This is a genomic window from Bacillus sp. FCW2, assembly GCF_021228595.1.
GTDB lineage: Bacteria > Bacillota > Bacilli > Bacillales > Bacillaceae > Bacillus > Bacillus velezensis.
The window spans coordinates 1,273,075-1,388,417 of sequence record NZ_CP089436.1 but is presented as its reverse complement, the minus strand read 5'-3'; the positions used below and the strand labels follow the sequence as shown (position 1 = coordinate 1,388,417).

Genomic DNA, 115,343 nt, shown 5'->3' with positions numbered 1-115,343 from the left:
AGCGGGAAACAGCCGGCTTATTTTTTTTCGCTGTTCATTTCTCCGTAAGCGGTCTGGATGAGGGCGTTGCCTCTCACTTTGATGGCAGAGGTATGCTCAGTAAACTGAGCGATAATTACTTCGCCTTTGTCCAGTTTTTCGGAATGGTGAAATTTCGTATCCGTTCCTCTCGTTAAACCGATGACGTTCACGCCGTCCTCGACCGCTTTAATGACGACAAAATCACTTGAATGCTTTGAATTCATATCTGCACCCTCTATCATTATTAATCCGCACGTTTAATATGTTCTAACACTTCGGAACGCGCCGCTGCATCATCTTTAAAAATACCTCTTACAGCGGAAGTCACTGTTTTTGCACCCGGCTTTCTTACGCCCCTCATCGTCATGCACATATGCTCAGCTTCGACGACAACCATGACGCCGTGGGGCTCTAAGGTCTCTACGATGCTTTCGGCAATCGTTGAAGTGATGCGCTCCTGCAGCTGCGGGCGTTTTGAGACGGCTTCCACCGCCCGCGCCAATTTACTCAGGCCCGTCACTTTGCCGCCGCGCGGAATGTAGGCAATATGCGCTTTTCCGTAAAAAGGAACAAGGTGATGTTCACACATGGAATGAAACGCGATATCTTTTACAAGAACAAGCTCCTCATGGTCTTCTCCGAAAACGGTTTTAAAGTGTTCTTTCGGGTCTTCATTTAATCCCGAGAATACTTCCGCGTACATTTTTGCCACGCGTTTCGGCGTATCTAAAAGCCCTTCCCGGTCCGGGTCTTCTCCAATCGCCTCTAAAATCTGGCGAACCGCCTGTTCAATCTGTTCTTTATTAACTTCTTTCATTGTCTGTGTCCTCCACCATTGAATACATTTAATTTCGATTCTAGCACATTTGCCGCGCCAAAAGCAAAACGAAAGTCCTGCCCGGTGACCGAGGCTGCTTAAATATGAAAAGCCCCTTTATCAAGGGGCTTTTCTGTGAAGAAACAAAGTGTATGTATCAGATGCATACACGATCTATATTCACAATTATTTTCCTGCAACAGCGTCTTTAAGAGCTTTACCTGGTTTGAAAGCAGGTACCTTGCTTGCAGGGATTTCGATTTCTTCACCTGTTTGCGGGTTACGTCCTTTACGTGCAGAACGCTCGCGCACCTCAAAGTTACCGAAACCGATCAGTTGGATTTTATCACCGTTTTTAAGTGCATCTAAAATCGTATCAAAAACAGAATCAACTGCTTTTGTAGCGTCTTTTTTAGACAATTCGCTTGCTTCAGCAACCGCATTGATTAGTTCTGTCTTGTTCATGCCTTTCACCTCCTCCCAAAAGGGTATCAAATCAGCAGTTTATTATCATTTCTTCACAGTTCAGCCTGATTCTAAACCTGTCTGATAAAAAATCAAAGCAGGGAAGAACAGACAAGTAAACGGCTTTTCATAAGAAAACAGACACTTTGAGGAATGTTTGTCCAACAAAGTGAAGATTTTCTGTATGTAGAGTAACACATATAAAAAGCCATATCAAGCATTTTAAAGCCTCAATCCCTTGCTCGTCAAGGTTTTCACGTGTTTTACCGAACAAATATTCCTTTTTTTGCTTTTTTCCTCCTAATCCTTGATTGATTTCCAGTATCTAAAAAGAATAAAAAAAGACCCCCCGTTTCAGGAAGAGGTCCTTCAGCTTACAAAATAATGGCGATCAGGCCGCCTGAGCCTTCGTTAATAATTCTCTCCAGCGTTTCTTTCAGTTTATATCTCGCATTTTCCGGCATGAGTGACAGTTTTGCGGAGATTCCTTCTCTTACGATAGAGCTCAATGATCTGCCGAAAATATCGGAGTTCCAGATAGAAAGCGGATCATCTTCAAAGTCCTGCATTAAGTAGCGGACAAGCTCTTCACTTTGTTTTTCCGTCCCGATGATCGGCGCGAATTCACTTTCCACATCCACTTTGATCATATGAATAGACGGAGCGACCGCTTTGAGCCTTACTCCGAACCTTGATCCCTGCCTGATGATTTCCGGTTCATCAAGGCTCATATCGGTTAAGGCCGGGGCGGCAATGCCGTAGCCGGTCTGTTTCACCATTTTCAGCGCATCTGATACCTGATCATATTCTTTTTTCGCGTGGGCGAAGTCCTGCATTAATTCAAGCAGGTGGTCTTTCCCGCGGATTTCAACGCCGACCACTTCTTTTAAAATCTGGTCATATAAATGATCCGGCGCATACAAATCAATTTCTGCGACACCCTGGCCAAGTTCGATTCCGGCCAGACCGGCGCTTTCAATAAACTCAAATTCACTGAAGTGGCCGACAACCCGGTCGACATCGCGCAGGCGTTTAATATCTTTTACGGTTTCTTTCACTGATTCCTGGTAGCTCTCTCTGAGCCAGTGATTTTCCTTCAGCACCATGACCCAGCTCGGAAGGTTGACATTGACTTCCAGAACAGGGAACTCGTAAAGCGCTTCTCTGAGGACGCTTAACACATCTGTTTCCCGCATGCTTTCAACACTCATGGCGAGGACGGGAATATCATATTTCGCGCTTAATTCAGCTCTGAGCGCTTCTGTTTCCGGGTGGTACGGTTTTACCGAGTTGATGACCATAATAAACGGTTTGCCGACTTCCTTCAGCTCGTCGATGACTCTTTCTTCCGCCTCCACGTAATCGCCCCGCGCAATATCGCCGATTGAGCCGTCTGTCGTAATGACGACCCCGATTGTGGAGTGTTCCTGGATGACTTTTCTCGTACCGATTTCCGCTGCCTCATGAAAGGGAATCGGTTCTTCGTACCAAGGTGTATTGATCATTCTCGGGCCGTTTTCATCCTCATATCCCTTCGCCCCGGGAACCGTATATCCCACACAATCCACAAGCCGGATGTTGACATCAAGTCCTTCCGCGACATGAACGGACATGGCTTGATTCGGGACAAATTTTGGTTCTGTGGTCATTATCGTTTTTCCTGCTGCGCTTTGCGGAAGCTCATCCTGCGCCCGCGCTCGATCGGCCTCATTGCTGATATTCGGGAGCACCACGAGCTCCATAAATTTTTTAATGAATGTAGATTTCCCTGTACGGACAGCGCCAACGACTCCTAAGTATATATCGCCCCCTGTTCGTTCAGCGATATCCTTGAAAATATCGACCTTTTCCAAGTGATCCCCTCCCGGACTTCCTATCCTTATCATTTTTCATTCACCATTCTCCAATCAAATACAGGACACTATATGTGTATGACGTTGTCCTATTTCAATATGACATCTTTAGAAAATTTTCAGGCAGTCTTTTCTATCAAAATCAAAAAAACCTTTCTCCCTATTTGTATGCGCGGGAAAAAGGTTCATTCCTGTTTCGTTTGACTTTCTAAAAAAACGGGTTCCTGTTTTTCATTTACGGTGTATGTGACTGAAAAGGCCGGGACGAAAGGAGTCTCTTTCCATAAAATATCCTGAATTTCCGCGCCCGGTTTGATTTTCTTTTTGTTTTCCTTCAGGCAGCGGGCGAGATCGACGCGATAGTCGGCATAGATTTCTCCGTCAGCGCCGATTAAAAGCGGCAGAGACGTGCCTGAAACCGGACTTTTGACTGAAGGAGAGTCTTTCATGCCGAGCTTTTTTTTATTTAAAGTGAACAGCCCTTTTGAAACGGCGTCCTCATAGGGAGGATATGTATGCTTTTCCTGATACATTTTGACACGCAGCTTCATATCGCGGATTGCTTCCGCCATTTGGAGATCGACCAGCTTGACGGTCGGCTTATTTTCCACATCGACAAGCACGTATTGGTACATTCCTCCGCTTTCATAAGCTGAGGCCGGCGGCTCCTCTATGTATCTGGGCGCGAGCCGCTTAAAATCTATCGGATATTTTTGATAGAGCGGTGTTTTCATATCTTTTGTCTGAATCGGCAGAAGTCCGCCGTTCGCCTTTTTAAATTCATCCACTGCCGCTTGCACCTGCTGAAGCTGATGTTTGTAAGATACTTTATTTTCAGTTTTTTCCGCTTCAGGGTACAGACAGCCGGACAGCAGAAGCACCGCCATTGCCGTTATGACGGCCATTTTAAACTTATGCATTCCGCGCCCCCTTTTTGCTTTATTCATTGACAGGCCCGCTGAAAACAACCATTAACACGATCAATCCCGAGATGACCATGCAGGCATAAGCGAGTGAAGAAACCGCTGCTTTTATCAGTTTGTTTTTCACTTTGTACCTGCTGACATAAATAGAGGCCACCGCAACAAACATTAATCCCATAGCACCAAGCGCAAACCACATTTTCATCAATGCCACACTCACGTTCGTGCCCCCCGTCCCATCATTGTAAGCGTTATATTTCATTTTAATATACAAATGTTGAAAAGATCAACAGGTTTTCCATCTATTGAAAAAACAAAAAAACTGAAGCAAAGAGGGGGACTTTGCTTCAGTCAAGTTGACTATATTCACCTGTACGTCTGAGATACACTCTCTTGGACTTCGATGCTATAGTATGCGTAGATGCGTACGTCTGCATCCTCTTCTGCCTAAATCAGCAAATGTTTTAAGCGATTTCAGCCGGAGAGTTCTGCGTTTTGGACTTTCGTCACTTCAGAATATGCTGACGGCATGTTATTGTCACTTCACCCGGTTTTCGAATGTGTTGACCAAGTCTTCCATCTCATGGGTTTTCACTCTGGCCATTAAGGATTCTACGGCCGTTTCTACCTTCTGCCCGTTAAATAATACTTGGTGAAGCGCCTCTGTGATCGGCATTTTCACTTGGTATTTTTGAGACAGCTGATACGCAGCTTTTGTCGTCCGCACGCCTTCAACAACCATCCCCATCTTATCCAGGACAGCTTCCAGCTTATATCCTTTGCCGAGCAGGTTGCCGGCGCGCCAGTTTCGGGAATGAACGCTTGTACATGTCACGATTAAATCGCCTACGCCGGTCAGGCCGGAAAAGGTGAGCGGATTTCCGCCCATCTTTGTGCCGAGTCTGGCGATTTCAGCAAGACCTCGGGTGATTAAGGCCGCTTTTGCATTATCTCCGTATCCCAATCCGTCTGTAATCCCCGCTGCAAGAGCGATGATATTCTTTAACGCTCCCCCTATTTCAACACCGATCATATCCGGATTGGTATAGACGCGGAAATGCTGGTTCATGAATAAATCCTGAACCGCTTCTGCAGCCTTGATATTTTTTGAAGATGATGTAACAGTCGTCGGGTGTCTTAATCCGACTTCCTCAGCGTGGCTCGGCCCTGAAAGCACGACGATGTCTTTTCTGTACTCCTCAGGCAGCTCCTCTTCCATTAATTCTGAAATACGGAGAAGCGAATCCGGCTCAATTCCCTTGCTGACATGAACAAAAATCGATTGTTTCGGGATGTACGGCAGAGCCTTTTTCAACACTTCCCGAATGGCTTTTGTCGGAACTGCCACAATGATGAAGTCCGCTCCTTTTAAAGCCTCGCTTAAATCAGCTGTACCGATGATAGAACTTGATAGCTCCACCCCCGGCAGGTAATCTTTGTTTTCATGCAGGTCGTTGATTTGATCGATCAATTCGGCACGGTGTCCCCACATCATAACTTGATGTCCGTTATCAGCCAGCACTAAAGAAAGTGCAGTGCCCCAGCTTCCCGCTCCAAGCATTGCCACTTTTTTCATCTCTGTATCACACCTTTTTATTTTCTTGCTCTTGCAAATATTTTAATTGGCGTACCTTCAAATCCGAAAGCGTCCCGGATTCGGTTTTCTAAAAAGCGTTCATAAGAAAAATGCATCAGTTCCGGATCGTTGACAAAAACAACGAAGCTCGGCGGCTTAACAGCGACTTGAGTCGCATAATAAATTTTCAGACGGGAGCCGTTGTGCGTCGGAGTCGGATTCATGGCGACCGCATCCATGATGACATCATTTAAGACATTTGTCTGCACGCGGAGAGAGTGGTTTTCACTCGCTTTAATAATCGCAGGCATGAGTGTATGAATCCGCTTTGTCGTCAGTGCCGACATAAACAGCACCGGCGCATAATCAAGAAATTGGAAATGTTCCCGAATATTCTGTTCAAATTCTTTCATCGTGCGCTCGTCTTTATCAACGGCATCCCATTTGTTTACGATAATGACGACGGCTTTCCCGGCTTCATGGGCGTATCCGGCGATCCGCTTGTCCTGCTCAAGGATGCCTTCTTCTGCATTCAGCACAACGCCGACGACGTCTGAGCGATCAATGGCTTTTAACGCCCGAAGCACACTGTATTTTTCTGTTGTTTCATATACTTTACCCTTTTTTCTCATTCCCGCCGTGTCAACGATTACAAATTCCTGCTGATTGTAGGTGAACGCCGTATCCACAGCGTCTCTAGTCGTTCCGGCTACGTTGCTCACGATAACCCGCTCTTCGCCGAGCATCGCATTGACAAGGGATGATTTTCCGACATTCGGGCGGCCGATCAGGCAGAATTGAACGACATCATCACTGTACTTCGTCTCCGGAATGTTTTTAAAATGCTCGGCACAAGCATCGAGCAAATCTCCCAATCCTAAACCGTGTGTGCCCGAAATCGGATACGGTTCTCCAAAGCCGAGCGCATAAAAGTCATAGATGTTCGCTCTCATTTCGGTATTATCTAATTTATTAACGGCTAATACGACCGGTTTTTTTGTCCGGTACAGTATTTTTGCAACTTCTTCATCAGCAGACGTCACACCTTCGCGGCCGTTCACCATAAAGATGATCACATCAGCCTCGTCCATGGCGATTTCAGCCTGCTGGCGGATCTGTGTCAGAAACGGTTCGTCTCCGATATCAATTCCGCCCGTATCAATCAGGTTAAAATCATAATTCAGCCATTCCGCCGAACTGTATATCCGGTCCCGCGTCACTCCGGGGGTATCTTCTACTATTGAAATTCTTTCACCCGCAATCCGGTTAAAGATTGTGGATTTTCCCACATTCGGTCTTCCGACAATGGCTACGACAGGTTTACCCATAGTACCCTTCCTTTCAATCCAGCCGCTTACATTTTCACAAAAAATTGTTCAACCGGTTATTAAAAATCATCTTCGCTATGAAAAGAACCCTTCAAACAGAAGGGCTTAACTCATTTATTATATCAGTTTTCACTGAGATCACAATGTATTCTTCAAAATGTTTCGCATTCATGTAACAGTCTCCGTCTGTTTTCAAGACATTTTTGTCGCTCCTTTGCCCTGCTTTTTGCTTTTTTGGCTGATGCGCGCCGCAAGCTGTTCATATGTAGTCAGCCCGACGAGCAGAATCACTCCCGCCGAACAGCCTGAAAGCCATTTATAATCACCGACGGCTGCCGCACCCGCAATATTGCGGATGACCGCAGCATACAATAGCTCCCCCTGGCACATGCCGAGAACAAAAAGACAAAGCCTCTCAGGGAACCGCCCCTCAACGGAAAGCGTAATAACGGTAAGCAGTATAACCGCCGCCCATTCAGGTTTTATGATAAACCAAACAGGATCATATAATGCAAAAAGAAAAATAAAGCCGTACGCCGCAGCCGCCGTCAGATGAATCACAATATTACGGAGCCGTTTATGCATGCCGAGGCTTCCCGCATAAACAAATGCCGCAGTAAAAAACATGACATATGCCGCATTCAGCGTAAAATAAGCCGTAATCTGATGTATGCTTGCCATCATATTAGTCAAAATAAAGACTGATACGTAAAAACGGCTTTTCGTCTTGGCAAAAATAAAAGTCGCAAGTATCCATAAAAACCACATTGACCAGTAATAATAAAACGGTTCCATAATCGCTCCTCCTCTGATCAGTATGGAGCGGGAGCGCATTTTTTAAACCAATTATGCCTGAAAGGAGCGGATAAGGATGGGAAAAGACAGACAGGAGAAAAAACTGAAAGCCTCCCGACGAGTGGAATCTGATCGCGATGATTCGATTCACCATAAAGGAGCGACAAGCCTTGAGCAAAACGGGGAATTCCGAAAAAGAAAATCGTAAAAAACAGAAAAAGGCATGCGGGTCCGCATGCCTTTTAACGTCTGCTGAAACGGGATGTGTCAATTCCCCGTTCAGAAAGCCAGTGATGTGTGTCACCTTTTATGACCAAAGGCGCCTTTTGCAATTGGGCAACCGATTGGCATCCGAGGGCGGTCATAATCATTTTCAGCTCTTGCAAAAGCGCCGTCATCTCGTCAAACAGGCCCTCTTCTCCTTTAGAGGTGAGAGCTTTCAGGAAAGTGCCCGCCATTCCCGCGCTGGAAGCGCCGAGGGCAATCGATTTGGCGACATCCAGGGCACTTTGCAGCCCGCCGGATGCGATAATTGATTGATCAGCGGAGAGCGAGTGGATTTCCGCTAAGCTTGCGGCAGTGGAAATTCCCCACGTATTAAAAAATTGAAGCGCCTTCTCTCTGCGCATATTTTCGATCTTAGAGAAATTTGTACCGCCGTATCCGCCGGCATCAACTGCTGCTGCGCCGGCATCAAATAACTGACGTGCCGATTCCCTGCTCATTCCGAAGCCGACCTCTTTGACAAAAACGGGAACTCCCGCTTCCGCCGCAATCCGCTCAATACGGCCGAGAGCGCCAGTAAAGCTTCTGTCACCCTCTGGCATGACGATCTCCTGAATCACATTTAAATGAATCTGGAGGGCATCCGCTTGAATCATATCAACTGCCCTTTTCGCCTGCTCGGCATCCGCCTCGCTGCCTAAATTGGCAAATATCAGCCCGTCCGGATTCTCTTTTCTGACGATCTCGTAAGAACACCGTTCGGAGGGATCTTTTAAAGCTGACATTTGCGAACCGACAGCCAGCGGCATGCCGGCTTTGCGCGCGGCTCTTGCCAGCGATCTGTTAATTTCGTATGTAAGCTGTCCGCCGCCGCCTGTCATCGCATTGATAAAAATCGGCGAACTGCTTGTGAGTCCGCCGATTTTCGTTGATATATCCACTTTTTCCAATGCTAGGTTCGGTAGGCTGACATGAACAAACGTAATATCATCAAGCCCCGTTTCCCGGTTTTGGCCGGTAGACAGCGCATGATTTATATGTTCTCTTTTTCGTTCTGCTCGTGTCACGTTTTATCACCAATTTATTTTAATTTATTAAGCTTGTCTCCGATTAAATCGCCAAGCTGGAAGCCGGTGCTCGGCTCTTCTTTCGCCTGGTATTGGCGGAAGTCCTCCTGATCGGCTTTCGGCGCTTCTTCAAGCTCACGCATGCTTAAGGAAATGCGCTCTTCGCTTTCGTTCACGTCAAGCACTTTCACTTTAACAGTCTGTCCTTCTTCAAGCACTTCATGCGGCGTTCCGATATGTTTATTGGAAATTTGCGAAATGTGCACAAGTCCTTCCACGCCCGGAAGAATTTCAACGAAGGCGCCGAAGCTTACAAGGCGCTGCACTTTTCCTTCAAGCACATCTCCCTGTTTTACCTTTTCGCCGATCTGGCTCCAAGGTCCCGGCAGCGTTTCTTTAATAGATAAAGAAATACGTTCGTTATCGCGGTCTACGGACAGTACTTTCACTTTTACGTCCTGACCTTCTTCCACCACGTCAGACGGTTTTTCGACGTGTGAATGAGACAGCTGCGAAATATGAACAAGCCCGTCAATTCCGCCGATGTCGACAAATGCGCCGAAATCAGTCAGACGCTGCACTTTTCCTTCAAGCACGCTTCCAACCTCAAGCGTTTGGAGAAAATCATGCTTTTTGGCTGTCTGTTCTTTTTCCACTACAGCCCGGTGTGACAGAATCACCCGGTTTTTATCACGGTCGAGTTCAACGACGATAAGAGAGAGGGTTTTCCCTTTATAGTCAGTGAAATCCTCGACGAAATGAGCTTCGACAAGTGATGCGGGAATGAAGCCGCGAACGCCGATATCAACGACGAGACCGCCTTTCACCACATCTTTCACTTCAGCTTCAAACACTTCTTTTGTGTCGAATTTTTTTTCAAGGTCTTCCCAAGCGCGGTCAGCATCAACGGCACGTTTAGATAAAATCAAAGCATCGTCTTCCACTTTTGTTACTTTCAGGTCAAGCTCGTCGTCAACTTTTACGACATCCGATGCTTTCTCTACATGAAGACTTGATAATTCACTGATTGGAATGATTCCGGACTGTTTGACATTGACAATTTCGACATCTACATGCTTGTCCTCTACCTTTGTCACAATCCCTTTTACTACATCTCCAACCTCTGGCACTTGAACATCAATTTGATTCATTTCCTCTGTCATTTGAATAACCTCCTTGGTCCAAACCTACACAGCTTAATTAATACGGTTTGAAAGCTGAACATGTGAATGTCCGCTTTTCAGCCGAATATGTATTAAAGAATCATCCAAAAAAGATTTTGAATGATCAATAAAAAGTTTTATTAGTATTAACTTCTAATAAATGGACTGGTTTGTCAAGCAATAACATCTTGTCTTTCGAAAAAAATTATAAAGCGCTCCGCCCGGGCTTAACGTGATTTCTGTTCAACGATCTCCAGAATTTTCCCTGCGACTTCGGCAATGCTTAGTGACGTCGTATCGATTTCAATCGCGTCTTCCGCTTTGCGCAGCGGGGAAACTTCCCTCTCTGAATCGAGTTTGTCGCGTCTGGCAATTTCTTCAATGAGCGTCTCGTAATTCACGTCATAGCCTTTTTTCTTATTCTCTTCATATCGGCGCTTCGCTCTTTCCTCTACGGACGCGAGCAGAAAAATTTTCACTTCGGCATCAGGCAGCACATGAGTACCGATATCACGGCCGTCCATGACGACACCGCCTTTTTCTCCGAGCTGCTGCTGTCTTTTGACCATTTCTTCTCTGACGCCTTTATGCTTGGCGGCGATTGATACTTGGTTGCTGACTTCGTCTTTTCGGATTTCTTCTGTCACATCTTCTCCGTTTACCAGAACGATTTGTCCTTCCGGAGCGGATACAAGCTCAATTTCCGTACGCTTCAGCAGCTCTGTAAGCGCGGCTTCATCAGTTAAATCGGCATTCTGCTTGAGCGCCGTATATGTAATGGCACGATACATCGCTCCTGTATCAATGTACACATATGATTTTTTCTCAGCCACTATTTTAGCAACGGTGCTTTTTCCGGCAGCGGCCGGCCCGTCGATCGCAATTGATAATTTCTTGTCCATAATCTCTCTCCTTGCTCTTTACTCCTCTATGGATTGTATCATGAACTGCCGGAAAAGGGGCGAAAAAATTGAGCTGATTTACCGCTTTACCGTTTCAATCCATTCTTTTTTCTCCATTTTATCAACTCCCTCATATTTCACAGCTTTCGAAATATAAGGTTCAATAGGCTGATAATGAAGCAAAAACTGCACCGCGCCCAAAATGATAAGCTGAATGCAGACCAATTTGACCAGCAGACGTTCAAACGTTTTCATACACGCGCACCTCCATTAGAATTAGTATGGAAAAGTGCGCTGCTGTTTATTCCGACAGACTGTTTCTTCTCTGCTGCAGCTGCGCGCGCATACAATATTGGAGTAAAAGCTGCTGTGAAGCGGGAGCGATTTCTGCAAATTCAAGCGTCATTTTTTGTTTATCCGCCTTTTCATCATAAAAAATCCGCTGGATAACAGCCTCGGCCGTAATATCCGCCGTATTTTCCTTGCCGGGAAGAGAAAATGCGACATACAGCTTTTCACCTGGTTCCGCGGAAATATGCTCAGGCATCACAACAGCGATTCCGCCGGCGCTGATATTAGAGGAAACCGTTTGGAAAGCGGTTTTTTTCGCTTCCATTTTGACGGATACATCCAATACTGCGTCTGCACGGACGTATCGGCGTCTTTGAATCCGCTTCATTTCCTCCTGAGGGGGGATGTCCAATCCGATCATCGGGATGGGGTCTTTTTTCTTTCCTTTGATTATGCTTTTAAATTGATACGGCACTTGGCCATTCCCCATAAATTCCGCTGTTATTTCCAATCCTTTATGCAAAAAGACCGTCCGTCCCGAATCCAGATCGACGGGATATGAGATGTGCAGTTCGCCGTTTTCAACGCTTACTGCTTTGCTCCTCGCTTTTTTGGGCTCATTGTTCTCTATGTATTCAATCCAAATGTAATCTCCGACAGCTATCATGGGCCTTCACTCTTTCATTATTTATGCTTTTATTAAAGCATGTAACGAAAAAAAGGAAAAGACTTTTAGTCCTTTCCTCCTTTATTTTTATAGGTCTTTATATATAGGTTCTGCACTTTTTAACTTTTCTATTTTTTCCTCTTTTCCGTCGTCCGCATTGATGAACATTTGATACGTGTCTTTCCCGATCGTTCCGAGCATTTCGTAGCAAAGCACTTCCTGACCGAGTTCATTCGTGATCAGCGCCTGCCGGGTCTCCCGCACTTCAACATTTTTATTCAGCTTCGCTTTCGCTTCATCAGCTGACAAAGCGGGAGCCGGAATCGTTCTCGTGCGGTGCGCCGCCAGGTAATCACGCGCGGAAAAACCGACGACTTCACCATCATCCAGCGCCACTTTCATTCGGATGGCTTCCGGATAAATGCGGACATTTTTCTCTACTGGGATAAAAGAAAAGACGCCGATGTTATTATATTGCGCGCTTTCATCAATTTCGAGGCCTTTTGTTTCATATCCATTTTTCTTTAAAAACGCGACGGCCCGGTTAGATGCTTCATTGAGGCTGATCTTTTGTTTCTTCACGGCCCGTTTTTGAATCAAATAGACCGGATGTCCGCCTTTTTGGGTAATATCCATATAGATAAAAGACTTGTTGTCGGCGTCTTTCATGCGGATGCTGTATACGTCCCGATTCGTCTTCCTGCCGCTTTTGACCACTTTAATTGAATAATTATGATCAGGCGCAAACCGTTGCGCGATTTTGACCGCTTCTTTTTCCGTAATTTGTTTTCCTTTCAGATGCGTAAAACCTTTTCGTTCTGTATTTGCTCCCGTAAATGTGGGGCTGATGCTGTCTTCAGAAAAAGCGCCTACATTTTTTTCGACTGTTTTAAAGCTGTCGACGATCGTATTATCGCTTTGTTTTTTGTCAGAAGCGAGCGCCATCTCAACATCCATCCACCGTAAATTTTTGCTCATGACGAGATGCTGAACGCTGCGGAGCTGGTTTTGAATGTTCTCCGCCTGTTTGTACAGGCTGTTCAGCGTTGTATATTCTTTCTTATCAAGCGGTTTTTGGTCTAAATCCCGGACGGATGTTTTATAGCTGAAATCTCCTATGTTGGATAAAAACTCCTCCGTCTTATTAAAAGGCATGAGAGTCAGCGGCAGCTGGCTCACATTGTTATGAGCTTCAGATGTTATTCTCCATACATCAATGAGCGCCGGAGACAGAGATTTTTTACTGTTCATCGCAAGCGTCGTCCCGATTTTGTCGTGAAGCTGATCTACATGGTACGTCAATTCATGAAAAGCCCTCTGATAATTATTTTCCGCATGCAGAAGGACCGCATCTTTTTCCTGATGTTCTTTATATCCCCAATATCCGGTTGCGGCGATTGCGACACCGAGAACGGCGATAATGATTCCTCTAATCATGTTAACACCTCATTTTGCGTACTTTTACTCACAGAAAATGTGTTTTCCGATTCTTTTTATCTGCGGACGTCCCCAAATCCATTTGCTTGTCGCCGTATCAGGATTGAAATAATAAATCGCGTTTTCAGAAGGGTCCCAGCCGTTGATCGCATCAAGAACCGCTTCTTTTGCTCTTTCGTTCGGCTGCATATATATTTGGCCGTCGGCAACAGCGGTAAACGCGAGCGGTTCGAAAATGACGCCGGCCACCGTATTCGGAAATAACGGGCTTTTAATACGGTTTAAAATAACCGCGGCGATGGCAACCTGCCCTTCAAACGGCTCACCGCGCGCTTCCCCGTACACAGCCTGTGCCAAAAGATTGATGTCGTTGTTTGAGAAACCGCCAGGCATATTGGCCGCTGTCGTATTTTGCTTTTGATTTGACTGACCGCCTGTATTGTTTTGCGGCTTTTGAGCAGGCTTATTCGTTCCCGCCGGCTTCTGCGTTCCGGCTCTCGGTTTTGTTTGGTTTTCCAATGGGACGTTGCCATAATGAGTGAACGTATTCCCTTTTTGGATCTGCTCCATTACATATTCACGGTAATATTTTGATTTAGAAATCAGCACCTGTTTGGTTTTCGCGCCGACGAGGCCGTCAACCGGCTTCATGCCGAATTTCTCCTGAAAATTCCTCACGGCCCAGTATGTGGTCCAGCCGTAAACACCATCGATTTTCCCGTTATAAAATCCGTTATATTGAAGACGGGCCTGCAATTCTATAACATCATCACCCGTCGCGCCTCTTTGAATCACTTGATTTGAAAACGCATGAACCGTTTCATGATGATCGAAGAAAGCGGCGGCGAAAGAAAATAGAATGAGACATGCCATAAAGGCTCCTTTGCACTTCATCTCTTCAAGCCTCCTACTGCAAAATTTAAAGTGTACCCGTATTGTCTGTCACGAGGTTATTTTTATGCACGTTTCCTTCTTATCCCCTGTCAAGGCATAAAAAAGAAACCGCACGCGACGCGCGGTTTCTTCACACTTGGATCATATTGACGGAGCGTGCTTTTTTTGCCTTTCGCAGCCCGAACCACCATAAAAACAGCATAAACGGCAGCATATAATATACCCAATGATTGAGGGCGGTAAGAATAAAATCGTAAGAACCGTGCAGACATGAAGGCACGGCCAGCGAAATCACAAGCCATTTGACACGGGCTTTTTTCTGCGAAAAGCGGGCTTTTCCGAGATAAAATCCCATAATCACTCCGATCAGCGCATGGCAGGAGACCGGCAGAAGCGCCCTGATGAAAGCATGCTCAACGCCGTGGCCGAATAGATACAGAATATTTTCAAGCGTGGCAAATCCTAAAGACACACTGGCCCCGTAAACGATTCCGTCATAATGCTCATCAAAATGAGCATGCGGATACACACTGATCATCAGAACGAACCATTTCACCGATTCTTCCAGAAATCCCGAAGACAAAAACGAAACGAAAAAGCTTCCTCCCCCCACATGCTCTTTTTCAAGAACATATTGGATAAACATAGTCGGAAACACAAGGACAACCCCGAGAAAAAAAGACCTCAGCACCATATGTACGGGTTCATTGTCATACTGATCTTTTAAATAAAAATAGCTTAACAGCGCAATGCCGGGAGCAATTCCTGCAGAGATGATTGCAAACATCAGGCAACCTCTTTCCTTTATATTCCTATATCTATGGTACCATGTTGTTCATATTTTTACATCTTTCAATTTTTTTAAAAAAGAGCATATGAATGATCATATGCTCTCTCTACCCAGCCGTTTTGATATTTCGTTTGCGATCAAGCCGCCGTGAAAACGGCCGTTCTCGATAAAAATTTCATTGGCGTTATTTCCAGCCGCAATGACTCCGGCGATAAAAACACCGTCAACATTTGTTTCCATCGTTTCTTCCCGGAAAAACGGCCGGCCTGATTCAGCATCAATCCGCACACCGATTTTTTCGAGGAAACCGTGATCGGGATGGTATCCCGTCATGGCAAATACGAAATCGTTTTTCAGCCGGACCGTCTCATTTCGGCCGGAGCGGAAAATGATTTCATCTTCCGTCACTTCTTCAAGACAAGCGCCGAATTCCATCCGGATTGTGCCGTTTCTGACAAGGGCCTCAAACTCAGGCAGAATCCACGGCTTGATGCTCGGGGAGTACTCATGTCCTCTGTAGAGCACCGTGACGCGCGCACCGGACTTCACCAGTTCCAAAGCCGCGTCCACACTTGAGTTTTTCCCGCCGATCACAGCAACATCTTTATCAAAATAAGGATGGCCTTCTTTAAAGTAATGAAATACCTTAGGAAGCCCTTCACCCGGGATGTTCATATAATTCGGATGATCATAATATCCTGTCGCAATGATACAAAACGGAGTGAGGTAGCGGTCTTTTGATGTTTCTACAAGAAAACGGCCGTCTTCCTGTTTCGTTACGCGCTCCACTGTTTCAAAGGCGTTTACGCGCAGCTCTTTTCTTCTGACGACCTCTCTGTAGTAAGAGAGAGCCTGTATTCGGACCGGTTTTCTGTTTTCCGTAATAAAGGCAACATCGCCGATCTCCAATTTTTCACTTGAACTGAAAAAAGTTTGGTGGGTCGGATAGTTATAAATGCTGTTTACGACATTCCCTTTTTCGATCACAAGCGCGTTCACGCCAATTTGCTTCAGATGTATAGCCGCCGATAATCCGCAAGGACCTCCGCCTATTATAATTGCTTTTTCTTCTGTCATGTCCTTCAACTCCTGCGATTGGCATTTCCATCATAAGTTTCCACTCATATAAAAAATCTCCTATATTATCATAGGAGATTTTTTTTGTTTATGCAAACGATTGGTTTATATCCAGCCTCTGAAACGCGAAGCCTCAGCCATTTTCCGCACGCCGACCATGTAAGCCGCAAGCCTCATGTCAATCCGGCGGTTTTGGGACATTTCATAAATATTATTAAACGATTTTATCATCATATTTTCCAGTTTTTCCTCGACTTCTTCTTCACTCCAGTAGAAGCCTTGGTTGTTTTGAACCCATTCGAAATAAGAAACCGTTACACCGCCGGCGCTCGCCAGAACATCGGGAACCAGCAGCGTTCCTTTGTCTGTCAGGATTTTCGTTCCTTCCAGTGTCGTCGGTCCGTTTGCCGCTTCTACAACGATTTTCGCTTTGATGCGGTCAGCGTTTTCTTCTGTAATTTGGTTTTCGATCGCCGCCGGGACAAGTATATCACAGTCCAGCTCAAGCAGCTCCTGATTCGTAATGGTGTCATTGAAAAGCTTCGTCACCGTTCCGAAGCTGTCTCTGCGGTCAAGCAGATAATCAATATCAAGACCGTCCGGATCGTAAAGGCCTCCGTACGCGTCAGAAATTCCGACAACTTTCGCGCCGGCGTCATGCATAAACTTGGCCAGATAGCTGCCCGCATTTCCGAAACCTTGTACGACGACGCGCGCGTTCTGAATATCGAGACCTTTTTTCTTGGCCGCTTCTTTTATACAGATGGTAACGCCTTTTGCCGTAGCTGATTCCCTGCCGTGGGACCCGCCGAGTACAAGCGGTTTTCCCGTAATAAAGCCGGGTGAGTTAAATTCATCAATTCTTGAATATTCATCCATCATCCAAGCCATAATCTGCGAGTTTGTAAATACGTCAGGTGCCGGGACGTCTTTAGTCGGTCCGACAATCTGACTGATTGCTCTGACATATCCCCTGCTCAGCCTTTCAAGCTCTCTGAATGACATATTTCTCGGATCACAAACAATTCCGCCTTTACCACCGCCATAAGGAAGATCAATAATTCCGCATTTTAAACTCATCCAGATGGAAAGTGCTTTCACCTCTTTTTCAGTTACATTCGGGTGAAAACGAATGCCGCCTTTTGTCGGACCTACGGAATCATTGTGCTGCGCACGATAGCCTGTAAATATTTTCACAGACCCGTCATCCATCCGAACAGGAATTTTAACCGTTAATAATCTGAGCGGCTCTTTCAGCAGTTCATACACTTCTTCTGGATACCCCAATTTTTCCAGAGCTTTATGTATTACGGTTTGGGTTGATTTTAATACATCATGTTTGTCTTCTTCATTATGACCGGTGAATCGATCGGCTGCCATTTGAGTTAACCTCCTAAAATCTTCTGTTTCTCTCATGCTCCCTTTCAGTGACTAGTATACACCTTCAATATCTCCGTGCATAGAAGAAAGACAATGATTTTTCCATTATTTCGCTTAAAAAAAGACGGCCGCTGAAAACAGCTGCCGTTTCAAATCTTTTTTTTATGAAAAATGTTTCTGGATGGTCTCCACAGCATTGCCGTCCATGATGAGTTTTCCGTACTCATGGAGCCTGTAAATCGTAATCGTCGCCGGGTGTCCGTATTCAGCCAGCACCGCGATGACGCCTTCGGCGGAACGGGAGCCGAGGTCTTCAAGGCTTACATAGTATTGGTTCTCATAGTGGTAGACAGTGCCGCCGGTAATCCCGATTCGGTGAAGGCTTCCGGCAAGCTGAATGATATCTTCAAACGAATGGAACTGATAAATAATATCCGGGCTTTCGTCAAGTTTGACCTGCATCTCGATATAATCATCGTCATATTCGTCATCTTCTGCGTCCGCGTCATGATTTTTCGTTACAATCACAACCATGCCTTGTGCCTGAAGAGAATATACTTCCACCGCGATCGGACCATTCGCTTCAAAGCCGAGCTCTGTATTTGCTTCATTCATCATATCTTTAAATAACTGGTGGACTTTAAACGAGTCCTTCCAGAGGTCTTCTTTTGTCAGTCCCCGATCAGTCAGATCGTCGAGGGTTAAAAAGATTTTAATCTTATTATAGTTCAGACGCTCAAGCCGCATAATGTTCCCTCCTGCCTCTTCTTGCACACAAATCATATAACACAGTATATGAATAAATGAGTCATAGGTTCTTAATTTGTTATCAGTTTACACCGTGTACAGCGGGAAGACAAGCAGAACGCCGTTTTTTATCACCGCGGCCGGATTAGTTTCATGAAAACGGCTCATCCGGTCCGCACAGCGTAATCATATGCGTCTCCGGCTTCGCCCCGAGCCTCAGCGGAACTTTTGTCGTCCCGTAGCCGTTGCTGATCAGGTAATGCGCTTTTTTTACCGTTCCCGTCCCGCCCAATTCGTATGGCCCGAACCGGCCGAAACGGATTTGGCCGCCATGTGTATGGCCGCTGAACACAGCGTCAATCCCGTCTGACTCCCTCATCTGCTCATGGATGTCCGGGTTATGGCAAAGCAGGAGGTTTACTTTGTCAGCATCCGTATATCTGATTGCAGATTCGTAATCATCCATCATCATCCTGATATCATCCACCCCGCATATTGTAACGGTTTCCCCTTTATAAGCAAACTGAACCGATTCATTTCTCAGCGGGATCACTTTGTATGCCCGTAAAAGAGAGAGCAGCTTTTGCTGGCTGACCTCGTAATCGTTATTCCCCCACACATACATGACAGGCGCGAGAGCCGTCAGACGTTTGATGTTTTCTTCAATTCTGGCGTAAGGAACTCCGCCCTCTGCCAAATCACCGCCGAGCAAAACGGCATCCGGCTTATAACCTGCCGCTTCGCGGAGAAGCTTTTCATCAATTAAACGGCGGTGCACGTCAGATATAAAAAAGATGGTGAGCGGCTTCATCCCCTTCATTTTATCAAGCGTAAATGTATGTGTTTTCAGATGGCTGCCGTTTGCCGTTTTGTACATAACGGCCGCCATAACCGCAGCCGCTCCCGCCAATGAGCCGAGAATTCCCGCTGTAAGCTTCATAAACGCACTCTCCATTCTGTCATTGTCTTACATTAGACGGACAAACAAAAAAAGACGTTTCTATCCTTTCCGGAAAACGCCTCATTTTATTTGCTTTCAAAATAAAGATTGATATCATACCGATGTTTCATCAAGTGAAAAACAGATTCTCTCGCCCTCCATTTTTCAGGCTGGGGCCATAAATCCGTGCTTTTTTGGATAATTTCACATCTCAGTTTATGAAATTCACCCTCAGCTTTTTCTTCCTTTTTTTTAAAATAATAAGAAGTGCAATACGCAAAAGCGGAAGCCATAATCCAGCACAAGTAAACCGTATGGCCTAATATTTCCTGCAGAATCAGCTGCGGAGAGGCTTGGGGGGCATTAAAGCTTTTAAACATCAGCAGTATGCACATCAGGGAAAAACAAACGAGGGACGCCCACTGCCATCTTCGGCATTGTGCGGCATAATTTTCGTATTTTAATTTCCGTTTCACCAGCGCCTGAAGCATTTGTTTCGTCGGTCCGTCAGCAAATCGGTCTAATTGCTTCCATAAAGAATCCATGCGCTTCACACCTTGTCCGTTTTCATTGGTACACTATATGAAAAACACGGTGAAAACATGCATTTATTTTAGTCAGACAGCGGAATGTTCAGAACCTGGCCGGTGTACACGTCGTTTCCGTTTAATCCGTTGTAGCTGCGGATTTTTTCTTCGCCCGCCCGGCTTTTATAATATTTCATTGAAATGCGGTAAAGCGTTTCTTTCGGCTGTACAGTATGCTGTACGGTCCGCACTTTTTTGGGGACAGTCCCGGCTTGATCACTCGCGGCAGCCGGAGCCGCTTTTTCACGGACAGCCGGCGGAGACTGCTGTTTTGTCTCCGCGTAATCGGTGTCTGTCGACTTTACTTGTTTTTCTGAGGGCGTTTCCGTTTTTTCACTTGGTTTTTCACTTGGTTTTTCTTTTGTTTTTTCAGGTGCAGCCGCTTCTTTCTTATCTTTGTCGTCAGACTTTTTTTTCGGTTGTTCTAAAAGAGCGGTTTCTGACGTTTCTTTCTGAGCGCCTTTCGGAATAACGGCAGGCGCGCTTTCACTGTGGTCTATGAAGACATCTTCATAGTCCTTCGGGTCAAATCTGCTGCTGTTCGTCATATAAAGAAGACCGAAAAAGACACCGATTGTTACGATAATGAACAGGACGGTCAGAAAAGTGAACAGCGGCGTTTTTGTTTTGGTTTTTTCCTTCACCTGCTCTTCCTTTTTTTTACGCTCCTCTTTTACAGATTGTCTTGTCGGGAGGCTGTCTTCAAGATATTCAATTTGTTCATCCGCGGCCGCGGCAACCTGCTGCTCGGCACGCAGCTGAGCTTTTCTTCTTTCAACTCTTGACATTTCCGTCATGCAAACCCCTCCTAACATATTGAAAACGGATCTGACAGGCAAATACCGCATCAATAATAAAATGCGCTGTAACCGGAACGAATAAATTACCGGTCCATTCGTAGATAAGCCCCAGCAAAAGACTGATGCCCGCAACCATCATAAACAGAAGCCACTTCGCCAAGTATCTGAAATGAAGCACGGTAAAAATGAAGCTGGCGGCCCATAAGCCGATATGTGTCTGCAGAACGCCTCTGAACAAAATCTCTTCGCTGAACGAAATGAGAAGCGTCAAAAACAAAATGTGCAAAACCGGCCTGTTCTTAAAAAGCAATACATTAATGCCGCCGTCATCATATAAATGCGAAGGACACCATTTCATCACCGCAAGATCGGCAAAAATGACAAGGACGGCAAGAGTTACACCGTACCATATGATATTATCGTCACGTATATGCCACAGCTTTAAAAAATCGTGAATGTCGGTGAAAAAGAAAAAGCCAATAACAGCTGAAACCGCCAATATGAGCAATTGGGTGGCATACAGCTGCATCACAATCTCCCGGTCTGAGAGCTGCCGGATCAATTCGCTTTGCCGTCTCAGCTGAACTCACCCGCAGACTCTGAACCGAAAATCCGGCCTAATTCCAGCTTCCAATCTTCAAACCGTTCCATGTTTTTACGTTCTCCTTTTTGCTCGTACGGAGCCAGATCAAGTCCGCAGCTGCTGCAGCATTGTCCGGTTTGACCTTCAGGCTCATACGGTTCATCAAAATAAGACAGTAGCGCTTCTCTTATACATTCTTTCCGCTCTAATAACGCCGAAAAACGATTCATTTTACGCAGCTTCTTTTCCACGCGGTATGTCAGTTCTTCCTGCAGCTGCTCTTTTGTGGTTTTTCCTTGCAGATACAGATGGACGGCCGTTCGCGCCTGTGTTTCCTGGACGCCCTTATTGATCAGAACGTCCCGAAGCTTTCGCTCATCACCCGTACCGGCATCCCGTATGACGGCCAGAATGGCTCCCAGGTCATAATCAGACAGGCTTTCCGTCTGAATAATCTGCTGCTGAAGCTCGGTATCGCCGGGCGCCCTCAGCAAAATACTGACACTCGGGCTGCCGTCGCGTCCCGCTCTGCCGATTTCCTGCATAAAGGCCTCGGCCGTTTGGGGAGGATAAAAGTGAATGACAAAGCGGATATCTGACTTATCCACACCCATGCCGAACGCATTGGTGCAGCAGATGCAATCAAGCTGGTTATGGATAAATTGCTGCTGGATCAAGATTCTGTCCCCTGTATCCATTCCGCCGTGATAATAATCCGTCCGCTTTCCCGTTTTTTCATTCAGCTCAGCCGCAAGCTCTTCCGCCCATTTTCTGGTCGGACAATATATGATACCCGGGCCTTCAAGCTTTTCGGCAAGCTCCGTGAGCCTGCTTATTTTCTCGGCATTATCCGCCAAATGTTCTGCCGCCAGGAGAATATTCGGCCGGTTGACTGAATAAAGATGACGCACCGCATGCTCAAGGCCGAGCACATCCGTCACGTCTCTGAGCGTTTCTTTTGTCGCTGTTGCGGTCAGCGCCAATACAGGCGGCTTTCCGAGTGCCTGCCTGAAAGGTCCGAGCTTCGAATAATCAGGCCTGAAATCATGTCCCCATTCTGATATGCAATGAGCCTCATCAATAACAAATAAACTGACCGGGACATTTTTCAAACGGTTCAGCACATAAGGTGAAGAAAGGGCTTCAGGAGACATATAGAGAAATTTATACCGGCTGATGTTGCTGAGGATAAAATGCCGCTCTGCGGAATTCAGCATGCTGTTTAATGCCGCAACCCGCTTTTCCCCTTTCGCTTTCAGCTGCTGCACCTGATCTTCCATTAATGAAAGAAGCGGTGAAATAATCAGCACCAGCCCGTCCATCATGTAACCCGGGAGCTGATAGCATAATGATTTTCCCCCGCCGGTCGGAAGCATGGCGATCGTATCTTTTTTTTGGAGCACGCTAGTCATAATCTCTTCCTGCCCTTTTTTAAAGGAATGCAAACCAAAATACCTGGATAAAGCTTTATGCAGCTCAGTCATGCTGATTCACCGTCTTTGCCAGCGCCAGCCTGATCTGAAAATAGCTGAAGCGCATCTGCATTCCTTCGCGAATCCGTTTAATTTTATTCGTTTGATGCTGTTTTGCAAATGCCGTTATCATACGCTGTTCCTCTTCAGAAAGATACTGTTCTATAAAAAATGCAGGCTGGTGCAATGATATTTCTACGATATGATCTTCGATTGTGGCGGTTTTTAAATTTCTGACCGCGGCGATCCGTTCAATCGGAAACCCTTTTTCCAACAGCTCAAAGGTTTTTCTGGCAGACTGTGTCAGCGCGCTTTCCGCCTGCAGATCGGACAGCAGCTCGCGCAGAGCGGGATATGCACATTGCGGAAGCGATTGAATAACATAATGTACCGCTCCCCAAAACTGGACGGACACATACCATTCATCTTCGTTCAGCTGGAGAGCGAGCTGCTTATTCGTTTTGCCGATTCTGTTGAATGAAGTTAAAGAATAGACAAAAATAAGCGCCTGCCGTTCACTTACGCCTTGCAGAAGCTGAAACAGCGCGTCATGCATTTGGACGGAAAGCTCTTTAGCATCTCTGTTTTTCCGCATGAACCGTTTGACCCATCTCAGCGTCTGCACATCGTTGGTAACCGGGATATATTGACTGCATTGATGCTCTTTGTTTGACAGGACTTGAATGAGCAGGGAAAGCCGCCTCCACAGGGTGCCAGCAGGCGTTTGATAATTCGCGCCGTGGCAGTGCTTCGGCCAAGGCCGCTCGGCAAACGCCCGTTCAAGCTTTTGAACGCCGCGCGCAGTCACTTTCCACGTCCCCTCTTCTTTTCCGGCTGTGATGTATGAGCTCTCGGTGAGTTTATGCAAAGAAGCAGCAATATCGCCGCGTTCACACTGTGAAGCCATGCCGAAATATTTAGCGATCTGAAATAAGCCGGCATCCTGAATGGTTTGAGACGACTTTTTTCCTTTTAATAAATGAAACACAGCACTCGGAGTCCGTTCGCCGTCTATTTTGTCCAGACAGTCGAGAACCACGGTATCAAAGAAGTTTATCGCCAATCTAAACACACCTACATTTCTTCTGTGACAAGTTTCGTTTTTTGGTTCTTTTTATTTTAACAGATTTTCATATAAATTTGACGTTTAAAGTCATCTTTTAGGGGGAAGTGCTAAAGAGAATCCCTTATGTGATAAGCATTCTCAATCATTTTTCTGTTGAAATTTGACACTAACATCATTACAATAAGTAAGAGGAATAGGTGTTATATTTAAAAATATATAAGGTAAACCATTTGTTCCAACACGAACAATCTGGGAGGTTTTATTCATGGCAAAGTACACAATTGTAGATAAAGATACGTGTATTGCATGCGGCGCCTGCGGAGCTGCGGCACCAGACATTTATGATTATGATGATGAAGGCATTGCGTTCGTTACGCTTGACGAAAATAAAGGCGTCGTCGAAGTTCCGGAAGTTCTGGAAGAAGATATGATTGACGCATTTGAAGGATGCCCTACTGATTCAATCAAAGTTGCGGATGAACCGTTCGAAGGCGACCCGCTGAAATACGAATAAAAAAGCCCTCCCCGTGAGAGGAGCTTTTTCGTCCTGAATAAGACTCCGGCTGTTATCGGCCGGAGTCTTATTTTTTGCGATCAGCACAAACAAAAAAGCGTCCGGCTGTTTTCACAGAGCGGACGCTTTCAGTCTTTATTGTGTTTGGATGCTGCGTTTTTGTTCAATCCAAGGTTTCAGCTTCGTAAAGATGAACGTAAAGACGATGGTGATGATAATGCCTTTTACAATGTTAAACGGCAGAATTCCTGCGACAACCGCCGTTTTTAACTGGCTGTTTGACAGTGCCGGTGAATGTAAAAACCAAGTATACGCGGGCAGGATAAGAATATAGTTCAAAATACTCATCAGCACGGTCATCGCCGCGGTTCCGGCCAGCAGGCTCACCGCAAGACCTTTTGCAGAATTGAGCTTTTTAAACATAAACGCCGTCGGCAGAATAAACAGCGTTCCCGCGATAAAATTGGCTGCCTGCCCGACAGGCACGCCGGCCATGCTTCCTTGAATGATATACTGCAGAATATTTTTAATCGCTTCAACCGCAATCCCCGCCGCAGGCCCGTAAACCAAAATGGCGATAATTGCAGGAACGTCACTGAAATCAATTTTCAAGTAATCCGGCAGACCCGGAAACGGGAAATTTAACAGCATAAGCACAAAAGCAATACTGCTAAGCATACTGATGACAACTAATTTTTTTACTTTCACAATGCTCTCTCCTTTTCGATCAAATCTCTCGAAAAGAGGAAAGGTTCTTTTGCGCCCCAATAAAAAAACCGCTTTTGTTAAAAAGCGGGAGCTTACTAAGGCTTGGCAAAGAAACGTTTGATATAAGCATCAAAACGTCTGCTGAACCTCCATCTTCTCCCATCCAGACTATACTGTCGGCTCCGGAATCTCACCGGATCCTGCCGCCGAAGCAGCTCGCGGGCTTAGAGCGTGATGCTCATCACCGCCGGTAGGGAATTTCACCCTGCCCCGAAGATTGATCTTATGAATTTATTCACATTATATATGATCAAGTTGCAATTGTATAGAGAACTGCTCAATTTTATATAAAATATTGGGGACACCCCATTTTCAGCTGATTCTGCGGTTTCCTTTTCTCCTTTACTGCGTCAATACACATTGACACTCTATTGAGAATATGATAAATTATCAGATATTTAGTCAGCTAAACTAGGAGGAAATCTAACAATGTTTCGAGTTTTGGTCTCAGATAAGATGAGCAATGACGGCTTAAAGCCGCTGATGGAATCAGACTTTATAGAAATTGTTCAAAAAAACGTCGCGGACGCAGAAGATGAATTACATACCTTTGATGCCCTGTTAGTCCGCAGTGCCACGAAAGTAACCGAAGATTTGTTTAAAAAAATGACTTCTTTAAAAATCGTCGGCAGAGCCGGTGTCGGCGTAGACAACATCGACATCGATGAGGCCACAAAACATGGAGTTATCGTGATAAACGCGCCGAATGGAAACACCATTTCAACTGCAGAGCATACATTCGCGATGATTTCTTCATTAATGAGACACATTCCGCAAGCCAATATCTCAGTAAAATCAAGAGAATGGAACCGGACGGCTTTTGTCGGGGCGGAGCTCTACGGAAAGACTTTAGGCATTGTCGGTCTGGGCCGGATCGGAAGCGAGATTGCCCAGCGCGCCAGAGCGTTCGGTATGACGGTTCATGTATTCGATCCTTTCTTAACCGAAGAGAGAGCCGGCAAAATCGGCGTAAACAGCCGGACATTCGAAGAAGTGCTTGAAAGCGCGGATATCATTACCGTCCACACGCCTTTAACAAAGGAAACAAAAGGACTGCTTAACAGAGAAACCATTGCCAAAACAAAAAAAGGCGTCCGTCTTATCAACTGCGCAAGAGGCGGCATTATTGATGAAGCAGCGCTTTTGGAAGCGCTGGAAAGCGGCCATGTCGCAGGCGCTGCCCTTGACGTGTTTGAAGTGGAACCGCCTGTTGAATCAAAACTTCCCGACCATCCGCTGGTGATCGCCACACCTCACTTAGGCGCTTCAACGAAAGAAGCACAGCTGAATGTCGCGGCACAGGTTTCTGAAGAAGTGCTGCAGTTTGCAAAAGGTCTGCCTGTCATGTCAGCGATCAACCTGCCTGCGATGACGAAAGATGAATTCAAAAAAATCCAGCCTTATCACCAAATTGCCGATAAAATCGGAAGTCTCGTGTCACAATGTATGAAGGAACCCGTCAAAGATGTTGCGATTCAATATGAAGGCACCATCGCCAAACTTGAAACATCATTTATTACAAAAAGCCTGCTGTCCGGTTTCTTAAAACCGCGTGTAGACTCAACGGTCAATGAAGTGAACGCCGGCGGTGTAGCAAAAGAACGCGGAATCAGCTTCAGCGAGAAGATTTCCTCCAATGAATCAGGATATGATAACTGCATCAGCGTAAAAGTGACCGGAGACCGGAGCACATTTACGTTAACGGCTACGTATATCCCTCACTTCGGTGAACGAATCGTTGAACTGAACGGCTTTAATATTGACTTAAATCCTGCCGGCCACCTCGTTTATATCCAGCACCAGGATACGACTGGTGTAATCGGACGCGTCGGACGCATCCTCGGCGATAACGATATCAATATCGCTACCATGCAGGTAGGCCGTAAAGAAAAAGGCGGAGAAGCCATTATGATGCTTTCTTTTGATAAACATTTAGATGATAAAGTCGTCAATGAGCTGACTTCAGTTCAGGATATTGTTTCCGTTAAACTGATTGACCTTCCGTAACCAACAAAAAACCCAAAACATTCATATGTTTTGGGTTTTTTTACGTTTAATGGCTTGGAAGAGGATTAGGCGCGGCAGGCACAGCGATAGGTTTTGTCACATCATAATTACCGATTTTCTTTGTATGCGCATGTGTGAACAGCACCTCAGAATAACCGAATTCCTTCGCAGTTAACAGAAGCCCTTCGATCATTAAAATCCCTTCCAGCGAATCTTCAACCTTATGTTTTTCGGACAATTGAATCCGCAGCTGCTCGCCGTCTTCCCTTTCCGATACCGATGCAATCGCATCTGCTTCTATAATGCTCGCGGTCTGTGAGCCTCCGTCTGTTGTCTTCATCCCGTCAATAGCCTGATATACTGAATAATAGGTTTGTTCAGACGGGATGAGATACTCTTGTCCCAGACTGTCGCTGTAAGAAAAATACGCCCGGTTTGTCTGTTTATGTACGGACATCTCAGCGGAAATGCCGTAAGATTTATAAAAATCCTGTCCGGCTCCGTTTTGAACCTTTTTCAATTTAATCCGCTCGTAAGGACTCCATGTCAAAGTCTCTTTCAGCATCTTTTTCAATAAGTCAGCATCGGCAACTGATTCGATAGAAAGCCGTCCGTTTACCTGCACAAGCAAATCCTTCTTATCCGCCGTTACCTGCACACCGTCCAAAAGGTTCGGCACAGAAAGGAAGGATTCGGGCACTTCTAGGTTTTCCGCTTCGGATAAAGCCTCTGATACCGATTCATCCGGCTTCTTTTTTTCAAAACTGACCGGAATGACGGCGGATGTTTCTGAATCGGCAAATGCCAAAGTAATGTAATTGTTTTTGTTTTGGTTTGAGACGACGAACGTCTTCTGATCCGGCGGCTTGACAGAAGCTGACTGACTGGCTTTTTCAGTCTGGCGGCTGTCAGCGGTCAGATCACCGGAAGATTTGTTTGTCATCAGGTGAGGAGATATAATCAGAGCGATGCACAATGCGCAGACGCCGGCTGCGGCGGGGCCGATCCAGCTTCGGGCCGGCTTTTTCCTGTACGGTTTACCCGTTTCAATATTCCGGTAAATGGCCTCGGGTGAACGATGATCTCTAACCGCCGGAAGTTGTCTTAACAACTCCTCTACTCTTTCTTCGTTCCAATATGACTTCATCATCCATTAGCTCCTCCCTCAAAAGCTCCATCTGTTTCCGAAGTATTTTGAGCCCTCTGTGTTGGGTCGTTTTGACTTTGCTTTCCGAGAAGCGGAGAGCGGCGGCTGTTTCCTGAATGGAATATCCCTGAATAAATCTCAAGATAATAACAGCTCTTTGATCAATGGTGCAATGATCAAGCGCGGTATAAATTTCCCGGACGTTTTCATGCTGTACGGCGAGTTCGTCCGGAAGCAAATGCTGATCTCTGACATCTTGTGTATCCCAATCAAACGTACCCATAATACGCTGTCTGATCGTCTGCTGCTTGCGGAACCAGTCAATCGCCACATGGCGTGCGATGGACAACAGCCATGTTTTTTCACTGCTTCTTCCTTCAAATGTATGATAGGAATTCAAGACGCGGATATACACTTCCTGCGCCAAATCTTCAGCCTGCGACTTATCTTTTACCATATAAAATAAAAATTGATATAAATCTTGATGGTATGCATCATATAATATCTGAAAGGTTTCTTCCATGGGAAACCCCTCCGTTCACTTTTTTGTCGTAAAAATGCGTTGAAAAGTTACATTACAACTATATTACGAGAAACTGGAATTTGGAAGGGAATTTATATTAACATATTCTTAAATTTTTAAAGGAGAAACAAATAAAAAACACCCGCAGAACATGCGGGTGTTTCGTATGGAACAAGATTGTTCGTCAATTTCAGACGTCATCCTGCACTTTTGTCGGAATATAAAATGTAAACGTCGTCCCTTTGTCGATGCTGCTGTGAACCGCAATTGAGCCGCCGTGGGCTTCCACGATATTTTTTACGATGGCGAGCCCGAGCCCGGTCCCCGCCCTGCCTCTTGTTCTTGCTTTGTCCGCTTTATAAAAACGTTCAAAAATAAAAGGCAGGTCCTCTTCCGGTATTCCCGAGCCGGAATCTTTGATATCGATTTTCAGTCCGTCTTTTACGGTCTGAGCCGCGATATGAACGCTTCCGCCTGACTCCGTGTGGCGCAGCGCATTATCTATAAGGTTGGTAAACACCTGTTCCATTTTATCTTCGTCAAAGACACACTCCGGCTGAGACACCGAGATGTCTTCTGTGAGCGAAACGCCTTTTTCCTTCGCTACCCCGGAAAATTTGCGGGAGATCTTCTCCAGAAATTCATGCAGGTTTACCGTTTCATAGTGCAGGCCCGTATGTCCGGATTCCATTCTGGCCAAATCCAGCAAATCATTGACGAGCCGGCCCATGCGAAGAGATTCATCATAAATGATCTGCGCGATTTCTTTTTTCTCCTCTTCGGTGCTTGCAATGTCGTCCACTATTGCTTCGCTGTATCCCTGCAGCATAGAAATCGGGGTTCTGAGCTCATGACTGACATTGGCAATGAAGTCTTCACGCAATTTATCGAGCCTGCGCTCTTCGGTCATATCACGGAGCACGGCCACGGCGCCGCGGACGTGTGATTCCGCATAAAGAGGCGACATCAATAAAACCCATGACCTTCCTTGAAGCGTCATTTCAATCATTTGCTCTTTTTCCGTGTTCACTGCATTTTGAAATAGCTCTTTTGCTTCAGGGGGAAGGTTGTCTCCTTCTTTAATGTTCATGTTCTGCTCATAATACCATGCCTGCAGAAAACGTTCGGCCGGCGGGTTGGTCACCAAAATGGTGCCGTCGATATTAATGGTAATGACACCGTCTGCCATACTGCTTAAAATATTGGACAGCTGTTCTTTTTCCTGATTCAGCGCGTTAATATGGAAATTGAGCTGCCGTCCCATCTGATTAAAGGCAATAGCCAGTTCCCCGATTTCATCTTGGGTCAGAATCGGAATTTTTGTATCAAACTTTCCTTTCGCCAAGTCTTGGGCGCCTTCCCGCATTTTCCGAAGGGGATATGTCACCCTGCTGGATAAAAAGAACGCGAAAAACGTTGTCAGGACGATGGCAATGCCCGCCGCAAGAAAAATATAGCGGGTTGTATGTTTCGTCGTATCTTTGACGGCAAGCAGCGATTGGGATAAAAAGACCATGCCTTTTTTGCCGTCTTTTTCATACGGCACTCCGACGATCAGCCGTTCGTTATCCGAACCGGCATTGTTGGGCACCGCACGTTTGCTTACTTTTTTGCGGTCTGTCAGCGCCTTGTGCAGATCCCGGTCATGTTTGATCTGCTCTAATGTAATAGAGGATAAATGATTATCGTCATTGGGCGAATACCAGACATGCTTATCATCCTGAATGATCGCGATGCTCGTTAAATTGTCCGCCAGTTCCCACGTGATGGATCTGGCAAGCGGCTGGTCTTCATGATTTTCTATTATGACCGCAATTTTATCGGCAAGCTGCGTTAAATCTTTTTCCGCTTCTTCAACGTGGTAATTTTCTATAAATTCCAGAAGCAGCACCGTTAAAATAAATAAAACAATTAACACGAGTGAAAGAATGGTAAACCAAAGCTTACCTACTACGCTTTTCCAAAACTTCATTCAGCGCCTACCTCAAATTTGTATCCGACTCCCCATACGGTGACGATTTTTTTCGCCGCTCCCGGGGATACTTTATTTAATTTTTCACGGAGCCGTTTGACATGGGTGTCCACCGTTCTGAGGTCTCCGAAAAATTCATACTGCCACACTTCTTTTAAAAGCTTTTCCCTGTCGTACACTTTGTCCGGTGTTTTCGCCAGGAAGTACAGCAGTTCATATTCCTTCGGCGTCAGGCTCACCTCTGTGCCGTCGGCAGTCACCCTGTGAGCATCGTGATCAATAGATAGATGCGAAAAGACGAGCACATTTTTTGTCGGGGTATTGGCTGTCAGATAAGATGTTTGGGAAGCCCTTCTTAAAAGCGCCTTTACCCGAAGCACCACTTCTCTCGGGCTGAAAGGCTTGACGATATAATCGTCCGTACCCGCTTCAAACCCCTGGACGCGGTTGGCTTCTTCCCCTTTTGCCGTCAGCATGATAATCGGCGTCGCTTTTTTTTCTCTGAGCTGCCGGCATACTTCGATTCCGTCCGTTCCCGGCATCATTAAATCCAAGAGCACCAGATCATAATCTGATGCCAGCCCCATTTTAATGGCCTCGTCGCCGTTTTCCGCTTCTTCAATCACATAGTTTTCCCGTTCAAGGTACATTCTTAAAAGGCGTCGAATTCTGGCTTCATCATCTACTACTAATATTTTAGTTTCATTTGTTTGATCCATCGTTTTCCCCCTGCTTTCCTTCTGTTACTTTCATTTTAACAAACTGTGCGGCAGCTTGAGAACTGTATCGGCTTTTTGCATCTATGCGTACGAATGAAGTCCGGCAAGCACGAGATTCACAAAAATCAAGTTAAACATAATAATGGCGAAGCCGATGACGGCAAGCCACGCGGACTTTTCGCCATGCCAGCCTCTTGACAGCCGCAAGTGCAAATACGCTGCGTAAAATAAAAAGGTGATCAGCGCCCATACTTCCTTCGGGTCCCAGCCCCAAAAACGCGTCCAGGCAAGCTGCGCCCAAATCATCGCAAACACAAGCGCGCCGAGTGTGAATACCGGAAAACCGATGGAAACGGCGCGGTAGCCGACTTCATCGACCAAGTCCAGGTTCACATTTTTGACGAGCGGGCTGATAAGAGCGCTGATTCTCTTTCTGAATATCAGCCTGAGCGCACCGTATAAAACGAGACCTGCGCCAAACGACCAGATCACCGTATTGACCTTTCTGCCTGAAAAAATGGCCGGAAGCTCAATAAGCGGCTTCATTGCGCCTTCCGTAAGCAGTTCTCCGTCATGCGGGCCGACAAGCGCAGGCATATCATATATCATGACGCTTTTGGCCTCTTTTTTATCCACCCAATTAAATTCAGCTTTGTAGTCCGCCAGCCGGAATGCCGACGTGACGGCGATAAATGCCACGGTCGTCACGAGTATAAACATGATGACTTCAAGCCAGAACGTTTTTTTGCCCGGTCTGGATTGGTCGACATGCTTTAACAGGAAAATGACGCCGGCTACAAAACTGATCGCAAGAATCGCCTGCCCGAGCGCCGCCGTTGTGACGTGAATGTACAGCCAATTGCTCTGCAGTGACGGAATAAGCGGCGTGATGTCTGTCGGAAACATGCTTGCATATGCGATAAGCAAAAGCGCGATAGACAATGTGAACATGCCTAATGAAGGCAGTCTGTAAATAAAGTAAATAATAATAAAAGCGAGAACAAGCATCATGCCGAATGACGTCGTAAATTCAAACATATTGCTGACAGGCGCATGTCCGCTTGCCGACCATCTCGCAATGAAGTAGCCGAGATGACAAAGAAATCCGAAAATGGTTAACGTGATTCCGATAGCCGACCAGCGGCCCTTACCGTCCTTAGCACCTTTTGTTCCCCGGATGGCGCCGCCGAAAACCGGGACGGCAATTAAATAAATCAAAAAGGCAGCATAAAGAAAATTTGCGCTCAGCTCCGCCATGACACCACTCCTTTTTCACTAGGCCTGATTTTTGGCCAATTCTTTTTGATCGGCCGGCTCTTGAATCCCGGTCCCGCTAAGAACAAATTCGATATCCTTTTTCAGACCGAACCAGTTTTTGTTCGTATGTCCCGCCACAAGCACTTCACGATCACCTGTTTTGATCCAGATCCTTCTGTGCTGCCAGTACATTCCTTGAATGACGCCGATCATAAAGATCGCGCCGCCGACGGCAAGCACCCATAAGGTTAAGTCTTTTCTGACGGTGAGTCCTGTAATGTTTTTCGTTTCCACATGGTCGAATTTTAATTTGTACTTGTTACTTTCGGAACCTTCAACAGTCTGCTGAATCGCAACAAAACTTTTCTCCCCTTTCGGCTTGTCAGGAGCCGTGATTTTAAAGACAAAAGCCGGATTGTTAGGAACCTTCGTTTTCGTGCTCGGTTCTCCGTCCTTGTTAAAATAAAAATCAGGAAGATAACTGGCGATCTGCACTTTGTAACCGTTACCAAGATCATAGTCCGTGTCGGGATCAAGAAGATTGATCTTCAGTTTGCCGAATGACTGTTTTGTTTTTTGGTCGATCAGCTGAAATACCATCTGATCGAGCTGGTTTTCTTTATAGTCCACCTGATACACAGAATAGGAGTCAAAGCGCAGCGGTTCATTGACGCGGATATTGTTTTCTTTGACTCTTTTAAGCTTCGGCTTTTCACCGAATACAATGTCGCCTTCCCTCTTGTACAAAACCGCGTCCGTTGTGAAGGATTTGGCGACTTTGCCGTTTCCGGCTCTGTCAATGGCGTCGGCGAATACTTTTTTCTCAGTGTCTTTGTTATATGTCTGCATCGTGAACCGATTGTTTTTTAAGTAATACTTGCCGTCAGTGCCGGGGATCTGGGCGGTTTCGCCTTCACGGACCCAGAGCGTTTCATCGACATACATACCGGGTACAAATCTCAGCATGGCTCCGATCAGAAAAATGATCAGGCCGATATGATTGACGTAGGGCCCCCACCTTGAAAAACGGCCTTTTTCCGCCAGAATGCTTCCCTCTTGTTCTCGCACTCTATAATGCTTTTTTTTCAATCGTGTTCTGAGGCTATCAGCCGCATCCCCGCTCAGCTCGGTTTCTGTCCGGCTGTATAGACGCTGCCTCTTCAAAAAGACCGGATTCCGCCGAACTCCTTGATTTTTCAGTGCCCTGTACAAAGGAATCACCCGATCCAGGCTGCAGATGACCAGTGATATGCCAATGGATGCGATCAGGAGCATATACCACCATGAGCCGTACAGCTGATGAAATCCCAGCAGATAATACAGTTGACCGATTATGCCGTACTGCTGTTCATAATATGTATCCGGCTGGGCGCCCGGCGGCAGATAAGCTTCCTGCGGAAAAACCGTGCCGAAAGCAGACGCCGCCAGAGTAATGACGATCAGCCATATTCCGACTTTTACGGAAGAAAAGAAGTTCCATACCTTATCTACGATTGTTTTGTTATATGTTTGCGAACGCCTTGCGCTGCCGTCGTACCGCATATCCGCAAGCGGCGATTTTTGATCATCAAGCGGCTTCCCGCACGACTCGCACAAAACCGTCCCGGCTGGATTCACGTGCCCGCATTCACATTTGACCTTTTTCATGAAGACGCCTCCGGCTTAATTAAATTCATATAGTCATGAACCATGCGTTCTGTCATCGTGCCGGTCACCACTTTCACGACGTTTCCGTCGGGATTGATCAAAAATGTCGTCGGAATAGGTGATACGCCGTACGCGTCCAGCACTTGCCGGTCAGTATCGAGCGCAACCGGGAAATTGACGCCGTATGTTTTCATAAAATTATGTACTGCAATTTTTGATTCGCCGACATTTACCGCAACCACCTCGACACCGAGGTCTTTAAAATGCTTGTATTGATTCTCCATGTAGGGAAATTCCTGCTTGCACGGCTCGCACCACGTTCCCCAGAAATTCAGAAAAACACCTTTTCCTTTTAACTGACTCAGTTCTATGAGTCTGCCCTCTGTATCTTTCAGCGCGAAATTCGGGGCTTTGGACCCCTCAGATATACGCTCTCCGTTTGTGTATACGGCATTATAGATGGTATATCCGAGCGCGCAGAGTAAGATGAGAAGGATGCCGGTCCGAATGAATAAACGCCGCCGTTTTTTGTTCATTGTACACTGCTCCCCTCCCCTGCCTGCAAATCCATTCAATTATATCATCAACACGTTTTGTAATTTTTGAAGGTTATGTGAAAATTAGAAAGCGTTTTTACCGTGTTCAGCTAAAGCCCGCAGCCTTTTCACTTCATGCGGCGACAATTCTCTTGCGTCTCCTGTGCGCAGGCCTCTTAAATCTAAAAATGCGTATTCTTCACGTTTTAGTTTCAGCACGTCATGACCGATCGCCTCGAACATGCGGCGGACCTGTCTGTTCCGGCCTTCATGAATCGTCAGCTGAATGATGCTCGTCTGCTTTCTTTTGTCCAGGGAAAGCATTTTCGCTCTGGCCGGCGCCGTCTTGCCTTCTTCAAGCTGAATGCCGCGCTCAAGCTTTCTCAGAAGTTCCTTGGAAGGAATCCCCTTCACTTTGGCGACGTATGTCTTATCAATTTCGTATTTCGGATGCATGAGTTTGTTGGCAAACTCGCCGTCATTTGTCAGCAATAAAAGTCCGCTCGTATCATAATCAAGCCTGCCGATCGGATAAATGCGCTGCGGTACTTCTTTGAAAAAGTCGGTCACCACTTTCCGCCCTTTGTCGTCATCAGCTGCTGAGATCACTCCTCTCGGTTTATAAAGCAGAAAGTACACGGGTTCTTCCCGCTCCACCTTTAATCCGTTTACTTCAATCTGATCAGAACCGGTCACTTTTACGCCGAGCTCTGTTATTACTTTTCCATTCACCTTTACTTTTCCTTCTTTTATCAGCTCTTCCGCCTTTCTGCGTGATGCCACGCCGGCATGAGCAATAACTTTTTGCAGTCTTTCCATGTCGTTCACCTCAAGTATAATCTTACTTTTTTCCCCTTGAACAAACAAGCTTTTTCAGGGGGAGTTATTCTGATATATAAAAAGCGCCTGATTTCAGGCGCTTCCAAATAATAACGTAACTATGATGATTGATGCAACCACCCCGATCAAATCAGCAAGAAGACCAACCTTTAAAGCATCCCCCATTTTTTTGATGCCGACCGCCCCGAAATACACCGTCAGGACATACAGCGTCGTGTCAGTCGATCCCTGCATGACCGAAGCCAGCCTGCCGATAAATGAATCAGGCCCGTACACGGCGATCAGATCTGTCGTCATGCCGAGCGCCGCCGTCCCCGAAATCGGGCGGATCAGAGCAAGCGGCACGACTTCTGCGGGAATGCCGATCGCTGTAAAGAAAGGCTTGCACAGCCCCATGACAAAATCCAGCGCGCCTGAGGCCCGGAATACGGTAATCGCCACCAGCATCCCGACCAAATAGGGAATGATGGAAAACGCAATCTCAATTCCTTCTTTTCCGCCTTCAACGAATGATTCATACGTCGGCACTTTTTTGATCGTGCCGTATATCAATATACCGGCGATAATAATCGGAATCATGGCTAAAGACAGCCAATTCACCATTTCCATTCGCTTACCTCCCTTTTCTTTTGCGGCGGTACCAGAAGTAGCGGTCAATGAAAATCGCGCCGATTCCCGAAATTAAAGTCGCTAAGATGGTCGGCCCGACGATATCGGTCGGTGATTTCGCCGAGTAAGCCATGCGCACGGCAATGACGGTTGTCGGTATCAATGTAATACTCGAAGTATTTACCGCCAAAAAGGTAATCATGGAACGGCTGGCCTCAGACTTACCTCCATTCAGCTTTTTCATCTGCTCCATGGCTTTAATGCCGAGCGGTGTCGCCGCATTTCCCAGTCCGAAAAAGTTTGCCATGAGATTTGATAAGATGTATCCCATCGCCGGATGATCAGGGGGAATATCAGGAAACAGCTTAGAAATAAACGGGCGGCACATTCTGCTGAATATATCCAAAAGGCCGGACTGCTCGGCTATTTTCATCAAGCCGAGCCAGAACACGAGAACGCTCATTAATCCGAACGAGATCGTAACCGCTTCTTTCGCTCCTTTAAAAACGGCTTCATTCACATCCTGCAAGGTACCGTTAAACATTGCAAAGACAAGTCCGATTACCGTCAGACATACCCAGATTAAATTGACCATGACGAACCGCCCGCCGCGCTCATAAACAGGCTCGTAAACGTCTCAATGAAATGCTTTTTCGGTTTTTTATGGCGCTCATTTTCATAATAGACGGGGATCTTGGCGATCACTTTCCCATCATGCATAACAGTCATCCGGCCGACGACATCAGGAATGAGAGAGGCGTCCTTTTTCCAGGCTTTTTTCGGTTTTATTAAGGTTGTGCTGATTTTTACATCGTCGATTTCATCCTCTTTTAACAAATATTTGACATCCCGGGCAATAAAAGCGCGCTTTCCGTAAAACGTCTTTTTCAGCTTCGGAATGCCGCCTTTTTTAGCGACGACATAGGTTTTATAGTGATCAAAGACATAATTAAACATATTCATATGGTCATCCCAGTCATCCGGATCATTTATGGTGACCGCGATGAGATCCGTACCGTCTTTTGAGGCCGTCGAGACGAGCGTCCGTTTCGCGATTTTTGTGTAACCCGTTTTTCCGCCTGTGCTGTAACGGTAGAGCCCAGTCAGAAGCTTGTTTTTATTTTTCCATACCCGGTCCATCGTTTCCGCCTTATACACTTTTGTGCCTGAAACGGTCCGGTATTCCTTGATTTTCATCGCGTATTTAGTCAAAAGCGCCATGTCATACGCCGTTGAATATAAATTTTCATGGTCGTCCAGCCCGTGCGGATTTTGAAATTTTGTATTTTCCATCCCGATTTGCTCGGCTTTTTTGTTCATCATAAATACAAAACCGTCAAGGCTTCCGCCGACATATTCCGCTATTGCCGCAGCGGCGTCATTTCCTGATCTCAGCATAAGCCCGTATACGAGATCTTTCAGCTTTACTTTTTGTCCCGGCTGAAGATAAATGGCTGAGCCTTCCGTTTTTACGGCATTCGGGGAAACCGTCACTGTCTCTTCCATCTTCCCTGATTCAATCGCCAGCACCGCCGTCATGATTTTCGTAATGCTTGCAATCCGCCGCTTATGATGTTCATCCTTGGCGAATAACACCCGGCCAGATGCTCCGTCGATTATAATCGCGCTTTTTGCACTGACATGTATTTGGGCATGTGCCGTATTGCCGTCTGTAATGGAAAAAAGAATAACAAAAGTCAAAAGAAATACGGCAGCTTTTTTGAGAAAGCGCATGAATGCTCACGTCCTTGTTGTGGGTTTGTACAAGTTTATGCGCATGTCCATGACTTATGAATACCAATTGCATCACTTTCACATAAAAAAACTCTTCCAAAAGGAAGAGTTTTTATCTGACTGATGCCATATTTGAGCCTGATGCTTCATATTGCGCCAATTCTTCCCGCATGCGCAGAAATTCACTGCTGAGCGAAAGCAGAAGGCTCCGCAGCGAATCCGGCACTTGCTGGTAGAATTCAATCGCGCTTTGGCCTGTATAAGCGGCGCGGCTGTTTTCGTACCATGTATCCTTTTTCGGCATGAAAAATTCTTCCACGCACTGATGATACACTTTATACAGCGTTTTTTCCGCTCTCACCTCATGAAACGGCTCCTGCATTAAGAGCCGGCGGCAGGCTTCCTGGGCGCCTTCGCAAAAGACGGTCATCCTCCTCAGCACACTGAGCACGTCGCGGCAGTATGCCTCATCCGCCTCTCCTTGAGCCCGCATCTCCGGCAATGTTGTATGATTTAAATAGCTGCTGACCATCGTGACAACCTCGGCTAAAAATTCACCAGTTTCTTCAGTATGGGCCCTCACAATCGAATTTCCCATTTCCGTCCGTTTCCTTCCTCTCTTTTACTTCGTCATTTGCGTCATTCATCAATGGCCTTTCCCTACTATCGTATGATGAAAAACGATTATTATTTAATATCCTCAAAAGTTTGGTTGAAGTTTTCAAAGAATAAATCGGCTTCCTCCTGGAGAACGTCTTCCTCCGCATTTTCAGGAAGCGGCGGGAGCTCCTCCAATGTTTTTAAGCCGAATTGTTCAAGAAATACCGGTGTCGTGCCGTATAAAATCGCCCGGCCGGGACCGTCGGCGCGGCCCACCTCACACAGCAGCGCTTTTGACACGAGGCTGTGCAGAATCCGCTCAGACTTCACGCCCCGGATGTCTTCAATTTCCGCCCGTGTGATCGGCTGCTTGTACGAAACGATCGCCAGCACTTCCAAAGAAGCCTGTGACAGCCCTTTTGACGGCACTTCGATTAGTTTTTTCAAATAAGGCACGAATTCTTTTTTCGTTCCAAGCATATACGTATCCGCATATTCGGTAAGCTCGATGCCCCTGTCATCTTCCTTGTACTGAGCGGCCACTTCTTCCATGATTCCGGCCAGTTCCGCTTCTTCTATTTCAAGCACCGTCACCAATTGCTTTTTGGTCAGCCCTTCATCACCCGCCGCATACAGCAGGGCTTCCACAATCGCTTTCCAATTCACGATATCAAGCGCCATGAATGGATTCACTCCCCGTAATGTATATATCTGAAAAGTTTTCTTCCTGTTCAATGATAATCTGCTGATTTTTCATCAGTTCCAGGACTGCTAAAAACGTCACGACGAGATGGTCCTTTTGCCGAGAAGGAAAAAGCTCCGTGAAGTTTATTCTTCTCCCCGCCGTTTTTAAGCTTTTTACGATTTCGTTCATTCTGTCTTCAATCGGTATTTCCTGCCTTGTAATGGTCGTTTCTTTCGGCCGCGTGATTTTTTTACGCTGAAGCACCTTTTGAAACGCGCCGATCATGTCATAAACGGTCACCGACAGCTTCTGCTCGGTCTGTTTGATTTCTTTTGCATACTCACTTAAATCACTCGGCGGCTTGGTAAATGACTTTTGTCTTTCTTCTTCCCGCTCTTTTAAATCCTTCGCAGCGGTTTTATACTTTCTATACTCAATCAGTTTTTCAATCAGCTCGTCCCGAGGGTCTTCTTCTTCAAGCATTTCGTCTTCAAACAGCTCTTCTTCTTGTTTCGGAAGCAGCATTCTGCTTTTAATGCTGAGAAGCGTCGCCGCCATGACCAGATATTCACTGGCGACATCAAGTTCAAGCTCTTGCATTGTATGTACATATAATAAATATTGTTCAGTAATGGTTGCCACGGGTATGTCGTATATGTCGATTTCAAGACGGTTAATCAGATGAAGCAGCAGGTCCAATGGGCCTTCAAACGTATCAATTTTCACTTGATATTCTACCATTATCTCACCATTTTCAATATCACTCTCATTGCCGGAAAAACTGGCTACCCTTTAGTATAATCCACCGAAATGCTCTCGTCCAATACTTTTATACACGTCCTCCGTTATTTAGAAAATACTGAAAAAGAAGATATACGCCTATACCTTTAAAGGCGGATGCACATATGATAGCCGTGTAAACTTGAAACAAAGGGAGGCTGATTTCACATGAGCGGAGCTTGTTTCGGCGGAGGTTTTGCATTAATTGTCGTTCTGTTTATTTTGCTCGTTGTCGTAGGAGCATCTTACATCTGCTAGTTCCTCAGGCTTCAGGCACCAAGCCGCTCTTTTTTCCTTTTCATAGCGCTGTGGTACACTGGTTTTAGCATAAAAGGAGGAAGCGGCTTGTATCCTAAAGCTTATATCGGCTTTTTGGCCGAATTTCACGCATCAAGAGATTATTTTGAGTGTCATGAACTGTTAGAGGAATATTGGAAAGAAAGCCCGGCTGAAAAGCGGAGCATTCATTGGGTCGGCCTGATTCAGCTTGCCGTCGCTCTGTATCACCAGCGCAGGGGAAATGAAGCCGGGGCGAAACGGCTGATTGCCAACAGCTTACGTATTCTCCAGTCTGAAAAGCAGGCGGTCTGTTCTCTCGGTCTCAGCCATCCGAAGCTGATTGAGCTGATAGAAACGCTGGCAGACGATATAGAAGCGGGCCAGCCTTATAAAAGTGTTATGCTGCCGATTACAGATGAAGCCCTGAAAGAAGCATGTCTTGCCGAATGCCGCCGAAAGGGCTATACATGGGGGCAAGAAGGCGTATCAGATACCTTTCTTATTCATAAACACCGCCTGCGGGACAGGACGGATGTCATTAAGGAACGCGAACGGGAAATTGAGAGAAGAAAAAAAAGCAGAGGCTGACGGTCAGCCCTGCTTTTTCTATATCAAAACAGCTCCCGAAACCGTGAAGATTCCGGGAGCATTTGTCAGTTATTATATGAGATATCCTGATCTTTTTGATGTTGACAGCGTTCAAAAAAGCTTTGCGTTAATTCATTCGGAACGAGTGCCTCCGTTTTGAACAGACGTTTTAAGGCGTCCATCATTTGCTTTCCGATTCCTTGATGGCGGTGAGAAGGATTCACGCTGATATGCCGGATTTCAACTTCTGAGTCCTTTTTTTCGACTCCGATCGCTCCGACGATATCTTCATCCTCTTTCCAAAGAAAGAGCTGGCGGCCAGTATCCGTTTCATAGTCCTTTATTGTCTGCTGAAGCTGCTTGAGATCTTTTTCATTCGGCATAAATGACAGAAGACCCATCGCAATCTTTTCAAACGATTTTTTATAACGAATTAACATAAAAACCCCTCTATATCCAAAATGTCCATTCATGTCCTATCAAACGGATACATAAAGGCGATCCGTTTCCTCACATTATATCATTTTCGCCGCTGTTTTAAACGCTTTTCAACAAATTATTCAAATGAACGGTTTAAATTTGCCATTTCAATGGCAGATACTGCGCAATCCGCTCCCTTATTTCCGGCTTTTGTTCCGGCTCGTTCGATGGCCTGCTCAATGGTTTCAGTCGTCACAATGCCGAAGATAACCGGGACGCCCGTCGCCGTTCCCGCCTGGGCAATGCCTTTTGCCGCTTCATTGCAGACATAGTCATAATGCGTTGTCGCTCCTCTGATAACCGTGCCGAGCGTAATGACGGCATCGTATTTTTTCGTTTCCGCCATTTTCTTTGCCGCAAACGGGATTTCAAACGCTCCCGGCACCCAAGCGACGTCAATGTCGTTTGATTCTACACCGTGGCGAAGCAACGTGTCTTCCGCTCCGCTTAACAGCTTGCTCGTAATAAATTCATTAAATCTGCCGACGACGATTCCGATTTTAAGTCCTGTTCCTACTAGGTTTCCTTGTATGATATTCATATGTTATCCATCCTTTTTTGTGAGATTTGTTTTTAGAAATGAAGCAGATGTCCAAGTTTTTTCATTTTGGTCTGTAAATATTGCTTGTTATGCTCACTCGCTTCCATTTGAAGCGGCACCCGTTCTGAAATGCTGAGACCGTATCCTTCGAGGCCGGCGATTTTCCGGGGGTTGTTGGTTAAAAGTTTCATATGCTGAACCCCTAAGTCGCGGAGAATCTGGGCGCCGATGCCGTAGTTGCGCAGATCAGGCAGAAAGCCGAGCGCTTCGTTCGCTTCAACCGTGTCATACCCTTGTTCCTGCAATCGGTACGCCTTCAGCTTATTGATTAAACCGATTCCTCTGCCTTCCTGGCGCAAATACAATAGAACGCCGCGGCCTTCTTCAGCAATTTGCGCAAGCGCGGCATGAAGCTGAGGTCCGCAATCACAGCGATGGGATGCAAACACATCGCCCGTCAGGCATTCTGAGTGCACTCTGACAAGAACGGGTTCGCTGTTAAACGGGACATCCCCCATGACAAAGGCGAGATGTTCTTTTCCGTCAACCTCGTTTGTATATCCGTAAACTCTAAACGTGCCGAAGTCAGTCGGCAGCGTAATATCAACTTCTCTGTTCACAAGTGTCGTAATGTTGTAACGGTACTCTATTAAGTCTTTTATCGTAATCATTTTCAGATGGTGGCGTTCGGCGATTTCGGCTAACTCCGGCACTCTGGCCATTGTGCCGTCTTCATTCATAATTTCACAAATGACGCCCGCTCCCTGAGATCCGCAGGCTTTTGCAAGGTCAACGGCTGCTTCCGTATGGCCGGCCCGCTTCAGGACGCCTCCTTTTTTTGCGATTAAGGGGAAAATGTGGCCCGGACGCTGAAAATCGTCAGACACAGATTCTTCGTTCAACAGCGCCTGAATGGTAAAGGATCGTTCCTGAGCGCTGATGCCCGTTTTTGTCAGCCTGTGGTCAATACTGACCGTAAACGCGGTCTCATGTGAGTCCGTATTATGATCGACCATCGGGTGAAGATCCAGCCGGCCGGCGATGTCTTCAGACAGCGGCGTGCAGATCAGGCCTCTCCCATGGGTCGCCATAAAATTAACCACTTCCGGCGTGGCATGCTCAGCCAGCGCTATGAAATCTCCTTCGTTTTCTCTGTCTTCATCATCGACAACAATGATGACTTCACCTTTTTTCAGCGCCTCTAACGCCTCTTCTATCGGATGAAACATATCGATCTTCCTTTCTAAAAGCCGTTCTCGCTTAAAAAGGCTTCCGTGATAGTTTGATTGCTTTTCGTTTGTTCTGTTTTGTGCAAAAAGCGGTATAAGTATTTGCCGATCATGTCACACTCAATATTTACGGTCGATCCGACTGTTTTCGTCTGAAAAATCGTTTCTGAGATGGTATGCGGAATGATGGATACCGTCACGCTTTCGTCTGATAGACCGAAAATCGTCAGGCTCACGCCGTCTACCGTAATTGAACCTTTCAATACGAGCGTTTTTGTCAATTCCGGCGAAAGTTTTAAATCGTAATAGACCGCGTTGCTTTTTTTCTCGATCCGCGTAATTTCCGCCGTTCCGTCCACATGCCCTGATACAAAGTGGCCGCCGAACCGTCCGTTGGCGGACATCGCTCTTTCCAGGTTTACTTTACTGCCTTTTGACAAGCCGTTCAGCGAAGTGGCTTTCACTGTTTCCGGCATGACATCAACCGTAAATTGATTGTCAGAAAATCCGGTTACGGTCAGGCAGATGCCGTTTACCGCAATGCTGTCGCCAAGCTTCACATCACTTGTCACTTTTGAAGCGGCGATGGTTAATGCCATGGAAAGGCCTGTCTTTTTGATTGCTTGGATCGTGCCTGTTTCTTCAACGATTCCTGTAAACATCGTCACCATCCTTTCCATCTTTAGGTATGGCCGTCAGTTTTATATCCGGCCCGATTTGGGTGATTTGTGTGAATTGTAAATGGGGGACATCTTTCATTGATTGAAAACCTTCACCGGAGATCAAGCTGGGAGCAAGCGTTCCTCCGATTAATTTAGGGGCGAAATAGAAATGAAGCTCTTGGAAACAGCCTTCCTTGACAAAACTTCCGTGTACGGATGCTCCGCCTTCCACATAAACGGACATTATGCCGTTTTCAGCGAGAATGCTGAGCACCTCAGGGACGTGAATGCGGTCTGTTTCCAGCGGAATAACTTTTATTCCGAGTGCGGTCAGCCGGTCTTTCTTTTGCACGTCTGCATCTTTGGCCGTAAATATCCATGTCGGCGCAGCGCCGTCAGTGAGCACATTTGCCGTTTCAGGAATGGTCAGCTTTGTATCGAGAATCACTCTGACCGACTGCTTCACCGCATCAGGAAGCCTGCAGGTCAGGCTCGGATTATCGGCTTTGACTGTGCCTGCTCCGACAAGAATGCTTTGATGCGATTTCCTGTATTGCTGGGCATCAAGCCTTGCCGCCTCTGATGTAATCCATTTGCTGTCACCGGTTTCAGTCGCTGTTTTCCCGTCAAGGCTCGCGGCCGCTTTCAAGGTGACATACGGAAGTCCGGTCCGCATGAAGTGAAGAAACATTTTATTCAGCTCTTCTGCCTGCTGCCTGAGAAGTCCGGTTTTCACTTCGATGCCCGCTGCTTCCAGCATTCCGATGCCTTTTCCGGCTACAAGCGGATTCGGATCTTTCACAGCTATGAACACCCTTTTCATCCCCGACTTTATTATCAGTTCGGCGCATGGCGGTGTTTTTCCGTAATGGCTGCAAGGCTCCAGCGTCACATACAAATCGGCGCCTTTTGCGTGTCTGCCGGCCATATGAATCGCGTGAACCTCGGCATGCGCTTCTCCGTATTGCAAATGGGCGCCCATTCCGACGATCTGTCCGTTTTTGACGACGACAGCGCCGACAAGAGGATTGGACTGTGTCTGTCCTTCACCGCGTCTGGCAAGTTCTATTGCCGTATTCATATAATATTCTTCCATCGTTATCCCTCCCTTCTTCCACGCAATTTGGCGTCAAAAAAGCCCCGAATGTTTACACAGTTCGGGGCTTTGCCAGTTTTCATCCATAGGAAATAAGACTATACAGTAAGTTTATTTTTTGCATAGCTTCTCTCATCCTTCTCCCATCCAGACTTTCACTGTCGGCTTCAGCTTTTCACTGAATCCACCGTATACAGATGCATACGGGTCACGGGCTGTAAAGCGCAAAACGCCTTATTACCGCCGGTCGGGATTTTCACCCAGCCCCGAAGGATACAATCAATATTTTTTTGTCCTTATCCGCTATTATAACATCCTTTGCGGCAGGCGCAATGAATTTGCACCTAATTATTCAGAAAAATAAAAAGCGCCCTTTTTCCATAAAAGGCGCCTTTATTTATTCGTTCACTTTGACGACCTTCAATAAGCCGTCAATCCGGTTTGATTTGCTGAAATACGCTTTAATTTTATCTCCCTTTTTCACATCGGAGAGATCCTGCTTCAGCTTGTCGCCGTTAAAAATAATTTTTGTGCCGTTTGCTGCCGTACCGTGGTACTCAGTTCCTTCGATTTTCGTAATTTTATATGTTTTGACTGTATATTCTTCTTTTTCCTGGGACAGGGTTTGTCCGATTGCAGTCGGCACGTCTTTCAGTTCAATATCGTTTATGACCATATAACCGCCCGCCAATAACAGCAGCAGTACAAGTAAAATGGCTGCTTTTGTTTTAATTCTTCCCATTTTTCTACCTCCAGCCCGTATCAATCTATTCATTACTATGTCATATTCCTTTTTTTCATGAATAGAAACCCGTTCTTCCCTGCGTGAGTTATTCATATAACGTTTCATAAAGGGAAGATGTTTCATGTATCTGTAAAACTTTCTATCTATTAAATAGATATACGAATTTATGTTCTGTTTTTGAGGGTGGAAAGATAAATTTATATAAAAAAGCAGTTTTCTTATAAGAAAACTGCCTGTACGGTTTATTTCGTCTTGCGAATTTCGTTAAACGGGAAGAAGACGAATTTTGATGTGCCCGCTATTTGTTTTTTCGTAAAAAGACCGAGGCCGTTGCGGCTGTCCATAGATTCTCTGCGGTTATCACCCATGACGAAATATTTGTCGTCCGGCACCTTCACCGGGCCGAAGTCTTCCGTCAGCCGGTCATAGCCGTCTTGCTTCGCTTTTTTCTTGTTTGCCGCTAAATACGGTTCGGACACTTTTTTGCCGTTGATATACAGCTGATCGTTTTTCATTTGCACCGTGTCGCCGGGAAGTCCGATAATCCGTTTGACATAGTGTTCATTTTCTCCGTTCAGAACGACGATCTGGCCGCGTTTGAAGTCGCTTATGTATTTGACCGTCATATTGACAAAGATTCTCTCGCGGTCATGCAGCGTCGGATCCATTGATCTTCCATCAACGAGATAAGGGGCAAATAAAAAGTTTCGGATGAGCAGTGCCAGAACTACAGCGATGATAATGGCTTTCGCCCAATCAAGTACGGCGCTTTTTTTAGAAGTTTTTTCTTTTTCTGATTTCAAGTGATTTCCTCCCATTAGCCATGGTCGTTTTTATTTTACCATGAATCCCTGCACAGAGGGCAAATAAGCCCCGCACCCCATCCATTTTTTTCATTTTATAAGCCGGATTTGCTGATTTTACGGTATTTCACAAAGCTTCCGATCCGCCAAATGCACAAATACACAAAAGCAAGTTCCATCGTTAAAACGGCGAATTCCGCCGCGTCAATGTTTTTGAAATATTGGCTGAGCACGATGCGGATCGCAATAATCGCGATAATGACATATTTAAAGTTTTTATTCCGCTTGGAGTAGACAAAGCCGTCTTCCCGGATTTCATAGGCGGTTTGCGACAGCATGATGACACCGAATACCGCGCCTAACAGTCCGGCGATGGCGAGCTCCCAAAGAGCGGGAAAATGAAACGGCTTTCCCGGGATATTCATGAGCTGGCTGATGCTGAATGTAAAAATGACGGCGATAATCAAAAGCGGGAGAATGATGCCGAAGCCGCCGCCTTTAATCGGCCTGTTTCCCTTTTTCACCCTGAACCAAATCATAAGTGCGAGAATGATAATGACAAATAAAACGGTTGCCAATTGAACCAACGTTTCTACCTCTTTTCATTGTTGTAATCGGTCTTTTTCACTATACCAGAATGATCGCTGATGTTCATATATGTATTTTTTCATGATTTACACATGAGAATTTTCATATACACAAAAAAACCCGCCTGAAAAAGGCGGGTTTTATGTCATTATCCTTCTACACGGATTTCTTTCATTTTGTCTCCGTTAGACATGTTTTTCGCATGCTCTAAACCGCTTGTCACTTTTCCGAATACAGTATGAACGCCGTTTAAATGCGGCTGCGGCTCATGTACGATGAAGAATTGGCTTGAACCCGTGTCTTTACCGGCATGCGCCATTGATAAAGAACCGGCTTCGTGCTTATGCGGATTGCCTTCTGTTTCACATTTGATCGTTTTTCCGCTTCCGCCCATGCCTGTCCCAGTCGGATCTCCGCCTTGGCTGACAAAGCCCGGAATCACGCGGTGGAAAATAACGCCGTCATAAAAGCCCGTATTCGCCAGGTTTTCAAAGTTAGCGACTGTATTAGGCGCTTCATTCGGATAAAGTTCAAATTCGATTCTGCTGCCGTTTTCCATTTCGATGTAACCAGTTTTCATTCTCATTCCTACTTCCGTATTGTTTTTTGTCAAAGCCTTCTTCAATATGAATTTCAATTGTAAGCCGGCTTTCTTTTTGATATTCTTTTGAAGGAAGAGGCCTCTGCTCTTCTTTTCGCGGCTATTATACCACACCTTCAGCCGGAAAACGAATCTCCCCGCTTCCGCAGAAAGAAAATGAAACCAGAACAGCTTCACAGCCGTCTATGTATCGGAACTGCTTCACGCAGGCCCTCACAAACCGCTTCAAAACGGCATTTGTGAAAAGAAGGAGGTTAACCGCTTTGAAAAAAATGTGGATTGGATTGCTGGCGGCGGCCGTTGTATTGTGCACAATACCGAAAATCAGCCTGGCCGATGCCGCAGTCGGAGATGTTATCGTCACACTGGGGGCGGATCTGTCAAACGAAAACCGTCAGAAAGTGCTTGACGAATTAAATGCCCCTGATAACGCGACAAAAGTGACGGTCACGAATAAAGAAGAACATGAATATCTGGGAAAATATATATCGAATGCCCAAATCGGCACAAGAGCCATCTCTTCATCATCCATCACGGTGGCAAAGAAAGGGTCCGGGCTTGACGTTAAGACCCATAATATCGATTCCATCACGGATGAAATGTACTTAAACGCCCTGATGACAGCAGGCGTGAAAGATGCAAAAGTATACGTGACGGCGCCGTTTGAGGTATCAGGCACCGCAGCATTAACGGGAATCATCAAGGCATATGAAGTCTCATCAGACAAAGCGATTTCAGAAGATGTAAAACAGGTCGCCAACCAAGAGCTTGTCACCACTTCAAATCTCGGGGATAAAATCGGGGATAAAAACGCCTCCGCGCTCATCGCAAACATTAAAGATGATTTCGCGAAAAACGGTGTGCCCGATACAAAAGAAGGAATCGAGAAAAAGGTCGATGATGCGGCTTCAAACCTTAACATTACACTGACTGACGCTCAAAAAGACCAGCTCGTTTCATTGTTTAATAAAATGAAAAACGCCAAGATTGATTGGGGCCAAGTCGGCAGCCAGCTCGATAAGGCAAAAGACAAAATCACGAAGTTCATTCAATCCGATGAAGGCAAAAGCTTTGTTCAAAAAGTCATTGATTTCTTCGCTTCGATTTGGAATGCGATCGTGTCTGTATTCACAGGAGACAGCGGATCAAGTTCTAACAGCTGAATGCAAAAAGAGACCGGACGCCATTGTTCCGGTCTCTTTTTTATTTATTGTTTGACCCCCGTCTTAAATGGCAGATCCAGTTTTACAATGTCTTCATAAGTTTCCCTTCTAATGACAAGATGCGCTTCGCCGTCTTCCACAAAAACGACGGCGGGACGCGGAATGCGGTTGTAGTTGTTAGCCATGCTGTATCCGTATGCTCCCGTGCAGAAAACGGCTAGAAGATCGCCTTCTTTCACTTCCGGAAGGTCTATATCCCAAATGAGCATATCCCCGCTTTCACAGCACTTGCCCGCGATGGATACCGTTTTATCGTGGTGTTCTCCGATTCTGTTTGCCGATACGGCTTCATATTTCGCCTGATACAGCGCAGGACGGATATTATCGCTCATGCCCCCGTCAACCGCTGCATATTTACGGGTGCCGGGCACTTCTTTTTGCGAACCGATGGTATAAAGCGTCGTTCCGGCGTCTCCGACGAGCGAGCGTCCCGGTTCAATCCAGATCTCCGGAATGTCAAAAGCGTGCAGCGCTGCGTTTTCTTTTACCGCTTCGATAATTTTTTCCACATAAACGGCGGGATGAAGAGGTTCATCCTCCTCCGTGTAGCGGATGCCGAAGCCTCCCCCTAAATTCAGCACTTCAGAGACAAAGCCGAATGATTCTCTCCATTCATTCAGTTTTGCAAAGATTTTTTCTGCGGCCAGCACAAAGCCCGCCGTATCAAAAATTTGCGATCCGATGTGGCAGTGAACGCCGAGAAGGCGGATATGGTCCGACTGTAATACTTGTTCAATCGCCTTTTCTATTTGCCCGTTATGCAGATCAAAACCGAATTTGGAATCTTCCTGTCCCGTCGTAATATAATCATGCGTATGCGCCTCTACCCCCGGAGTGATCCGCAGAAGAACATCCATTGTGCGCCCTGATTTGCGGCACAGTTCCGCGAGTAAGGAGATTTCATAAAAATTATCCACGACGATGCAGCCGATTTGATGATCGAGCGCCATTTTCAACTCTTCTTCGCTTTTGTTATTGCCGTGAAAATGAATCCTGTCAGCCGGAAAACCAGCCGCAACCGCCGTAAACAGCTCTCCGCCGGATACAACGTCCAATGAGAGCCCCTCCTGTTCAGCGAGCTGTATCATCGCAACGGAAGAAAACGCCTTGCTTGCGTACGCGACCTGCGCCTTTAAATCCGCGTCAATGAATGCCTGTTTAAAGCTTTTAGCGCGCTCACGTATTAAAGCCACATCGTAAACATAAAGAGGCGTGCCGTAATGCTCCGCTAAATACAGCGCGTCCACACCTCCGATTTCCAAATGACCTAGTTTGTTTTGTCTGCTTGTGCCATGTAAGAACAATGCTCATTCCCTCTTTCTGATCCGCATATGGGTGAAAAGGACAGCTTCTTTTGAGCTGTCCTTATACAAGTCCCGTATAAGTTAAGACATACAATATCATAATCTTCTGTCGGTTTCAATGCGATTATGAACCGCTTGGCTGTCTTTGACGGTCTTTCGGGTGAACAATGCTCGGTCTGACTTTCGCTCCCGGCACTGTCGTCCGGACGAGCACCTGCCACAGCGCCTTACCGTTAAACGGTAAAAACGGCCATAAATACGGCGTATGAAACGAGCGGATATTCGCCATTATGATCAGCAGCAATGTAAAACCTATCACAAAGCCTTTCACTTGGAAAATGGCCACGAGCACCATTAAGATGAGGCGTATCATTTTATTGGCGAGGCTGAGCTCATAGCTCGGCGTCGTAAATGATCCGATGGCGGCGATCGATACGTACAGAATCACTTCTGCTGAAAACAGCCCCACCGCTATGGCGATTTGACCGATCAGCACCGCCGCAATCAGACCCATGGCGGTGGATAAAGCGGTCGGCGTATGGATCGCGGCCATCCTGAGAAACTCAATCCCCAAATCGGCCAAAAAGATTTGCAGAATGATCGGGATATGCGTATTTTTATTTAAACCGATAAAATCCAATCTTTCAGGCAGAAGAGACGGTTCAAGAACAAAGAGGAACCAGATCGGAAGCAGAACAGTTGAAGCGATAATACCGAAGAACCTGATCCATCTTAAAAATGTTCCCACTGAAGGCGCCTGCCTGTATTCTTCCGCATGCTGAACATGGTGAAAAATCGTGGTCGGCGTTATGATCACGCTCGGTGACGTATCAACGACGATGATGACGTGCCCTTCTAAAATGTGATTGGCGGCCACATCCGGCCGCTCCGTGTATCTGACCATCGGAAACGGGTTGTAGCCCTGTTTGACGATGAATTCCTCCACCGTTTTATCAGCCATCGTCAATCCGTCAATGTCAATCGCATTCACTTCGTTTTCGACGATGCTGACAAGGTCCGGGTCCGCGATGTCTTCTATATACACAATCGCAAGATCGGTCTTAGAGCGCTCGCCGACTTTCGTAATTTTGACGCGGAGCCTTTCGTCCCTGATTCGTCTTCTGATCAATGCTGTATTAATGACGATATTTTCGATAAAACCGTCTCTTGCCCCGCGGACGACCTTTTCCGTATCCGGTTCTTCAGGTGTGCGTCCGGGGTAACTTCTGACGTCGACGACGAAAGCGAAGCCCGCGCCTTCAACGATAACGGCGACAAGTCCGGAAAGCACTTGATCCGTTGCTTCGTCGAGCGTTTTGACTTTTTGGACCTGCTGATTGACAAGCCTGTTTTCAACAACGTCAATCGCTTCATCCGCATTTTCGTCATAATTATTGACGTCGACGAGCTGTTCCATTAAATGAATGATAAACAAAGTATCGGTTAATCCGTTGACAAAGTAAATCTGGACTTCCCGGTCTAATACTCGAACTTTGCGGACGCCGACATCATAGCTCGTTCCCATACCGACGCGGTCTTTAAAAAATTGTTCATTTTTTCTAGGATCCCGGTACACCTTGATCATGTTTTCCGGTTTTTCCGGCATGGCTTTCGCTCCTTTCTAAAATGAATTCGACCGCCTTCATCGTAATCGGCGAGCCTTTGGATATGTCATCTTTTCTCCCCATCTTTCCTATGTCGCCGATTCCCACAATGAGGGGAACGTCCAATTTATCCAGACAATACACCGTATCTCCGTTCATTCTGTGCTCGTCCATTTCTCTCATTCCGGTTTTATCGACGCCAAACTCCGTCACTTCTCCATCACGGTCAATGGAGACATCGACTTTCGTCCATTCAGCCTGATGGGTCTTAGAAGCGACCGCAATCACCCCCAGCACTTCAATGTCCTGATGTGAGGCGACATATTTCAGCGCCGTTTCGCCCGGCCCTTCCCCTTGCAGGCCTGAATCGTCAAACATGACAAACACCGGGTCATTCGGCGCGGCTTTAATCAGCTGAACAAGTTCGGGGCCGCTTCTCGTTGACGGATTGCCTTTTGATTGGGAAATACACCGTCCGCCTGCTTGTTCCGCGGCATATTCAATTGTTTTGGCGGCGTATACGTCCCCGTCTGTCACAAGAATGACCTTCCGTTTCGTCATCAGGCATTATCCTTTCGGTTTAAAAATAACGGCTACAAGAAATGCGAATAAAATCGCTGAAGATATACCGGCGGAAGTAAGTTCAAAAATCCCCATGGCGATCCCGATAAATCCATGCTCGTGAGCTTGATGCATGGCGCCGTGCAATAAGCTGTGACCGAAGCTGACGATGGGAACCGTCGCGCCCGCGCCCGCGAATTCGATAAATTTGTCATATATTCCGAACCCATCTAACAAGGCGCCGATGACGACAAAAGTTGTCATTACATGGGCGGGTGTCAGTTTAAAAATGTCAAGCAGCAGCTGACCGATAATGCATATGATTCCCCCGCAAACAAAAGCCAACAGATATTCCATTTATGATGCACCTCCCGCCCGCTCAAATACCACACCGTGCGCGATGGTCGGAATGGTTTCCTTCTGCTGGATCATTGTCGGACTTAAAAGCGCTCCTGTCGCGACAACGAGTACCCTGTTTAGAGTCCCTGCTTTTAATTGATTAAAAATATGTGTGTACGTAACAAGCGCGGAGCAGGCGCAGCCGCTTCCGCCCGCAAACACCTGCTGGTCCGGCGTATAGATGAGAAGACCGCAGTCATCGTGTTTCGTTCCGGCGGGATAGCCTTCTTCTTTGAGCAAATCTTTCACGATCGGCGAGCCAACGCCTGAAAGGTCTCCCGTTAAAATCAGATCATAATCATCCGCCGTGCGGTTTAAGTCCTGCAGGTGCTGTTTGATTGTGTCGGCAGCGGCGGGCGCCATGGCGGATCCCATATCGAACGGGTCCGTAATCCCGAGGTCGCTTACTTTTCCCACTGTTGCGCTTGTAATCTTGATATCAGAAGGGTTTTGGCTGATGATGACCGCCCCGCCCCCCGTGACCGTTGAAGTGGCGGTATCCGGTTTTTGCCCGCCATACTCCGTCGGATTGCGGAATTGCCGTTCTGCCGTCGCGTTATGGCTGCTCGTGGCTGCGATCGCCCGGTTCGCAAAACCGCCGTCAATGAGCGCGGATGCGACCGCAATCGTTTCCATTGATGTCGAACAGGCGCCGAACAGACAGAGGAACGGAATTTTCAGATGTCTGGCGACGTAGTTGGCGGTCACATTTTGATTTAAAAGATCCCCCGCGAGTAACAAATCAATATCGCTCTTTTTCAAATTCTGTTTTTGCAAAGCGGAGTTGATGGCATCTTCCATTAACTGACGTTCCGCCATTTCCCAGTTTTTCTGATTGCAATGCATTTCATCGTATGTCTTATCAAACAGCGAACCGAGCGGGCCGTCTTTTTCTTTCGGTCCGGCTGCCGTCCCCGCCGCATTTACAAATAACGGGTTTTCAAATACCCAGGTTTGCTTTCCGGTCAATTTCATTTTTTCTCCTCCTACGAAAACAGTTTTTCACAAGCAAACCGTATCAGGCCTACGATATAGGCTGCCACGACGCCGAATACAATGACGTTTCCCGCCAATTTAAACATGTTTGTCGCTACTCCGAGCACGAGTCCTTCACTTCTGTGTTCCAGAGCCGCGCTTGTCATACTGTTTGCAAAACCCGTCACCGGCACGGCTGAACCCGCTCCGGCAAACTGCCCGAGTCTGTCATAAATGCCGAATCCGGTCAAAAGGGCGGAAATTAAAATAAGAGTGGCGGACGTCGGGTTGCCCGCTGTTTTTTCATTAAAATTAAAAAAGTGGATGTAAAAGTCTTGAAGAGCCTGCCCGATCAGACAGATCAAACCGCCGATCAGAAAGGCTTTGACGCAATTCCAAACATATGGCGGTTTCGGCTGATAGTCTTTCACTTTTGTTTTGTAATTTTCTTTTAAGTTTGTCACGTCGGTTCCTCCTTATGAATGATGGATAAAATACAGCCAATGAAATAAAGAGCCGGCTATTTTGCCGAACACAATGGCCATCAGCAATATGATGATTTTGCTGCCGAAGCCGATCCGTTTGGCAAGAATGGGAAGCACATTCAGCACTTCTGTAAGCGCGGCGGCCAGCATGCCGACAAACATGCCGGCCAAAAGCCCGACCGGAACGGCCAGCCATTCAGATAAAAAAAAATGATTCATATTTAAGGTTTCCCAGCCGCCGAACACAGCTCCTGAAATAACAGCTCCTTCGTAGGCCTGTACAAAGCGCATTGTTTTTGTCAGCTGCATAAGGCGGGGGACGATTCCCATAACGGTTAAAAAAGCCACAAAGCCTGCCCCCACGGTCAGCCCTCCGCCAAGCCCGACAAACATAACGAAAAGAATGCTAACGATCATGCAGATCTTTCATCGTCTCTTCATTTTCGTGCATTGCGACATAATGATCGAGATCAAGCTGATAATTAAACATCTCGACTTCCAGCGGGCTTGGCTCTTCATTCAGGCGTTTTTTGAAGATGTGATTAAAAAAGACGATCATACCGAGACCGAGGCCGATGCTGTATGGAATCTGAAGCAGATACGGGTATTCATTCCGTTCGCCCGTTATGATTTCATATAAGGCGATATGAACTTCTCTCATACTGACATCTTCATGAAAATTCATAATGGCAAGACATGAACCGATAAAAAGCAGGAGCCAGACACCGACGAACAAAACGGCTGACAGCCGCTTTTTCTGGTAATGGATTTCCACTATCGTTTCAGCGCCGCCGACGGTCTGTACATCAAGCGCAGGAAAAGCGGTATGAATGGTTTTCAGCACTTTTATAATGTCCAGCACGACGATATTTTTGTCTTTTTTCGTGACCTTATACAGCGGCAGTGCCGACAGTTTTTTTTTCAGCTTTTGCTGTCCCGCGATCTGCGCGGCGTCGCCGATTGTGATGATATCTCCGGTATGAGCCTTCACGCGGTGGCGAAGTCTGAGAAATATTCGTCTTTCCATCTTGCATCACCATCTTTCGGGTGGTTATATATGTAGTATGTGGTTCACTTTTGTTCTCATTCATCAGCGGCAAAAGACCATAAATTACCACCGATGCACAAATAAAAAAAGCCGGCCCGTAAAAGGTCAGCTTTCCGTATGATCCATCTGCACTTTAATCTGCTTTAATATTTTTTTCTCCAGCCTCGATACCTGGACTTGGGAAATCCCGAGCCGTTCGGCTACCTCCGACTGTGTCTGATCTTTATAATATCTCAGATAGACAATGAGTTTTTCCCGTTCTTCCAAATCACTGATCGCTTCCTTGAGGGCGATTTTGTCAAACCACTTCTCTTCTGAATGATCGGCGATCTGATCAAGCAGGGTGATCGGGTCTCCGTCATTTTCATACACGGTCTCATGAATGGATGAAGGCGCCCGCACCGCTTCCTGCGCAAGCACCACATCCTCCGCATCAATTTCTAAATGGTCCGCGATTTCCTGGACGGTCGGCACTCTTCCGTATGTTTTTGACAGTTCATCTTTCGCCCGGCGTATTTTATTGCCGAGCTCTTTTAAAGATCTTGATACTTTGACGGTTCCGTCATCGCGGATGAAGCGCTGGATTTCTCCGATAATCATCGGCACGGCATAAGTTGAAAAACGGACATCATAGGACAAATCGAATTTATCAACGGATTTTAACAATCCGATACAGCCGATCTGAAACAGATCGTCCGGCTCATAGCCTCTGTTTAAAAACCTTTGAACGACGGACCACACAAGACGCATGTTTTTTTCTATGAGGAGGTCTCTTGCCTGCTGGTCGCCCTCTTGGCTCTTTTTGATCAATTCTTTGACTTCATGGTCCTTGAGCTGCGCGTTTTTGCTGTTTTTCTTAACCTCCACATCCATAACAAATCTCCTTAATTACAAAGCGCTTTGCTTTTTGATAGGTGTTTTGTTAAGCGTATCGTCGTTCCCATCTCCGGCGAGGAATCAATCGTGACATCATCCATGAAGTTTTCCATAATGGTAAAGCCCATTCCGGAGCGCTCAAGCTCGGGTTTTGTCGTAAAGAGCGGCTGGCGCGCTTCCTCAAGATCCGTGATCCCGAGGCCTTCGTCACGTATGGTCAGATAGACGACATGATCCTCCAGCGTAACGGAGATGTACACCTTTCCGTCGCAGTTTTCTTCATAGCCGTGGATGATCGCGTTTGTTACCGCTTCTGATACGACGGTCTTGATTTCCGTCAGCTCATCCATCGTCGGGTCGAGCTGTGCGATAAAAGAAGCAACTGTTACGCGCGCAAACGATTCGTTCTGACTGAGGGCTGAAAATTCAAGATGCATCTCGTTTTTCATGATGCCACCCCCAACGTTAAAAGCGCTTTTTGTTCTGATTGTTCGAACCTGATGATTTTAAACAGGCCGGACATGTCAAACAGACGTCTCACCGCGGGCGAAATCGCGCACACGACCATTTCTCCGCCGAGCTGTTTAATTTGTTTATAACGCCCTAAAATCACGCCGAGGCCGGAGCTGTCCATGAAGGTAAGATCTTCAAGGTTCAGCACGATGTGACGGATGCCGTCAGCCTCCAGCGATTCAGTAACCTTTTGTTTTAATGATTCTGCCGTATGATGGTCGAGTTCACCTGTTAATCGAATACAAAGCACGGATTCTTTGACATGAAAGTCAATTCCAAGGCTCATGCTCATTCCTCCTTGATATGATCGGATAATGAGTGTTTCGATTTTCGGGAAAGCAATTCCTTCACTATGACAAAACTAGTGCCCGTTCGCCACGATTATTTAAATTTTGTCCAATCTCCCATCGTGCGCTTCAGAAAAGTGAGAAAACCGGCTTTTTCCATGTCGTCTTTTGCCGTGACCGGGCTTTCAACGAGCACCTTTCCGTCTTTTTTCAGAACGAGGCTGCCGAGCACCTCTCCTTTTTTAACCGGAGCCGTTACATTGCCGTTGATTTTCACTTCTTTTTTTACTTTGTCCATGTTCTCTCCCTTTTTGGCCAGAAGAGAAATCGGCTCAGATGTGGTCAGCTTAACCAGTTTCTGTTTTCCTTTTTTTACTTTTACCGTTCCGACGATTTGATCCCGTTTGTACAGCGGGTGTGTTTTGAACTGGCTGAAGGCGTAATCAAGCATTTTGGTCACTTGGGCGTTTCTTTCTTTCGGAGTGCTGGCTCCGAAAACGACAGCAATGACCCTCATATTTCCTTTTTTAGCGGTGGCGGTTAAACAATACTTCGCTTCGCCTGTAAAGCCCGTCTTCACGCCGTCTACACCCGGATAAAATTTGATCAGCCGGTTTGTATTGACGAGCCAGAACTTTTTGTCTGTATTTTCTCTTAAATAATCCTCATACGTTCCCGTAAATTGAGTGATTTTATCATACTTTAATAATTCCTTCGCCATTTTCGCCATGTCATAAGCAGAGCTGTAATGGTCTTTTTCAGGCAGTCCCGTCGGGTTTTTGAAGGAGGTATCTTTCAATCCCAATTCTTTTGCTTTTTTGTTCATCCGGCTGACGAAATCCTCTTCTGAACCGGCGATATACTCCGCCATTGCGACGGATGCGTCATTTCCGGAAGCTATCGCAATTCCTTTGAGCATTTCTTTTACCGTCATTTCTTCTCCGGGTTCAAGGAAAATCTGTGATCCGCCCATGGACGCGGCATGTTCACTCGTCCTGACTTTATCGCTCATCTTTATTTTCCCTTTGTCAAGCGCTTCCATGATTAAAAGCATGGTCATGATTTTTGTCATGCTTGCCGGCGCCAGACGCTCCCGGCTGTTCTTGTTATAAAGAATGCTTCCCGTATCGCGTTCAATCAGCACGGCGCTTTTGGCTTCATGAGCGAGCTCCGATGTATGTTTTCCGTCCGGCTTTGCAAAAGCGGACGGTGCTGATGCCGTTAATAAAATGCCAATCAACAAAGTGGATATAAGACGTTTCATCTCCAAAGCCCTCCATTTCATAATCCTTTTTATTTTTTCCAAATCCGGTGGTTTTATACGCCTTATCTGGAAAATGTTTCGTGTTGAGGGCATAAAAAAACAGCTGCTTCCGAAGAAACAGCTGACTTATGCTGACTTATTTTTGAGATCGTGCGACTACGGCTTTTACAAGCTTCAAAAAGCCGCCTTTTACTTTTTCCGTCATTTCCATTACTTCTTCATGGGATAACGGCTGGTCAAGAATACCTGCCGCTGCGTTGGAAATGCATGAGATGCCGAGCACGCGCATCCCCGCGTGGTTGGCGACGATGACTTCCGGCACGGTCGACATGCCGACAGCGTCAGAACCCATCGTTCTTAAAAACCGAACCTCAGCAGGCGTTTCGTAAGACGGCCCCGTAACAGCTGTATACACCCCTTTTTGAACAGGAATGCCCAGCTCATCGGCCGTTTTTTCAGCCAAGCTTGACAGCTCTTTGTCATAGGCTTCTGACATGTCCGGGAATCTCGGTCCGAATTCAGCTTCGTTCGGCCCGATTAACGGGTTGGTGCCCGTAAAGTTGATGTGGTCTGTAATAATCATCAGATCGCCGGCGCGGAATTCAGTGTTGATACCGCCGGCTGCATTCGTCACGACGAGAGATTCAACGCCGAGCGCCTTCATCACGCGGACGGGAAATGTGACCTGATCCATTGAGTAGCCTTCATAGTAATGAAAGCGGCCCTGCATCGCGATGACCTGCACGCCTTCAAGCGTTCCCATCACAAGCTGGCCGGCATGGCCTTCTACCGTTGAGATCGGAAAATCAGGGATCGTTTCATATGTAAGCTTGACAGCTCCTTCAATTTCATCGGCCAATACGCCGAGCCCTGACCCTAAAATCAGACCGATCTTTGGTGTTTCTTTCACGTGTTCTTTAATAAATGCAGCAGCACGTTCGATCTTTTGTTTCAAAAAAAGTCCCCCTACTGTAATCTTGATAAAAAGCTTTTTCCGTATTCCGGCTTTTCCGTTTTGAAATTATCCGCAATGGTTGCGCCGATATCGGCAAATGTATCCGCAAGCGGCAGCTGTTCAGTGTGTTTGTGCTTTTTGCTGTAAACAAGAAGCGGCACATACTCCCGCGTGTGATCCGTGCCGTGATGGACAGGATCATTGCCGTGATCCGCAGTGATGATAAGCAGATCGTCTTCTTTCATTTTTTCAAACACTTCCGGAAGCCTCGCGTCGAATTCCTCGAGCGCTTTTCCGTACCCTTCCGGATCGCGGCGGTGTCCGTACAGCGCGTCAAAATCAACGAGGTTGGCAAAGCTCAGGCCCGTAAACTCTTCACCGAGCGTTTCAATCACTTTGTCCATGCCGTCCATATTAGATACCGTGCGGCGGGAAGATGTAATGCCTTCTCCGTCATAAATATCAGAAATTTTGCCGATGGAAATGACGTCTAATCCGCTGTCTTTCATTCCGTTCATTACCGTGCGGCCGAACGGTTTGAGCGCATAATCATGACGGTTCGGCGTGCGTTTGAAGCTGCCCGGTTCTCCGACGAACGGTCTTGCGATAATCCGGCCGACCATGTACTTCGGATCAAGCGTCAGTTCTCTTGCCGTTTCACAGATGCTGTACAGCTCGTCAAGCGGAACGACATCTTCGTGAGCCGCAATCTGCAGTACGGAATCTGCTGATGTATAAACGATCAGCGCACCCGTTTCCATATGTTCTTTTCCGAGCTCGTCCAGAATCGCCGTGCCTGAAGCCGGCTTATTTCCGATGATTTTCCGTCCTGAACGCCGCTCAAGTTCCTGAAGAAGTTCATCCGGAAATCCTTCCGGGAACACTTTAAACGGTTTTTCAATGTAGAGGCCCATAATCTCCCAGTGCCCCGTCATCGTATCTTTCCCGTTTGACGCCTCCTGCATTTTTCCGTAGTACGCAAGAGGGTGCTCCGTTTTTTCCACGCCCTTAATGTCTCCGATCAGTCCGAGACCGAGCTGCGCCATATGGGGCATATGTAAGCCGTTCATGTGCTCTGCGATGTGTCCGAGCGTATTTGCGCCTATATCATTAAAATCGGCGGCGTCCGGCGCTTCACCGATTCCGACAGAATCCATTACGATCAAAAATACCCGGTTATATTTGTATTCAGACATCATAAAAGCCTCCTTTTCTTCCATCTGTCCATTGTAGCTTACAGAGGTCAGACAACTCAAGTATAAACCGTTTACATTCTTGTTGACAATGCCGATTCAAATAATTAGAACCTTCTCTGTATTCCGCCAATCCGGCAAAAAAAGCCGCGGCCCCTCTGGCAGCGGCTCCTAAGCGCGCGGATGATACTGTTTGTACACGTCCTTCAGCCTTGTTTTCGTCACATGCGTATAAATTTGCGTCGTGGAAATATCGGCATGTCCGAGCATCTCCTGCACGGCGCGCAGATCCGCCCCGTTTTCGAGCAGGTGCGTTGCAAAGGAGTGCCGGAGCGTGTGCGGTGTCAGCTCTTTTTTAATCCCCGCTTCAAGGGCGATTTTTTTCAGGTTTTTCCAGAATCCCTGACGGCTGATCTGCCTGCCGTGATGATTCAGAAAAAGCGCTTCGGTTACGTTTTTCTTTAATAATTTCCCTCTGGCTTTTTCAATGTATGCTTCTATCGCATGAGAAGCGGCTTCACCAATCGGCACAATCCGCTCTTTCCGCCCTTTTCCGAAGCAGCGGACAAATCCCATCGTCAAATGGACGTCGGATAATTTCAGCTCGATCATCTCGCTGACCCTGATGCCGGTCGCGTACAGCAGTTCAAGCATGGCTTTATCCCTGAGACCGAACGGGCTGTCAAGCTTAGGCGTGTCCAATAACCGCTCAACTTCGTGAAGCGCCAATACTTTCGGAAGCGTCCGCTCTGTTTTTTGTGTTTCAATATGTACCGAAGGATCTTTATCCGCGGCTTTTTCCCTTAACAGAAATTGATGAAAAGACCGGATTGACGCCAAATGCCTGGCAGACGTCTTGCCGGATTTCCCGGAGTCCTTTATGTGCTTTAAATATTGAATAATATGAAGACGGGTCACATCATTCCATGAAGTGATCTGAAGGCTTTCAGTTAAGAAGAGAGAATAACTTTTCAGATCACGCTCATAGGACATCATCGTATTTTGGGACAGCCCTCTTTCAACCCTCACGTAATGGATGAAATCCTTAATTTGATCCTTCACTCTCGATCTACTCCCCGTTTTGGTAAAAAAAGATCAATCGGCCGAACCAGCCGTCTTTCTCCTCATGTTCCGTTTTGGCCACTTTGACGGCGGAGCCTTCCGGTTTATCGTACCGATGATAGTTTTCATACTCTGAATTCACCCATATCATAGCATAATAGAACAGCGCGGTAAAACCTGTGAACAGTATAAACACTTTGATCGTATCCGCGGCTGTTTTTAAGAATCTGCCCATCTTTCTATCGACCCTTTCTTTGGCGGCTGTTAGTACACCTTATGCCAATTTCAAAGGCTTTTATACATAAAAACAGCAAAAAACCCTTTCCTGGCAGAAAAGGTTCGTAGGCTTTTACTCTGTTTCATCCCCGCGGCAGCGGTGGCAGATTCCGTGAAAAGTCAATCTATGATCTTTAATTTTAAATTTCCAATCACGTTCAATCACTTCTTCAACGTCTTCAAGCAGATCTTCTTCAATTTCATCGACGGCTCCGCACTCCATGCACACCAAATGGTGATGAAAGTGAGCCGCGCCTTCTTTGCGAAGGTCGTAGCGGGATACGCCGTCCCCGAAGTTAATTTTATCAACGACTTTTAATTCTGTTAATAATTCTAATGTACGGTATACTGTAGCGAGACCAATTTCAGGAGATTTCTCTTTTACGAGGAGGTATACATCTTCTGCGCTTAAATGGTCTTCTTCGTTTTCAAGCAGCACTCTTACCGTTGCTTCCCGCTGTGGCGTAAGCTTGTAGCTTGACGAGTGCAGCTGCTTTTTAATTCGATCAATACGGTTTTCCATGTCTTTCCCTCCTACGCCGCATTCCATGACTCATTATAACAAAATACGCGCAGAGTTCCAACTATAATTATTATAAACTGATAAATAAAAGTATTATTTTGTGATAATTATTCTAAAATATGCGTGATGACAGCTTTTCCATAAACAGCGGAGACACGTACGCCTCGAGCAGCGAAGCGATGACCGAGAAGAAAACGATGAGAATCAGCACGAAGGCGTAGCGTCCGAACCATTGGATCGGCGCGTCATGAAGGCTGCGTTTGACAAACAGCTGCCGGATCAATTTCAGGGAAAAAGCGATGGAGCATGTCCCCATGATAAGGTATGCCGGAATGAGAACGATGTTTTGCGGCAGAACCGAAATAAATGACAGGAAAAACCCGTTCATCCCCATTTGATTCACTAAAAAACCGACCGTGAAGCCGACGACGATTCCTTTTAAGAACACCATAATGAAAATAACCGGAAGACCGATCACGGAAATACCGAGAATCCACATCAGCCCCAAATATTTTACATCATGAAAGACGGCCTGCCAAAACATTTCTGAAGCGCCGGCATGTTTTCCGTCAGACAGCTGTCCGAAAAACTTGCTTAAATAGTAATACAGATCTTCTTTCTGCGTGATGGTCATGCTGTTGACGATGATCGCCCCGAAAATGACCCCCATCAAAAACAAGACGAACACAAATATATAAAGTGACAGATGATCCTTTACATGGCGAAAAAACAGTTCTTTGTACGATTGTTTTCTCATACCGCTTTCCTCCCGCTAATCTATTGACTTGATTTAGTAGATTGTATGAAAGAAAAGAGAAAACATGACAGAGAAATCATAGAAAGGCGCGAGATTCCGGCATAAAAAAAGAACCCCCGTCATCACTCCGGTGATCATAGGGGTTCCTTTTTTTATGCTTTATTCTTTCAAGCCTGTCTTTTTTGGTTTTCGTCACTCTTTCATGGGTGCTGAAAGACGGCGCCGTCCCCCTTGACAGGACTGCGTCACGCATCCCGTTTCTTTTGAGATGCTCCCGCATTTTTTTCGTTTTGCTCTTCGCCATGTGCCAATCGCTCCTTTTTCCCTTTTCTTTATCATAACAAAAAAATCCAGATGTGTTCATGAATACGGCTCATGTTTCGACCGGTAAGCGCGCAGAGACGTTTTGGCAGATGAATAGCTCCCCATTGCGGCGTATCCGTAAAAAAACCCCATAAAAATCCCCGCATACACGTGTTCATGATGACCGAAAACGATAGACACAACATTTCCGGCAGCAAGGGCAATCGTGGGAACGAATATGCCCGGAACCCGGCAGAACACTTTGATCAGCTGTGTAACGCATAAGACGACCGGCACGCCGATCACAGCATCCCAAATATTTGTATGGATCAGCGGAAAATAATCCACATTGCCACCTCTTTTTTCCGTCTTTTGCTATCTGTTAGCCTGCCTAAGAATTCCGCTTCCTATTCATGAAAAAAACAGCACCGGCACATGTCCGGTACTGTAAGAGTTGTTTATTTTCCTGCCGCGGCCCGTTCTACGGCTGCTGATACGGCCTGATGCACGTCCGCATCCAAAGGCTGAGGCACGAGATCGCCGTGTTTTGTGCAAGAGGCGATGGCTTCTGCGGCCGCCACAAGCATTTCATGGTCGATTTTCTTGCTTTTGGCGTTCAGCGCGCCGCGGAAAATCCCCGGGAAGCCGAGAACATTATTGACTGAACGGCCGTCAGCTGCATAAGCGGCTCCGGCTTGTAATGCCTCTTCCGGTTCAATCTCCGGCTTCGGATTAGATAAAGCCAGAATGACGTGTCCTTTTCTGACATCCTCTTTTTTAATGAGACCCGGAACTCCTGTGGTGCTGATCACAATGTCACACGTGTCCATTAATTCTTTGATGCTTCCAAGCGGCTGACCTCCGTACTGAGCGAGGCGGTTCATTGCGTCTTCTGACTTGTCCGTTCCGCAGACCGCTTTGACTCCGTATGCCATAAACATGCGGCAGATGGCGACGCCTGCCGCGCCGAGACCGATCTGACCGACCTTCGCTTCTTTTAAATCAAGACCGGCGCTTTTACAAGCGGAAATGGCGGCGGCGAGCGTGACGACCGCCGTGCCGTGCTGGTCATCGTGCATAACCGGAATGTCCAGTTCTTCTTTCAGGCGGTCTTCAATGTCAAAGCAGTGGGGCGAACCGATATCTTCAAGCAGAATTCCGCTGAACCCCGGAGAAATATGTTTTACCGTGCGAATGATTTCTTCCGGATCAGAGGTATCGAGCAAAATCGGAATTCCGCTGATACCCGCCAGCTGGTCAAAAAGCGCGGCTTTCCCTTCCATTACGGGCATTCCGGCGACAGAGCCGATATTGCCGAGGCCGAGAATCGCCGTGCCGTCGGTGACAATGGCGACAGAATTGCTGATTGTCGTATAGATGGATGCTTTTTCAGGCTCGTTTTCGATCAGTCTGCACACATCGGCGACGCCCGGCGTATAAACACGGCCAAGCTCAGCCAATGTCCGGATCGGCATTTTGCTTTTCATCTGAATTTTGCCGCCTTCATGAGCAGAGAGCACTTCATCTGAGACTGTATGAAGCCGGATGCCTTCACCGAGAGCTTCAATGGCTTGAATGATTTCCTGCAGCTGCTCTTCATTTTCAGCCTGCACCGTAATGTTGCGCATTGTGTAGTTCGGGCCGACTTTAACGGTTTCAACTTCCCCGATATCTCCGCCCATCACTCCGATGGCGGTTGCCACTTTTCCGAGATTTCCGGGAACAGTCGGCGTTTCAATCATTAACGTCCGAATCATATGCTTTGTAATCATGAAATGAACCTCCTAACCCAACTTTTGAGATTGCAAGGATTTTTCTTTCGTGTACCAAATGAATTTCCCCGTGTATCCGTACAATATTGCCAGTCCGATAGATACAAAACTGAGCCACATGAACGGCAGATAAGAAAATGTGGATACGCCGAGAATGCCGGCCATATAGATGCCGTTATCAGACCACGGCACCATCCCTGAAGTAAGCGTGCCGCCCACCTCTGCGTTCCGGGATAAAACTCTTCTGTCAAGTTTCAGTTTATCATAACTGTTCTCCATGATTTTCGGCGTCAGAATCAATGACACGTACATCGCACAGCCGAAAATGTTTCCTAAAAGGGCGACGATCAATGTCGAAAGCGTCACATTTCCCGGTGTGGTCAGCTTTTTCTCAAAAGTTGAGACAATCACTTTTAATACGCCGAGCTTCTCAAGAATTCCTCCAAAACCAAGACCGAACAGGATAACGACTAACGTATCCAGCATACCGGTAATGCCTCCGCGGTTTAACAGGCCGTTTAAAAATTCGACGTCCGTTTTAATAGAAAAACCATTATAAGCAGTCGCGATGGCACTGGCAAAATTCATTCCCTGAAAGACGGAAGCCCAGATTGCGCCAAGCAAAGCACCGATGATAATAACGGGCATAGACGGCTTTTTCAAAATCAGAAGGACAACGACGACAACAGCAGGAATGAGCATCCATATATGAATGTCAAACGTTTTCTGCAGTGAAGATTTTAAAAATTCCACTTTGTCGAGATCAATATTTTTTCCGCCGTATATAAATCCCGTTACGGTAAATAGAATGGCCGTAATAATATAGGACGGAATTGACAGATACATCATCGCTCTGACGTGTGACAGCACATCCACCTTAGAAAGCGTGGAGGCAAGCACCGTACTGTCAGACAGCGGTGAAAGCTTGTCTCCGAAGTAAGCGCCGGACAAAACGGCTCCCGCTACGATCGGAAGCGGTATACCCATTCCCTCTCCGATGGCAATCATGGCGATCCCCGCGGTTCCCACGGTTCCCCACGACGTTCCGGTCGCAACGGACATAACGGAACAAATAACCAGTGTAGCAAGCAGGAAAACATGAGGATTAATAAACTCTAAACCATAATAAATTAACGTCGGCACAACGCCGCCGGCAATCCATGTCCCGATGAGCGCACCGACCGAAACAAGAATCAACACCGCTTCAAGACCGTTTGATATCCCGGTGACAATCGAATCCTGCAAGTCTTTATATGAATATCCCAGCCTGACTCCGAGAATAATAGCGAAAAACCAGGATATTAATAGAGCTAGCTGGATCGGCAGGTCTAAAAACACTGTGAACGATAAGACAAGTGCTAAAAACCCGAATAATAAGATAATTATTTCCAATAAATTTGGCAATCTGACCTCTTTCACAAGAAAATCCCCCTAGAAGAAAAAAGCTAAAACGCTTTCATCAAATGATATAACAAATTATACTATACTGCCTCATCCCTTTGTATGGCAACCGCCTATTCACTAAAAAACGTGAAAAGGCGGCTGTTGTTGCTTTAAAATTTATTTTTCTAATAGATCTTTTCCGGCAATTCCCGGTTTTGTCATTTCATACGGATTCAAAATGATATCCAATTCTTCTTCTGTCAGTACATCATTTTGAAGGCAAAGATCTCTTACAGATTGCCCCGTCATGATTGCTTCACGGGCAATTCGCGCAGCCGCTTCATACCCGAGGTGCGGATTGACCGCTGTAATGACGCCGACGCTTTTTTCCACGTATTGCTTCAGACGTTTTTCGTTGGCTTCAATTCCCGCCAGACAATGATCGGTAAATGAACGGAACCCGTTATTCATGATGCTGATGGATTGAAGCAGGTTAAATACGAGTACCGGCTCCATTACGTTAAGCTCCAGCTGGCCCGCTTCTGAAGCGAGGCAGATCGTATTGTCATTCCCGATGACCTGGAAGGCGATTTGGTTGATCAGCTCTGCCATTACAGGGTTGACTTTCCCAGGCATAATGGATGATCCCGGCTGACGGGCCGGCAGTGAAATTTCCGCGAGTCCCGCGCGCGGACCTGAAGCCATTAAGCGCAGATCGTTGGCGATTTTAGACATGTTCATCATGCATACTTTCAACGCGGCTGAAACTTCCGTATACGCATCAGTGTTTTGTGTGGCGTCAACCAAATGGCCGGCGCCGACAAGCGGCAGTCCGCTGATGTCAGCGAGGTGCTTCACAACCTGTTCTATGTAGCGCGGATCGGCGTTAAGCCCCGTACCTACGGCCGTTGCCCCCATGTTTACTTCATACAGATGCTGGCGGGATTGTTTAATTCGCTTTATGTCACGCTCAAGCACGCGGCTGTATGCTTCAAATTCCTGTCCGAGACGGATCGGCACAGCGTCCTGAAGGTGTGTGCGCCCCATTTTAATGACAGAATCAAATTGTTTCGCTTTATCTTTAAAGACACTGAGCATATGCGCCATCGTATCAAGGAGCTTATCCAAAAGTTTCAAGGTTGAAATATGGATTGCCGTCGGGAACACGTCGTTCGTCGATTGTGACATGTTGACGTGTGTGTTCGGGCTGAGGTGAATGTATTCACCTTTTTTATGCCCCATGATTTCAAGAGCCCTGTTGCCGATTACTTCGTTGGCATTCATGTTCATGGACGTTCCGGCTCCCCCTTGGATCGGATCGACGATAAATTGGTCATGCCATTTTCCCTCAAGAATTTCATCTGCGGCCTGTACAATCGCATTCCCGATTCCTTCATACAGCCGTTTTACATCCATGTTGGCAAGCGCCGCCGCTTTTTTGACGATGGCGAGCGCATTAATCATTTCTTCGTGGATGCGGTATCCGGTAATCGGAAAGTTTTCTTTCGCGCGCAGCGTTTGTATTCCGTAATACACATCAGCTTCAATTTGTTTTTCTCCGAGGAAATCTTTTTCCTGACGATATTCTTTTTGCGCGTTTGTCATGCTAAAACCCTACTTTCTCTTTGTGGTAGTCATGTTTTTACAGTACAACGTCGTCTGCGATCGGTGTCTCCATAATGTTTTTGACTTCAGCCAAGTTGTGAGACTGGCCGAGCGCCCACATTAATTTCGGCACGATGGCTTCCGTGTTCATATTTCTGGAGCGGATAATGAGATCTTGATTGACTCTTCGGCCGACTTCATAGACGCTCATGTCCTCTCCTTCTTCAAGACATTGTGTCGTAATGACGACGACAATGCCGCTTTCAATCATTTCATTGACTTTGGCGAGAATGTCTCTTCCTTCAAACGGCACGCCGCCGCTGCCGTAGCTTTCAATGACGATTCCTTTGTACATGCCCTTTAATGCGTCAAACATTTCCGGTTTCAGCCCCGGGTGGAGCTTGAGCAGGCACACGTCCGTGCAAAGTGAAGTATTGACCGTAAAAGCATCGTCTTTTGGCATGTGCACTTGTTTGTTATATTCAATTCCGTTTTCGGTAATAAACGCGATATACGGATAGTTAATGCTCTCAAATGCATCATAGCTTTTCGTTCTTAATTTAATGGCGCGTGTGCCTTGAATGACTCTGCCGTCAAATACGACGTATACGCCGCCCACCCCTTCACATGCGAAGCGGATCGCGTCCGTGATATTTTTTTTGGCATCGGTTTTTTGAAATGTAATCGGGATTTGCGAACCCGTAATGACGATCGGTTTATCAGCATGCTGAAGCATATAAGACAGTGCCGCTGATGTATAAGCCATTGTGTCTGTCCCGTGCGTAATGACGAACCCGTCATATGCGTCATATTTTTCTTTGACAGCATTTGCGATTTCGGCCCAGTATTCAGGCTGCATATTTGTGCTGTCGATGTTCATTAACGAATGGGTTTCCATCGTGTAATCGTTATCAAGTTTTGATACGTAGGTTAACAATTCGTCTGCTTTCACCCCGGGTGCAAGCCCGTTTTCTCCTTCGACTGAGGCGATTGTTCCTCCGGTTGTTAACAGCAATAATTTTTTCATACCCTGCACCTCTTCATCCAGTTCTCAAGATGTGTTAAGCATTCGCTTTTCGCATACTTTTAATCAAATTATAGACAGACGAATGAAATTAATCAAGTGATTATTATTCAGTTCGCGTACACTTTTACATATCGATATGATATAATTTGCTCAAGTGAAAAGGAGCGGTTTTGAATATGAATTTAGATCGTTTAACTGAACTGAGAAAAAAGAAAAATTGGTCTCTTCAATATACGGCTGACCGTCTCGGCATCGCCAAAAGCACGTACGCCGGGTATGAATCAGGATACCGGCGTCCGTCATTCGAGGCGCTGGGCACGCTTGCCGATCTGTTTGACACGACGTGCGACGATTTACTGGGGCGCACTGAAAAAAAAGCGGAGCCGTTTACCCAGACCATCGAATTAACAAACGCCGCACAAGGCCGCGGCACACTGACCGTTGACGGACAGCCGCTGAATCAGGATGAAATCATCGAATTGATTGCGTTTGTCCGCACGAAAAAGAAGGTGCAGGAGGAGCTCCGCTAAAAACCGGCTTTTTTACGGCTTGATTCGGCCGTACGTCCCTCCGCCCCCGGCCTCAAGGACAAGCTGCCCGGTGCGCGCTCTATGAATGACAGCCGCTATTTTAGGCTGGACGACACGCGCCAATTCCTCTTCTTGCGCCTGATGTAGAATCGCCATCTCCGTCCCGAAGGCCCGCTTCAGTTTTTCTAACGTTTTCGGCCCGACGCCGGGAATGAACTGCAGCGGAATTTGATGAATATACGGCGGCCGCGGCACGCGGCTTTTTTTCGGGCCGCTCAGTTCCTCCAGCCGTTCACTGACCCCTTTTGTCATTGTTTTCCCCCCGCACTCCGGACATGCGGAAGCTCCTTTTTCAACCGGGCTGCCGCAGCGGTCGCAAGCCGTCCGGTAATACTTCCCGAGCTTCGGGTTCAGCCCGTAATTCGCCGTGATTTTTCTTCCGTCCTTCCCTTTTAAAGCCAGCGAAAATTCCGTGAAATTCGCCTCTTTAAGAAGCATTTCATTATATTCTCTGCCGATTTTCCCTAAGGAATGCGCATCAGAATTTGTTAAAAATGTATACGGATCAAGTTCCGTTACCCGCGAAGCCATGTCGGTGTCGCAGCTTAACCCGAGTTCCGCCGCATCAATGAGCGCCGGGTCGAAAACTTCTGTCAAAGAAGATCTGACCCCTTTTCCGTACAGGCTTTTATGCGGGGTGAACATATGGGCGGGAATAAACAGCCCGCCCAATTCCTTTGTTTTCCTCTGAAGATTCAAACCGGTTTCATAAATGCGTTGGGAACTGAGATGGATATTTTTAAGCCTTTTTGCGAGCCACTCAGAAAACATCTTCATTTCGGCAAGAGACGGCATAAAGACGAGAACGTGAATCGGCCCGCGGCATGTGTGATCATAGATTTCAAGCTCACTGCCCAACAGAAGCGTCGTATTCCGATACCGGATGCCGCCTTCTTTCAGCTCACGGTATCTGCCTTCATCAATTCCGCGCTCGATTTCTTCTATGACTTCCGGGGAATGGCAGTCGATGATGCCCAATAGTTCAATTCCCTTCCCCTCACTGGCTTCTTCTAAAATCCGGTGCAGCGTCAACGTTTTGGCCCCGGTGATTTTGACCGGTTTTCCCGTATAGGTGCGGCCGATATGAATATGCAGATCCGCATAGATGGTTTTCATCATTTTTCCTTCAGCGCTTCTTTCAGCTGGAGATACTGAATCGCGTACGCCGTTTTTGCGTCATACACCCTGCGGGATTCAATCAGCTTCACGGCCTCTTCAAGCGTGACCTGCATGACTTCGACAAATTCATCCTCATCCAGCTCTCGTTTTTCTTCAAGCGGCGAAAGCCCTTCCGCAAGAAAGAGATGCACGATTTCATCAGCAAACCCGGGTGATGTATAAAAAGCGGTGATTTTCGTCAAGGTTTCCGCCGTATATCCCGTTTCTTCCTCGAGCTCTCTTAACGCCGTATGTTCCGGCTCTTCTCCCTTTTCAAGCTTCCCGGCCGGAATTTCAACGATTGTCCGTTCCAGCGGCTTTCTGAACTGGTTCACCAAAATGATTTTTCCTTCCTCGGTCACCGCAAGTACGGCCACCGCTCCCGGATGTTTGACGATTTCCCGCTTGCTTGTTTTTCCGTTCGGGAGCTCTACATCCTCTAAGTAAAGATCTATGACTTTCCCGTCATACAGCTTTTTTTTCGCAAGTGTTTTTTCTTCTAAATGTTTCATCATGTCATCTCCCGTTCTGTCTCTCTATTATGCCTCATATATTTTATCATACATGCATGAGAGGGAGGTGCTTTTCGATTGAAGGTGTACCGGAAGGATAAGAGTATCGTATTGGTCGGAAAGGCGTGGGAAGTGCGGGCTAAACTGAAAGAATACGGACGGACATTCCGCTATGTCGGAGATTGGATCACCGGGCCTTAACAGTTGAAAACTTCGCGCCTTTATATTACGGTCAATAAAAGACTATAAAAAGGAGCGAAACGATGAGAAAACGCACACTGGGACATTCTGATTTAGAAATAAGCGAAATCGGGCTCGGCTGTATGTCGCTGGGTACGGATAAAGCTAAAGCGCTGTCTATTTTGGATGAAGCGATCGAGCTTGGAATCAATTATTTAGATACCGCTGATCTTTATGATTTCGGCAGAAATGAGGAAATTGTCGGGGAGGCCGTCAAAAACCGCAGGCACGACATCATTTTAGCCACGAAAGCCGGAAACCGCTGGAATGATGATAAAGACGGCTGGCATTGGGACGCTTCCAAAGGATACATAAAAGAAGCGGTCAAAAACAGCCTGCGCCGGCTGAAAACGGACTATATCGACCTTTATCAGCTGCATGGCGGCACGATGGAAGACCATATTGACGAAACGATCGAAGCATTTGAGGACTTAAAACAGGAAGGTGTCATCCGGTATTACGGCATTTCCTCGATTCGTCCGAATGTTATTAAAGAATATGTGAAAAAATCAACTATCACCAGCGTTATGATGCAATACAGCCTGCTGGACCGGCGCCCCGAGGAGTGGCTTCCCCTTTTAGAGGAGAACGGAATCAGCGTAGTCGCAAGAGGGCCTGTCGCTAAAGGGCTTCTTACGGAAAAACCGCTTGATCAAGCGGCTGCAAGCGTAAAAGAGAACGGCTATTTAACATATTCTTTTGCAGAACTGGCGGAAACCAAAAAAGCGATCAGCGCTGCCGCACCTGACTTAAGCATGACGGAGCTTTCTCTTCAATACTTGCTGTCACAGCCGGCCGTCGCTTCTGTCATCACCGGAGCCAGCTCACTTGAGCAGCTGAGAGAAAACTGTTCGGCTGCAGAGGCCCGGCGTTTAAGCAGCCAGGAAATCAAAGCTCTGCAATACCATACAAAACGGGACGTATACGAAGCCCATCGTTCTTAAACAATAAAACCGGCACCTTTTCAGATGCCGGTTTATTTATATTTGTGCCAATCGAGACTGCTTTCATTCAGCAGCTCTTCAAAGCTTTTATGTTTTTCTTTTTCTTTTCGTTTTCTGATTTGTTCCGCCTTTTGCTGCGCCTGCTTTTTCTCGTCTTCTTCCTTCAGCTCACTTTTCATTTGCAAAAGCCTGGCCTTCAGATCTTCCTCCAGATCGTCTTTTAAGCTGTGTTTTTCTTTAGGCAGCTGCTTTTTCATCATTACGCCCCCCGTATCTGAATATGGTGAAGCAAGTGTACCACGGAGCGCCGGAGGCCGGCAACGTTCACGGTCCCAAAAAGCCGGAGGAAGGATTCTTCATATTAAAGGAGGGTGCCTGTGTGAAAAAATGGCTGGCGGTGTTCGGTTCGGCTTGCGCAGTCTTTTTGGCTGCCGGATTCGCTTTTACGAATCTGATTATGTTTATGAAGAAAAAGACGGATGAAGATATCATGAAAAAAGAAACGGCGGACGGGTATGATAGATTTGATTCCTTTCAGGCCATGGAAAAAGAAGAGGCCGTCATCCTGTCACGCCACGGGTATGAGATCAAAGGCTTTTACGTCGCCCCGCATCATACGGCAAACACCATGATTATTTGTCACGGCGTTACCGTAAATTCGTTCAATTCATTGAAATACATGGATTTATTTTTAGATTTAGGCTGGAATGTGCTCGTATATGACCACCGCGGGCACGGAAAAAGCGGCGGCAGAACGACGAGCTACGGCTATTTTGAAAAAGATGATTTGGAAGAAGCCGTGAATTGGGTGAGACACAAAACCGGAGACGGCGGTCAAATCGGCATCCACGGGGAATCGATGGGAGCGGTGACGGCCTTATTATACGCGGGCGGGCATCAGGATGAAAACGGCGCTGATTTTTATATTGCGGACTGTCCGTTCGCAAGCTTTCGCGATCAGCTCGCCTACAGGCTGAAGCGGGAGTTCCGGCTGCCTCCGTGGCCGCTTCTGCCTTTGGCTGATTTCTTTTTGCGGATGAGAGAAGGATACCGTATCCGTGATGTATCTCCTCTATCGGTTATCAGCCGCATCCGGCAGCCCGTGCTGTTTATTCACAGTAAGGAAGATGATTATATACCTCCCGCTTCTTCCGAATTGCTGCACCGCAGAAAACGCGGCCCTAAGATGCTCTATCTGGCCGAATCGGGCGGGCATGCCATGTCGTACACCAAAAATCCGGAGAGCTACCGCAAAGCCGTTCAAACCTTTTTAGATACCATGACGCAAACGTAAAAAAGCGAAAGAACGTATGCTGGTTCTTTCGCTTTCCCGTCATAAAACGTCGGTAATCCCGTCCATATTTTCTCCGATCCAGTCAATGGCGAGGTCGATTGTCGTAAACTCCTGCGCTTTGAAGGTCATCTCATCCTGAAGCAGCCAGACATCCTTCTGAACGGATTCAGCGCCACCGATGGACCAGTGCAGCAGACTGTACGGGTGGTTGTTGTTCAGAAAGGATACCCACGTTTTATGCTGTGCCGTCTGTTTAATGGCTTTCAGCTTTTGATTCACTTTCCGTTTCTCCCTGCTTTACTAATATGCTCATTCTCGGGCTCAGCATCTCTGCCGGGCTTTTTAAGACGAGCGTTTTTGCCTTTTCATTGTAATCGATTGTCATTTCCTCGTCAAAAAACACTTTTTGTGAGGTCTGGATGTAAAGCGGAAGTCCGTTGATTTCAATAGCTTCGCATTGTCCCGTTAATTCGTCCGCCAGCCAGATGGCCGGCACGCCGCTCACCGCGCACCCGCAGCCTTCTGCGTCATAGCGGAGCTGCGCTTTTTTCCCCGGGTTGGCGTCCATCGCCTGCTGAAGTGTGTGTTTCGCCGCATCCGTCACATGTATTTGCATAGATGATCCTCCGTTTTCATTTTCGCCATTGTAGCATACCGAGCCGCTGTATGCATTGTTTCTGCTTTCTTTACAGCAGCCCGCTCTCCCAGTCCTTTGCCTCTTGTTCAGCCGCCTTGATCCAGTCATTTTTCCCTTCACTATACTTTGCCATATCGTATGGGTATGTCTCAGCGAGGTGCCGTTTCAGTTCCATGTATTGAGCCGCTTTTTCAGGCTTTGCAGTGAGGTAATCTCGGAACAGCAGATGACGCTTCACGTCCGGATGGCCTGTTTCGTATATGTGAACGTGGTGTGTGCGCTTGTTGCCGCCTTTTTGAAAGAAACGCCGGCCCTCTATCCCGTTTTCCCCTTTCGCCTCATAGCCGAGTGCTTCCAGCTGCGGACTGAATCGGTCGGCATCCAAAATATCTTTGACCTCCGCCAGTATATCGATGACGGGTTTGGCGGCCATCTGCGGGATGGAGGTGCTGCCGATGTGGCTGACAGAATGAAGTGCTGGGCCGAAGATTCGGATCAAGTCCGCCTTCTCTCTTTCAAACATTTCTTTCCATTCCGGCTTGTACGGAACAACTTCCGCTTTCCTCTTCGGATAAAGATGAAAAAACGAGAGGGTCAGCCCTTCCGGCGTCTCAATCTGTCCGGCTTCCGTGAACCCGGTTTTTAAATAGAGAGAGACTGCCGGAACGTTTTGGCTGGCGGTAGCCGCCTCTATTTTTTGGGCGTCCCGGTTCTCGTCTATCACAAATTGAAGAAGCGCCCGTCCGATCCCTTTCCGAAAGCCGGACGGATGCACCGTCAGCCTGCATATGACAAGGTCATATCCCCTTTTTTCATACGAAATGACGCCTGCAAGCTGATCTTTTTCCTTGAAACCGGCAAACGTCTCCCGTGACCGCTGTATATCATCGGGTGTTTCATGCAGGGCGGGAATGCCGAAAAAGCCGATCAGCTCGGCTTCTTTTTGATAAGAGCAGCGCTGAACCGCCGCAATTTCCCGCGCGGTCTGTTCTTGTGTATGCTGTAAAAATGTAATCAATCTTCCGCCCCTTTTGACGCAAACATCCGCTGTGACTCCGTCTTCGTAATGCGGACCGCGTACGCTTCATACCAGGCGCTTTTTCCTTTTTGTTTTGCCGCCTGGTGGTCCGTATGATCTTTCCACCTTTTAATCGCCTCCAGGCTGTCCCAGTAGGAAACCGTGATGCCGCAGCCGTTTTCCTCCCGAACGCTTTCCGCGCCTAAAAATCCCGGCTGTCCGCCTGCCAAATTCATCATGCGCTCTGCCGTATGTTCATATTCCTTATCATATTTTCCCTTTATTGATGAAAAAATGACCGCATAATAGGGCGGTTTGGGCGTGTCAGCTAAAAAACCCATATTCATCCCCCTCTACATATATTTCACAAACAGAATCCGGTCTTCTCCCGGACCGTCATAATTCGCAAAAACAGGGATTCCGTTTACGGTTTTGGTTCCTTTTTCAACTTCAAAGCCTAATTTTGTATGATAAGCGATTGATACTTTATTGACAGGCGCCGTCACGCAATTGACTTTTGTGCAGCCCCTTTTCTTCACCGTCTCCATAAATCGGTCGTAGAGCTGTTTTCCAATTTGCATTTTTCTGAAATCCGGATGCACACCGGAAAAATGAATGTAGGCTGTCTCAGGGTCTGTTTGTGACTGAAAACCGATTAAAAAACCGGTCATTCCCTCCGGCCCGTACGTGATAAAGCTTGTGTCCTGAAAATGTTCAAAAAACAAGCGCGGCAGTTTGTCTTTCATCTGCCTGCCGCCCCACCATTCATTCAAAACAGACGTAACCATTTCATAGTCTTCAGAGGTAATTGTTCGAATATCCATTATCGATTGACTCTCCTTTTCGTCCGGCAAAATGAATGTCAGCTCTTCTCATTGGAATATAAAAAATTATATGTGGGTTGTTTGCAATTGTAAATGATTTCTTTTCAAGCAAACGAATCAGCATGCCTTCCAGCCGGGGAATGATTTACCAGTATAAACGTGATCATTGTTCGGGTACAATGAAAAACAGAACAAATGTTCCCGGAGGTTTTTTTATGGCTGATATTCTTCTTGTAGATATGCAATCGTTTTATGCGTCTGTGGAAAAAGCGGAAGCGCCTCATCTCAAAAACCGGCCCGTGATTGTCTCGGGAGATCCCGAAAGACGCAGCGGCGTCGTGCTTGCGGCTTGTCCGCTCGCCAAACGATACGGCGTAAAAAATGCCGAACGGCTGTGGGAAGCGCAGGCCAAATGTCCCGACGCCGTTATTGTCCGTCCGCGGATGCAGCGGTATATTGATGTATCCGTCATGATTACCGAACTGTTTGAACGGTATACCGATCTTGTAGAACCCTACTCCATCGATGAGCAGTTTCTCGACGTGACCGGAAGCAGGCGGCTGTTCGGTGATCCTTTTACAATTGCCAAAAGCATTCAGCAAGCGATTATGCGTGAATTCGGAATTTATGCCCGTGTCGGCATCGGGCCGAATAAGGCGCTCGCGAAAATGGCTTGCGACCATTTTGCCAAAAAAAACGCATCCGGCATCCACAGATTGGATATGTCAAATATCAGGCAGGATCTGTGGCCGCTGCCGGTCGGAAAATTATTCGGCATCGGAAAACGGATGGAGCATCATTTAAGACGGATGGGCATCAGCACAATCGGCGGGCTTGCCGGGCACCCAGCCGAACTGCTGAAAAAACGCTGGGGCATTAACGGCGAATTGCTTCAGCGGACAGCCCGCGGCATCGATCCCTCTCCGGTCACCGTCAACACGCACAGCCGGCAAAAAGCGATCGGCCATAACATGACCCTCCCGAGAGACTACAGCCGCTTTGAGGATATCAAAGTCGTGCTGCTGGAGTTAAGCGAAGAAGTGGCCCGCCGCGCCCGTTTCAAACAATACATCGGCCATACGGTTTCGGTCAGCATCAGAGGCGCTGATTTTGAATTTCCTTCAGGTTTTCACAGACAGAGAAAGCTGGTGTCTCCGACTAATTTCGGAATGGATATTTTCAAATCGGCGGTCAAGCTCTTCAAAGAGCATTGGAACGGTGAGCCCGTCCGCAGCGCCGGCGTCTCCCTTTCCCAGCTGGAGCCTTGTGATTATGTTCAGCTGAGCCTGTTCGATGCCCAGGAAAAAAAGATCAGTCTCGGCAAAGTATTGGATGATATTCATGAGCGGTACGGCCCTGCGTCGCTCCTCCATGCCGCTTCACTGACAGAGGCCGGCCAAGCCTTTCACCGGGCTGAAAAAATCGGCGGGCATTACAAATAATTTGAGGTGATATACATGAATCCGAACAAATTAACACCCGGGTATAATGTCATGTGGGAATCAAGCCGGATGATGCTGCCCGAACATCGGGAGCAGCTGCTTGCGAAAAAACGAAAAGAACGGGAATTCCGGCCTCCGGAACTGAGCGAAGAGCAACTGAACGACATGAACCGCATCATTGCGGCGTCAATTAAAGAAGACAGGGCCATTTCGGTCACCTACGCTTCCGCACACGGCCCCCGCCGCTTTTGGGGCTGGGTAAAACAAGTGATGCATGACGAAAAACGTTTAAAAATCATAAACGATGAAGATGCGTTAACGCTGCCGTTTCATCGTATTCTCTCAGCTGAATTGGAATAAAAATCCTACCCCGGCCTGACAGAAAATATGATAGAAGAGTGGGAGGATCACATGATATTTAGTAGAATAAAGATGAATGACAAGAATAGGAGAATATATGATGGATCAATTTATAGAAAAAATGCTGGGACAAGCCCTCCGCCAGTATGGACGGAATGTGTCGACAGATCCGCTGAGCCCCTATGAAAAACAGAGTTTAAAAAAAGCTTTAGAAGAAAGAAGGAATGAAGAACCCGATGAGGATCTCCATGCCCATGTAGAAGATATTATCTACGATTACGTCACCAATCAGGGGCAGTTTTCCTGACACGGACGTTTATGCACCGGGCGATAAGGGAAACGTCCGAGAGTAAACCCTTAAAGATTGCGTGGTGCAGGATATGCCTGTCGGGCCTTATTTCAGGATCGGCTATGCCGTTCTTCTGTTATTTCTCATCATTTATCTCGGAACATTAATAGACTTTTTGTTCCAGCCTGTTGTGATTACGGTTAAAACCTTGTTTCCGCCTATTGTATTATCGGGCGTCCTTTACTATTTGTGCCGCCCGCTCGTCAGAGTGCTGCATGCGAAATTAAAGCTGCCCGAAGGAATCGCGATTTTAGCGATTTATGCGGGAACAGCCGGCCTTTTTGTCCTCTTCCTTTATACGGCGGGCCCTGCCGTTCAAAAACAGTTTACAGCCTTCACAGATCATATTCCGGAGCTTTCCGCAAAAGCTGAAAATTGGATCGGGCATCTTCAGGACAGCAAATGGTTTTCCCGGCTTCAGCATGGGGATTCCTTTAAAAAATTAGCAGACAAAGCCGCAAATTATTCCGGTTCAATCGCTGATTCTCTCAGCAGCCTGGCCGGTACGGCTGCCAATGCCGCCATCACCGCCGCCATTATTCCGTTTGCGCTGTATTACATGTTAAAAGAAGGACACAAAGCCCCCCGGCGACTGCTGCGGCTTCTTCCGGAAAAACATCAAAAAGAAGGAAAACAAATCCTTCGGGACATGGATGAAGCTCTCAGTTCATACATACAAGGACAGCTGCTCGTCAGTTTTTGTGTCGGCGTTCTCGTCACAATCGGCTATTTTATAATCGGGCTCGATTATCCGCTCGTTCTGGGCGCGTTCGCCATGGTGACAAACCTGATTCCGTTTGTCGGGCCTTGGATCGGCACATTTCCCGGAGTCATTGTCGGATTGTTCGATTCACCGACCGAGGCGGTGCTGGTGATTACGGTCGTCGTCATTGTCCAGCAGCTTGAAAGCCAGCTGATTTCCCCGCAAATTATGGGACGGAAGCTGGACATTCACCCGCTGACCATTATTTTTCTTCTGCTTGCCGCCGGCAAATTCTCAGGAATTGCCGGGATGCTGCTGGCCATTCCGGGATATGCGGCCGCAAAAGTGGTCATAAGCCACATGCAGAAACTATTCATTCTCAGAAAAACACAAAGCTAGGACTGATTCATCCCCCATGTCTTCACATCGGTCAAAATACAAAAACGGCGGGCTGAAGAAGCCCGCCGCACACGGAGGTAAAAAAGATGAACATCGGTGATGTCATTTTTCAATTGATTTCATTTATTGCAGCCGCGGTTTTCCTGTTTGCCGTGATATACGTATTCAGAAGCTTGAACAAGCGCCGCATACAATTGGACAGAATCGAAAAGAAACTCGACGCGCTGCGCGAAGAAAGAAACGAAAAGTTATAGTTCATTCAGAAGCAGGAGCAACGAGCTCCACTTTTATCCGATCCGGGTCCTCCGTGTATACGGCGTAATGCGTGCTTCCGCCTGCATATGGATGGCGGTCCCTGTAAAGCACGGGGCATCCTCTGGCAATCAGCTTTTCTGTCATCTCGTCAACCTGCTCTCTTGATGCAGCATGAAAAGCCAGATGGTTCAGTCCGACCCGGCATCTGTGGTACTCCGGTGTTAAAAAACGCTCCTCTGTCTGTACAAGCACAACATAAAATCCTGCGTTTTTCCAGCTGATGCCGGAGTCCCAATTTTGAAATTCCCTATAACCGATCTCACCTAAAAACCATCCCCAAAACCGGGCGGAGGCTTTCAAGTCAGATACATACAACTCAATATGATGTATCATAATATTCGCTTCCTCCTCACATCACACCCGCCTTACCAGCACCTCTTCAACTTTATGGCCATCACCTTTTCTCAAAATCAAATCCGATCTGAATTTTGTCGGCAGGATATTTTCATACAGATTCGGACGGTTGACGCTCTCCCAAATGGAGGCGGCCATGGTATCCGCTTCTGCATCAGACAAATCCTTAAATTTATGAAAATAAGAAGCCGGATCCTGAAAAGCGGTTTCTCTTAAGAGGCGGAAACGCTCCAAATACCACGTGAAAATCCGGCTTTCTTCGGCATCCACATAGATCGAAAAATCAAAGAAATCGGATACAAAAATCCGCGGATCTTCCCTGTCGTCCTCTAATGTAGGCGACTGCAGGACATTGATTCCTTCGATAATAACGATATCCGCACCTTCGACAACCTCGACGGCGCCCTCTTCCCTGTCATACGTAAGATGGGAGTATACGGGCGCCTCCACTCTCTCTTTCCCTGACTTTATATCGTTCAGAAACTCAAGCAGCGCTTTCACGTCGTAGCTTTCCGGGAATCCCTTTCTGGACAGAAGGTTTTTCCTTTTTAATTCCGCCGTCGGATACAAGAAACCGTCGGTTGTCACCAGGCTCACCTTCGGCCTGTCCGGCAGACGGGAAAGAAGCTTTTGCAAAATTCTCGCCGTCGTGCTTTTGCCGACGGCGACGCTGCCCGCGATTCCGATGATAAACGGGATTTTCGCTGAATGCGGATGCTTCAGAAACACATTGACATGCTGATTCCGTCTTGCGGCAGACGTGACATGAAGATGGAGCAGGCGCACAAGCGGAATGTAAATCGTTTCTACTTCTTCCACCGACAGGTAGTCATTCAGCCCTTCTACGGCCTTGGCTTCTTCCTCTGAAACGGCAATGGAAAGATGGCCGCCGAATCCGGCCCACGACTCGCGGCTGTGCTGCGTATACAATGTATGTAAGTTCAATTCTTTACTTTTCACAATTCACACCAATCTCTCTGTATGGCTTTCCGATAAAAAAACAAACGCTTACAAAGATTGTAACGGAAAACCGCTTCACTGTCTGCCCATTTTTTTCACAAATGAGGAACCGATCCGGCTGTACTCTTCCATTTCCTCCTCCGGAACCATGCTTCCGCCGGTGCTCCACACAAGGTGCACGGCATTTTCCATCTCAAGCCCCCGCTCTTTTATATACCGGCTTCCGGCTTCGGTCTGAACGACCTTGACGGCTCCGGCCAGTCCGGCGAGTGCAGAGGGTTCAAGGCTCTTATTCTCGGCCGCCCTTAATTGAAAAAGCAGCGAAAAAAGCGTGCCGTCATCGGCGGTATAACAGCCGCTTAGTATAGGCTCCATCAGAGGGCCGGCCAGTCCGGACGGCCTTCCCACCGCGAGTCCGTCGGCGGCCGTTTGATTATCAAGACCGATATCCTGCACGCTGATTCCGTCATGCAAGCCGGAAAACAGTCCTAACAGCATACACGGTGAATGCGTCGGCTCACCGAAAAAAATATGGACATGCTCGCCATAGATCAGCTTTAGCGCAAGCGCGACGCCGCCCGGGCCTCCTCCGACCCCGCACGGCAAATAAACGAAAAGCGGTTCATCTGCATCAGGCTTTATGTTCATTTGATCGAGCTGCTTTTTCACACGGCTTCCCGCAACGGCATACCCCAAAAACAGATCCCGGGAATGCTCATCATCAATAAAATAACAATAAGAGTCCTGCTTCGCCTGCATGCGCCCCTCTTTGACAGCCAGACTGTAGTCTGCTTCATATTCGATGACGCGAACCCCCTTTTCCCGGAGCAGCTCCTTTTTCCACTGCTTTGCGTCACTGGACATATGAACGGTCACACAAAAGCCGAGCTTCGCGCCGATTATGCCGATACTCAGACCTAAATTGCCCGTAGAGCCGACGGCTATAGAGTATTTTGAGAAAAAAGCGGTAAACCGTTCTTCAGTCAATATGCTGTAATCGTCGTCTGCTGAGAGCATTCCCGCTTTTACCGCGAGATCTTCGGCATGCTTCAGCACTTCGTAAATCCCGCCGCGCGCTTTAATGGAACCGGAAATCGGAAGTTCGTCGTCGCATTTCAAAAGCAGACGCCCGGGGAAAGCCTGAGCGGCGCTGTGTTCCAGACGCTTTTTCATTTCATTGATTAAGACAAGCGGAGACTCAATGAGGCCTCCCTCCGCTTCCGTCTCCGGAAAAGCCGATGCGATATAAGGCGCAAACCGGCGCAGCCTTTCTTCCGCTTCGGCAATCTCCTGTTTCCATTCAGCACCATGCTTTACTGGATCATCGGTTTTATGCGGGTTGATCCAAAATACTTCACGCGCCTCCGCCATTTGCCTGACGAAAGGCTCTGCCATCAATGTCTTGTGTATATCCCGGTCGGACATTCCTTTTTCCCCCTTGTTACTTTTTCTTTAATGCGCGGCCGGCCAGTTTTTCTGTAAATGATGGAAAAAGCTGATACAGCTTCGTCCCGAGGCTCATCCATCGCGGAAGATTCATTTCCCGTTTATCCGTCAGAATCATGGATGTAATGCGCTCTGCCACATGGTCGGCATCAAGCATCCATCTGCCGACGCTTTTCACATAACCGCCCTCTTTATCTGCAATTGTAAAGAAGTCTGTTTTGATCGGACCGGGATTAACCGTTGTCACAGCTACACCCGTACCGGCCAGCTCAAGCCGCAGCGCATTGGAATACCCTAACACGGCGTGCTTCGTTGCAGAATAAAGGCTTGATTTCGGCGTCGCCAATTTGCCGGCCTGTGAGGCGATATTGATAATATGGCCGCTTTTCGCATGAAGCATCACAGGAAGACAGGCCTTCGTACAGGCGATTAATCCGAAGACGTTGACTTCAAACATTGCCTTCATATCATCCAAAGATGAATCAGCGGCCGTTTCAAAAATGCCGAAGCCGGCGTTGTTGATTAATACGTCAACATGACCGATCAAACGCCTTACGTTTTCAGCCTCTTCTGCATGCCGGACGTCAAACGGAATGACATCACACTGCCCGCCGCGCGCGGTAATCGTCTTTTTCACTTCCTGCAAGCGGTCCTCCCGCCTCGCGGATAAAAAAACATGAGCTCCTTCTGCCGCGCAGGAATATGCAAGCCGTTCTCCGAGTCCGCCGGATGCTCCGGTGATCCAAATCCGCTTATCCGTTAATCTGCCCATTTCCTTCACCCCTTCACAGCTTTAAACATCAGAGTGTTCCCCGACTGAAAGGATACAGCCTTCCCTTCGGCGGCCAGCACGTCAAGATGGCCGATCGTTTCTGACATCGTTAAAAACATTTCATTTTCATAAACAGCCGGAAACAGCCGCCGGCATACCTGGAAAGCCGTCAGCGTTTCCTCTGACAACAGGCGCAGCACATATTCCGACCGGTTTCTCTGTTTTTCAAGCCGCCTGTCAAAAGCAGGCTTTACGTCTGTCAGCAGATCGCCGTGTCCCGGATATAAAAAGGACGGGTTTAAGTCATACAGCCGCTTCATTGAGTTCAAGTAGTCGAGCATCGGGGCCGCGCGCACGCCCCCCTTTTCCGGAGCTTCCAGAATCGGATTGGTGGAGCTGTTGGACAAAAGCAGATCGCCGCTGAACATTTCACCGCTTTTTTCATGGTAGAGCGCAATGTGAGAAGCGGCATGGCCCGGGATTTCGAGCACCGTCCAGCCGTTAAGCCCGTCAATTTTTCCGCCTTCTCCCACTGTTTTCGTTAACGGACGGTTTGCAGAAAATAAGTATGACAGCTTAACTGTTTTATGTATGTCTTCAGGCGTCAGGGGAACGTCCATTTCAGTCATAAGCGACAGGAAAAAGTCCTCCTGCCGGGCGATATACGACTGATCCTGAGTAATGTACCTGTCATTCAGCGGATGCCCTATTACTTCCGTATCCTCGGAAAAAAGGTGCAGCAGACCTGAATGATCTGCGTGATGATGAGTGAGCACCACCTGTTCTATATCCGCCGCAGAAACCCTGTGTTCCTTAAGCTGCAATGAGAGCGATTCAGCCGCTTCCTTTGTATTCGGGCCGCAATCAATAAGGGTTAAGGCTTCATCTTTTACTAAATAAACGATAACGTCGCCGACTGCAAACGGAGTCGGCACACGTATCGGAATGATCTTTCTCGCTGCCATGTTTACGCTCCTTCGTTCTTTTCATTCCTGAATAATCATATTTTAGCGTTTTCTTTTCACTGTGTCATTATTGCCGCATATCGGAAAAAAAGATTGACATCCCGCTCTTGCGCATAGCATAATGAACAACAAACTAGAAAACACGGAACGCGATGACGAGGAACTAGTATATAAACAACGGCAGCAGAGAGCAATGTCCCCGGCTGAAAGACATTGCGGCCCTCTTGTTTACAGAACCTGCCCTCAGAGCGGTTAGGAAAACCTAAACGTATCCCCTCGTTACGGGATTTGAGCTGAGCACGGCTGATTCGTGCTAATGTAAGGTGGTACCGCGAAACCTTTTCGTCCTTTTTGACGGGAAGGTTTTTTTGTGTTTTGAGAAGAAGGAGGATTTATATGAAGAAAATCGGTTTTATCGGGGCCGGATCAATGGCGGAAGCAATGGTGAACGGACTGCTGCAAAGCGGAATGACAGCCCCCGGACATATATATATGACAAACCGGTCAAATGACAGCCGGCTTGAAGAGCTCCAAAAAACGTACGGAGTGAAACCGTGCCGGGATAAAGAAGAGTTTTTCAGCAATACCGACATTATCGTTCTCGCCTTTAAACCGAAAGATGCGGCAGAAAGCATTGAGAACATTCGCGAATACGTGAAAGATCAGCTTGTGATTTCTGTCATCGCAGGGCTGACGATTCACACGATTCAGCAATATTTCGGCAGAAAGCTCACCATCATCCGGGCGATGCCGAATACATCCGCGGCCATTCAGCAATCGGCGACCGGTTTTTCCGCAAGCTCCGAGGCGAGTGAAGCTGAAATCCGGACGGCAAAAGAGCTTCTGGAAACAATCGGAGAAGCGACGCGCTTTGAAGAAAAACACCTTGACGCCGTCACAGCCATTGCCGGAAGCGGTCCCGCCTATGTGTACCGGTATGTCGAAGCGATGGAAAAGGCCGCCCTTCAAGCCGGCCTGCCGGAAGAAACGGCAAAAGAGCTGATTTTACAAACCATGGCCGGGGCGACGGAAATGCTCAGAACAAGCAGCAAACGGCCTGAACGCCTGCGCAAGGAAATCACAAGCCCGGGCGGCACGACTGAAGCAGGCCTTCGCGCATTAGACGAGCGCCGCTTTGAAGAAGCCATCATGCACTGCATCGCAGAAACCGCAGCCCGGAGCGCCGAAATTAAAGAACAATTCGCAGGCTCCGTTCTGCAAAAGACGGACCAGTGATAAAGCATGGGGCTTCCCATGCTTTTTTCATTCTGTTTAACTGCCGTATAAACGGCTGATTCTCTCTTTTACTTCTGGAAGATGGAATGTGGCTTCGTGCATGTTCACCTCTTCCTCAACCGCTTTTGTCAGCTCTCTTTTCATCCGTGCGGTCACATTGGTTTTCAGCGCAACCAGTGAGGCTCTCGGTTTATCCGCCAGCAGCCGGGCCAATTCGCGGCCTCTTTGAAGGACGTCTTTTTTCGGCAGCACTTCAAACGGAACTCCCCGTTTTTCCAGAGCGGCGCCGCTGAAATTCGCGGCTGTAAACAGCAGTTCTTCCCCGAGGACAATTCCCAGTTTTTCAGGCACAATATACGTCGCGCCCATTCCCGGTGTAAATCCGTACTTCATATAATTACAAGAATAAAAACTCTCCCTGCTTAAAATCACGAAATCCGAGCTCAGACCGATCGTAAAGCCGGCTCCGATCGCATGCCCCTGCATGACGGAAATCACGGGAATCCTGCAATCCAATAAAAGACTGTGAAGCTTTAAATCTGTAAATTGGAGCTTTCCGCTCTGAATGGTCAAAAGCCCCTCCTGCGTTCCTCCCGTGCAGAAATAATTTCCGTAACCCGTCAGAAGGACGGTTTTATAGGACGGATGGGCATTGATGTCTTGGAATACCCGGTGCAGCTCTCTGACAAACTCTTCTGACAGCCCGTTTTTCCCGGCCGTATCCTGCATTGTGACCTGCACAATGCCCGGTTCTGTTTCCTGTACATCAATCATTGGGTTCATGTTTATTCTCCGTTTCTTTAAAAATACTCAAGCCTTTCCGGCTCTGAGTGTTTCTGATACTAGGTCGTCCATTCATACTTTCTGTGAAACTCTTTTATTTCAGTCAGCACCAATCGTGTTTTTCCTTGATGCGCATTCGGGATGTCTGCTGCGGGCGCGGCATTTCTTGTGCCGAATTTTACGATGCCGCTGTCTTGGAGCAGCCGGTCGTAATCAGCCATCGATAAACGGACGCGTTCATCCAAATGCCGGCTGATCTGAAATTGATTCTGCCGCGTCCGGCTTTGCGGCATAACGACACCGCTGTAAAATTCAGAGCAGCAGCCCGAACCGTATGAAAAACAGCCCACGCGTTTCGGCGTTTCAAAAGAGCCGTTATCAATCGTGCTGGCAAGAGATAAAAATACAGTGGCCCCCATGATGTTGCCGACGCGCTGGCAGTATTGAATCCCAGGCAGCACGCGTTGCTGAAAATCCGCTTCAATGTCTTGCGGCTTAGCCTTTGCCAATTTTCTCATCATCGTCCGATGCGCTCCTTTTACCATTCCGCCAAACGGAGTATGAAAAGAAAGGTATTGAAATGTATTCTTATAATCCGCCCCGCTCACACGCTTTCGGTATTCCTGAAATGATTTTTCACAGCAGTCCAAATAAGACATGAGCGAAAGATCAGCATCCCCCGCTTCACTATCCGGAATCGGGCGGCAGGTATCCATGACTTCATACCCGTAATACCCGCTTGCGCCTTGATCAAGCAAAAAGACATGAGGGGTGCTGCTGACTAAAAGCGCCACAGCTCCCGCCCCCGCACTCGGTTCGGCATAGGACCATTCCTCCGTCAACGCGTCACCGCCTTCAGCCACTAAAAAGCGGGAAATATCCGTTCCGATGATGAGCGCTTTCGCTCCCGGCGATGTTTGCGATAAGATGAAATTCACGCCCATTTGAAACCCGGCCGTTAAAGAATAGCAAGCCTGTTTCACCTCAAATAACCGGCAATTCCGCTTCAGCTGCAAATAATCATGGACGTATGTACTGATGGATTTGCCAAAATCAATCCCGGATTCCGTACAGGTGATCACCATTTCAATCTGATTCCGTTCCTCTTCTGACAGAGAGTCGATAATCGGTTTTGCGGCATTTACGGCGAACGTAATCGGATCTTCAAACGGAAGCGCCACCACTTTTTCTTTCATCAGCAGGTTCTCAAACCTTTTTTTATCCAGGTTCCGATGTTCCGCAAGCTCCATGACGTCTACATACGCGGTTCCGCCAAACACGTTCATTGCTTCGATTCCTACATTCATTTCTCCAAGCCCCCAGAGTAAAGAGGCTTCCTGTGGAAGCCTCTTTTATTTTTTCGTTCAAAACTCAACAAGCAGCCTGTCAACGCCGTGAAATACAGGGCTCGGAACCAGATTCGGCTCTTGATCCTCAGTAAAACGCCATGCGGGCATCTGTTCAAAAAAGTGGGAAAGCGCGATTTTCGCTTCAAGCCGGGCCAGCGGCGCCCCTAAACAATAATGGCTGCCCTGACCGAATGACAGATGCTGATTCGGCTTTCGTCCCAAGTCAATCTGATCGGCATTTTCAAACTTCTTTTCATCTCTGTTCGCCGATCCAATCCACGCATACACTTTTTCTCCGGCCGGAATCGTTTTTCCGCCAATCTCGCTCTCAACCGCGGTGTAGCGGGTTACCCGCTGAATGGAAGGTCTGAGGCGGATGACTTCCTCAATAAAGTCAGGAAGGAGCGCCTTATTTTCAAGCAGCCGGGGCAGAATATCCGGGAACTCCTTGAGACTGAGAAATGAATTTCCGATCACATTTTCCGTCGTTACGTGCCCCGCGACGATCAACAAGCCGCAAAAACCGATTAATTGCTTGTCTGACAGCGGCTCTCCGTCTAAATCAGCTGCAATTAAATGGCTGATTAAATCATTTTGCGGCTGTTTTCTCCGCTGTAAAATAAACTGCATGAAGTATCCAATCATCTGCTTTTGCACTTCATTCATTTTCTTTTCATCTTTTACATTCTGGCTTTGGTCGACCCAGCTTTTAAAGATATCCCTGTCTTTCGGAGGGAATCCTAAAAGCTCTGCGATCACGATAATCGGAAGCGGAAATGCGTAATCTTCAATAATGTCCATCCTGCCTTTTGAACGGACGGCCTGAAGCAGGTCATCAGCGATAGCGGCTATACGCGGTGCAAGAGACTCGACCGATTTCGGCATGAACGGCTGATTGACCAATTTTCTGAAGACGGTGTGTTCAGGCGGGTCCATTTTCAAAAGGCTGTCTTTGTTAATATGCCGGATCATTTTTTCCTGCTTGTCCGCACTTAAGTATTTATGATCGGAAGAAAAATGACTGTAGTCAGAAATCACCCGCTTCACTTCATCATAGGTGAAGATTTCCCAGCAATCTTCCTTTTCATTGTAATGAACGGGAGAGGTTTCTCTCATCGTTTGGTACCACTTGTACGGCTGCTGCTGTCTGATTTTTGTTAAACTGGTCATTTTCATTCCTCCAAGATGTGATCAAGATTTGAAATGACCCGCCAAAGCTTACGAGTAAACCCGGCGGGCGGATATGTGAATTTACGGTCTTGTTTTGGCGGGCTGCTTCAGCATCTCACCATGCACGTTCAGTATCTTTTCCTGCAGCTGCAGGAAGCTGTGTTCTGCCATTCCGTCAGCCGAATATAAAATGCCGCAAAATTCAGAAATCGTTTCGGCTGCGCTGTCTTCAGCCAATAACGTCATATGGTTGGATACCGCCACATCCATGATGGCGATGTTTGTCATATGCTCTTCCCACTGGCTCCAGTAGTTGACGAAATCAGCGGATAAAATATCAGCCCTGATCGTAAAATACGGATCAAGCTCACCCAAGAAAATACCGTTTTTATTTCGGAAATAATAGCATGTCACCCCGTTCGGATCCGGAAGCGGCAGGAGTTCGTAATCAGTGATTTCGTAAGCGTCCTGAACATTTATATTCTGCCTGATCAGATTTTTCACCAACGCGTCCGTCTTCGTTAACCCCCGCTGTTTGGCTTTTGCGATTAATTGCTCTAAAAATATGTCTTCATGAAGATCGGCATCTAGTTCATCACGATGAATCAAGGTTTCAGATATGCGTTCCGGATGTTGATAGATTGGTGCAAATAAAGCCATGTTCACCGTCTGCAGCATCATATTTTTATCAAATAATTCATCAGGAATGTTGATTTCCCGCGCACCCGCTGAGTCAAAGGAGTCGAGCATGACGATTGACTCAACGGTTTCTCCAGCCAGCTGCAATTGCCGGGTGACTTCATAAGCGAGCATGCCCCCTAATGAATAGCCGCCTACATCGTAAGGACCCCGGGGCTGCACGGTACGTATGAGCTTAACGTAATATTCGGCCATGTTTTTAATGCCGCGGATCGGTTCCCGGTCTGTCATCCATCCTCTTGCCTGAATTCCGTAAAAAGGACGCCCAGTCCGTTCGGCAACAGGCTGGTACAGCTCCACTGCCCCCAGCGCGGAATGAAACCAGAAAATCGGTCTTCCCTTTCCCCCCGGGTTAAGACAGATCAGTTCGGGCGGTTCTTGATCATCTGTCTCTTCTGATATATCGTTTTGTTTCGTATGTTCCTCATGTACTTCCTCGGTGTCTTTTTGGACAGAACCGGTCAGATACCCGGCTAATGTTGCGATTGTCGGATATTCATAGACCAGATTTGCCGTAATAGACGCTTGATAGGTTTTATTAATGGACTGAACCCATTCCACACCGATAATAGAATCCAGCCCCATTTCAATGAATGCCTCATTCTCATCAATATCTTCCGGCTTCAGAAACAGGATGTCCGCAAGGCTTTCTTTGAGCTCTTTGCGCAAAGTGCCGTCAGAGATGCCGGCAAGGGGCGTTTCTGCTTCCGGGATTTGCGGACGTACCGCTGTTTCCTCCGCTTCAGCATACTCGGGTTTCTTTATTTGCCCCGCTATATATTCCGCAAGCTCCTCAAGCGTCGGGTGTTCATACACCTTATTGGCAGTAATCTCAGTGTGGTACGTTTTATTTACTGTTTGTATCCATTCAACCCCGATAATGGAGTCAAGCCCCATGTCGATGAAAGGCTCATCAGCATCAATATCTTCCGGTGACAAAAATAAAATATCTGCCAGGCTTATCCTCAATTCTTCAAGCAATGTTCTATTGTCTTCGAAAACGGCTTTTTCTGGCTGCCGGACAGAAACAGAACAATCCAAAGGCTGTAACACGATCGGTTTTTGCAATGTCTCCGGTTCAAACGCTGTCATTTCGATCTCAGTTAAAGGACTCAGAGAAATCAGCCCTTCATGTTCAGGCTGCGGCGAAGACGGGAGAACGGTTTGCGTTTCAGACTTTTTCATGGCTTGGCCTGGTAAAGAACTGTTTACATCAGCCGCCCAATACCTTTCTTTTAAAAATGGGTAGGCAGGCAGCGGCGTTTTATAATATTTCCCTCCGTCAAAAAGCCGTGTAAAAGGAAGATCATATCCTCTGCAAAAAAGGTCAGCGATATGTGCCAGGCTTTCTCTGTACTGTGCTGGCGAAGCCGCTGAGCGGCACTGTTCAATGCATTCCATTCCGAATGTTTTCATTCCGGCTTCTTCTGCCGGCTTCTGATCCTTCAAATTGGACACAAACACACCCGGAAGCTCTCTTTTTACAAGCCACTCCGATAATACCCGCTTCAGTTCGTCCGCACTGCTTACGATACAGGCAAACCGGTGATGTAAATGCTTTCTGCCGAGCAGGAGCGTATAACTTATATTTCCCAGATCGCTGTCTTTGTTCTTGCTGAGTGAATCCAGCAGGCGTTCTGCCTGAATTTCCAGCTGACGCTCCGTCCGCGCAGATAAAGGAATGAGGCAGGCCGGTTTTGCCGGTGACCGGCGCACGGTTTGCGGCGCCTCTTCAATCACAAGATGGGCATTTGTTCCGCTGAATCCGAATGAACTGATGGCGGCTCTGCGCGGTGCATCCGGGTTCCGTTCCCACGGTATCAGCTTGTCATTCACAAAAAACGGGCTGTCCGCAAATTGAATATGCTGATTGGCTTGGTGAAAATGCAGGGAAGCCGGAATCTGCCGATGCTTCAGCGACAGCAGGATTTTAAACAGTCCGGCCATCCCCGCGGCCGCAGCGGCATGTCCGAGATTGGTTTTCACAGAGCCGATGGCGCAATATCCTTTTTTATCCGTATAGCGGCGGAAAGCGCGCGTTAAGGCGCCGAATTCGATCGGGTCGCCCAGTGCAGTGCCCGTTCCGTGAGCTTCCACCATTTGAATGGTTTCCGGATCAATGTGAAAAGTGTCATAGACATGCCGTTCCAATCGTTCTTGAGATAGCGCGCTTGGAGCGGTGATTCCGTTTGTAGCGCCGTCCTGATTCATTGCCGAGCCTTTTATGACGCCGTACACATGATCTCCGTCACTAACGGCGTCGCTAAGACGTTTCAGCACCACCGCTCCCACGCCTTCACCCGGCACGAACCCGTCCGCGCTTTGATCAAACGTATGGCAGCGTCCGGTCGGTGACAGCATATTCGCCTTATTTGACGACTGATAAAAAGCGGGAGTGGATTGAATGAAAACCCCGCCCGCCACCGCCATTTCCGTTTCTTTCGTCCAAAGCCCCTGACATGCCAAATGAATGGCTGTCAGCGAACTGGAACATGCTGTATCAACAGTGATCGCCGGACCTTGTAAATTAAGGTGATAGGCGATCCTTGCCGGAGTGACGGAATTATGATTGCCCCAAAACGCCTGCGCGGGCCCCTGCTGTTTAAAAATGGCCTGGTAATCTCCGCCGCAGGAGCCGGCATACACGCCGCATTCCCGGCCTCTTACCGAGTCTCCCGCATATCCCGCATCTTCAAGCGCTTTCCATGATTCTTCCAAAAACAGCCGCTGCTGAGGGTCCATATAGGTCGCTTCACGTCCCGATATATGAAAGAAAACGGGGTCAAAACATTCAATGTCCTCTATAAAACTGCCATACTGGCATTGGCTGTCAGAGACATCCCATCTGTCTGCTTTTTTAATCAGCTCCCGTCCGGCAGCTAAGTGTTCCCAAAACTCATGGACATTCTCCGATTCAGCAAACCGCCCGCTCATCCCGATAATCGCGATCGGTTCTTTTTCAGGTAACACAGCTGCTGATTTTACTGTATCGGCCGGATCCTTTTGTTCGGGGCGGTACGTCATTTGATACGGCTCAGAAACGCTGATGACGATTTTCCCGATATTTCCGCGGTCATCCAGACAGTGATACGCTTCTTTTATGTCTTCAAAGGAAAAGATTTTTGAGATGACAGGCTGAATGACTCCCTCTTCCGCCAGCCGCTGCAGTTCCAATTGATAGTCCTTGACCTGATCCGGATTTTGAAGGGACAGCTTCCGCAAATCCACGCTGTGAAACGATTGATTGTTATGAAGGACGGACAAGTCGACTGATTTAGCGGATTTCAGCGCAGTCATGGCAATTTCGATATATCTTCCGCCCGGCGCCAGGCAATTCATCCCTTTTTGCATGGCATCACCGGCCAGGGTATTAATGACAACATCCACTCCACGGCCGCCGGTCATTCGCATGATTTCCGTTTCAAAATCTTCTTCTAAATAGCAAATGGTATTGTGGACCCCGAGCGAATGCAAATACTCAATTTTTTTCTGTGATCCGGCCGTGGCATATATTTCCGCGCCGATATGCCGGGCCATTTGCACCGCGATCAGCCCCGTTCCTCCCGTCGCGGTCTGAATTAATATTTTTTCGCCTTTTTTAAGTCCGGCTTTCCGGAAGGCGTCTATCATTGTCACCGCCACGGTGGGAAGAGCGCATGCTTCTTCAAAGGTCAGCCGGGCCGGTTTATGATAGACTTGATGTTCTTTACATGTGATGAGATTCGCCTGAGATCCAAATTCCTCTCCCATGCCGACAATCACTTCATCACCTGGAATGACGGATGTTACATGCCTACCTGTCTTGATCACGACGCCGCTTGCTTCAAATCCCGGAGTGAACGGATAAGGCGGCATCGTCGGGTACAGCCCTCTGACACAAAGCAAGTCTCCGAAATTTAAAGAAAAGGCGCGGACGGCTATTTGAACTTCGTCATCTTTTGTCTCGGGCACTTCACTGCGGGCAATCATCAGATCTTCAATGCCGCCCGGACGGTCAATCACAACCCGGAACATTCCCGAGTCATCGGACTTTGCGAAAGAAGGCGGCATACGTTCTTGTTTCGGTTTCTGATAACCGGTTTCCTTTCTTTCCGTCTGCAGAGGTTTTTCAGCAGGCCGTTCTTCCTGAAGCGCCGGGCGGATTTTCGCTCTTTCGGTCTCCAGAGACGAGGCTATGATGGTTTCGTATTCTGCCGAGATATAACCGGTCAGCAGTTTCACATGATAGTAATCAAATAAAATCGTTGTCTGCAGTGTAAGATTCAAACGCTTATTAATCTCGTTAATCACATTGACGGCCAAAATGGAATCAATGCCGTATTCAGAGAAATTCAGTTCTTCCTGAATATCCTCTTCTTTCATTTTTAATACATCGGCAATACTTGTTTTGATGACAGAGCGGACATGGGAAGCGACCGATTCCCCATCAGCCTTAACAGCTTGATGCTCCTCTGGCGCGCGGCTGCGGGAAACAGGCTGTGCGGGCTTTCGGAAAACTTCGGCCGGGGCGGCGTATGGCTTTCTGCCGTCTCTGATCCCTTGCATCCGGACGAGTCCGTCACTCTCAGCTGCGATAATCTGCTGACCTAAATCATGAGCCGTTTCAGCAGGGAAACAAACCGCTCTGTATCCTTCCGAATGCAGCACACACTCCCACGATTTTGGATATAAGCCGGGACTTCCCGGAATCCGAAGCTCAGCATCCTCATAGGACCACCACCCGTCAAGCAGCCCGAAGGTTAAATGGGTAAAAACAGAACGATCGCTGATTTCGTTTATCAGAATCATCCCGTTGTATTTCAGGAGCGCTTTCAGACGGCGAAGTGTCAAACCGATATTTTTTGTGGCGTGAAGCACATTGGCGGCGATGATAATATCGTAAACACCCGTTTTGATATTTTGTGATTCGCAAGGCTCCTCCGCATTAAACAAGGCTGTTGTCAAATACGGCACATCAGGTCCGTATTCCTGTTCGGCATGCATTAAAAAAGCTTTAGAAACGTCCGTATAACAATATTCCGCAATCTGTTTTGCGAATGGTTTCAGTTTTGTAAACAGCATGGCGCTCGTTCCGCCCGTCCCGGCCCCTACTTCTATCAGCCTGATGCGGGCATCGGGGTGTTCTGTAAGATAAGCTTTCAAGTAAGCGGCCGCGGAATCTGCTAACACTTCATTAAAATAATCCGCGACAGGATTATGCTTATAAACACCTTCAACGAGCCGCATTGATGAATCGGGAAATACGATATCCGTAGCCGGACGTTCCCCTTTTAAAATGGAAGGCATCGCTTTTATCGTCGCCTCAGCCAATTCAGCTTGCGCCTGCTCCCCATTGGGAAGCAGGCGTTTATGGGCATTCCACTCATTCCAGACTGTGCGGCCGTCCGGGCGCTGATCCCTGAGGAGAGTGATCGTGTATCCGTCATACGTGATATACCCGTTTTCTTTTAATAGATTCAGGCTTTCTTCCAGCCATCTGCCGTATGTGCCGATCACGCCGGCGCTCCGCATGGATGCTGAAGCTGTGGTGACAGGCTCGCTGAAAAACCCGATTGACTGTAATTGGTAAAAGAGCAGTTTGCAAAGAAGGCTGTTCATATGCGCAACTCCATTTCTCGTTTTAAAGTCTCAAGCCGTTCATTCCGATCCGGATTTTGCCGCTTGACGCTTTCCATAAATGAAGGCTTCGGGCCGGATACAACCGATATTGCATCTTGATCCGTCAGCGCGGCTAAGCCGTGCGGAGCAGCTTTAATGAATGCCGCTTGGCTGAACGGTTCTGATAGTAAGACTTCCAGAGCCTCCATTGCTTCATCGGGTTCAATAGAACCGATCCCTGACGCCTCCATCCGTTTTCTGTAAGACGGGTCTGATACAACGCCCAGACTGCCCCAATATCCCCAATTCATGACTTTCACTTCACAATCAAGCAAAGAAGCGATATGGCGGGCAAAGGCGTCTTGAAATGTACACCCTGCCGCATAGTTGCTTTGCCCGGCATTTTTTGTGAAAGAATTAACGGATGAGAAAAACAGCACAAAATCAAGCGGTTCTCCCTTAAAAGCTTCGATCATTCGGACGCTCGTATTCACCTTAGCTGAAAAAGCGTTTCTGAAAGAAGCTTCATCCATATTCGCCATACTTTTGTCGGCAAGCGTTATCGCGGAATGGATGACTCCCGTTATATTGCCGTATTGCTCTCTTACGGAACGGACGGCAGCCTTAAGCGCTGCGGCATCTTGAGCATCAGCCTGTATATAATGCGGCGCGGGGCCTGCTAGCGCCAGCCTGTCTATTTTGCTCTGAATCTCCTGATCCTTCGGCCGCCTGCCGATCCATATCATTCGTGCCTTGTAACGGGTGATCATGTATTTGCTCCATGCTTCTCCAATGCCGCCCGCTCCGCCGATGACAGCATAAACGCCGCCTTCTCTGTACGACATACGCGGAGCGGAACTTGTCAGCACTCGGACTGTTTTTTGCTTGTGCCAAGCTCCGTTACGGTACGCAGCAGCATTTCCGTCCGGATCTGGAGGAAGGCGCCAGATGTTTTTCATCTCAGACGAATCACTGCCTTCTTCTGTATCAATCAGCCTGATGTCCCAGTTCGGATATTCTTTTGCCAATGAACCGATCAAACCGTGTACACCTGCATGCTCAGGCTGCGGCAGATCACCCGGATACACGGACTGTGTCTGCCGGGTGACCGCCGTAAAGCTGATGTTTCGGTTTCCATACCCGAGTGACAGCAGCGCTTTGATGAAACGGAAACATTGAATCACCCCATTCTCCTGCTCATCAAGCATTTCCTGACTGACGGATGCGGGTGCGAAACGATCCGGCGCAATCCATAAGAAATGGCGGATATCCTGATACCCGGCTGTCAATTCACGTAATGTTTGCTCGCTTGAATGATCCGGCGTCTCCGCCAGATGGGCGCGGGGCCACATTTTTGCCGCAGCCTTTATGGTATGTCCCGGCTTTCCGATGATCAGCAATTGTTCCTGATCAACCGCTCGATTTTCTTCCAGAGAAAAGAAAGTTTTGTCCCAAACAGGGGCAAGCATCGCTGTCTGAACTTCCTGCCGCTTGCTTTCGGTTTGGTTTGTCTGCCGGACAGCCCGGCAGGAGAAGCCTGTCAATCTCATACAAACAGCGCCGTTTTCATCACATAAATCAATATCCAGCGTCAGCGCTCCGTTATCTGACCGATCGCTCTGTTTGCGGACAAGCGCCCACATCGTTTTCTGAGTCGGCTGAAATATTTCTGCCTGCCTCAGGGAAAACGGCAGCATCGGAGTGTCTCCGGCAGTATCTGAACCGGCACCCAGTGACGCCTGAAACGCGGCATCTAGAAGACTCGGGTGGATGACAAACTGATCGGCGGTACTGTCTGCCGTTTCCGGCAGCGACAGCCGGGCTGCAGCGCCCCTCTCTCCGATCATCAGCTGATCAATTCCTTGATGGCTCGGCCCGTATATCATACCCGCATGCCGGAAAGCCTGATAAACCTCATCAGACGTCATAACCGATTGGCTGCACCCGGACAGCCAGCCCTCTAAGTGAACTGACGGAACCGCTGCTATCTCTCCTGATACCGCGGTGCCTTTACTGTATAAAATCCGTTCTCCCCCGGGTCCTTCCGATAGGCTGTAAATCGTAAATTCAATGTCTTCATTTTCCTTAAGGATAAGGCTGATATGGACTTCTACATCCGTCCCCTTATGAACAACAGGCCTCATCCATATGAGATCTTTTAAATACATTCCTTTACGTCCGTCCGGCACAGCGTATGCGGCACGCTCAACGGCCGCCCTGGCCATTTCGATCACGGCGGCTCCCGGGAGCACTTTCTCCCCATTGACTGTGTGATCAGTGAAAAAGAATTCCCGTCCGGTAAAAACAGAAGTGAATTTCAGCTCCCACAGATCGGATGTGTTTTCATGAAGCAGCGAATGGATCACCGTTTTGCCGTCATCCCGTTTTGAAACCGCCTCGGCTTCATCTTGAATCCAGCATCTGACCTTTGCAAACGGATAGGCGGGAAGGCTGATTCTCCGGGGTTTTTGTCCCGAATATAACAAGTTCCAGTCCACATCGACTCCCTGCACCCACATGTTCAGCAAATGACCGTACTTTCTCTTTTTCAGCCATTTGCCCATGGCTTCCTGCAAATCTTCATCAGATTCAAACACAGCCACTGTCTCATGATTTCGCTTCGCCCGCCCCCTGTAAAGATGCGGTGCGTTTTCATTTTCCAAGTACGATCTGAGCTTGTCCTCCAGCTCCTTAAGGGAGTCCGCAATGAAAGCCAGCCGCTCATCCATCGCTTCCCGCCCCGCTTGTAAAGTGTATGCGACATCAAATAAGTCCGGCTTATCCGTATGCTTCTTTTGAAGAAAAGCAAGAAGGCGCTCCGCATATTCTGTCAGACGCTCCCCATTTTTCGCAGACAGCAGAATGACAGCCGGCTCTTGGCTGCTGATTGCTTGTTTTACAGGAGCCTCATATTCTTCAATAATGATATGCGCGTTAGAACCGCCCGCACCAAAGCTGCTGATCCCCGCCCTGAGCGGCTGTTCTGCTCCGTCTGCTGCAATCCGTTTCCAATCTGTTAATTCCCGGCAGACGGAAAACGGACCTTCGTCAAATTGGATATTCGGATTTAAAACATCCGCATGCAAAGATGGGGCGATTTGTTTGTGCTTCATCTGCAGCAGCACTTTTGTGACAGCGGCGATGCCTGCTGCCGATTCCCCATGTCCGATATTTGATTTGACAGACCCGATGAGACATGTTTCAGGAACATCACCGAATGCATCGGTTAAAGCCCGGATTTCAATCGGATCGCCCAATTTCGTCCCTGTCCCGTGCGCTTCCACATAGCTGATCTGGCCCGGAGATACCCCCGCTTCCTGTAAAGCTTGAGAAATGACTTCGCTCTGCGCCTTGGGGTTCGGTACGGTGTAACCGCTCGCTCTTCCGCCGTGATTAATGGCAGCTCCTTTAATGACGCCGTAAATCCGATCTCCGTCTTGTACGGCGTCTTCTAAACGTTTAAGAAGCAGCACCCCGACTCCTTCTGCCGGAATATAGCCGTCACCCCCGGCGCCGAAACTCCCGCAGTGTCCTTTAGATGAGATGAACTGCCCCTGGCTCAGCATGAAGTACTTGTTAGGATGAACGGTGAGATTCACTCCGCCGGCAAGCGCCGCGCGAATCCGATGATCCCGCAGATCCCGGCACGCCATGTACAATGAAGTCAGCGAACCCGAACACATCGTATCGACCGAAATGCTCGGCCCTTGAAAATCGCAAAAATAGGAGACACGGTTAGCAATGGATGAAATCCCGCCGGGGAGCCCGATATGCCGTCCTTTCACTCCCGCTTCAGCCGCGAATAACGGGTATTCCTGATACATGACTCCGGCATACACACCTACCTGACGGCCCAGTTCAGGCGATGTCCTCGTATATCCCGCATCCTCCATGGCCATCCACGCATGCATCAAAAACAGCCGTTCCTGAGGATCAAGGTGTTCCGCTTCACGGGGGGAAATCTTAAAGAACTCAGGATCAAAATCGGCGATCCCGTCAATGAATCCGCCCCATTTGCTGTAGATCGCTCCCGGCGCCGTCCGGTCCTCGGAAAAGTAATGTTCCCATTTCCAGCGTTCTTTCGGAATTTCGGTAATACAATCCTTTCCTTGTTTGAGATTTTCCCAAAACGCATCGATATCATCGGCCTGCGGATACTTGCCGGAAATCCCGACAATGGCAATATCCAGCGGGTTTCCTTTCGTTTTCTGACGGCTTTGATTCCCGGACGGGGCAAAAGACGCATTTTCAAGCCGATTTGGCTGAAGCACTTCTTTCACAGACGCGTTTTTCAATTCCGCCAGCTGTTCCCCGGTATGACTGAGGACTGCGGCATCAAATGAGAGAAACCCGTCTTTTTTATGTTTGATTGTATTCACCACATAGACGGTATCAGACATGACAGGTCCGTAAAGCGTCAGCCTCTCAATCATGAGCGGGACGTGAATCCGCTTTTTCAGCTGCAATTCTTCTTCACCGAGCGACATATAACATGAATTCAATATAAGCGGGTCAAATGCAAAGTGATGCAGATCGCCTTTTTCTTTTTTTCCTGATAAGTCCAGCTGCAATAAAAAGGAGCTCTCACTCATTTTGTATCCCGCCGTTACCGTTTTCAGCATCGGGCCTATCGTGAAGTCGGCAACCGAATCGTACAGACGGGAAATGACATCCGGTGCTACCTTTTGTGCATGCGCCTTCATTTGTTCAACGTCATATGATTTTTTTACGGGTGCCTCTATACCTCTGCTTATTTCTCCTTCGGCACACGTCTTCCGGCTTTCTTTACCGGAGACAGTGCAGCTTGCGGTAAAGCGTTCGGCACTCTTTTCTGCCGCAAATGAAATGTCAACATGTGCGGCCTCTCCCGGCTCCAGCGTGACGGGCCCGCCCGTAAAACGGATATCTTTCAGCCCGGCGGGATACGTGCCGGAATGAGACGTTCCGGATGCTTCAAGCACCAGACACGGATACACTACACCCATCAGTGCCGGTTTGCCGAAAACCAGATGATCCTGAAGGAATGCTTCATGTTCATAGAAAGTAAATGTCTGACTGCCTGATTGCGTTTCAGAGACCGGTGCTGCATCCGCGACAAGGCCGGATGATTCATCTGTTCCTTTTGTTTTTATGTCTTCAAGCAGTTCGGATATGCTGCTGCACTCAAATAAAAGAGTCGGATTCAGCCGCAGATCAAACGCCTCTTCGATGTCTTTAATAATGGCCAGAAGCTGTGACGATTCAAGACCTAATTCAAAAAACACGGTGTGCGCATCATTTCTTGTGACAGGACGGCCTACGTATGTTGAGAAAATGCGGTATAAGGTTTCCTCCATCTGCTGAACGCCTGGTATCAGCTGCCGGTCTGTCCGCACCTTTTTGGCTGTCAGGCCGAGCAGTGAAGCAATATGCGCACCGCTGAGGTTGTAAAAGTCAATATCCATTTTCACCATTTCAGAAGGCGTGCCGGACTTTTTCGAAATCACCGCGTAACAGCGCTCCGTAACGGTCTCAGCGGCAATAAACGAATCATAATAAATCGGTAAAAACAAACCGGCGCCTGCAGCTGTCTGCAATACGCCGGAGGCCATGGCGGCACCGTCCATCAGCGCGGGATGAAAGAGAGCGCCGGGGAGATTTTCCTGGCATGAATCAGACTGCCGAATATCAAGGAAACATTCCTCTTCATTTGCATAGATCTCTCCCTCCGGCTTCATCAGCCCGTCATGCGACAGTCCGCGGCTTCTCGCGTCTTCGTAAACCGTATGCAAAGAGACTGATGGAAGTGCGGCTTGTTGTTTTTTCTCCCCTGCGTCAAGGCGCCTATCTGATGAGAAGACTCCTTCATGCACCTCCGCTGATAAGAAAACCGTCCCGGAATCCGCCCCGCAAATCGCGGCTGTCCAGAACTCCTTTTCTTTACTGAATATGACACTCACATCAAGCCGCTCTGACCGTTTCACTGATAAAGGATGATAAATGGTCACCCGTTTCAGACAGATGGAACGGAATGAAAGATCAAGGCTTTGCTTTGCCAGCTGATACAGCATATCAATATAGGCCAGACCGGGCATGACAGATTCTCCGTGAACAAGATGGTTTTTCATAATGGGATGTTCTGCCGTCAGGCGCAGATTCACTGTTTTTTTCATGGTTAGTCCCCTTTTAAAAACGTCACGTTGTCACCTGCCAAAACGAGTCTGCAGGTGCAGTGCTTGTCTCTGCTTTTTTCTCATATTTCTTTAAAAGATCCGCAATGTCTGTTTTTTCATTATTTATTTTTTCCGTTTCACTCTCCGTGCTGTTCCAGCCGCCCAAAAGCGGGTAGTGTTTTTTTCTGAATTCCGGCGGCTGAGGCGCCCGGTGATGTTCCCGCTGCCTTTCACCTCTGTATTCTTCAACGAGGATATGAGCATTTGTCCCGCCGTCAGGAAATGAACTCTGAGCTGCGACGCGGGGTTTCTTCTCTGAATGCCAATCAACGGGTTCACGATTAAAATGAATACGCGACGCTTCAAAGTCATAATGTTCAAATGGCTCAAGCGCTGATAAGAAAGGCGGAATCAGCTTATGATAGACGCTCAGCACACATCGGATGAAGCCCGCAAGACCTGAAGACAGAAGCAAATGCCCTACATTCGGTTTCACCGATCCGATCCGGCAGGGCAGAAGCGTTTTCCGGTTCAGCTGATAGACATCTGAGAGCGCCTTGATTTCCACCGAATCAACGATTGGGGAACCGCCTCCGTTCACTTCTATATATCCAATGTCTTCGGGCGACTTTTCCGCCATGTCAAGCGCAGTTTGAATGGCGTCTCTCTGCGCTCTTATATTCGGTGAACCGGGACCGAGCGTCCGGCCGTCATTGTTTACCGAGACGGCTTTTATGACGCCGTAAATACGGTCTCCGTCCCGCACCGCATCGCTCAATCGTTTGATAAAAACCGCCCCCGCTCCTTCTCCGAGCACTTCTCCCGCTGATTCACGGTCGAATATATGAAACACGCCGTTCTCATTTAAAATATGGCGCGCTCCGAATAACCGGTGCGCGGACGGAGATAAGAGCAGACTCACCGAACCGACTAAGGCCGCGTCAATCCTTCCGGCCAAAAGGGCGTCTTTTGCAAAGGACAGCCCGATCAGCCCTGAGGAACATGCTGTATCCACGACAAGGCTCGGTCCTGTGACATTCAAAAATCGTGAAATGTTGGCCGCCAAATAGTTTTGTCCCGCCCCCAAAATCGGGTTAGGCGCCTGCAGGATATGTTCCATACCGGCTGAAGGCTGCGCCCTGCCGCCGATGTACACGCCGACTTTCCGGCCCGATAAATCCTTTTGGCCGTACCCGGCATCATAAACGGAATGAACCGCTTCTTCTAATATGATCCGCGCCTGCGGGTCCATAATTGCCGCGTCTTTTTCAGAGATGCCGAAAAAGCCCGCATCAAACATGTCGATATCATCAATCCACCCCGCATAATCCTTTGCATGTGCTGTTGCATGCCAGCGCGTTGCGGGGACAGGCCGGATGGCGGTGTTTCCTTTCATCAGCAGCTCCCAAAAAGCATCCGTTCCGCCCGCCCCCGGAAAACGGCAGGACATGCCGACGACGGCAATATCGTCTTCGGTATCCGCTTTCGGCTTCATGGATGTTCTCTCTTCAGCAGCGGCGGTTAAATCAAGCTGTACGTCCCTGTCTTGAACGAAACCATTTTCTTTTGTCACAAAATCGGCTTCATGATGCGCTGCGAAATAGTCAACCATTTCTGTAATCGTTTGATATTGAAGCATTAAGGACGGTGTTAACTTTATGCTGATCCGTTTTTGCAGTGATTGAACCAATTCCGCAAAGAGTATTGAGTCAATCCCGTATTCATCAAACGGCATATCATCTTTTATCTGCTCATCCGTCATTTTCAGTTCTTCACTGAAGACGGTGCGCACCCATTGACGAATCGTATCCTTCACCTTTTGGTCACCGGCAGTGCTTTTTTTCACGGGAGCTTCAGCTTTCTTCACCTTCAGAAGATCACCAAAATCAGCCTCACTGTCTTCTGGAACACAAGGAATTCCGCAGCTTTGTCCGTTTAATATGATGTAATCTAAAAACTTCAGTCCGTCTTCGGCAGACAGCCTGGAAAGTCCTGATTTTTGATAAGCAGGTGTTTCCGGCAGGCCTTCAGCCATGCCGGTTTCTTTCCAGACGGGCCATTGAACGGCTTTAACAAACACGTTTCCTATACCTGCTTGATGATTTGCAAAAGAGTCCATAAATGAATTAGCCATCGCGTAGTCACTTTGCCCCGCAGCAAGCGAAGGGATCAGACCCGAAACGGATGAGAACAAAATAAAAAACGACAGCGGCTCATTCTGAACGGCTTCATAGAGACCGCGAAGCCCTGTTACTTTCGGCGCGCAAACGCTTTCGATTTCAGTTTCGGTTTTGTTATAAAAAGCGGGGTGTTCTCCCATTGCACCCGCGCAATGAAAAACGCCGGTAATCGGTCCCATCGTGCCGCGGATGCTGTCCGTCATGTTCCGGAGCCCCTTTTGATCCGTAAGAGAAACGCTGTAATAACGGATCTCCGCGCCCCGCTCGGCTAACCTCTGCATCCGCTCGGCTTTTTCCGGGAGAATGCCGTCCTTTTTCATGTCTGCCCACTCTGAGGAATCGGGAAGCGGCTCCCGCCCCATGATGACCAGTTTCCTGCATCCGCGTGAAACGGCATGCTCTGCCGCAATTGCGCCGATCCCGCGCGATCCGCCCGTTATTAACAGCACATCATCAGACGAATAGGAAAGCTCAGGCGCCGCCGAAACATTCATACCCTGCTTCAGAAACGGCACATAACGGCGATTCAGCCTGTAGCAGCATTCACTGCCGCTTTTGGCCCGCGGCTGTAAAAATTCAGTCTCAATCTGTCTGCTTAATTCTTCTGTATGCTCAATCGCACAATCGCTATCTATCGTAAAAGAATGAATGTTGGCATACTCAGCGCCCAGCATTCGGTACAGCCCCGCCGTTTTCGCCCCTTGCATCAGAGGTTTACTTTCCTTGAAAGGCTGGAGGCGGTGTGTCACTTGGCTGAACACAGCGCCGCTATGACGGAATGATTCAAGAGCCTGCTGTAAAAAGGCAAGCTTTCCGTGTTCTATCTCTTCCTGCCGTTCATATTCCGCATCATATGCGGTTATGTCGACGACCCCGAGTATCTGTTTGTTTTGAAGAGACTCCCGCACTCTGCCGTAAAGGTTTCGCCCCGATGCGGCGGCGTAATAATCGGCGCCGTCTTTTGCCTGATGGATGAAGCAGATCGTTTCAATATGGCCGTTTCCTTTAAAAAGAGCATCGGCCAATCGGCGCGTCTTATCCGTTGCAAGTATCATTACTGTTCCTGATAGTGCTTCAGATTCCGCCGGATCTTGCTGCTTCCAGTCTTTTTGAAGAATGATCTTTTGGTTTTCCGCCGGTTCGTCTGTCTGTTTCCGGATATCCGCAGGCACAGGCACCCAATACCGCTCCTTCGCGAACGGATATACAGGAAGGCTGACCCGTTTCGGCTTCTCTCCTTCGTATAACAGGCTCCAGTCAACGGCGGCTCCTTTTGCCCACTCAGTGAGCAATCTGGAATATTGCTTGTTTTTCAGCAGCTCGGCCATTCCACTTGATGAAATATCATCTTGAGCACGTCCGCGGAAACATCCTTCAATTTCTGTTTTCCGTTCAAGCACATCCTTCAGTTTCGCTTGCAGACCGCAAACGGAAGTAACGATAAATGCCAGCCGTTCAGGCATCGCTTCTCTGCCAGCTTGAAGCGTGTAGGCCAGGTCTTTAAGGTTGACTTCTTTTTCCCGTAAAAAGCGGTCATACCGTTTGACATATTCTAATAGGCGTTCTTCATTTTTGGCCGAAAGCAGAAACAGAACCGGCTCGTCTTCCCGTATACTTACTGATTGCTTTTCAGCCTGCGGCGGCAGATATTCTTCTATGACAAAATGGGCATTGCTCCCGCTGGCGCCAAAAGAACTTAAACCCGCTCTTCTCGGCTGGTCAGAATGTGACGGCCGTTCCCATTCTTCCAGCCGGTCCGCCACATAAAACGGCGTGTCCGGAAACGGAATATGGGGATTCAGCGTGTCCGCGTGCAATGACGGAAAGATTTCTCCATGCTTCAGCTGCAAAAGCACCTTTGTTAATCCGGCGACCCCGGCGGCTCCTTCTAAATGGCCGATATTTGATTTGGCAGAGCCGATGGCGCAAAACCGCTTCTTGTTTGTCCATTTGCGGAAAGCGCGGCTCAGCCCTTCAATTTCAATCGGATCACCCAAAGACGTGCCTGTTCCGTGGGCTTCAATATAGCTCAATGTCTCCGGATCAACGCCGGCACTCTGAAAAGAATCTGTAATGACTTCCGCCTGTGATGCCGGATCAGGCACTGTCAAACCGGATGTTTTTCCGACATGGTTTAAAGCGGAGCCTTTTATGACGCCATATATCGGACAGCCCATTCTTTCCGCTTCTTGAACGGTTGTCAGTAACACCGCGCCGACGCCTTCTCCCGGCACATAACCGTCACCGCCGGCGGCGAAGCTTTTGCAGACGCCTTCTGAAGACAGAAATCCGGCATTCGCCAAAAACGCATATTTATGCGGGTGTGTGACCGCATTCACACCGCCGGCAATGGCGAATTCGCACTCCCCCCTTTTAATGCTTTCACATGCCAAATGTATGGATGTGAGCGAAGAAGAGCACATCGTATCAACAGCCATTGACGGCCCTGTAAAGTTCAGGCAGTGAGACACGATATTCGGAACAGAGGCAGGCGTCACGCCCATAGACAGCGGTGTGCCCCGCTGTGTGATTTCAGCCCCGAACAGCTCATAATGGCTCCAAAACACACCTGCGAATACCCCGACGCGTTTTCTCTTTTGTGAAGATGGCCCGCGCGCCGTTCTGTCCTGATAAAAACCGGCATCTTCACAAGCTTCCCAAGCCGTCTCTAAAAACAGCCGCGCCTGCGGGTCCATCATTTCAGCCTGGCGCGGAGTCAGATTGAAAAACAGCGGGTCAAAGCTGTCTATGCGATCTAAAAATCCTCCGTAACGGTAGAACTGATCTGCTTCATATGAGAAAGAATAACCTTTCCATCTGTCTTTCGGCATTGTTGTGATGCAGTCTTTACCTGAGCGCAGATTTTGGTAAAATTCATCAATGCTTCCCGCCTGCGGGTATCTTCCCGCCAATCCGATTACCGCAATATCATGCTCTTCTGTATGTCTCTCTTGTTTTCGGCTTCTTCTCTTGACAGCTGCGTTGGATAATGAAGATCCGTTCTTGTCTCCCTTTGGACCCAATCGGCCCATGCTTTCAGTTACAGTGGGCTCTTTCCCGTATAAAATAACGGATTGCAGCTTGCCGAGTCGCAGCATATATTCAAGTGAAGCCATCCCTTCCCCGGCCGGTAGCGGGCTGGTGCCTGTTGCATCATTCATGATCTCTTTCATCAAGCTGTCAACCTGCATGCCGCCATCTTCCCAAAGCGGCCAGTTGATCGTCATAGAAGCCCCGTTCCGTTCGCCTTTTTCCGCTTTGCAATCGCGATATTTCATATATTCATCCATAAAAGCGTTCGCTGCGGCATAATCTGTCTGGCCCGCATTTCCGGCCAACGCCGAGAATGAGGAAAAAACGGCGAAAAATTCAAGCGGTTCATGCCGTGAAGCTTCGTCCGCATGAATCAGGCCGCTGATTTTCGGCAGGAACACCTGCTTCAAGTCAGAACTGTCTTTTTGGATGATAAATTGATCTTTTAAAACACCGGCGCAATGAAAAATGCCCGTCAGCCGGCCGAAAGTCTCTGTAATCTGAGCAAATGCCCGCTCTGTTTCGGCTTTGCTGCCGATGTCCGCTTGAACGTAAAGAACTTCTGCGCCCAATGCTTTCAGTCTGCTGATCTTCTCAGGCTGTTCCGGCGAACGGCCGATGAGTGCGAGCTTCACCTTTTCTTTTTCTGCAAGGTGACGGGCAAGCAGAAATCCAAGACCGCCGAGGCCTCCTGTAATGACATATACGCCGTTTTGTTTCCAAGGAGACTGTGTCTGCCCGTCCAGTTTCTCAATACGTTCGAACAATCTGATCTGCCGCATATTGTCTTTATACCGAATGTCTGTGCAGCCTGCATAAGAGCAGTCTGCTTCTGTTCTAATGATTGCGGCCGTCTCACTTGGCAATCTCTCATTCTTGTCACAGAAGGTGATCACCTGAGTGCGAAGAACCGGATTTTCCAGATGTGCCGTTTTCAGCATAGCCCCGAGAGCGGAAGACAATGCCGCTCCATTCTCAACGGCGCATACAAGCTGAATCAATGTATGTTCTTTCGGATGGTCTGTCAGTTCCCGTTTGAGCATACGAAATATACGCTCGGCATCTGCTCCAAACTGCTCATCTGCAGCCTCATGCTCCCTTTTCAGTTCTATCACTTCCGCTTCCGGGCAATGTATGCCGAGTTCACCGGTGAGACGGGGTTCTGCATCGGCAGCGATAATGAGATGACGGGTGTGTTTTTGCCCGTTCTGCACCGCCGTTTCCAGCGGATGATCTTTCCAGGCGGGTTCAAAAAACAGAACCTCATCAGCGATGTCAGCATCTGATGTATGCCGTTCTTCGGCCGAATCTTTCAGCACACAGCCCGCTTCATTGATAAGGTAATCCGCAAGGCGGCGGACAGATGAATATTCAAAAAGCAGTGTCGGATAAAACTGCTGCTGAAAAGTCTGCTCTAATATCTTTACAAGCTTCAGCAAATGCGCCGAGTCAAGCCCCATATCATAAAAGCCTTTCCGCACATCAATATCCTGTGCCGGACGATTGATCAGCCTGGCGATTTCCGACTTTATGTAAGTCACCATGTTTTGTTCCGGCGTTTGCTGTTCAGACACGTCTTCTGCGGCCACAGGACTTTCGGGCTCTCCACGGCCGCTTCTGTTCTGCTGAGGCGGCTTCTCTTTGTCTATCAGATGGGTAATCATATTCGCTTGTCTGACCCTTTTCACTGTCAGTTTCTCACATTCGGCCAATACGTTCCCTGCCCTGTCATAAATCGTGAAGTCGGCCGAATAAACATCAGGTTCGCTGTCTGATACGCCGCTTTCAGTGCGGCTGTTTTTCACAGAATAAGTGTAAATCGTTTTCGGAAACGGCTGATACATGCAAAAACGATTGATCATAAAAGGAATATAAGGTGTGTCATTTTGCTTTTGGGCCGACAATGCAAAGGAAGAGCCGGCAAGGGTGGACGCATCTAAAAAAGCCGGATGCGCCTTAAATTTCTCCCGGAATCCTTCAGCCAAATCACTCAGAGTGAGCTCCATTAATTCTTCTTTATCCTGAAGCTGATAAACGGCCCCTTCATTTTTCATAAACTCGCCATGCTCAATATGGCTTCTTCTTGCAATTCCGTAAATGTCATGCATGTCCCATTTTCGGCTTGCGTTTTTCATGAACGCTTCAATATTCAGTTCTTTTGCCCGGGGCGTGTCTTCTTGCAAATAAAGCTGGCATTCCATATTCTCATCCCGGTTTCCGCCAAGCGGTGTGCCGTTTTTTGCTTTTTCGCTTGTGATCTCAACTTTCCAGCTGTCACGCGCCGGCGTAAAGGTGACATACAGGTGTTTATCAAACTCTTCAGATGTTACAACAGGCTGCTTAAAAATAATCTGTCTTAATTCTATAGGCCGTTCACCGAGATACCCGGCGGCGAGCCGATACAGCATATCTATTAAAGTCACGCCCGGGAGGACGCGGATTTGATGAACGCGATGATCCCGGACGATATAATTCGTATGGCTGATTTTCTGCAGGAACGTTTTGACTTGATCGGTGGCAACTGCCAATCTATCACACCTCGCTTATTTCAAACATTGCTTCTGTGCCCGCCTTATTTTCTTCCGCTTCGGACAACTGTGCTTTTTCAGGCCAATACCGCTGTTTTCGGTATACTGTCTGGCCGCCTTTCGGTTCCATGGCCGCTTTTCGCTCTTTCGGTATTCCTTCGTTGCTGACAATGATATGGGCATTATTCCCGCCCAAACCGAACGCGCTGACCCCGGCCCTGAGTATCTCTTTTTTTCCGTCCCACCGCTTCAGCTCAAGCACAGGATAAAGCGGCGAATCATTAAATTGAAACCGGGGGTTCGGTTTATGGCAATGCAAAGTCGGCGGCAGTTCTTCATTGGCAATCGCCAGCAATACTTTGATGATTCCCGCCGCGCCCGCCGCACTCAGCAAGTGGCCGATATTGCTTTTGACGCTTCCTACACCGCAAAATTGTTTTTCATCGGAATAAGCAGACAAGACATTGGTTAATCCTTTTAATTCAATCGGGTCGCCGATCAATGTACCGGTTCCGTGCGTCTCTACGTATGTCATGGTGTCCGGCTCGATTTCCGCTGATTGAACCGCCTGCTCAATCAAGTCCTGCTGCGCCCGGGGATTCGGCGTCGTCACACCCATTGTGCTGCCGTCATTATTTATCGCAGAGCCGTCAATAACACCGTATATTTTATCTTCGTCTTCTATCGCTTTTTCGAGCGGCTTGAGCATCAGCACACCGCAGCCCTCTCCGATTCCTGTTCCGTCCGCACCGGCATCGAAAGATTTTGAACGGCCATTTGGCGATAAGATTCTCGCCGCGCTCATTGTGAGAAAAGGTTTTTCATCAAGCAAAATGTCAACCCCGCCCGCAAAGGCCGCTTCCGCTTCTCCATTTTGAATAGCCTGTACGGCCAAATGAATTGCCGTAAGCGAACTGGAACAGGCCGTATCCACGACCAGGTTGGGTCCTGTAAAGTTATAAATGTGCGCCATGTGTGCGGTAATAAAGTTTTGCCCCGCGCCAATAATCGCGTCTTTTTGCAAATATTGAAATTTCTGATGAAACGCACCTGCCCTTGCACCGGCAAAAACGCCGATACGGCGGCCCCAGAGATCCTCTTTTTGATAACCGGCATCGGCTAAAGCTTCCGCGCTCACCTCGAGCCACTGCCTTTGCAGCGGGTCTATCATCGGTGCCAGCGTTTCTGAAATATTAAAATACTCCGGGTCAAATCGATCAATATCGTGAATAAAACCGCCCCATTTACTGATGCTTTTTCCTTCTTGATATTCACCCGGCTGATAGTGTTCCCCGGTGTCCCATCTGTCCGGCGGAACTTCAATGACGGCATCCGTTCCGCTGCGGAGATTCTTCCAAAATTCTTTTATATCCCCCGCTTTCGGAAAATGGCAGGCCATGCCGATGATCGCAACCTTTCCCCGTTTCCCGGGCTTATCTGCCGTTTTTTTGCTCCGTTTCGGCGTCTTCTGCAAAGGGAACTTCTCCGCGGGAACCGCTGCATCTGCCGAAAAAGCTTCCGGACAATGTGCGGCTAAATAATCCGCGAGCTGTTCAATGGTAGGATGCTCCAGAAGGACAGTCGGATCAATTGAAACGGACGGCAGTTTTTGATCAATCTTTGTCAGCACTTGCGCCAGAAAGATAGAATCCATTCCGTATTCCTGAAAAGGCACATCGATATCCATATGCGTTTCATCGATACTCAGCTCTTTTGCCAAAAGCGACCTCAGCCAAGATTGAATATCAGTCCGGTTATGTCCCCGCTTTTTTGTTTCAGGAGGTTTGGAAGCTGCTTTCATTCCTTTATGGGCGGCTGGCTTGGCGTTTTCCAGCGCTTTGATGTCCCAATCATGTTTCACTTGTGCCGGCAGCACGACAGCTCCGGGTTTTTCTCTTAAAATGTAATCAAGCATCTTGAGACCTTCTGCGTCAGAGTGCCGCAGCAATCCCGTTTGCTGATACATCCCGCTTTTTATATCCCTGCTCATGCCCGTCTCATCCCATGCCGGCCATTGTATGCTGATGATGCCGCTCTTATTGTTTTCTGCAAAATAGTCCATGTAAGAATTAGCCATCGCATAATCGCTCTGACCCGCCGCAAGAATCGGGACGGCTGCCGAGACAGATGAAAACAGGACGAAAAATGCCGGCGCACCATCCTTTACACTCTCATACAGACTGTGAAGGCCGTCTGCTTTCGGGGCGAGCACCCGCGCAATACTGTCTTTGGATTTGCGGAGAAAAGCAGGGTTTTCACGGTCTGCAATTCCTGCGCAATGCAGAATGCCTCCGACAGGTCCGAGCGTTGAGGTTACCTCTTTTATAAGCCGTCCGACGGCCTGCTTATCCGTCAGATCAACTGCTGAGACGCACACTTTTACGCCTTGTGATTCCAGCTGCCGGATAAGCTGTATTTTTTCCGAAACGACAGGGTCTGTTTGCTCAAGATCCCACTCGGTTTTCGGCGGCAGCTCCTTTCTGCCTGTCAAAAGCAGTTTCTTCACACCGTACACTGAAACGAAATGCTTGGCGCATAAAGCGCCGAGACCGCGCGTTCCTCCGGTTATCATCAGGACGGCGTCTTTTGGAAACACAGTCCGGTCTGTTTGCACGGCTTCAGGTTCAATCTGATCAGTCTGCCGAAGAACATAGCTGAAGCGCATGCCCTCCCTATAGCAAACAGCAGATTCCGTTAAGTCTGATTCAATTTCTTGTTTAATAAAAGCGGCTGTCTGCTCCAGCGGCCCTTCAGGATCAATATCGGCGTGACAGGTGAGAATATGGCTGTATTCATGCCGCAGCATGCGATAAAGCCCCGCTTTTTCAATACCATGCATAACGGCCGCCTTATTTTTGAAGGATTCAAGCCCTTTTGTAAGATAAAGCATTTTCAAGTTTTCTTGTCCGCGGCCGTATTCAATCAGCTGCTGCAGCGATGCCACCCAGCTGATGTCCTGACGCTTTTGGCCGGAGCCGCAGCCGGTGAAGTCAATAAACCCGGAATAGACGGCCGCATTCGCATCCTGTAAGAAAGAGATGAGCTGATTTTCCTGCACAATGTCAGCATCATTCAGCTGTTTTTTCACCTCAGCGGCAAGGTCTTTTGTATCCTCGGAGATGATGAGCGCTATTTTGCTGAATGGCTCGGATGAAGACACTGCCTCGCAAGGCTCCCATGTTTTCTGCAATAATACTGTTTTTTGATTCGAAAGCGGCAGCTGCTCCCGTTTCGGCACCCAATAGCGGTCTGCTCTGAACGGATAGGAGGGCAGGCTGATGCGGCGCGGCTTACTGTCCGTATACAGCTGCTCCCAATCTGTGTCAAATCCGTTTGCCCAGAGCCGCAGCACTTTCTTGTATTTCTTTTTCTCAAGCCAGGCGCTGACGAGGTCAGCGGCGTCTTCATCGTCTGAGAACATGGAAATCGTGTTATTCTCGCGTTTTTTACGGCCGCTGATGATATCTTCGCTGTTTTTTCCCAACAGAAACGCGTTCAGTTTTTCAGTCAGTTCCTCTGCGGAGCCTGCAATGATTCCCAGCCTCGCTTCCATCGCATCCCGTCCGGTCTGCATTGTGTATGCGGCATCTGCAAGATCGATATGGCGGAATGATCCGTTTTGGATAAAATCGCGAAGGAGACGCGCTCTTTCTTTCAGCCGCTCTTCATTTTTAGCTGACAAAACAAAAAGAGATGACGCTTTCTCACGGGTTTCCTGCTGTTCCGTCTCACTTCTGCCCATGTATTCTTCAATAACGATATGCGCATTGACGCCTCCGAAACCGAATGAGCTTACACCCGCCCGGCGGGGCAGGACCCGGCCGTTTTCATCACGCAGCGCTTCCCACTCCTTTGTTTCTGTCACAATGTAAAACGGGCTGTCCTTCAATTTGATATGGGGATTGATGTTCTCGCAATGCAGACTTTTGGCGAGCGTCCGATGTTTCAGCTGCATCAATACTTTGATAACGCCCGCAATGCCTGCCGCGAGCTCCAAATGTCCGATATTTGTCTTCACTGAGCCTATCCCGCAATATTCGCCCGGAGCCCCGTCTGTTTGGAAAGCTTTTTTCAATGCATTGATTTCAATCGGGTCTCCGAGTGCCGTTCCTGTTCCGTGCGCTTCTATATAAGTGATCGTTGACGGGTGAATACCGGCTTTTTGATAAGCGCTTTTCAGTACATCCGTCTGAGCCTGCGGATTCGGCGCGGTAAGTGACGCTGAGCGTCCGCCGTGATTTTCCGCTGTACCGCGGATGAGGCCGTAGATGTGATCCCTGTCACGCTCAGCCTCTGAAAGCTTTTTCAAGACAATCATGCCGGCACCTTCTCCTCTGACATAACCGTCAGCCTGATCAGAAAATGTTTTGCAGCGCCCGTCTTCACTGAGCATGCCTGCTTTTTGAAAACCGATATGCCCTTCAGGCGTGACGATCGTGTTGACACCCCCTGCGACCGCCATATCACAATCTCCCGTTTCAATGGCTTTTACCGCGCGGTGAATGGCGACTAAAGAGCTTGAACAAGCGGTTTCTACCGGCTCGCTCGGCCCGTGGATATCAAGAAAATAACTCATCCGGTTCGGCCCGACGGACGGCACGATTCCGGTCATCGTATACCCCTCGAGAGGAAGACCCGCCTTATTGATTAAGGTTTGATATCCGCTTCCCAATGTGCCGGTGAAAATGCCGGTTTTTGTTCCGGCAATCCGTTTTGCTGAGTACCCCGCGTCTTCAATGGCTTTCCACACATACATCATTAATAGACGCTGCTGAGGATCCATCATTTCAGCTTCTTTCGGAGATATCCCGAAAAACAGCGGGTCAAACCCGGCGATTCCATCTATAAAACCGCCCCATTTAATTGACGTTTTATTTGCATCCGCTGCCGGATCGCCGTAATATTCGCGCCAATCCCAGCGATCTCGGGGAATTTCTGTGATGCAATGCTCCCCTTTTTGTAAACGTGTCCAGAATTCATCTATGTCTTTCGCCTGCGGAAAAATACCGCTGATTCCGATAATGGCTATCGGTTCGGTTTTTTCTTCTGATTTTCCTTTTACGGACACGGGCGTTTCCCGCTTGACATGAACGGCCGCCGGAGCTTCAGCTTTTCTTATTCCGGCTTTTGGAGCGGTTTTTAAACTCTCTCTTTCTAAGCCGCTGAATGCTTCTTTCCATTCAGATATCAAATGGCCGCTCAGTTTGCGCAATGTTGGAAATTCAAAGAAGATAGTCGGGCTGAGCTCAAGCTGATAAGACCGATTTAATAGATTTGTAAATTCAGTGAAAATGATCGAATCAAATCCGTATTCCGTCAGTTCGCTGTCAGCCTCAATATCTTTCATGCTTACCTTTAAAAGATCTGATACATGCCGCTTTAGTTTCTCTTGAACCTGATCTTTCAGATCTCTTGCATCTGCCACTGCCGGAGCTTTTCCGGCGGCGCTTTGTTCTTCGCCCAGATCGAAAATATGGCTGCGAATCCGTTTTTCGTCGCCTTCTGCCACCATGACCTGGTGTTCTCCGGAGGCAAAAGCGGCGTAAAGCGCTTGGATGCCTGATGCCGATCGCATGGCTTTCATTCCGGTCTGTTCGTACATCAGCCGTTCGGTCTCTTTGTCCACACGCATACCGCCCTCTTCCCAAAGCGGCCAGTTGACGGACAGAGTCTGCCCGCTCCGCTCGTTGTCCCGCACGAGATGGTTCCGGCGGGCTGCATAAACATCCATAAATGCGTTGGCTGCCGCATAACCGGCCTGCCCCGGATTTCCCATGCCTCCCGCCAAGGAAGAAAACAGGATGAAAAAGTCCAGCCGCACATCTTTCGCTGCTTCATCAAGATTGATAAGCCCTTTCACCTTCGGCGCCATGACGGTCTTCCGTTCGTTTTCTGTCTGGTTCAGAATGTAATTGTCAGCGATCACGCCGGCGCCGTGAATGATCCCGTCGAGTGTTCCGTGCTCCTCCTGTATGCCGCGGACGAGGGCGATGACAGCCGCCCTGTCTGTCACGTCAACCGGTTGATAAAATACGCGGGCACCCGACGCTTCCAAGCGCCGTAAGCGGGCGGAGCGGTCTTCATCAAGCGCTTCCGCCCTCCCCGTTAATACAAGGACGGCA

At 47.7% G+C, this 115,343-nt stretch carries 110 protein-coding genes and 2 riboswitches; of the genes, 16 read left to right on the top strand and 94 right to left on the bottom strand.

Going from position 1 to position 115,343, the window contains the following annotated elements:
• Window positions 1–17: 17 nt before the first annotated feature.
• The 9 genes from mtrB to K3G25_RS06970 form a co-directional block, all read right to left on the bottom strand.
• Window positions 18–245: a trp RNA-binding attenuation protein MtrB gene (gene mtrB, locus K3G25_RS07010; RefSeq protein WP_003153449.1), complete on the bottom strand. Its 228-nt coding sequence runs from the start codon at window positions 243–245 to the stop codon at window positions 18–20.
• A gap of 20 nt (window positions 246–265) precedes the next feature.
• A complete protein-coding gene (gene folE, locus K3G25_RS07005; RefSeq protein WP_154817540.1) occupies window positions 266–838 on the bottom strand; it encodes a GTP cyclohydrolase I FolE in 573 nt (190 codons plus the stop codon).
• Between the two features lie 186 nt (window positions 839–1,024).
• Entirely contained in the window at window positions 1,025–1,303 is a 279-nt protein-coding gene (hbs, locus tag K3G25_RS07000; RefSeq protein ID WP_003153447.1) for a non-specific DNA-binding protein Hbs, read from the bottom strand.
• 374 nt (window positions 1,304–1,677) lie between these two features.
• Entirely contained in the window at window positions 1,678–3,156 is a 1,479-nt protein-coding gene (spoIVA, locus tag K3G25_RS06995) for a stage IV sporulation protein A (protein WP_003153438.1), read from the bottom strand.
• 185 nt (window positions 3,157–3,341) lie between these two features.
• A complete protein-coding gene (locus K3G25_RS06990; RefSeq protein ID WP_014418263.1) occupies window positions 3,342–4,076 on the bottom strand; it encodes a hypothetical protein in 735 nt (244 codons plus the stop codon).
• Window positions 4,077–4,095: 19 nt separating this feature from the next.
• Window positions 4,096–4,299 (bottom strand): DUF2768 domain-containing protein, encoded by a 204-nt coding sequence (locus tag K3G25_RS06985; protein WP_003153435.1) that lies wholly within the window; start codon window positions 4,297–4,299, stop codon window positions 4,096–4,098.
• Window positions 4,300–4,617: 318 nt separating this feature from the next.
• A complete protein-coding gene (locus tag K3G25_RS06980; RefSeq protein WP_061862335.1) occupies window positions 4,618–5,655 on the bottom strand; it encodes an NAD(P)H-dependent glycerol-3-phosphate dehydrogenase in 1,038 nt (345 codons plus the stop codon).
• Between the two features lie 17 nt (window positions 5,656–5,672).
• Window positions 5,673–6,983: a ribosome biogenesis GTPase Der gene (gene engA / locus K3G25_RS06975; protein WP_003153433.1), complete on the bottom strand. Its 1,311-nt coding sequence runs from the start codon at window positions 6,981–6,983 to the stop codon at window positions 5,673–5,675.
• 192 nt (window positions 6,984–7,175) lie between these two features.
• The gene (locus K3G25_RS06970) at window positions 7,176–7,778 is read right to left on the bottom strand and encodes a YphA family membrane protein (protein WP_029973641.1); all 603 of its coding nucleotides are present in this window, start codon (window positions 7,776–7,778) and stop codon (window positions 7,176–7,178) included.
• Between the two features lie 76 nt (window positions 7,779–7,854).
• On the opposite strand from K3G25_RS06970, the gene K3G25_RS06965 reads away from it, so the two are divergent.
• Complete coding sequence (locus tag K3G25_RS06965; protein WP_003153429.1) at window positions 7,855–7,986, top strand: YpzI family protein; 132 nt, start codon at window positions 7,855–7,857, stop codon at window positions 7,984–7,986.
• 34 nt (window positions 7,987–8,020) lie between these two features.
• Here the strand turns inward: K3G25_RS06965 and fni are convergent, their stop codons facing one another.
• From fni to K3G25_RS06880, 17 genes are all read right to left on the bottom strand, one after another.
• Entirely contained in the window at window positions 8,021–9,070 is a 1,050-nt protein-coding gene (gene fni, locus K3G25_RS06960) for a type 2 isopentenyl-diphosphate Delta-isomerase (protein ID WP_061862336.1), read from the bottom strand.
• 14 nt (window positions 9,071–9,084) lie between these two features.
• On the bottom strand, window positions 9,085–10,233 hold the full coding sequence (rpsA, locus tag K3G25_RS06955; RefSeq protein WP_003153426.1) for a 30S ribosomal protein S1: 1,149 nt from the start codon (window positions 10,231–10,233) through the stop codon (window positions 9,085–9,087).
• Between the two features lie 227 nt (window positions 10,234–10,460).
• Window positions 10,461–11,135 carry a (d)CMP kinase gene (gene cmk, locus K3G25_RS06950; RefSeq protein ID WP_061862337.1) on the bottom strand — a complete coding sequence of 225 codons (675 nt, stop codon included), beginning with the start codon at window positions 11,133–11,135 and terminating at the stop codon, window positions 10,461–10,463.
• A 78-nt stretch (window positions 11,136–11,213) separates the two neighbouring features.
• A complete protein-coding gene (locus K3G25_RS06945; protein WP_003153420.1) occupies window positions 11,214–11,390 on the bottom strand; it encodes a YpfB family protein in 177 nt (58 codons plus the stop codon).
• A gap of 46 nt (window positions 11,391–11,436) precedes the next feature.
• On the bottom strand, window positions 11,437–12,093 hold the full coding sequence (locus K3G25_RS06940) for a flagellar brake protein (protein WP_017418047.1): 657 nt from the start codon (window positions 12,091–12,093) through the stop codon (window positions 11,437–11,439).
• An 87-nt stretch (window positions 12,094–12,180) separates the two neighbouring features.
• Window positions 12,181–13,530: a germination protein YpeB gene (gene ypeB, locus K3G25_RS06935; protein ID WP_007409448.1), complete on the bottom strand. Its 1,350-nt coding sequence runs from the start codon at window positions 13,528–13,530 to the stop codon at window positions 12,181–12,183.
• 24 nt (window positions 13,531–13,554) lie between these two features.
• Entirely contained in the window at window positions 13,555–14,424 is an 870-nt protein-coding gene (gene sleB / locus K3G25_RS06930) for a spore cortex-lytic enzyme (protein ID WP_007409447.1), read from the bottom strand.
• A 130-nt stretch (window positions 14,425–14,554) separates the two neighbouring features.
• On the bottom strand, window positions 14,555–15,211 hold the full coding sequence (gene prsW / locus K3G25_RS06925) for a glutamic-type intramembrane protease PrsW (RefSeq protein WP_003153415.1): 657 nt from the start codon (window positions 15,209–15,211) through the stop codon (window positions 14,555–14,557).
• Window positions 15,212–15,307: 96 nt separating this feature from the next.
• A complete protein-coding gene (locus tag K3G25_RS06920; protein WP_014418270.1) occupies window positions 15,308–16,291 on the bottom strand; it encodes a YpdA family putative bacillithiol disulfide reductase in 984 nt (327 codons plus the stop codon).
• A gap of 105 nt (window positions 16,292–16,396) precedes the next feature.
• Window positions 16,397–17,671, bottom strand: a complete 1,275-nt coding sequence (gene gudB / locus K3G25_RS06915) for an NAD-specific glutamate dehydrogenase (RefSeq protein WP_003153413.1) — start codon at window positions 17,669–17,671, stop codon at window positions 16,397–16,399.
• Window positions 17,672–17,833: 162 nt separating this feature from the next.
• Window positions 17,834–18,418, bottom strand: coding sequence for a genetic competence negative regulator (locus K3G25_RS06910; RefSeq protein WP_003153412.1), 585 nt, complete (start codon window positions 18,416–18,418; stop codon window positions 17,834–17,836).
• Between the two features lie 151 nt (window positions 18,419–18,569).
• A complete protein-coding gene (locus K3G25_RS06905) occupies window positions 18,570–19,358 on the bottom strand; it encodes a metallophosphoesterase (RefSeq protein WP_029973639.1) in 789 nt (262 codons plus the stop codon).
• Between the two features lie 86 nt (window positions 19,359–19,444).
• Entirely contained in the window at window positions 19,445–19,903 is a 459-nt protein-coding gene (locus K3G25_RS06900) for a YpbF family protein (protein ID WP_007409443.1), read from the bottom strand.
• Between the two features lie 68 nt (window positions 19,904–19,971).
• Entirely contained in the window at window positions 19,972–20,742 is a 771-nt protein-coding gene (locus K3G25_RS06895; RefSeq protein WP_029973638.1) for a LysM peptidoglycan-binding domain-containing protein, read from the bottom strand.
• Window positions 20,720–21,307, bottom strand: coding sequence for a CPBP family intramembrane glutamic endopeptidase (locus K3G25_RS06890; RefSeq protein WP_007409441.1), 588 nt, complete (start codon window positions 21,305–21,307; stop codon window positions 20,720–20,722). The genes K3G25_RS06895 and K3G25_RS06890 overlap by 23 nt, the downstream gene beginning before the upstream one ends.
• Before the next feature lie 14 nt (window positions 21,308–21,321).
• Window positions 21,322–22,812 carry a RecQ family ATP-dependent DNA helicase gene (locus K3G25_RS06885; RefSeq protein ID WP_017418052.1) on the bottom strand — a complete coding sequence of 497 codons (1,491 nt, stop codon included), beginning with the start codon at window positions 22,810–22,812 and terminating at the stop codon, window positions 21,322–21,324.
• Entirely contained in the window at window positions 22,805–23,863 is a 1,059-nt protein-coding gene (locus K3G25_RS06880) for a YpbB family protein (protein WP_014418274.1), read from the bottom strand. The genes K3G25_RS06885 and K3G25_RS06880 overlap by 8 nt, the downstream gene beginning before the upstream one ends.
• A 268-nt stretch (window positions 23,864–24,131) precedes the next feature.
• Between K3G25_RS06880 and K3G25_RS06875 the strand changes: the two genes are divergently transcribed.
• The gene (locus tag K3G25_RS06875; protein WP_003153403.1) at window positions 24,132–24,380 is read left to right on the top strand and encodes a ferredoxin; all 249 of its coding nucleotides are present in this window, start codon (window positions 24,132–24,134) and stop codon (window positions 24,378–24,380) included.
• A 135-nt stretch (window positions 24,381–24,515) separates the two neighbouring features.
• On the opposite strand, the gene K3G25_RS06870 is transcribed toward K3G25_RS06875, so the two are convergent.
• Entirely contained in the window at window positions 24,516–25,088 is a 573-nt protein-coding gene (locus K3G25_RS06870; protein ID WP_003153402.1) for a riboflavin transporter FmnP, read from the bottom strand.
• A gap of 147 nt (window positions 25,089–25,235) precedes the next feature.
• A riboswitch (FMN riboswitch) is annotated at window positions 25,236–25,370 on the bottom strand.
• Between the two features lie 207 nt (window positions 25,371–25,577).
• Here K3G25_RS06870 and serA point away from each other — a divergent pair.
• Window positions 25,578–27,155 (top strand): phosphoglycerate dehydrogenase, encoded by a 1,578-nt coding sequence (gene serA / locus K3G25_RS06865; protein WP_017418054.1) that lies wholly within the window; start codon window positions 25,578–25,580, stop codon window positions 27,153–27,155.
• A 46-nt stretch (window positions 27,156–27,201) separates the two neighbouring features.
• Here the strand turns inward: serA and K3G25_RS06860 are convergent, their stop codons facing one another.
• The 14 genes from K3G25_RS06860 to K3G25_RS06795 form a co-directional block, all read right to left on the bottom strand.
• Entirely contained in the window at window positions 27,202–28,266 is a 1,065-nt protein-coding gene (locus tag K3G25_RS06860) for a hypothetical protein (RefSeq protein ID WP_014721442.1), read from the bottom strand.
• Window positions 28,241–28,825, bottom strand: a complete 585-nt coding sequence (gene sigX, locus K3G25_RS06855) for an RNA polymerase sigma factor SigX (protein ID WP_014418276.1) — start codon at window positions 28,823–28,825, stop codon at window positions 28,241–28,243. The genes K3G25_RS06860 and sigX overlap by 26 nt, the downstream gene beginning before the upstream one ends.
• A gap of 190 nt (window positions 28,826–29,015) precedes the next feature.
• Complete coding sequence (locus K3G25_RS06850) at window positions 29,016–30,797, bottom strand: ATP-binding protein (protein ID WP_007409435.1); 1,782 nt, start codon at window positions 30,795–30,797, stop codon at window positions 29,016–29,018.
• Window positions 30,794–31,516: a DNA-binding response regulator ResD gene (resD, locus tag K3G25_RS06845; RefSeq protein WP_003153397.1), complete on the bottom strand. Its 723-nt coding sequence runs from the start codon at window positions 31,514–31,516 to the stop codon at window positions 30,794–30,796. Before resD ends, K3G25_RS06850 begins: the two co-directional genes overlap by 4 nt.
• Window positions 31,517–31,597: 81 nt before the next feature.
• The gene (ccsB, locus tag K3G25_RS06840; RefSeq protein WP_003153395.1) at window positions 31,598–32,773 is read right to left on the bottom strand and encodes a c-type cytochrome biogenesis protein CcsB; all 1,176 of its coding nucleotides are present in this window, start codon (window positions 32,771–32,773) and stop codon (window positions 31,598–31,600) included.
• Window positions 32,774–32,791: 18 nt separating this feature from the next.
• Window positions 32,792–34,420: a cytochrome c biogenesis protein ResB gene (locus tag K3G25_RS06835; protein ID WP_167409112.1), complete on the bottom strand. Its 1,629-nt coding sequence runs from the start codon at window positions 34,418–34,420 to the stop codon at window positions 32,792–32,794.
• Entirely contained in the window at window positions 34,417–34,956 is a 540-nt protein-coding gene (gene resA / locus K3G25_RS06830) for a thiol-disulfide oxidoreductase ResA (RefSeq protein WP_014418277.1), read from the bottom strand. Before resA ends, K3G25_RS06835 begins: the two co-directional genes overlap by 4 nt.
• An 84-nt stretch (window positions 34,957–35,040) precedes the next feature.
• On the bottom strand, window positions 35,041–35,775 hold the full coding sequence (gene rluB / locus K3G25_RS06825; RefSeq protein ID WP_007612296.1) for a 23S rRNA pseudouridine(2605) synthase RluB: 735 nt from the start codon (window positions 35,773–35,775) through the stop codon (window positions 35,041–35,043).
• A gap of 93 nt (window positions 35,776–35,868) precedes the next feature.
• A complete protein-coding gene (spmB, locus tag K3G25_RS06820) occupies window positions 35,869–36,405 on the bottom strand; it encodes a spore maturation protein SpmB (protein ID WP_015240119.1) in 537 nt (178 codons plus the stop codon).
• Between the two features lie 4 nt (window positions 36,406–36,409).
• A complete protein-coding gene (locus K3G25_RS06815) occupies window positions 36,410–37,000 on the bottom strand; it encodes a nucleoside recognition domain-containing protein (protein ID WP_003153385.1) in 591 nt (196 codons plus the stop codon).
• A complete protein-coding gene (locus K3G25_RS06810; RefSeq protein WP_021494253.1) occupies window positions 36,988–38,139 on the bottom strand; it encodes a D-alanyl-D-alanine carboxypeptidase family protein in 1,152 nt (383 codons plus the stop codon). The genes K3G25_RS06815 and K3G25_RS06810 overlap by 13 nt, the downstream gene beginning before the upstream one ends.
• A gap of 112 nt (window positions 38,140–38,251) precedes the next feature.
• A complete protein-coding gene (locus K3G25_RS06805; protein WP_003153380.1) occupies window positions 38,252–38,737 on the bottom strand; it encodes a DUF3907 family protein in 486 nt (161 codons plus the stop codon).
• 89 nt (window positions 38,738–38,826) lie between these two features.
• A complete protein-coding gene (gene scpB / locus K3G25_RS06800; protein ID WP_007409428.1) occupies window positions 38,827–39,420 on the bottom strand; it encodes an SMC-Scp complex subunit ScpB in 594 nt (197 codons plus the stop codon).
• Complete coding sequence (locus tag K3G25_RS06795) at window positions 39,410–40,165, bottom strand: segregation/condensation protein A (protein WP_007409427.1); 756 nt, start codon at window positions 40,163–40,165, stop codon at window positions 39,410–39,412. Before K3G25_RS06795 ends, scpB begins: the two co-directional genes overlap by 11 nt.
• A 207-nt stretch (window positions 40,166–40,372) precedes the next feature.
• Here K3G25_RS06795 and K3G25_RS06790 point away from each other — a divergent pair, with 207 nt between their 5' ends.
• Window positions 40,373–40,462 (top strand): YjcZ family sporulation protein, encoded by a 90-nt coding sequence (locus K3G25_RS06790; RefSeq protein ID WP_003153376.1) that lies wholly within the window; start codon window positions 40,373–40,375, stop codon window positions 40,460–40,462.
• A gap of 87 nt (window positions 40,463–40,549) precedes the next feature.
• Window positions 40,550–41,071: a DUF309 domain-containing protein gene (locus K3G25_RS06785; protein WP_021494254.1), complete on the top strand. Its 522-nt coding sequence runs from the start codon at window positions 40,550–40,552 to the stop codon at window positions 41,069–41,071.
• 65 nt (window positions 41,072–41,136) lie between these two features.
• Here K3G25_RS06785 and ribT read toward each other — a convergent pair whose 3' ends face one another.
• The 9 genes from ribT to K3G25_RS06740 all read right to left on the bottom strand — a co-directional run bounded on the left by ribT (window position 41,137) and on the right by K3G25_RS06740 (window position 47,795).
• Window positions 41,137–41,511, bottom strand: coding sequence for a GNAT family N-acetyltransferase RibT (gene ribT, locus K3G25_RS06780; protein WP_003153373.1), 375 nt, complete (start codon window positions 41,509–41,511; stop codon window positions 41,137–41,139).
• Window positions 41,512–41,627: 116 nt separating this feature from the next.
• Entirely contained in the window at window positions 41,628–42,092 is a 465-nt protein-coding gene (gene ribE / locus K3G25_RS06775; protein WP_003153372.1) for a 6,7-dimethyl-8-ribityllumazine synthase, read from the bottom strand.
• A 32-nt stretch (window positions 42,093–42,124) separates the two neighbouring features.
• Window positions 42,125–43,321, bottom strand: coding sequence for a bifunctional 3,4-dihydroxy-2-butanone-4-phosphate synthase/GTP cyclohydrolase II (locus K3G25_RS06770; RefSeq protein ID WP_094296008.1), 1,197 nt, complete (start codon window positions 43,319–43,321; stop codon window positions 42,125–42,127).
• A 14-nt stretch (window positions 43,322–43,335) separates the two neighbouring features.
• Window positions 43,336–43,983, bottom strand: coding sequence for a riboflavin synthase (gene ribE / locus K3G25_RS06765; RefSeq protein WP_007409425.1), 648 nt, complete (start codon window positions 43,981–43,983; stop codon window positions 43,336–43,338).
• A complete protein-coding gene (gene ribD, locus K3G25_RS06760; RefSeq protein ID WP_103526779.1) occupies window positions 43,964–45,079 on the bottom strand; it encodes a bifunctional diaminohydroxyphosphoribosylaminopyrimidine deaminase/5-amino-6-(5-phosphoribosylamino)uracil reductase RibD in 1,116 nt (371 codons plus the stop codon). The genes ribE (K3G25_RS06765) and ribD overlap by 20 nt, the downstream gene beginning before the upstream one ends.
• Before the next feature lie 131 nt (window positions 45,080–45,210).
• Window positions 45,211–45,357, bottom strand: a riboswitch (FMN riboswitch).
• Window positions 45,358–45,476: 119 nt separating this feature from the next.
• Entirely contained in the window at window positions 45,477–45,821 is a 345-nt protein-coding gene (locus K3G25_RS06755) for a hypothetical protein (RefSeq protein ID WP_003153366.1), read from the bottom strand.
• A 245-nt stretch (window positions 45,822–46,066) separates the two neighbouring features.
• Window positions 46,067–46,642 carry a signal peptidase I gene (gene lepB, locus K3G25_RS06750; RefSeq protein WP_014721447.1) on the bottom strand — a complete coding sequence of 192 codons (576 nt, stop codon included), beginning with the start codon at window positions 46,640–46,642 and terminating at the stop codon, window positions 46,067–46,069.
• Between the two features lie 80 nt (window positions 46,643–46,722).
• Window positions 46,723–47,214, bottom strand: coding sequence for a CcdC protein domain-containing protein (locus tag K3G25_RS06745; protein ID WP_014418284.1), 492 nt, complete (start codon window positions 47,212–47,214; stop codon window positions 46,723–46,725).
• A 149-nt stretch (window positions 47,215–47,363) separates the two neighbouring features.
• The gene (locus K3G25_RS06740; protein ID WP_003153363.1) at window positions 47,364–47,795 is read right to left on the bottom strand and encodes a peptidylprolyl isomerase; all 432 of its coding nucleotides are present in this window, start codon (window positions 47,793–47,795) and stop codon (window positions 47,364–47,366) included.
• Between the two features lie 284 nt (window positions 47,796–48,079).
• Between K3G25_RS06740 and K3G25_RS06735 the strand changes: the two genes are divergently transcribed.
• Window positions 48,080–48,979 carry a DUF1002 domain-containing protein gene (locus K3G25_RS06735; protein WP_232489633.1) on the top strand — a complete coding sequence of 300 codons (900 nt, stop codon included), beginning with the start codon at window positions 48,080–48,082 and terminating at the stop codon, window positions 48,977–48,979.
• Window positions 48,980–49,023: 44 nt separating this feature from the next.
• Here K3G25_RS06735 and lysA read toward each other — a convergent pair whose 3' ends face one another.
• The 24 genes from lysA to K3G25_RS06615 all read right to left on the bottom strand — a co-directional run bounded on the left by lysA (window position 49,024) and on the right by K3G25_RS06615 (window position 69,211).
• Window positions 49,024–50,343 carry a diaminopimelate decarboxylase gene (gene lysA / locus K3G25_RS06730; protein WP_012117893.1) on the bottom strand — a complete coding sequence of 440 codons (1,320 nt, stop codon included), beginning with the start codon at window positions 50,341–50,343 and terminating at the stop codon, window positions 49,024–49,026.
• Window positions 50,344–50,467: 124 nt separating this feature from the next.
• Window positions 50,468–51,949: a spore germination protein gene (locus tag K3G25_RS06725; protein WP_017418066.1), complete on the bottom strand. Its 1,482-nt coding sequence runs from the start codon at window positions 51,947–51,949 to the stop codon at window positions 50,468–50,470.
• Window positions 51,903–52,511: a stage V sporulation protein SpoVABEA gene (locus tag K3G25_RS06720; RefSeq protein ID WP_087920769.1), complete on the bottom strand. Its 609-nt coding sequence runs from the start codon at window positions 52,509–52,511 to the stop codon at window positions 51,903–51,905. The genes K3G25_RS06725 and K3G25_RS06720 overlap by 47 nt, the downstream gene beginning before the upstream one ends.
• A 3-nt stretch (window positions 52,512–52,514) precedes the next feature.
• Window positions 52,515–52,865, bottom strand: a complete 351-nt coding sequence (gene spoVAE, locus K3G25_RS06715; RefSeq protein WP_007409415.1) for a stage V sporulation protein AE — start codon at window positions 52,863–52,865, stop codon at window positions 52,515–52,517.
• Window positions 52,866–53,882: a stage V sporulation protein AD gene (spoVAD, locus tag K3G25_RS06710; RefSeq protein WP_014418288.1), complete on the bottom strand. Its 1,017-nt coding sequence runs from the start codon at window positions 53,880–53,882 to the stop codon at window positions 52,866–52,868.
• A gap of 11 nt (window positions 53,883–53,893) precedes the next feature.
• The gene (gene spoVAC / locus K3G25_RS06705; protein WP_007612334.1) at window positions 53,894–54,346 is read right to left on the bottom strand and encodes a stage V sporulation protein AC; all 453 of its coding nucleotides are present in this window, start codon (window positions 54,344–54,346) and stop codon (window positions 53,894–53,896) included.
• Window positions 54,347–54,358: 12 nt separating this feature from the next.
• Complete coding sequence (locus K3G25_RS06700) at window positions 54,359–54,784, bottom strand: stage V sporulation protein AB (protein ID WP_014418289.1); 426 nt, start codon at window positions 54,782–54,784, stop codon at window positions 54,359–54,361.
• A complete protein-coding gene (locus K3G25_RS06695) occupies window positions 54,774–55,394 on the bottom strand; it encodes a stage V sporulation protein SpoVAA (RefSeq protein ID WP_021494257.1) in 621 nt (206 codons plus the stop codon). The genes K3G25_RS06700 and K3G25_RS06695 overlap by 11 nt, the downstream gene beginning before the upstream one ends.
• 126 nt (window positions 55,395–55,520) lie before the next feature.
• On the bottom strand, window positions 55,521–56,288 hold the full coding sequence (sigF, locus tag K3G25_RS06690) for an RNA polymerase sporulation sigma factor SigF (RefSeq protein ID WP_003153348.1): 768 nt from the start codon (window positions 56,286–56,288) through the stop codon (window positions 55,521–55,523).
• A gap of 11 nt (window positions 56,289–56,299) precedes the next feature.
• The gene (gene spoIIAB, locus K3G25_RS06685; protein WP_003153347.1) at window positions 56,300–56,740 is read right to left on the bottom strand and encodes an anti-sigma F factor; all 441 of its coding nucleotides are present in this window, start codon (window positions 56,738–56,740) and stop codon (window positions 56,300–56,302) included.
• A complete protein-coding gene (gene spoIIAA, locus K3G25_RS06680; RefSeq protein WP_007409411.1) occupies window positions 56,737–57,090 on the bottom strand; it encodes an anti-sigma F factor antagonist in 354 nt (117 codons plus the stop codon). Before spoIIAA ends, spoIIAB begins: the two co-directional genes overlap by 4 nt.
• Window positions 57,091–57,185: 95 nt before the next feature.
• Window positions 57,186–58,355 carry a D-alanyl-D-alanine carboxypeptidase family protein gene (locus K3G25_RS06675; RefSeq protein WP_021494259.1) on the bottom strand — a complete coding sequence of 390 codons (1,170 nt, stop codon included), beginning with the start codon at window positions 58,353–58,355 and terminating at the stop codon, window positions 57,186–57,188.
• A gap of 136 nt (window positions 58,356–58,491) precedes the next feature.
• The gene (locus K3G25_RS06670) at window positions 58,492–59,310 is read right to left on the bottom strand and encodes a purine-nucleoside phosphorylase (RefSeq protein ID WP_100261879.1); all 819 of its coding nucleotides are present in this window, start codon (window positions 59,308–59,310) and stop codon (window positions 58,492–58,494) included.
• A gap of 11 nt (window positions 59,311–59,321) precedes the next feature.
• Window positions 59,322–60,506: a phosphopentomutase gene (gene deoB / locus K3G25_RS06665; RefSeq protein ID WP_015417748.1), complete on the bottom strand. Its 1,185-nt coding sequence runs from the start codon at window positions 60,504–60,506 to the stop codon at window positions 59,322–59,324.
• A gap of 168 nt (window positions 60,507–60,674) precedes the next feature.
• Window positions 60,675–61,565, bottom strand: a complete 891-nt coding sequence (xerD, locus tag K3G25_RS06660; protein ID WP_007612347.1) for a site-specific tyrosine recombinase XerD — start codon at window positions 61,563–61,565, stop codon at window positions 60,675–60,677.
• 7 nt (window positions 61,566–61,572) lie between these two features.
• Window positions 61,573–61,800 (bottom strand): YqzK family protein, encoded by a 228-nt coding sequence (locus K3G25_RS06655; protein WP_003153331.1) that lies wholly within the window; start codon window positions 61,798–61,800, stop codon window positions 61,573–61,575.
• 114 nt (window positions 61,801–61,914) lie between these two features.
• The gene (gene fur, locus K3G25_RS06650) at window positions 61,915–62,364 is read right to left on the bottom strand and encodes a ferric iron uptake transcriptional regulator (RefSeq protein WP_003153330.1); all 450 of its coding nucleotides are present in this window, start codon (window positions 62,362–62,364) and stop codon (window positions 61,915–61,917) included.
• Window positions 62,365–62,476: 112 nt separating this feature from the next.
• The gene (gene spoIIM / locus K3G25_RS06645; RefSeq protein WP_007409404.1) at window positions 62,477–63,121 is read right to left on the bottom strand and encodes a stage II sporulation protein M; all 645 of its coding nucleotides are present in this window, start codon (window positions 63,119–63,121) and stop codon (window positions 62,477–62,479) included.
• A gap of 76 nt (window positions 63,122–63,197) precedes the next feature.
• Window positions 63,198–63,425 carry a hypothetical protein gene (locus tag K3G25_RS06640; RefSeq protein ID WP_012117898.1) on the bottom strand — a complete coding sequence of 76 codons (228 nt, stop codon included), beginning with the start codon at window positions 63,423–63,425 and terminating at the stop codon, window positions 63,198–63,200.
• A 56-nt stretch (window positions 63,426–63,481) separates the two neighbouring features.
• Complete coding sequence (locus K3G25_RS06635; protein WP_003153325.1) at window positions 63,482–63,772, bottom strand: hypothetical protein; 291 nt, start codon at window positions 63,770–63,772, stop codon at window positions 63,482–63,484.
• A gap of 110 nt (window positions 63,773–63,882) precedes the next feature.
• Window positions 63,883–65,196, bottom strand: coding sequence for an NAD-dependent malic enzyme (locus K3G25_RS06630; protein ID WP_007409402.1), 1,314 nt, complete (start codon window positions 65,194–65,196; stop codon window positions 63,883–63,885).
• A 12-nt stretch (window positions 65,197–65,208) separates the two neighbouring features.
• Window positions 65,209–66,615, bottom strand: a complete 1,407-nt coding sequence (gene nhaC, locus K3G25_RS06625; RefSeq protein ID WP_007612350.1) for a Na+/H+ antiporter NhaC — start codon at window positions 66,613–66,615, stop codon at window positions 65,209–65,211.
• Between the two features lie 141 nt (window positions 66,616–66,756).
• Entirely contained in the window at window positions 66,757–68,184 is a 1,428-nt protein-coding gene (aspA, locus tag K3G25_RS06620) for an aspartate ammonia-lyase (RefSeq protein WP_003153322.1), read from the bottom strand.
• A gap of 37 nt (window positions 68,185–68,221) precedes the next feature.
• Window positions 68,222–69,211 (bottom strand): type I asparaginase, encoded by a 990-nt coding sequence (locus K3G25_RS06615; protein ID WP_003153321.1) that lies wholly within the window; start codon window positions 69,209–69,211, stop codon window positions 68,222–68,224.
• Window positions 69,212–69,387: 176 nt separating this feature from the next.
• Between K3G25_RS06615 and K3G25_RS06610 the strand changes: the two genes are divergently transcribed.
• Window positions 69,388–69,741: a helix-turn-helix domain-containing protein gene (locus tag K3G25_RS06610; RefSeq protein ID WP_003153320.1), complete on the top strand. Its 354-nt coding sequence runs from the start codon at window positions 69,388–69,390 to the stop codon at window positions 69,739–69,741.
• 12 nt (window positions 69,742–69,753) lie between these two features.
• On the opposite strand, the gene K3G25_RS06605 is transcribed toward K3G25_RS06610, so the two are convergent.
• Window positions 69,754–70,917 (bottom strand): TIGR00375 family protein, encoded by a 1,164-nt coding sequence (locus tag K3G25_RS06605; protein WP_232489739.1) that lies wholly within the window; start codon window positions 70,915–70,917, stop codon window positions 69,754–69,756.
• Window positions 70,917–71,471 (bottom strand): NUDIX hydrolase, encoded by a 555-nt coding sequence (locus tag K3G25_RS06600; protein ID WP_003153317.1) that lies wholly within the window; start codon window positions 71,469–71,471, stop codon window positions 70,917–70,919. The genes K3G25_RS06605 and K3G25_RS06600 overlap by 1 nt, the downstream gene beginning before the upstream one ends.
• Before the next feature lie 78 nt (window positions 71,472–71,549).
• Between K3G25_RS06600 and mciZ the strand changes: the two genes are divergently transcribed.
• Complete coding sequence (mciZ, locus tag K3G25_RS06595) at window positions 71,550–71,672, top strand: Z-ring formation inhibitor MciZ (protein ID WP_003153315.1); 123 nt, start codon at window positions 71,550–71,552, stop codon at window positions 71,670–71,672.
• 62 nt (window positions 71,673–71,734) lie between these two features.
• Entirely contained in the window at window positions 71,735–72,655 is a 921-nt protein-coding gene (locus K3G25_RS06590; protein ID WP_025649814.1) for an aldo/keto reductase, read from the top strand.
• A 32-nt stretch (window positions 72,656–72,687) separates the two neighbouring features.
• On the opposite strand, the gene K3G25_RS06585 is transcribed toward K3G25_RS06590, so the two are convergent.
• The gene (locus K3G25_RS06585) at window positions 72,688–72,912 is read right to left on the bottom strand and encodes a YqkE family protein (RefSeq protein ID WP_007409396.1); all 225 of its coding nucleotides are present in this window, start codon (window positions 72,910–72,912) and stop codon (window positions 72,688–72,690) included.
• Window positions 72,913–73,034: 122 nt separating this feature from the next.
• Between K3G25_RS06585 and K3G25_RS06580 the strand changes: the two genes are divergently transcribed.
• Window positions 73,035–73,949, top strand: a complete 915-nt coding sequence (locus K3G25_RS06580) for an alpha/beta hydrolase (RefSeq protein WP_017418077.1) — start codon at window positions 73,035–73,037, stop codon at window positions 73,947–73,949.
• 39 nt (window positions 73,950–73,988) lie between these two features.
• Here K3G25_RS06580 and K3G25_RS06575 read toward each other — a convergent pair whose 3' ends face one another.
• From K3G25_RS06575 to K3G25_RS06555, 5 genes are all read right to left on the bottom strand, one after another.
• Window positions 73,989–74,228, bottom strand: a complete 240-nt coding sequence (locus tag K3G25_RS06575) for a DUF2552 family protein (RefSeq protein ID WP_003153307.1) — start codon at window positions 74,226–74,228, stop codon at window positions 73,989–73,991.
• On the bottom strand, window positions 74,203–74,565 hold the full coding sequence (locus tag K3G25_RS06570; protein ID WP_017418078.1) for an iron-sulfur cluster biosynthesis family protein: 363 nt from the start codon (window positions 74,563–74,565) through the stop codon (window positions 74,203–74,205). Before K3G25_RS06570 ends, K3G25_RS06575 begins: the two co-directional genes overlap by 26 nt.
• 70 nt (window positions 74,566–74,635) lie before the next feature.
• Window positions 74,636–75,604, bottom strand: a complete 969-nt coding sequence (locus K3G25_RS06565; RefSeq protein WP_072177711.1) for a GNAT family N-acetyltransferase — start codon at window positions 75,602–75,604, stop codon at window positions 74,636–74,638.
• On the bottom strand, window positions 75,601–75,945 hold the full coding sequence (locus K3G25_RS06560; RefSeq protein WP_017418080.1) for an antibiotic biosynthesis monooxygenase family protein: 345 nt from the start codon (window positions 75,943–75,945) through the stop codon (window positions 75,601–75,603). Before K3G25_RS06560 ends, K3G25_RS06565 begins: the two co-directional genes overlap by 4 nt.
• 12 nt (window positions 75,946–75,957) lie before the next feature.
• Complete coding sequence (locus tag K3G25_RS06555) at window positions 75,958–76,428, bottom strand: GNAT family N-acetyltransferase (protein WP_014418298.1); 471 nt, start codon at window positions 76,426–76,428, stop codon at window positions 75,958–75,960.
• A 215-nt stretch (window positions 76,429–76,643) separates the two neighbouring features.
• On the opposite strand from K3G25_RS06555, the gene K3G25_RS06550 reads away from it, so the two are divergent.
• The 5 genes from K3G25_RS06550 (at window position 76,644) to K3G25_RS06530 (ending at window position 79,935) form a co-directional block, all read left to right on the top strand.
• Entirely contained in the window at window positions 76,644–77,870 is a 1,227-nt protein-coding gene (locus tag K3G25_RS06550; RefSeq protein WP_014418299.1) for a DNA polymerase IV, read from the top strand.
• Between the two features lie 15 nt (window positions 77,871–77,885).
• Window positions 77,886–78,230, top strand: a complete 345-nt coding sequence (locus K3G25_RS06545) for a YolD-like family protein (protein ID WP_014418300.1) — start codon at window positions 77,886–77,888, stop codon at window positions 78,228–78,230.
• Between the two features lie 100 nt (window positions 78,231–78,330).
• Window positions 78,331–78,537: a YqzH family protein gene (locus K3G25_RS06540; protein WP_003153294.1), complete on the top strand. Its 207-nt coding sequence runs from the start codon at window positions 78,331–78,333 to the stop codon at window positions 78,535–78,537.
• Window positions 78,538–78,610: 73 nt separating this feature from the next.
• Entirely contained in the window at window positions 78,611–79,681 is a 1,071-nt protein-coding gene (locus K3G25_RS06535) for an AI-2E family transporter (RefSeq protein ID WP_110124240.1), read from the top strand.
• Between the two features lie 86 nt (window positions 79,682–79,767).
• Window positions 79,768–79,935 (top strand): DUF4083 family protein, encoded by a 168-nt coding sequence (locus K3G25_RS06530; protein WP_095272931.1) that lies wholly within the window; start codon window positions 79,768–79,770, stop codon window positions 79,933–79,935.
• A 1-nt stretch (window position 79,936) separates the two neighbouring features.
• Here K3G25_RS06530 and K3G25_RS06525 read toward each other — a convergent pair whose 3' ends face one another.
• The 5 genes from K3G25_RS06525 to K3G25_RS06505 all read right to left on the bottom strand — a co-directional run bounded on the left by K3G25_RS06525 (window position 79,937) and on the right by K3G25_RS06505 (window position 84,493).
• A complete protein-coding gene (locus K3G25_RS06525; protein WP_110124795.1) occupies window positions 79,937–80,326 on the bottom strand; it encodes a VOC family protein in 390 nt (129 codons plus the stop codon).
• Between the two features lie 24 nt (window positions 80,327–80,350).
• Entirely contained in the window at window positions 80,351–81,310 is a 960-nt protein-coding gene (gene coaA, locus K3G25_RS06520; RefSeq protein ID WP_003153290.1) for a type I pantothenate kinase, read from the bottom strand.
• Between the two features lie 75 nt (window positions 81,311–81,385).
• A complete protein-coding gene (gene dsdA / locus K3G25_RS06515; protein WP_029973628.1) occupies window positions 81,386–82,735 on the bottom strand; it encodes a D-serine ammonia-lyase in 1,350 nt (449 codons plus the stop codon).
• Window positions 82,736–82,751: 16 nt separating this feature from the next.
• On the bottom strand, window positions 82,752–83,528 hold the full coding sequence (locus tag K3G25_RS06510) for an SDR family NAD(P)-dependent oxidoreductase (protein WP_021494270.1): 777 nt from the start codon (window positions 83,526–83,528) through the stop codon (window positions 82,752–82,754).
• Between the two features lie 5 nt (window positions 83,529–83,533).
• Complete coding sequence (locus K3G25_RS06505; RefSeq protein WP_029973627.1) at window positions 83,534–84,493, bottom strand: MBL fold metallo-hydrolase; 960 nt, start codon at window positions 84,491–84,493, stop codon at window positions 83,534–83,536.
• Between the two features lie 396 nt (window positions 84,494–84,889).
• Here K3G25_RS06505 and proC point away from each other — a divergent pair, with 396 nt between their 5' ends.
• Complete coding sequence (gene proC, locus K3G25_RS06500) at window positions 84,890–85,729, top strand: pyrroline-5-carboxylate reductase (protein ID WP_021494272.1); 840 nt, start codon at window positions 84,890–84,892, stop codon at window positions 85,727–85,729.
• A gap of 36 nt (window positions 85,730–85,765) precedes the next feature.
• On the opposite strand, the gene K3G25_RS06495 is transcribed toward proC, so the two are convergent.
• The 7 genes from K3G25_RS06495 to K3G25_RS06465 all read right to left on the bottom strand — a co-directional run.
• Window positions 85,766–86,512, bottom strand: coding sequence for a polyketide synthase (locus K3G25_RS06495; protein WP_029973626.1), 747 nt, complete (start codon window positions 86,510–86,512; stop codon window positions 85,766–85,768).
• A 59-nt stretch (window positions 86,513–86,571) separates the two neighbouring features.
• On the bottom strand, window positions 86,572–87,819 hold the full coding sequence (locus tag K3G25_RS06490) for a hydroxymethylglutaryl-CoA synthase family protein (RefSeq protein ID WP_007409381.1): 1,248 nt from the start codon (window positions 87,817–87,819) through the stop codon (window positions 86,572–86,574).
• Between the two features lie 57 nt (window positions 87,820–87,876).
• A complete protein-coding gene (locus tag K3G25_RS06485; protein WP_029973625.1) occupies window positions 87,877–89,031 on the bottom strand; it encodes a cytochrome P450 in 1,155 nt (384 codons plus the stop codon).
• Between the two features lie 81 nt (window positions 89,032–89,112).
• Window positions 89,113–95,328 carry a beta-ketoacyl synthase N-terminal-like domain-containing protein gene (locus K3G25_RS06480; RefSeq protein WP_110124241.1) on the bottom strand — a complete coding sequence of 2,072 codons (6,216 nt, stop codon included), beginning with the start codon at window positions 95,326–95,328 and terminating at the stop codon, window positions 89,113–89,115.
• A complete protein-coding gene (locus K3G25_RS06475) occupies window positions 95,325–101,480 on the bottom strand; it encodes a type I polyketide synthase (RefSeq protein WP_154817549.1) in 6,156 nt (2,051 codons plus the stop codon). The genes K3G25_RS06480 and K3G25_RS06475 overlap by 4 nt, the downstream gene beginning before the upstream one ends.
• A 22-nt stretch (window positions 101,481–101,502) precedes the next feature.
• Entirely contained in the window at window positions 101,503–109,221 is a 7,719-nt protein-coding gene (locus K3G25_RS06470) for a type I polyketide synthase (RefSeq protein WP_232489632.1), read from the bottom strand.
• 4 nt (window positions 109,222–109,225) lie between these two features.
• Window positions 109,226–115,343, bottom strand: a 6,118-nt coding sequence (locus K3G25_RS06465) for an SDR family NAD(P)-dependent oxidoreductase (RefSeq protein WP_232489631.1), incomplete at its 5' end; no start/stop codon positions are given.

What these genes read in the sequence shown, in the direction of transcription:
- mtrB (WP_003153449.1), bottom strand. Translation starts at nt 245, where the DNA reads ATGAATTCAAAGCATTCAAGTGATTTTGTCGTCATTAAAGCGGTCGAG.
- folE (WP_154817540.1), bottom strand. Translation starts at nt 838, where the DNA reads ATGAAAGAAGTTAATAAAGAACAGATTGAACAGGCGGTTCGCCAGATT.
- hbs (WP_003153447.1), bottom strand. Translation starts at nt 1,303, where the DNA reads ATGAACAAGACAGAACTAATCAATGCGGTTGCTGAAGCAAGCGAATTG.
- K3G25_RS06990 (WP_014418263.1), bottom strand. Translation starts at nt 4,076, where the DNA reads ATGCATAAGTTTAAAATGGCCGTCATAACGGCAATGGCGGTGCTTCTG.
- K3G25_RS06980 (WP_061862335.1), bottom strand. Translation starts at nt 5,655, where the DNA reads ATGAAAAAAGTGGCAATGCTTGGAGCGGGAAGCTGGGGCACTGCACTT.
- engA (WP_003153433.1), bottom strand. Translation starts at nt 6,983, where the DNA reads ATGGGTAAACCTGTCGTAGCCATTGTCGGAAGACCGAATGTGGGAAAA.
- K3G25_RS06970 (WP_029973641.1), bottom strand. Translation starts at nt 7,778, where the DNA reads ATGGAACCGTTTTATTATTACTGGTCAATGTGGTTTTTATGGATACTT.
- K3G25_RS06965 (WP_003153429.1), top strand. Translation starts at nt 7,855, where the DNA reads ATGGGAAAAGACAGACAGGAGAAAAAACTGAAAGCCTCCCGACGAGTG.
- rpsA (WP_003153426.1), bottom strand. Translation starts at nt 10,233, where the DNA reads ATGACAGAGGAAATGAATCAAATTGATGTTCAAGTGCCAGAGGTTGGA.
- cmk (WP_061862337.1), bottom strand. Translation starts at nt 11,135, where the DNA reads ATGGACAAGAAATTATCAATTGCGATCGACGGGCCGGCCGCTGCCGGA.
- K3G25_RS06945 (WP_003153420.1), bottom strand. Translation starts at nt 11,390, where the DNA reads ATGAAAACGTTTGAACGTCTGCTGGTCAAATTGGTCTGCATTCAGCTT.
- K3G25_RS06940 (WP_017418047.1), bottom strand. Translation starts at nt 12,093, where the DNA reads ATGATAGCTGTCGGAGATTACATTTGGATTGAATACATAGAGAACAAT.
- ypeB (WP_007409448.1), bottom strand. Translation starts at nt 13,530, where the DNA reads ATGATTAGAGGAATCATTATCGCCGTTCTCGGTGTCGCAATCGCCGCA.
- sleB (WP_007409447.1), bottom strand. Translation starts at nt 14,424, where the DNA reads ATGAAGTGCAAAGGAGCCTTTATGGCATGTCTCATTCTATTTTCTTTC.
- prsW (WP_003153415.1), bottom strand. Translation starts at nt 15,211, where the DNA reads ATGTTTGCAATCATCTCTGCAGGAATTGCTCCCGGCATTGCGCTGTTA.
- K3G25_RS06920 (WP_014418270.1), bottom strand. Translation starts at nt 16,291, where the DNA reads ATGACAGAAGAAAAAGCAATTATAATAGGCGGAGGTCCTTGCGGATTA.
- gudB (WP_003153413.1), bottom strand. Translation starts at nt 17,671, where the DNA reads ATGGCAGCCGATCGATTCACCGGTCATAATGAAGAAGACAAACATGAT.
- K3G25_RS06910 (WP_003153412.1), bottom strand. Translation starts at nt 18,418, where the DNA reads ATGCGGCTTGAGCGTCTGAACTATAATAAGATTAAAATCTTTTTAACC.
- K3G25_RS06905 (WP_029973639.1), bottom strand. Translation starts at nt 19,358, where the DNA reads ATGAAGCTTACAGCGGGAATTCTCGGCTCATTGGCGGGAGCGGCTGCG.
- K3G25_RS06900 (WP_007409443.1), bottom strand. Translation starts at nt 19,903, where the DNA reads ATGGATTCTTTATGGAAGCAATTAGACCGATTTGCTGACGGACCGACG.
- K3G25_RS06895 (WP_029973638.1), bottom strand. Translation starts at nt 20,742, where the DNA reads ATGACGGAAATGTCAAGAGTTGAAAGAAGAAAAGCTCAGCTGCGTGCC.
- K3G25_RS06885 (WP_017418052.1), bottom strand. Translation starts at nt 22,812, where the DNA reads ATGACTGAGCTGCATAAAGCTTTATCCAGGTATTTTGGTTTGCATTCC.
- K3G25_RS06875 (WP_003153403.1), top strand. Translation starts at nt 24,132, where the DNA reads ATGGCAAAGTACACAATTGTAGATAAAGATACGTGTATTGCATGCGGC.
- serA (WP_017418054.1), top strand. Translation starts at nt 25,578, where the DNA reads ATGTTTCGAGTTTTGGTCTCAGATAAGATGAGCAATGACGGCTTAAAG.
- sigX (WP_014418276.1), bottom strand. Translation starts at nt 28,825, where the DNA reads ATGGAAGAAACCTTTCAGATATTATATGATGCATACCATCAAGATTTA.
- K3G25_RS06850 (WP_007409435.1), bottom strand. Translation starts at nt 30,797, where the DNA reads ATGAAGTTTTGGAAAAGCGTAGTAGGTAAGCTTTGGTTTACCATTCTT.
- resD (WP_003153397.1), bottom strand. Translation starts at nt 31,516, where the DNA reads ATGGATCAAACAAATGAAACTAAAATATTAGTAGTAGATGATGAAGCC.
- ccsB (WP_003153395.1), bottom strand. Translation starts at nt 32,773, where the DNA reads ATGGCGGAGCTGAGCGCAAATTTTCTTTATGCTGCCTTTTTGATTTAT.
- K3G25_RS06835 (WP_167409112.1), bottom strand. Translation starts at nt 34,420, where the DNA reads ATGAAAAAGGTCAAATGTGAATGCGGGCACGTGAATCCAGCCGGGACG.
- resA (WP_014418277.1), bottom strand. Translation starts at nt 34,956, where the DNA reads ATGAACAAAAAACGGCGGCGTTTATTCATTCGGACCGGCATCCTTCTC.
- rluB (WP_007612296.1), bottom strand. Translation starts at nt 35,775, where the DNA reads ATGGAAAGACTGCAAAAAGTTATTGCTCATGCCGGCGTGGCATCACGC.
- spmB (WP_015240119.1), bottom strand. Translation starts at nt 36,405, where the DNA reads ATGGAAATGGTGAATTGGCTGTCTTTAGCCATGATTCCGATTATTATC.
- K3G25_RS06815 (WP_003153385.1), bottom strand. Translation starts at nt 37,000, where the DNA reads ATGGTCAATTTAATCTGGGTATGTCTGACGGTAATCGGACTTGTCTTT.
- K3G25_RS06810 (WP_021494253.1), bottom strand. Translation starts at nt 38,139, where the DNA reads ATGCGCTTTCTCAAAAAAGCTGCCGTATTTCTTTTGACTTTTGTTATT.
- K3G25_RS06805 (WP_003153380.1), bottom strand. Translation starts at nt 38,737, where the DNA reads ATGGGAAATTCGATTGTGAGGGCCCATACTGAAGAAACTGGTGAATTT.
- scpB (WP_007409428.1), bottom strand. Translation starts at nt 39,420, where the DNA reads ATGGCGCTTGATATCGTGAATTGGAAAGCGATTGTGGAAGCCCTGCTG.
- K3G25_RS06795 (WP_007409427.1), bottom strand. Translation starts at nt 40,165, where the DNA reads ATGGTAGAATATCAAGTGAAAATTGATACGTTTGAAGGCCCATTGGAC.
- K3G25_RS06790 (WP_003153376.1), top strand. Translation starts at nt 40,373, where the DNA reads ATGAGCGGAGCTTGTTTCGGCGGAGGTTTTGCATTAATTGTCGTTCTG.
- ribT (WP_003153373.1), bottom strand. Translation starts at nt 41,511, where the DNA reads ATGTTAATTCGTTATAAAAAATCGTTTGAAAAGATTGCGATGGGTCTT.
- ribE (WP_003153372.1), bottom strand. Translation starts at nt 42,092, where the DNA reads ATGAATATCATACAAGGAAACCTAGTAGGAACAGGACTTAAAATCGGA.
- K3G25_RS06770 (WP_094296008.1), bottom strand. Translation starts at nt 43,321, where the DNA reads ATGTTTCATCCGATAGAAGAGGCGTTAGAGGCGCTGAAAAAAGGTGAA.
- ribE (WP_007409425.1), bottom strand. Translation starts at nt 43,983, where the DNA reads ATGTTTACAGGAATCGTTGAAGAAACAGGCACGATCCAAGCAATCAAA.
- ribD (WP_103526779.1), bottom strand. Translation starts at nt 45,079, where the DNA reads ATGGAAGAATATTATATGAATACGGCAATAGAACTTGCCAGACGCGGT.
- K3G25_RS06755 (WP_003153366.1), bottom strand. Translation starts at nt 45,821, where the DNA reads ATGGGAAGAATTAAAACAAAAGCAGCCATTTTACTTGTACTGCTGCTG.
- lepB (WP_014721447.1), bottom strand. Translation starts at nt 46,642, where the DNA reads ATGGGAGGAAATCACTTGAAATCAGAAAAAGAAAAAACTTCTAAAAAA.
- K3G25_RS06740 (WP_003153363.1), bottom strand. Translation starts at nt 47,795, where the DNA reads ATGAAAACTGGTTACATCGAAATGGAAAACGGCAGCAGAATCGAATTT.
- K3G25_RS06725 (WP_017418066.1), bottom strand. Translation starts at nt 51,949, where the DNA reads ATGCCGGAAAAACCGGAAAACATGATCAAGGTGTACCGGGATCCTAGA.
- spoVAE (WP_007409415.1), bottom strand. Translation starts at nt 52,865, where the DNA reads ATGGAATATCTGTTGGCTTTTGTTTGCGGGGGAATCATATGCATTATC.
- spoVAD (WP_014418288.1), bottom strand. Translation starts at nt 53,882, where the DNA reads ATGAAATTGACCGGAAAGCAAACCTGGGTATTTGAAAACCCGTTATTT.
- K3G25_RS06700 (WP_014418289.1), bottom strand. Translation starts at nt 54,784, where the DNA reads ATGATCGTTAGCATTCTTTTCGTTATGTTTGTCGGGCTTGGCGGAGGG.
- K3G25_RS06695 (WP_021494257.1), bottom strand. Translation starts at nt 55,394, where the DNA reads ATGGAAAGACGAATATTTCTCAGACTTCGCCACCGCGTGAAGGCTCAT.
- sigF (WP_003153348.1), bottom strand. Translation starts at nt 56,288, where the DNA reads ATGGATGTGGAGGTTAAGAAAAACAGCAAAAACGCGCAGCTCAAGGAC.
- spoIIAB (WP_003153347.1), bottom strand. Translation starts at nt 56,740, where the DNA reads ATGAAAAACGAGATGCATCTTGAATTTTCAGCCCTCAGTCAGAACGAA.
- spoIIAA (WP_007409411.1), bottom strand. Translation starts at nt 57,090, where the DNA reads ATGAGCCTTGGAATTGACTTTCATGTCAAAGAATCCGTGCTTTGTATT.
- K3G25_RS06675 (WP_021494259.1), bottom strand. Translation starts at nt 58,355, where the DNA reads ATGAAACGTCTTATATCCACTTTGTTGATTGGCATTTTATTAACGGCA.
- deoB (WP_015417748.1), bottom strand. Translation starts at nt 60,506, where the DNA reads ATGTCTGAATACAAATATAACCGGGTATTTTTGATCGTAATGGATTCT.
- K3G25_RS06655 (WP_003153331.1), bottom strand. Translation starts at nt 61,800, where the DNA reads ATGGGCAGATTCTTAAAAACAGCCGCGGATACGATCAAAGTGTTTATA.
- fur (WP_003153330.1), bottom strand. Translation starts at nt 62,364, where the DNA reads ATGGAAAACCGTATTGATCGAATTAAAAAGCAGCTGCACTCGTCAAGC.
- spoIIM (WP_007409404.1), bottom strand. Translation starts at nt 63,121, where the DNA reads ATGAGAAAACAATCGTACAAAGAACTGTTTTTTCGCCATGTAAAGGAT.
- K3G25_RS06640 (WP_012117898.1), bottom strand. Translation starts at nt 63,425, where the DNA reads ATGGCGAAGAGCAAAACGAAAAAAATGCGGGAGCATCTCAAAAGAAAC.
- K3G25_RS06630 (WP_007409402.1), bottom strand. Translation starts at nt 65,196, where the DNA reads ATGATTACAAAGCATATGATTCGGACGTTAATGATTGAAACGCCGACT.
- aspA (WP_003153322.1), bottom strand. Translation starts at nt 68,184, where the DNA reads ATGACAAACGCGCAAAAAGAATATCGTCAGGAAAAAGATTTCCTCGGA.
- K3G25_RS06615 (WP_003153321.1), bottom strand. Translation starts at nt 69,211, where the DNA reads ATGAAAAAATTATTGCTGTTAACAACCGGAGGAACAATCGCCTCAGTC.
- K3G25_RS06610 (WP_003153320.1), top strand. Translation starts at nt 69,388, where the DNA reads ATGAATTTAGATCGTTTAACTGAACTGAGAAAAAAGAAAAATTGGTCT.
- K3G25_RS06605 (WP_232489739.1), bottom strand. Translation starts at nt 70,917, where the DNA reads ATGAAAACCATCTATGCGGATCTGCATATTCATATCGGCCGCACCTAT.
- K3G25_RS06600 (WP_003153317.1), bottom strand. Translation starts at nt 71,471, where the DNA reads ATGAAACATTTAGAAGAAAAAACACTTGCGAAAAAAAAGCTGTATGAC.
- K3G25_RS06590 (WP_025649814.1), top strand. Translation starts at nt 71,735, where the DNA reads ATGAGAAAACGCACACTGGGACATTCTGATTTAGAAATAAGCGAAATC.
- K3G25_RS06585 (WP_007409396.1), bottom strand. Translation starts at nt 72,912, where the DNA reads ATGAAAAAGCAGCTGCCTAAAGAAAAACACAGCTTAAAAGACGATCTG.
- K3G25_RS06570 (WP_017418078.1), bottom strand. Translation starts at nt 74,565, where the DNA reads ATGCAAATACATGTGACGGATGCGGCGAAACACACACTTCAGCAGGCG.
- K3G25_RS06560 (WP_017418080.1), bottom strand. Translation starts at nt 75,945, where the DNA reads ATGGGTTTTTTAGCTGACACGCCCAAACCGCCCTATTATGCGGTCATT.
- K3G25_RS06555 (WP_014418298.1), bottom strand. Translation starts at nt 76,428, where the DNA reads ATGGATATTCGAACAATTACCTCTGAAGACTATGAAATGGTTACGTCT.
- K3G25_RS06550 (WP_014418299.1), top strand. Translation starts at nt 76,644, where the DNA reads ATGGCTGATATTCTTCTTGTAGATATGCAATCGTTTTATGCGTCTGTG.
- K3G25_RS06545 (WP_014418300.1), top strand. Translation starts at nt 77,886, where the DNA reads ATGAATCCGAACAAATTAACACCCGGGTATAATGTCATGTGGGAATCA.
- K3G25_RS06540 (WP_003153294.1), top strand. Translation starts at nt 78,331, where the DNA reads ATGGATCAATTTATAGAAAAAATGCTGGGACAAGCCCTCCGCCAGTAT.
- K3G25_RS06535 (WP_110124240.1), top strand. Translation starts at nt 78,611, where the DNA reads ATGCCTGTCGGGCCTTATTTCAGGATCGGCTATGCCGTTCTTCTGTTA.
- K3G25_RS06530 (WP_095272931.1), top strand. Translation starts at nt 79,768, where the DNA reads ATGAACATCGGTGATGTCATTTTTCAATTGATTTCATTTATTGCAGCC.
- dsdA (WP_029973628.1), bottom strand. Translation starts at nt 82,735, where the DNA reads ATGTCCGACCGGGATATACACAAGACATTGATGGCAGAGCCTTTCGTC.
- K3G25_RS06510 (WP_021494270.1), bottom strand. Translation starts at nt 83,528, where the DNA reads ATGGGCAGATTAACGGATAAGCGGATTTGGATCACCGGAGCATCCGGC.
- K3G25_RS06505 (WP_029973627.1), bottom strand. Translation starts at nt 84,493, where the DNA reads ATGGCAGCGAGAAAGATCATTCCGATACGTGTGCCGACTCCGTTTGCA.
- proC (WP_021494272.1), top strand. Translation starts at nt 84,890, where the DNA reads ATGAAGAAAATCGGTTTTATCGGGGCCGGATCAATGGCGGAAGCAATG.
- K3G25_RS06495 (WP_029973626.1), bottom strand. Translation starts at nt 86,512, where the DNA reads ATGAACCCAATGATTGATGTACAGGAAACAGAACCGGGCATTGTGCAG.
- K3G25_RS06490 (WP_007409381.1), bottom strand. Translation starts at nt 87,819, where the DNA reads ATGAATGTAGGAATCGAAGCAATGAACGTGTTTGGCGGAACCGCGTAT.
- K3G25_RS06485 (WP_029973625.1), bottom strand. Translation starts at nt 89,031, where the DNA reads ATGACCAGTTTAACAAAAATCAGACAGCAGCAGCCGTACAAGTGGTAC.
- K3G25_RS06480 (WP_110124241.1), bottom strand. Translation starts at nt 95,328, where the DNA reads ATGAACAGCCTTCTTTGCAAACTGCTCTTTTACCAATTACAGTCAATC.
- K3G25_RS06475 (WP_154817549.1), bottom strand. Translation starts at nt 101,480, where the DNA reads ATGAAAAAAACAGTGAATCTGCGCCTGACGGCAGAACATCCCATTATG.